The sequence below is a fragment of the Guptibacillus sedimenti genome, from assembly GCF_028610665.1.
GTDB lineage: Bacteria > Bacillota > Bacilli > Bacillales > Guptibacillaceae > Guptibacillus > Guptibacillus sedimenti.
Genome location: NZ_JAQQWV010000005.1, coordinates 114002 through 213246, shown reverse-complemented (window position 1 = coordinate 213246; position 99245 = coordinate 114002). Strand labels below are relative to the sequence as shown.

General features: G+C 41.2%; 95 protein-coding genes, 1 rRNA gene, 2 pseudogenes and 1 riboswitch (1 of these 99 cut by a window edge). Of the genes and pseudogenes, 68 read left to right on the top strand and 30 right to left on the bottom strand.

Translation table 11 applies throughout. From position 1 onward, the window contains the following. Nucleotides 1-137: 137 nt before the first annotated feature. Nucleotides 138-254: ribosomal RNA gene (gene rrf, locus PQ578_RS18965) — 5S ribosomal RNA — on the top strand. 241 nt (nucleotides 255-495) lie between these two features. On the opposite strand, the gene PQ578_RS18960 is transcribed toward rrf, so the two are convergent. Then, the gene (locus PQ578_RS18960; protein WP_273836016.1) at nucleotides 496-828 is read right to left on the bottom strand and encodes a winged helix-turn-helix transcriptional regulator; all 333 of its coding nucleotides are present in this window, start codon (nucleotides 826-828) and stop codon (nucleotides 496-498) included. Nucleotides 829-986: 158 nt separating this feature from the next. Here PQ578_RS18960 and PQ578_RS18955 point away from each other — a divergent pair, with 158 nt between their 5' ends. From PQ578_RS18955 to PQ578_RS18910, 10 genes are all read left to right on the top strand, one after another. Further along, a complete protein-coding gene (locus PQ578_RS18955) occupies nucleotides 987-1835 on the top strand; it encodes a VOC family protein (protein ID WP_273836015.1) in 849 nt (282 codons plus the stop codon). Between the two features lie 29 nt (nucleotides 1836-1864). After that, entirely contained in the window at nucleotides 1865-2509 is a 645-nt protein-coding gene (locus PQ578_RS18950; RefSeq protein ID WP_273836037.1) for a nitroreductase family protein, read from the top strand. A 268-nt stretch (nucleotides 2510-2777) separates the two neighbouring features. Next, a complete protein-coding gene (locus PQ578_RS18945) occupies nucleotides 2778-3080 on the top strand; it encodes an urease subunit gamma (protein ID WP_273836014.1) in 303 nt (100 codons plus the stop codon). Between the two features lie 12 nt (nucleotides 3081-3092). Beyond that, the gene (locus tag PQ578_RS18940) at nucleotides 3093-3416 is read left to right on the top strand and encodes an urease subunit beta (RefSeq protein WP_273836013.1); all 324 of its coding nucleotides are present in this window, start codon (nucleotides 3093-3095) and stop codon (nucleotides 3414-3416) included. Then, nucleotides 3413-5119 (top strand): urease subunit alpha, encoded by a 1707-nt coding sequence (ureC, locus tag PQ578_RS18935; RefSeq protein ID WP_273836012.1) that lies wholly within the window; start codon nucleotides 3413-3415, stop codon nucleotides 5117-5119. The genes PQ578_RS18940 and ureC overlap by 4 nt, the downstream gene beginning before the upstream one ends. 12 nt (nucleotides 5120-5131) lie before the next feature. After that, complete coding sequence (locus PQ578_RS18930; RefSeq protein ID WP_273836010.1) at nucleotides 5132-5572, top strand: urease accessory protein UreE; 441 nt, start codon at nucleotides 5132-5134, stop codon at nucleotides 5570-5572. Continuing rightward, a complete protein-coding gene (locus PQ578_RS18925; protein ID WP_273836035.1) occupies nucleotides 5565-6251 on the top strand; it encodes an urease accessory protein UreF in 687 nt (228 codons plus the stop codon). The genes PQ578_RS18930 and PQ578_RS18925 overlap by 8 nt, the downstream gene beginning before the upstream one ends. A gap of 16 nt (nucleotides 6252-6267) precedes the next feature. After that, entirely contained in the window at nucleotides 6268-6885 is a 618-nt protein-coding gene (gene ureG, locus PQ578_RS18920; protein WP_420541594.1) for an urease accessory protein UreG, read from the top strand. Beyond that, nucleotides 6882-7691: an urease accessory protein UreD gene (locus tag PQ578_RS18915; RefSeq protein WP_273836008.1), complete on the top strand. Its 810-nt coding sequence runs from the start codon at nucleotides 6882-6884 to the stop codon at nucleotides 7689-7691. Before ureG ends, PQ578_RS18915 begins: the two co-directional genes overlap by 4 nt. Nucleotides 7692-7712: 21 nt before the next feature. Continuing rightward, the gene (locus PQ578_RS18910; RefSeq protein WP_273836007.1) at nucleotides 7713-8345 is read left to right on the top strand and encodes a HoxN/HupN/NixA family nickel/cobalt transporter; all 633 of its coding nucleotides are present in this window, start codon (nucleotides 7713-7715) and stop codon (nucleotides 8343-8345) included. Nucleotides 8346-8400: 55 nt separating this feature from the next. Here PQ578_RS18910 and PQ578_RS18905 read toward each other — a convergent pair whose 3' ends face one another. After that, nucleotides 8401-8838, bottom strand: a complete 438-nt coding sequence (locus tag PQ578_RS18905) for an Hsp20/alpha crystallin family protein (RefSeq protein ID WP_273836005.1) — start codon at nucleotides 8836-8838, stop codon at nucleotides 8401-8403. Between the two features lie 224 nt (nucleotides 8839-9062). Here PQ578_RS18905 and PQ578_RS18900 point away from each other — a divergent pair, with 224 nt between their 5' ends. From PQ578_RS18900 to purD, 14 genes are all read left to right on the top strand, one after another. Continuing rightward, on the top strand, nucleotides 9063-9590 hold the full coding sequence (locus tag PQ578_RS18900; protein ID WP_098446117.1) for a DUF2179 domain-containing protein: 528 nt from the start codon (nucleotides 9063-9065) through the stop codon (nucleotides 9588-9590). Nucleotides 9591-9593: 3 nt separating this feature from the next. Beyond that, nucleotides 9594-9788, top strand: coding sequence for an NETI motif-containing protein (locus tag PQ578_RS18895; RefSeq protein WP_273836004.1), 195 nt, complete (start codon nucleotides 9594-9596; stop codon nucleotides 9786-9788). A gap of 79 nt (nucleotides 9789-9867) precedes the next feature. Then, nucleotides 9868-9969: riboswitch (purine riboswitch) on the top strand. Between the two features lie 142 nt (nucleotides 9970-10111). After that, nucleotides 10112-10597, top strand: coding sequence for a 5-(carboxyamino)imidazole ribonucleotide mutase (gene purE, locus PQ578_RS18890; RefSeq protein WP_273836003.1), 486 nt, complete (start codon nucleotides 10112-10114; stop codon nucleotides 10595-10597). Continuing rightward, on the top strand, nucleotides 10594-11706 hold the full coding sequence (gene purK / locus PQ578_RS18885; RefSeq protein WP_273836002.1) for a 5-(carboxyamino)imidazole ribonucleotide synthase: 1113 nt from the start codon (nucleotides 10594-10596) through the stop codon (nucleotides 11704-11706). Before purE ends, purK begins: the two co-directional genes overlap by 4 nt. Nucleotides 11707-11731: 25 nt before the next feature. Further along, nucleotides 11732-13024 carry an adenylosuccinate lyase gene (purB, locus tag PQ578_RS18880; RefSeq protein WP_273836001.1) on the top strand — a complete coding sequence of 431 codons (1293 nt, stop codon included), beginning with the start codon at nucleotides 11732-11734 and terminating at the stop codon, nucleotides 13022-13024. 22 nt (nucleotides 13025-13046) lie between these two features. Beyond that, on the top strand, nucleotides 13047-13772 hold the full coding sequence (gene purC / locus PQ578_RS18875) for a phosphoribosylaminoimidazolesuccinocarboxamide synthase (RefSeq protein WP_273836000.1): 726 nt from the start codon (nucleotides 13047-13049) through the stop codon (nucleotides 13770-13772). Next, a complete protein-coding gene (purS, locus tag PQ578_RS18870) occupies nucleotides 13760-14011 on the top strand; it encodes a phosphoribosylformylglycinamidine synthase subunit PurS (protein WP_098446125.1) in 252 nt (83 codons plus the stop codon). The genes purC and purS overlap by 13 nt, the downstream gene beginning before the upstream one ends. Next, entirely contained in the window at nucleotides 14008-14691 is a 684-nt protein-coding gene (gene purQ / locus PQ578_RS18865) for a phosphoribosylformylglycinamidine synthase subunit PurQ (protein ID WP_273835999.1), read from the top strand. The genes purS and purQ overlap by 4 nt, the downstream gene beginning before the upstream one ends. Continuing rightward, on the top strand, nucleotides 14675-16900 hold the full coding sequence (gene purL, locus PQ578_RS18860) for a phosphoribosylformylglycinamidine synthase subunit PurL (RefSeq protein ID WP_273835998.1): 2226 nt from the start codon (nucleotides 14675-14677) through the stop codon (nucleotides 16898-16900). Before purQ ends, purL begins: the two co-directional genes overlap by 17 nt. After that, a complete protein-coding gene (gene purF / locus PQ578_RS18855) occupies nucleotides 16876-18288 on the top strand; it encodes an amidophosphoribosyltransferase (RefSeq protein WP_273835996.1) in 1413 nt (470 codons plus the stop codon). Before purL ends, purF begins: the two co-directional genes overlap by 25 nt. Before the next feature lie 15 nt (nucleotides 18289-18303). Then, on the top strand, nucleotides 18304-19344 hold the full coding sequence (gene purM / locus PQ578_RS18850) for a phosphoribosylformylglycinamidine cyclo-ligase (protein ID WP_273835994.1): 1041 nt from the start codon (nucleotides 18304-18306) through the stop codon (nucleotides 19342-19344). After that, the gene (gene purN, locus PQ578_RS18845; protein ID WP_273835993.1) at nucleotides 19341-19919 is read left to right on the top strand and encodes a phosphoribosylglycinamide formyltransferase; all 579 of its coding nucleotides are present in this window, start codon (nucleotides 19341-19343) and stop codon (nucleotides 19917-19919) included. The genes purM and purN overlap by 4 nt, the downstream gene beginning before the upstream one ends. 14 nt (nucleotides 19920-19933) lie before the next feature. Then, entirely contained in the window at nucleotides 19934-21472 is a 1539-nt protein-coding gene (purH, locus tag PQ578_RS18840; RefSeq protein WP_273835992.1) for a bifunctional phosphoribosylaminoimidazolecarboxamide formyltransferase/IMP cyclohydrolase, read from the top strand. Nucleotides 21473-21487: 15 nt separating this feature from the next. After that, nucleotides 21488-22756 carry a phosphoribosylamine--glycine ligase gene (gene purD / locus PQ578_RS18835; protein WP_273835991.1) on the top strand — a complete coding sequence of 423 codons (1269 nt, stop codon included), beginning with the start codon at nucleotides 21488-21490 and terminating at the stop codon, nucleotides 22754-22756. On the opposite strand, the gene PQ578_RS22435 is transcribed toward purD, so the two are convergent. Together PQ578_RS22435 and PQ578_RS18830 are read right to left on the bottom strand one after the other, a co-directional pair. Continuing rightward, a complete protein-coding gene (locus PQ578_RS22435) occupies nucleotides 22734-22835 on the bottom strand; it encodes an EYxxD motif small membrane protein (protein ID WP_337958033.1) in 102 nt (33 codons plus the stop codon). The genes purD and PQ578_RS22435 overlap by 23 nt on opposite strands. A 66-nt stretch (nucleotides 22836-22901) precedes the next feature. After that, a complete protein-coding gene (locus PQ578_RS18830) occupies nucleotides 22902-23147 on the bottom strand; it encodes a YgaP family membrane protein (RefSeq protein ID WP_224883748.1) in 246 nt (81 codons plus the stop codon). A gap of 93 nt (nucleotides 23148-23240) precedes the next feature. Here PQ578_RS18830 and PQ578_RS18825 point away from each other — a divergent pair, with 93 nt between their 5' ends. Continuing rightward, the gene (locus tag PQ578_RS18825) at nucleotides 23241-24980 is read left to right on the top strand and encodes an adenine deaminase C-terminal domain-containing protein (RefSeq protein ID WP_273835989.1); all 1740 of its coding nucleotides are present in this window, start codon (nucleotides 23241-23243) and stop codon (nucleotides 24978-24980) included. A 155-nt stretch (nucleotides 24981-25135) separates the two neighbouring features. After that, a complete protein-coding gene (locus tag PQ578_RS18820) occupies nucleotides 25136-25432 on the top strand; it encodes a YerC/YecD family TrpR-related protein (RefSeq protein WP_048313459.1) in 297 nt (98 codons plus the stop codon). A 21-nt stretch (nucleotides 25433-25453) separates the two neighbouring features. Here PQ578_RS18820 and PQ578_RS18815 read toward each other — a convergent pair whose 3' ends face one another. Beyond that, the gene (locus PQ578_RS18815) at nucleotides 25454-25642 is read right to left on the bottom strand and encodes a hypothetical protein (RefSeq protein ID WP_273835983.1); all 189 of its coding nucleotides are present in this window, start codon (nucleotides 25640-25642) and stop codon (nucleotides 25454-25456) included. A gap of 504 nt (nucleotides 25643-26146) precedes the next feature. On the opposite strand from PQ578_RS18815, the gene pcrB reads away from it, so the two are divergent. The 4 genes from pcrB to PQ578_RS18795 all read left to right on the top strand — a co-directional run bounded on the left by pcrB (nucleotide 26147) and on the right by PQ578_RS18795 (nucleotide 32409). Further along, nucleotides 26147-26836, top strand: coding sequence for a heptaprenylglyceryl phosphate synthase (pcrB, locus tag PQ578_RS18810; RefSeq protein WP_273835982.1), 690 nt, complete (start codon nucleotides 26147-26149; stop codon nucleotides 26834-26836). 63 nt (nucleotides 26837-26899) lie between these two features. Next, nucleotides 26900-29122 (top strand): DNA helicase PcrA, encoded by a 2223-nt coding sequence (gene pcrA, locus PQ578_RS18805; RefSeq protein WP_273835981.1) that lies wholly within the window; start codon nucleotides 26900-26902, stop codon nucleotides 29120-29122. Between the two features lie 25 nt (nucleotides 29123-29147). Further along, nucleotides 29148-31148, top strand: coding sequence for an NAD-dependent DNA ligase LigA (ligA, locus tag PQ578_RS18800; protein ID WP_273835978.1), 2001 nt, complete (start codon nucleotides 29148-29150; stop codon nucleotides 31146-31148). A gap of 13 nt (nucleotides 31149-31161) precedes the next feature. Further along, nucleotides 31162-32409, top strand: coding sequence for a CamS family sex pheromone protein (locus PQ578_RS18795; RefSeq protein WP_273835975.1), 1248 nt, complete (start codon nucleotides 31162-31164; stop codon nucleotides 32407-32409). Between the two features lie 36 nt (nucleotides 32410-32445). Here PQ578_RS18795 and PQ578_RS18790 read toward each other — a convergent pair whose 3' ends face one another. Then, nucleotides 32446-33393 carry a metal ABC transporter solute-binding protein, Zn/Mn family gene (locus tag PQ578_RS18790; RefSeq protein WP_273835973.1) on the bottom strand — a complete coding sequence of 316 codons (948 nt, stop codon included), beginning with the start codon at nucleotides 33391-33393 and terminating at the stop codon, nucleotides 32446-32448. Between the two features lie 614 nt (nucleotides 33394-34007). Between PQ578_RS18790 and putP the strand changes: the two genes are divergently transcribed. The 7 genes from putP to PQ578_RS18755 all read left to right on the top strand — a co-directional run bounded on the left by putP (nucleotide 34008) and on the right by PQ578_RS18755 (nucleotide 42354). Next, nucleotides 34008-35471, top strand: a complete 1464-nt coding sequence (gene putP, locus PQ578_RS18785; RefSeq protein ID WP_098446144.1) for a sodium/proline symporter PutP — start codon at nucleotides 34008-34010, stop codon at nucleotides 35469-35471. Nucleotides 35472-35707: 236 nt separating this feature from the next. Continuing rightward, nucleotides 35708-35998, top strand: a complete 291-nt coding sequence (gatC, locus tag PQ578_RS18780; protein ID WP_098446146.1) for an Asp-tRNA(Asn)/Glu-tRNA(Gln) amidotransferase subunit GatC — start codon at nucleotides 35708-35710, stop codon at nucleotides 35996-35998. 14 nt (nucleotides 35999-36012) lie between these two features. Continuing rightward, entirely contained in the window at nucleotides 36013-37461 is a 1449-nt protein-coding gene (gene gatA / locus PQ578_RS18775; RefSeq protein ID WP_273835970.1) for an Asp-tRNA(Asn)/Glu-tRNA(Gln) amidotransferase subunit GatA, read from the top strand. A gap of 16 nt (nucleotides 37462-37477) precedes the next feature. Continuing rightward, complete coding sequence (gene gatB, locus PQ578_RS18770; RefSeq protein WP_098446149.1) at nucleotides 37478-38911, top strand: Asp-tRNA(Asn)/Glu-tRNA(Gln) amidotransferase subunit GatB; 1434 nt, start codon at nucleotides 37478-37480, stop codon at nucleotides 38909-38911. Between the two features lie 293 nt (nucleotides 38912-39204). Beyond that, on the top strand, nucleotides 39205-40152 hold the full coding sequence (locus PQ578_RS18765) for a diacylglycerol kinase (RefSeq protein WP_273835969.1): 948 nt from the start codon (nucleotides 39205-39207) through the stop codon (nucleotides 40150-40152). 299 nt (nucleotides 40153-40451) lie between these two features. Then, nucleotides 40452-41819 carry a 23S rRNA (uracil(1939)-C(5))-methyltransferase RlmD gene (gene rlmD, locus PQ578_RS18760; protein WP_273835968.1) on the top strand — a complete coding sequence of 456 codons (1368 nt, stop codon included), beginning with the start codon at nucleotides 40452-40454 and terminating at the stop codon, nucleotides 41817-41819. A gap of 223 nt (nucleotides 41820-42042) precedes the next feature. Further along, the gene (locus tag PQ578_RS18755) at nucleotides 42043-42354 is read left to right on the top strand and encodes an iron-sulfur cluster biosynthesis family protein (protein WP_273835967.1); all 312 of its coding nucleotides are present in this window, start codon (nucleotides 42043-42045) and stop codon (nucleotides 42352-42354) included. A gap of 100 nt (nucleotides 42355-42454) precedes the next feature. On the opposite strand, the gene katG is transcribed toward PQ578_RS18755, so the two are convergent. Both katG and PQ578_RS18745 read right to left on the bottom strand, forming a co-directional pair. After that, nucleotides 42455-44692 (bottom strand): catalase/peroxidase HPI, encoded by a 2238-nt coding sequence (gene katG / locus PQ578_RS18750; RefSeq protein WP_273835965.1) that lies wholly within the window; start codon nucleotides 44690-44692, stop codon nucleotides 42455-42457. A gap of 379 nt (nucleotides 44693-45071) precedes the next feature. Continuing rightward, nucleotides 45072-45896 carry a Cof-type HAD-IIB family hydrolase gene (locus tag PQ578_RS18745; protein ID WP_273835964.1) on the bottom strand — a complete coding sequence of 275 codons (825 nt, stop codon included), beginning with the start codon at nucleotides 45894-45896 and terminating at the stop codon, nucleotides 45072-45074. Between the two features lie 266 nt (nucleotides 45897-46162). Here PQ578_RS18745 and PQ578_RS18740 point away from each other — a divergent pair, with 266 nt between their 5' ends. Next, entirely contained in the window at nucleotides 46163-47467 is a 1305-nt protein-coding gene (locus PQ578_RS18740; protein WP_273835963.1) for an aldehyde dehydrogenase, read from the top strand. Nucleotides 47468-47586: 119 nt separating this feature from the next. Beyond that, complete coding sequence (locus tag PQ578_RS18735; protein WP_273835962.1) at nucleotides 47587-48237, top strand: SDR family oxidoreductase; 651 nt, start codon at nucleotides 47587-47589, stop codon at nucleotides 48235-48237. Nucleotides 48238-48397: 160 nt separating this feature from the next. Here the strand turns inward: PQ578_RS18735 and PQ578_RS18730 are convergent, their stop codons facing one another. The 3 genes and pseudogenes from PQ578_RS18730 to PQ578_RS18720 form a co-directional block, all read right to left on the bottom strand. Further along, nucleotides 48398-49429, bottom strand: coding sequence for an outer membrane protein assembly factor BamD (locus PQ578_RS18730; RefSeq protein WP_273835961.1), 1032 nt, complete (start codon nucleotides 49427-49429; stop codon nucleotides 48398-48400). A gap of 154 nt (nucleotides 49430-49583) precedes the next feature. Continuing rightward, nucleotides 49584-49670: pseudogene (locus PQ578_RS22530) on the bottom strand (YjcZ family sporulation protein); the annotation flags it as partial. A 235-nt stretch (nucleotides 49671-49905) separates the two neighbouring features. Continuing rightward, the gene (locus PQ578_RS18720; protein WP_273835959.1) at nucleotides 49906-50655 is read right to left on the bottom strand and encodes an SDR family NAD(P)-dependent oxidoreductase; all 750 of its coding nucleotides are present in this window, start codon (nucleotides 50653-50655) and stop codon (nucleotides 49906-49908) included. 115 nt (nucleotides 50656-50770) lie between these two features. Between PQ578_RS18720 and PQ578_RS18715 the strand changes: the two genes are divergently transcribed. Beyond that, complete coding sequence (locus PQ578_RS18715) at nucleotides 50771-51661, top strand: LysR family transcriptional regulator (protein WP_273835956.1); 891 nt, start codon at nucleotides 50771-50773, stop codon at nucleotides 51659-51661. A 13-nt stretch (nucleotides 51662-51674) separates the two neighbouring features. On the opposite strand, the gene PQ578_RS18710 is transcribed toward PQ578_RS18715, so the two are convergent. The 6 genes from PQ578_RS18710 to hxlA all read right to left on the bottom strand — a co-directional run bounded on the left by PQ578_RS18710 (nucleotide 51675) and on the right by hxlA (nucleotide 56720). Continuing rightward, nucleotides 51675-52274 (bottom strand): response regulator transcription factor, encoded by a 600-nt coding sequence (locus PQ578_RS18710; RefSeq protein WP_273835955.1) that lies wholly within the window; start codon nucleotides 52272-52274, stop codon nucleotides 51675-51677. Further along, a complete protein-coding gene (locus tag PQ578_RS18705) occupies nucleotides 52271-53407 on the bottom strand; it encodes a sensor histidine kinase (RefSeq protein WP_273835954.1) in 1137 nt (378 codons plus the stop codon). Before PQ578_RS18705 ends, PQ578_RS18710 begins: the two co-directional genes overlap by 4 nt. Before the next feature lie 138 nt (nucleotides 53408-53545). Continuing rightward, entirely contained in the window at nucleotides 53546-54604 is a 1059-nt protein-coding gene (gene desA / locus PQ578_RS18700) for a Delta(5) desaturase DesA (protein ID WP_273835952.1), read from the bottom strand. A 142-nt stretch (nucleotides 54605-54746) separates the two neighbouring features. Next, a complete protein-coding gene (locus tag PQ578_RS18695; protein WP_273835950.1) occupies nucleotides 54747-55400 on the bottom strand; it encodes a phosphatase PAP2 family protein in 654 nt (217 codons plus the stop codon). A gap of 128 nt (nucleotides 55401-55528) precedes the next feature. After that, nucleotides 55529-56083: a 6-phospho-3-hexuloisomerase gene (gene hxlB / locus PQ578_RS18690; RefSeq protein WP_273835949.1), complete on the bottom strand. Its 555-nt coding sequence runs from the start codon at nucleotides 56081-56083 to the stop codon at nucleotides 55529-55531. A gap of 7 nt (nucleotides 56084-56090) precedes the next feature. Beyond that, entirely contained in the window at nucleotides 56091-56720 is a 630-nt protein-coding gene (gene hxlA / locus PQ578_RS18685) for a 3-hexulose-6-phosphate synthase (RefSeq protein ID WP_160920595.1), read from the bottom strand. Between the two features lie 181 nt (nucleotides 56721-56901). Between hxlA and PQ578_RS18680 the strand changes: the two genes are divergently transcribed. Next, nucleotides 56902-57264 carry a winged helix-turn-helix transcriptional regulator gene (locus PQ578_RS18680; RefSeq protein ID WP_098446173.1) on the top strand — a complete coding sequence of 121 codons (363 nt, stop codon included), beginning with the start codon at nucleotides 56902-56904 and terminating at the stop codon, nucleotides 57262-57264. A 63-nt stretch (nucleotides 57265-57327) separates the two neighbouring features. On the opposite strand, the gene PQ578_RS18675 is transcribed toward PQ578_RS18680, so the two are convergent. From PQ578_RS18675 to PQ578_RS18655, 5 genes are all read right to left on the bottom strand, one after another. Continuing rightward, complete coding sequence (locus tag PQ578_RS18675) at nucleotides 57328-58128, bottom strand: alpha/beta hydrolase family protein (protein WP_273835946.1); 801 nt, start codon at nucleotides 58126-58128, stop codon at nucleotides 57328-57330. Nucleotides 58129-58262: 134 nt separating this feature from the next. Continuing rightward, entirely contained in the window at nucleotides 58263-58451 is a 189-nt protein-coding gene (locus PQ578_RS18670) for a spore germination protein (RefSeq protein ID WP_224883700.1), read from the bottom strand. A 142-nt stretch (nucleotides 58452-58593) separates the two neighbouring features. Beyond that, nucleotides 58594-60246: a lactate permease LctP family transporter gene (locus tag PQ578_RS18665; protein ID WP_273835945.1), complete on the bottom strand. Its 1653-nt coding sequence runs from the start codon at nucleotides 60244-60246 to the stop codon at nucleotides 58594-58596. Between the two features lie 33 nt (nucleotides 60247-60279). Beyond that, the gene (locus PQ578_RS18660) at nucleotides 60280-61230 is read right to left on the bottom strand and encodes an L-lactate dehydrogenase (protein ID WP_273835944.1); all 951 of its coding nucleotides are present in this window, start codon (nucleotides 61228-61230) and stop codon (nucleotides 60280-60282) included. 187 nt (nucleotides 61231-61417) lie between these two features. After that, on the bottom strand, nucleotides 61418-61660 hold the full coding sequence (locus tag PQ578_RS18655; protein WP_273835943.1) for a hypothetical protein: 243 nt from the start codon (nucleotides 61658-61660) through the stop codon (nucleotides 61418-61420). Between the two features lie 174 nt (nucleotides 61661-61834). Here PQ578_RS18655 and PQ578_RS18650 point away from each other — a divergent pair, with 174 nt between their 5' ends. Further along, nucleotides 61835-62659 carry a nucleotidyltransferase domain-containing protein gene (locus tag PQ578_RS18650; protein WP_273835942.1) on the top strand — a complete coding sequence of 275 codons (825 nt, stop codon included), beginning with the start codon at nucleotides 61835-61837 and terminating at the stop codon, nucleotides 62657-62659. Nucleotides 62660-62707: 48 nt separating this feature from the next. Here PQ578_RS18650 and PQ578_RS18645 read toward each other — a convergent pair whose 3' ends face one another. From PQ578_RS18645 to PQ578_RS18625, 5 genes are all read right to left on the bottom strand, one after another. After that, nucleotides 62708-62881 carry a hypothetical protein gene (locus tag PQ578_RS18645; RefSeq protein ID WP_273835941.1) on the bottom strand — a complete coding sequence of 58 codons (174 nt, stop codon included), beginning with the start codon at nucleotides 62879-62881 and terminating at the stop codon, nucleotides 62708-62710. A gap of 41 nt (nucleotides 62882-62922) precedes the next feature. After that, nucleotides 62923-64380 carry a carbon starvation CstA family protein gene (locus PQ578_RS18640; protein ID WP_160920603.1) on the bottom strand — a complete coding sequence of 486 codons (1458 nt, stop codon included), beginning with the start codon at nucleotides 64378-64380 and terminating at the stop codon, nucleotides 62923-62925. Between the two features lie 138 nt (nucleotides 64381-64518). Beyond that, nucleotides 64519-65247 (bottom strand): LytR/AlgR family response regulator transcription factor, encoded by a 729-nt coding sequence (locus tag PQ578_RS18635; protein ID WP_273835939.1) that lies wholly within the window; start codon nucleotides 65245-65247, stop codon nucleotides 64519-64521. Then, entirely contained in the window at nucleotides 65248-66984 is a 1737-nt protein-coding gene (locus PQ578_RS18630; protein WP_273835938.1) for a sensor histidine kinase, read from the bottom strand. Nucleotides 66985-67167: 183 nt separating this feature from the next. Continuing rightward, nucleotides 67168-68586: a sigma-54 interaction domain-containing protein gene (locus PQ578_RS18625; RefSeq protein ID WP_273835937.1), complete on the bottom strand. Its 1419-nt coding sequence runs from the start codon at nucleotides 68584-68586 to the stop codon at nucleotides 67168-67170. Between the two features lie 254 nt (nucleotides 68587-68840). Here PQ578_RS18625 and PQ578_RS18620 point away from each other — a divergent pair, with 254 nt between their 5' ends. The 4 genes from PQ578_RS18620 (at nucleotide 68841) to nhaC (ending at nucleotide 73175) form a co-directional block, all read left to right on the top strand. Further along, entirely contained in the window at nucleotides 68841-70043 is a 1203-nt protein-coding gene (locus PQ578_RS18620) for an ornithine--oxo-acid transaminase (protein WP_273835936.1), read from the top strand. Between the two features lie 27 nt (nucleotides 70044-70070). After that, the gene (locus PQ578_RS18615) at nucleotides 70071-71360 is read left to right on the top strand and encodes a Glu/Leu/Phe/Val family dehydrogenase (RefSeq protein ID WP_273835935.1); all 1290 of its coding nucleotides are present in this window, start codon (nucleotides 70071-70073) and stop codon (nucleotides 71358-71360) included. Between the two features lie 45 nt (nucleotides 71361-71405). Then, the gene (locus PQ578_RS18610) at nucleotides 71406-71660 is read left to right on the top strand and encodes a biotin/lipoyl attachment domain-containing protein (RefSeq protein ID WP_273835934.1); all 255 of its coding nucleotides are present in this window, start codon (nucleotides 71406-71408) and stop codon (nucleotides 71658-71660) included. An 81-nt stretch (nucleotides 71661-71741) separates the two neighbouring features. Next, nucleotides 71742-73175 (top strand): Na+/H+ antiporter NhaC, encoded by a 1434-nt coding sequence (gene nhaC / locus PQ578_RS18605; RefSeq protein ID WP_273835932.1) that lies wholly within the window; start codon nucleotides 71742-71744, stop codon nucleotides 73173-73175. A gap of 70 nt (nucleotides 73176-73245) precedes the next feature. On the opposite strand, the gene PQ578_RS18600 is transcribed toward nhaC, so the two are convergent. Next, nucleotides 73246-73623 carry a PH domain-containing protein gene (locus PQ578_RS18600; protein WP_273835931.1) on the bottom strand — a complete coding sequence of 126 codons (378 nt, stop codon included), beginning with the start codon at nucleotides 73621-73623 and terminating at the stop codon, nucleotides 73246-73248. A 211-nt stretch (nucleotides 73624-73834) separates the two neighbouring features. Here PQ578_RS18600 and PQ578_RS18595 point away from each other — a divergent pair, with 211 nt between their 5' ends. From PQ578_RS18595 to PQ578_RS18495, 21 genes and pseudogenes are all read left to right on the top strand, one after another. Beyond that, entirely contained in the window at nucleotides 73835-74641 is an 807-nt protein-coding gene (locus PQ578_RS18595; RefSeq protein ID WP_273835930.1) for an alpha/beta fold hydrolase, read from the top strand. A 148-nt stretch (nucleotides 74642-74789) separates the two neighbouring features. After that, on the top strand, nucleotides 74790-75806 hold the full coding sequence (locus tag PQ578_RS18590; RefSeq protein WP_273835929.1) for a LacI family DNA-binding transcriptional regulator: 1017 nt from the start codon (nucleotides 74790-74792) through the stop codon (nucleotides 75804-75806). Between the two features lie 147 nt (nucleotides 75807-75953). Further along, complete coding sequence (locus PQ578_RS18585; RefSeq protein WP_098446196.1) at nucleotides 75954-77267, top strand: ABC transporter substrate-binding protein; 1314 nt, start codon at nucleotides 75954-75956, stop codon at nucleotides 77265-77267. Nucleotides 77268-77327: 60 nt separating this feature from the next. Then, a complete protein-coding gene (locus PQ578_RS18580) occupies nucleotides 77328-78227 on the top strand; it encodes a carbohydrate ABC transporter permease (protein WP_098446197.1) in 900 nt (299 codons plus the stop codon). Nucleotides 78228-78230: 3 nt separating this feature from the next. Continuing rightward, entirely contained in the window at nucleotides 78231-79142 is a 912-nt protein-coding gene (locus PQ578_RS18575; protein ID WP_098446198.1) for a carbohydrate ABC transporter permease, read from the top strand. Between the two features lie 14 nt (nucleotides 79143-79156). Then, on the top strand, nucleotides 79157-80503 hold the full coding sequence (locus PQ578_RS18570) for a GH1 family beta-glucosidase (protein ID WP_273835928.1): 1347 nt from the start codon (nucleotides 79157-79159) through the stop codon (nucleotides 80501-80503). 31 nt (nucleotides 80504-80534) lie between these two features. Then, the gene (locus PQ578_RS18565) at nucleotides 80535-81860 is read left to right on the top strand and encodes a glycoside hydrolase family 30 protein (RefSeq protein ID WP_420541598.1); all 1326 of its coding nucleotides are present in this window, start codon (nucleotides 80535-80537) and stop codon (nucleotides 81858-81860) included. A 35-nt stretch (nucleotides 81861-81895) separates the two neighbouring features. Continuing rightward, entirely contained in the window at nucleotides 81896-84967 is a 3072-nt protein-coding gene (locus PQ578_RS18560) for a carbohydrate binding domain-containing protein (RefSeq protein WP_273835926.1), read from the top strand. Nucleotides 84968-85139: 172 nt separating this feature from the next. Beyond that, nucleotides 85140-85754 (top strand): annotated as a pseudogene (locus tag PQ578_RS18555) (TerD family protein); the annotation flags it as partial. A gap of 26 nt (nucleotides 85755-85780) precedes the next feature. After that, complete coding sequence (locus PQ578_RS18550) at nucleotides 85781-86815, top strand: ATP-grasp domain-containing protein (protein WP_273835923.1); 1035 nt, start codon at nucleotides 85781-85783, stop codon at nucleotides 86813-86815. Between the two features lie 16 nt (nucleotides 86816-86831). Then, on the top strand, nucleotides 86832-87500 hold the full coding sequence (locus tag PQ578_RS18545; RefSeq protein ID WP_273836031.1) for a vWA domain-containing protein: 669 nt from the start codon (nucleotides 86832-86834) through the stop codon (nucleotides 87498-87500). A 245-nt stretch (nucleotides 87501-87745) separates the two neighbouring features. Beyond that, on the top strand, nucleotides 87746-88351 hold the full coding sequence (locus PQ578_RS18540; protein WP_159780993.1) for a TerD family protein: 606 nt from the start codon (nucleotides 87746-87748) through the stop codon (nucleotides 88349-88351). Nucleotides 88352-88381: 30 nt separating this feature from the next. Then, complete coding sequence (locus tag PQ578_RS18535) at nucleotides 88382-88963, top strand: TerD family protein (protein ID WP_159780994.1); 582 nt, start codon at nucleotides 88382-88384, stop codon at nucleotides 88961-88963. Nucleotides 88964-89032: 69 nt separating this feature from the next. Next, nucleotides 89033-89611: a TerD family protein gene (locus tag PQ578_RS18530; protein ID WP_273835922.1), complete on the top strand. Its 579-nt coding sequence runs from the start codon at nucleotides 89033-89035 to the stop codon at nucleotides 89609-89611. 88 nt (nucleotides 89612-89699) lie between these two features. Further along, the gene (locus PQ578_RS18525; protein ID WP_202407313.1) at nucleotides 89700-90425 is read left to right on the top strand and encodes a TerC family protein; all 726 of its coding nucleotides are present in this window, start codon (nucleotides 89700-89702) and stop codon (nucleotides 90423-90425) included. 83 nt (nucleotides 90426-90508) lie between these two features. Further along, entirely contained in the window at nucleotides 90509-91669 is a 1161-nt protein-coding gene (locus PQ578_RS18520; protein WP_337958032.1) for an HpcH/HpaI aldolase/citrate lyase family protein, read from the top strand. Further along, nucleotides 91596-92939 (top strand): phosphoribosyltransferase family protein, encoded by a 1344-nt coding sequence (locus PQ578_RS18515; protein ID WP_337958031.1) that lies wholly within the window; start codon nucleotides 91596-91598, stop codon nucleotides 92937-92939. Before PQ578_RS18520 ends, PQ578_RS18515 begins: the two co-directional genes overlap by 74 nt. Before the next feature lie 38 nt (nucleotides 92940-92977). Next, nucleotides 92978-94063 (top strand): cysteine protease StiP family protein, encoded by a 1086-nt coding sequence (locus tag PQ578_RS18510; protein WP_420541597.1) that lies wholly within the window; start codon nucleotides 92978-92980, stop codon nucleotides 94061-94063. Continuing rightward, nucleotides 94063-94875: an HAD family hydrolase gene (locus tag PQ578_RS18505; RefSeq protein ID WP_273835919.1), complete on the top strand. Its 813-nt coding sequence runs from the start codon at nucleotides 94063-94065 to the stop codon at nucleotides 94873-94875. Before PQ578_RS18510 ends, PQ578_RS18505 begins: the two co-directional genes overlap by 1 nt. 151 nt (nucleotides 94876-95026) lie before the next feature. Beyond that, on the top strand, nucleotides 95027-96640 hold the full coding sequence (locus PQ578_RS18500) for a YceG family protein (protein ID WP_273835918.1): 1614 nt from the start codon (nucleotides 95027-95029) through the stop codon (nucleotides 96638-96640). A gap of 18 nt (nucleotides 96641-96658) precedes the next feature. After that, nucleotides 96659-97747 carry a toxic anion resistance protein gene (locus tag PQ578_RS18495; protein ID WP_273835917.1) on the top strand — a complete coding sequence of 363 codons (1089 nt, stop codon included), beginning with the start codon at nucleotides 96659-96661 and terminating at the stop codon, nucleotides 97745-97747. A 55-nt stretch (nucleotides 97748-97802) separates the two neighbouring features. Here PQ578_RS18495 and PQ578_RS18490 read toward each other — a convergent pair whose 3' ends face one another. Then, nucleotides 97803-97976 carry a CsbD family protein gene (locus PQ578_RS18490; protein ID WP_098446211.1) on the bottom strand — a complete coding sequence of 58 codons (174 nt, stop codon included), beginning with the start codon at nucleotides 97974-97976 and terminating at the stop codon, nucleotides 97803-97805. 96 nt (nucleotides 97977-98072) lie between these two features. Next, nucleotides 98073-99245: the 3' portion of an alanine/glycine:cation symporter family protein gene (locus PQ578_RS18485; protein WP_273835916.1), read on the bottom strand. Its footprint extends 246 nt past the window's final position; 1173 of the gene's 1419 nt are visible here — the last part of the coding sequence; its start codon lies beyond the right edge, outside the window; it ends in the stop codon at nucleotides 98073-98075.

The window sequence follows — 99245 nt, the reverse complement described above, 5'->3', positions numbered from 1 at the left end:
TGGAGGCTTTTGAATCAGACGCGCTTTTTGCGTCAGAATCAAAAGGTGAAACGATCGAGGATTTGGCTTACGTAGCTGGACACATTATTGGAATACGTTGTGCGTGCTATCTAGTTTTCAGGGAATACCCTGTAAAGTCTAGTGACGATGGCGAAGAGGTCACACCCGTTCCCATGCCGAACACGGAAGTTAAGCTCTTCAGCGCCGATGGTAGTTGGGGGATCTCCCCCTGCAAGAGTAGGACGTCGCTGGGCAATGATGAAAAGCGAGAGACCAAACGGTTTCTCGCTTTTTTTGTATGGTTTTATGGATGAGTTTTCACTAGCTCCAAGCACTCATTCATGACGTTCGCGGAATTATCATGCGAAAGCGCGGAATAAATCCGATTTTCGTGGAATTACAAGTCTTATCCACCTAATTCACTTCTAAAAACCTGCCTTAATACATAAAAACAAAAGCCGATTACTCATAATAAGAGCAATCGGCTTTTTTATGCTATTTTGCCTTACCAGTATCATCAATTTCTACCCAGTGCTCTGCCCAGTTTTCAATCTCTTGTAAAACCGGAGCGAGTGCGTACCCTTTATCGCTTAAAGAGTATTCTATCCGAACGGGTGTCTCAGGATATACATTTCGTATAACGATCCCCTGTTGCTCAAGATCCTTTAACCTCTCAGAGAGTACACGACCACTGATGGAAATGGAGGTTTCCACGTTGCAAAATCGCTGAGGTCCTTCCAAAAGTTGATGAATAATCAGGCCTGTCCACCGCTGACTCAAAAGGGACATCGCTTTTTCAAATCTAGGACATAGAGAAGATTTATTCATAATCATTCACTCCCAAAATCATTATAACCCAGTGTGATCTTAATTCAAAAGATTATTGATTAGAAGCAAGTAACTTGACGTCAATTATTTATAATTATATAGTTACTTACATAAAGTAAGTTAATGAGTTTATTCAGACCACTAAAAGGAGATCTATTATGAATTATCATTCAGACTCTGTTCCACACACTAGTGAAATTCATTTATTTGTGAGTGACTTAAGTCGATCAATACATTTTTATGAAAAAATAATCGGTTTCGAAGTACTTTATAAAGCTAGTGATCGTGCCGAATTCACCACGAATGGTAAGACACCACTGCTTACAATTGAACAAACAAACTTAAAAAGAGACTTCCCTTCGACTGGCTTGTATCATTTTGCTCTTCTTGTTCCTGGACGTAAGCATCTTGCGAATGTACTAAAGCATTTATTAAGTACAGGATATCCGCTTCAGGGGGCTTCTGATCATGCTGTTAGTGAGGCAATTTACTTAGGAGATCCTGATGGAAATGGGATTGAAATCTATGCAGATCGACCTTCTAAACAGTGGAACTGGGAGAAAGATCAAGTCGTGATGACAACAAATGCATTGAACGCTGAAGAATTAATGGAGGAGGCGTCGTCAGGGGTTTTTGAAGGACTTCCTGAGAATACCGTTCTTGGACACATTCACCTTCAAGTTTCTGATCTAATAGAAGCTAAAGACTTCTATCAAAATGGTTTAGGTCTTCAGATTGTAAGTCAGTTAGGTCATCATGCGGTATTCGCATCTTATGGAGGCTATCATCACCATATTGGATTGAATACCTGGCAAAGCGTTGGTGCTCGGCCCGCCAAAGAAGGAAGCACTGGTCTTAAGTGGTTTTCGCTTGTTTTTACAAGTGAGTTAGAAAGAAGTAAATGCGTAGAGCAAGTGAAAAAATTCAGCAACGTATGGCAGAAGGATGAAGATTACTATACAAATGATCCCTCAGGGAATAGGATTCGTCTGAGTTTGAAAAAATAAAGAAAAAGGTGGTTATCAACTTGAGTATGATGGATAGGATTTTTGGTTCAACGAAAAATGAGACGAATGCAGACAAGAAGGGGTTCTACGAGGCTGTAAAAGCAAGAAGGTCTATTTACGGGATTGGAAAAGAACGCGTCATTTCTGATGACAAACTGCAAGAGGTGATAGAATATGCGGTTAAACACACGCCTTCCGCTTTCAATTCCCAAAGCGCAAGGGTACTTGTTCTTTTAGATGAGAGCCACAATAAACTCTGGAATGAGATTACAAAAGAGACGCTTCGCGCTATCGTTCCTGCAGATCAGTTTGAGGCGACTGAAGGCCGTATGAACGGATTCGCAAGTGGGTATGGTACGATTCTTTTCTTTGAAGATCAAGATGTCATTAAGGGGCTTCAAGAAAAACTGCCAACATTTGCTGACAATTTTCCGAAGTGGTCACAGCATTCTTCTGGTATGCTTCAGTTTGTGATCTGGACAGCAATAGAAAAAGAAGGACTGGGTGCTTCTCTTCAGCATTACAATCCATTAATTGACGATCAAGTAAAAGAAGAATGGAATGTATCTTCTAGCTGGGAACTTATTGCACAAATGCCTTTTGGCAATCCAACGGCACCTCCAGGAGAGAAAGAATTTCAGCCAGTAGAAGAACGAGTGATTTTTCATAAGTAATAAAAAAGAAGAAGCGAGATGCTTCTTCTTTTTTAATGGTGAAATTTCGGTAATGTTAGTTAATCTAACATATTATTTCAAGCTTACAAACACAACAATGAATACGTTACCAAACGTTGATATAAATATGTTTTTCGTCATAATTTTTTAGACCACGAGGTGAACTTGTAAAATAAAAATACCCCTAAGATATTTAATAACCTTCTATTTTATGTATAATGTGAATTATCATAATTTTCGGTTTCCGTGTAAGCGAGGGGGAGTTTCTTTGAAGCTAATGGCGAGAGAACAGGAGAAGCTAATGATTGTCGTGGCCGCAGATTTAGCGAGAAGGCGGCAGGCTAGAGGATTGAAGCTTAATTATCCAGAAGCAATTGCGATTATTACATATGAAGTGCTTGAAGGAGCAAGAGACGGAAAGAGTGTTGCAGAATTGATGCAGTATGGTCGAAAGATACTTGCTAGGGAAGATGTAATGGAAGGTGTCCCGGAAATGATTTCAGATATACAGGTTGAGGCTACTTTTCAGGATGGTACCAAATTAGTAACTGTGCATGATCCAATTATATGAGGGGGAAAAGCGTTGGTTCCAGGTGAATACAAGTTAAAGTCAACACCAATCGTTTGTAACGAAGAGAAGGAAACTACTGAGATAGAAGTGACAAACGTTGGTGATCGGCCTGTTCAAATTGGATCACATTTTCATTTCTATGAAGTGAATAATGCATTAACGTTTGATCGTGATCGTGCTTTTGGCATGCATTTAAATATTGCCGCAGGTACCGCTGTTCGGTTTGAACCAGGTGATGCCAAAGAAGTTACATTAGTTGAATTTTCAGGTAATCGAAAGGTGTTCGGGCTTAATAATCGAACAAACGGTTCGTTAGATCGAGAGGTGAATCGATGAGTTTTGAACTTTCCAGAAAAGCTTATTCGGATATGTTTGGTCCGACAGTTGGTGATCAAGTTCGATTAGCAGATACAGAGTTATTTATTGAAGTAGAACGAGATGAAACAACCTATGGTGATGAAGTGAAGTTCGGTGGGGGAAAGGTGATTCGAGATGGTATGGGGCAGCATCCGCTCGCTACAAGAGCTGAGTCTGTCGATCTAGTCGTAACCAATGCTCTCATTGTTGATTATACCGGCATTTATAAAGCTGACATCGGAGTGAAGGATGGTCGTATTATTTCGATTGGTAAGGCCGGTAATCCGTATTTAATGGATAATGTTGATATTGTGGTTGGTGCTTCTACAGAAGTGATTGCTGCTGAGGGAATGATTGTTACGGCGGGGGGAATTGATTCTCACATTCATTTTATTTGTCCCCAATTAATCGAGACAGCGATCGAGTCTGGTATTACGACGATGCTGGGAGGAGGAACGGGACCAGCGACAGGAACGAATGCGACTACATGTACACCTGGTGAATGGAATATTCATCGTATGCTTGAGTCGGCAGAAGCGTTTCCTGTGAATCTTGGCTTTCTCGGCAAAGGCAATGCTTCAGGGCAAGAGGCGTTAAAGGAACAGATTGAGGCAGGCGCTATTGGTTTGAAGCTTCATGAGGATTGGGGGACAACAGCTGCTTCCATTGATACCGCATTAACGGTAGCCGATCAGTACGATGTTCAAGTCGCGATCCATACGGACACCTTAAACGAAGGTGGATTCGTAGAAGATACGCTGAATGCCATTGATGGTAGGGTTATCCATACGTATCATACAGAAGGAGCAGGTGGGGGGCATGCGCCGGATATTATAAAAGCCGCTTCTTATGAACATATCCTCCCGTCCTCTACGAACCCAACTCGGCCTTTTACAACGAATACAATCGCAGAGCACCTGGATATGCTGATGGTTTGCCATCATCTTGATTCTTCTGTACCAGAGGATGTTGCTTTTGCGGACTCGAGAATAAGGAAAGAAACCATCGCAGCAGAAGATATTCTGCATGATATGGGAGTCTTTAGCATCATTAGCTCAGACTCGCAAGCGATGGGGAGAGTTGGAGAAGTGATATCTAGAACGTGGCAGACGGCAGATAAGATGAAAAAGCAGCGCGGTGCTGTTCCTAAAGATGATGACAATGATAACGAACGTGTGAAACGTTATATAGCGAAATATACAATTAATCCAGCGATTGCGCATGGCATTTCAGAGGAAGTTGGGTCCATTGAAGTGGGAAAGTTAGCAGATTTCGTTCTATGGAAGCCGGCCTTTTTCGGCGTAAAGCCGGAGCAAATCGTTAAAGGCGGAATGATCTCGTGGAGCGTGATGGGAGACCCAAATGCTTCGATCCCTACGCCGCAGCCAGCTCTCTATCGACCCATGTTTGCACAATTTGGAAAAGCGAAATCTCAAACATCGATTACCTTTTTATCACAAGCTGCTATTGAAAAAGGGGTTCATGAACAGCTTGGACTACAAAAAATTATTAAACCGGTGAAAAACATTCGTAAGCTTCGAAAAAAAGATATGAAATACAATGGCGAAACGCCGGATATTCAAGTTGATCCAGAGACATATGAAGTGGTCGTAGATGGTGAACTGATCACCTGTGAACCTGCGACAAGTGTACCACTTGCCCAACGATACTTTTTATTTTGAGGTGGAGAATCGATGATCATTAGTGAAATCAAGGGGAACATTCATGAAGAAAAAGGAGCTTTGCCACACTTAGAAAGAGTGTATTTGCGTAGTGATGAGCTTGTGAAACGAATTCAGCGTGTAAAAACAGATCATGGGAAAGAGCTTGGTATTAAGTTATCCGTACCAAAAGATTTGGTTGACGGTGACATTCTTTATCGAACAGGAGAAAATATGATTGTGGTCAGTGTCCTTGAGGATGAAGTGATTGTGATTCAGCCTGACTCCTTAAAACAAATGGGAGAAGTAGCGCATATGCTCGGCAACCGGCATTTGCCAGCACAATTTGAGGGGAGCGAAATGATTGTACAGCATGACTATCTCGTCGTGAGGTTGTTAACTGAAATGAACGTCAGACATGTGATCGAGGAACGAAAAATGAAAGAAGCGTTTAAATACATTGGGCATGACTAATGCGCTTTTTCCAATGCTACAAATGAGTGACTCGCAATTTCCATCAGGTGCCTTCTCTCATTCGTTTGGAATCGAAACGTATATTTCAAACGGCATCGTTCATGATTCCGCTTCCTTTCAACATGTGCTAGAACTGTTTCTAGCTAATCAACTTGTCTATACGGATGGACTAGCCTGTCGCTTTGCCTATGAGTGGTTGGAGTTAGGAAACATTGAGAAACTGTGGGAACTGGATCAAACATTGTATGCTCTTGGCATGGCTCGAGAAACGAGAGAAGGGAATAGGAGAATTGGGGATCGTCTCGTTAAAGTCGTTTCGACACTTTATCCCAGTTCAATTTTTGATATGTATCTCATTGAATTGAAAAGGAAAAATGTATATGGACATGGGGCACTCGTATTTGCCATTGTCTCTCACCAACTTGGTATCGATGTGGAAACAGCGGTTTCATGTTATGGATTTGCGACGGCTTCGTCACTTGTTCAAAATGCGGTGAGAGGGGTTCCACTTGGGCAAACCGATGGCCAGAAAATCCTCGTAAATATTCAACCGTTATTAACGAATAGCGTAGAAAAATTGATGATGCTTGATGAGAGTGACTTTGGGGTCGGAGCACCAGGTCTTGAAATCGCACAAATGCAGCATGAAACCATTAATGTCCGCTTATTTATGAGCTAACGAAAGGATGATGAAAATGAGTGAACCAATTCGGATTGGCATTGGAGGCCCAGTTGGTGCAGGTAAAACATTATTAGTAGATCGATTAACCCGGGCAATGAAAAATGAATTTAGTATGGCTGTTATCACAAATGATATTTATACAAAAGAAGATGCGATGTTTTTAGACAAAAATGGGATTTTACCTTCAGATCGAATTATTGGAGTAGAAACAGGAGGGTGTCCGCATACGGCGATTCGCGAGGATGCTTCGATGAACTTTGCAGCCATTGATGAACTAAACGAGCGTCATGAAGATCTTGATCTCATCTTTGTAGAAAGCGGTGGGGATAACCTTGCTGCTACGTTTAGTCCAGAGCTTGTCGATTTTTCAATTTACATTATTGATGTTGCGCAAGGGGAGAAAATTCCCCGCAAAGGTGGACAAGGGATGATTAAATCGGATTTGTTTATCATTAATAAGACAGATCTTGCCCCATATGTAGGAGCGAACCTTGATGTGATGCGCGAAGATACGTTGAAGTCTAGAGGAGACAGGCCGTTTTTCTTTACGAATTTAAAAGACGAGACTGGTGTAAGTGATGTAGTGAAATGGTTAAAGGAACAGGCATTTTTTGTAGGACTTGAGCAGTGACTTATACAGGTTACCTTGAGCTAGAAGCATCTGAGAGGTACGGCAAATCCGTTCTTTCAGATGCTTACTATAACGGTGTGTTTAAAATTTCACGCCCTACATACACAGAGGAGGGTCTCCCGCTTGTCCAGCTTATCCACGTAGGTGGGGGCTATGTTGATGGCGATACATATTTTACGCAAATTAATGTGAAGAAGAACGCGAAGTTAGCGGTGACGACGCAGGCTTCCACCAAGGTTTATAAAACGCCAAACAAGCAAGTCGAGCAGAGAATCGTCTATAAGTTAGATGAGCAAAGCGAATTACATATCAAGCAAGATCCGCTCATTGCTTATCGGGATGCGCGTTTTTTACAGGAAACGGACGTCTATATGGATAAGAGCGCCGTCTTTTTTTTAACCGATATTGTGACGCCTGGCTGGTCAAAAGAGGGTGACCTATTCCCATACACACTTGTGTCATCAAAGGTAAAAGTCTATCAAAATCATAAACTGACAGTCTATGATCACTTACGTTTAAACCCTCAGGATGACGTTAATAAGCTTTTTTATTTAGAGGGGAATACACATATCGGATCGCTGTTTTTTATCCATCCGAAAGTGACCGATGAATGGATCGAGGAGTTACGAGAACACCTTTCTTCTTTTGAAGAAGTGCAATACGGTGTTTCATTATTAGCGGTTCCTGGGTGCTGTTTCAGAATACTTGCGAAGCGGACAGCTTTAATTGAGAAGGTATTTGACGCGATTGAGGCGTTCATACATCGTTCGATTACCCACCAACGTGCGATATCCTGGCGCAAGTAGAAGACAGAAAGGGGAGGAAGAATGGACGTTAGTTTAGTATCAATCTTAGTTATTGGATTTGTACTTGGGATCAAACATGCCATTGAACCTGATCATGTGATTGCTGTTTCAACTATTGCGAGTAAAACGCGTAGTTTGTGGAAGTCGTCACTCGCTGGAGTTTATTGGGGAATTGGGCATACAACAACGCTCTTTTTTGTAGGTATGCTTGTTTTTATTTTTAACGCAACAATTACAAATGAATGGGCGATGTCACTTGAAATGCTTGTTGGGTTTATGCTTGTGTTTCTTGGAATTAGAACCTTTCTAACAAAGGCAGTCAATAAAGGTGTGAAAGGTAACCGTAGCTATATCCAATCAGGAATAATCGGATTTGTTCATGGGTTAGCTGGGAGCGCTGCAATGGTTCTATTAACGATAAGTACGGTTGAAACGCTATGGCAGGGAGCTATCTATATTCTTGTTTTTGGTGTCGGTACATGTGTCGGCATGCTAGGGTTCACAACCATTCTTGGGATTCCGTTTGTCGCTACAAGAAAACAGGTAACGTTAAACCACAGATTAACTCAGCTAACAGGAGTTCTCTCAATTGGATTTGGGTTTTATTATATTTATCGTATTGGTGTAACAGATGGATTATTTAGCTTTCTTTAGAAGAGGGTAAGGCAAAACAGAGGCAATCGGTTACGTATACCGATCGCCTCTGTTTTTAGGATTCATCTACATCTGTAATTTTCAGGCTCCTTTTCTCTTCTCTTGATTCAATAAGTCTATGAAGATGAATTAATAGGATACCTCTTTTATAACTCGCATCAATCGGTTTATCGCGAACGGGAAAAGGAAGTTCAACAATGCGTTCAAATGGGCCATGCTTATACTCCTCCTGAACGTTTCGATACCCTTTAAGGTTCATTGTCGTCTGACCTTTTACTTTAAGTGTCCGATAATGAATGTACACATCTACATCATCGATTTTCTTAATTCCCGGAAGGTAGACGGTGCAAATAAGTTCGTTTCCTGCTTCGTAAAGATTGACAAGTGGACCGTTCGAAGCGAACATATCCTGAAAATCTGTCCAGAAGTCATCCCCCATAAATTTATTCATCTTATTTCGCCAATCATACATTTGACTCCAATAGTCCCCCATATGGTTTCCTCCCCGGGCTTTTTCCCAGTATATGCACCAAACAATTGATTGTTAAGTGCATACAAAAACAGTTTTCAAAAACGAATCCTGTTAAAAGAGAAACATGGAAAAATTAGTCGAAACTTTTTAGCTAAATTCGATAAATATCGCATGCGGTTTTCTGTTTCCTCGTGTTATGCTAGGGAAAGTTCGAGTTAGAACGATAAGGGAAAAGGAGGATGGACATGCTGGATACAGGTCTTGGCATGGTTTTGACTATTTTTGTGATTAATATCTTCTATGTATCGTTTCTTACGATGCGGACGATTCTAACACTTAAAGGTCAGCGGTACCTTGCAGCTGTTACAGGAACAATTGAAATTGCCATATATGTTATAGGACTTGGTCTCGTCCTCGATAACCTAGGGCAAATTCAAAACGTAATTGCATATGCCCTCGGTTTTGGTGTAGGAATTATCGTTGGGATGAAGATTGAAGAATACCTTGCGCTTGGTTATATTACAGTGAATGCCATTACAACAAAGCTTGAAGATGATATTCCTAATAAATTAAGAGATATCGGGTATGGTGTTACGCATTACCTTGCACATGGTAGACAGGGAGAACGTTTGGTGATGCAAGTACTAACGTCACGTAAATCGGAAAGAAAGCTCTATAAAGCGATTGAAGATCTTGATCCGAAAGCTTTCGTTATCTCTTATGAACCCCGGACCTTCCAGGGTGGATTCTGGGTTAGAAAAATTCGGAGGTAATGTATGGAAAAGAAAGCAAAGAAAAAGAAGTTCGAGGTTCATCAAAATGAATCACTTTCTGACTGTTTAAAACGAATGGATGACGAAGGATATATGCCTGTGAGACGTAGGGAAGAACCTGTCTTTAAAGAAAGTAAGGGATCTAAAGAACCTGAGCTAGCCGGTCAGAAAATTGTTTTTGATGGAAAGTTAAAGTAAAAACCGAACATTATAGTCGATATAAAACACATCGTTCGATTTTTCGTTGACAGTTGAACGTCGCTCTTGTTACTATGAAAGAGGAGCAAAAAGGATACCTCATATAATCTTGGGAATAAGGCCCATAAGTTTCTACCTGACGACCATGAATCGTCGGACTATGAGGGGGAAAGTCGTGTTTTGCGTATGCGCAAATCAGGACGGATGTGTTTTCGCCCGAGGTAGAAGCTTCTTCTAAGTAAATAGAAGAATTCTATCTCGGGCTTTTCTGTTATTTTCACACTATTTTGATTAATTAGCACCTTCATTTAAGGAGGAATAGCATGAACGCAAAAGTTGGCGTCATCATGGGAAGCACTTCTGATTGGGATACGATGAAGCATGCCTGTGACATACTAGAAGAACTTCAAGTACCATACGAGAAAAAAGTTGTTTCGGCTCATCGAACGCCGGAATTAATGTTTGAATATGCAGAATCGGCAAGAGAACGTGGCTTGAACGTCATCATTGCTGGTGCTGGTGGTGCTGCACACTTACCAGGGATGGTAGCAGCCAAAACAACCCTCCCAGTCATTGGTGTCCCTGTTCAATCACGCACATTAAACGGTTTAGATTCTCTCCTTTCGATCGTACAAATGCCAGGCGGCGTGCCTGTAGCAACCGTGGCGATTGGAAATGCGGGAGCGAAAAATGCTGGATTGCTTGCTGCGCAAATTCTAAGTACAGGTGATGAAACGATCGAGCAGAAGCTTAGCGAATATCGAATTCAAATGAAAGAATCCGTACTCGAAAGTAGTGACAGCTTATGAGGAAAACCATTTTGCCAGGAAGTACAATTGGAATTTTAGGTGGCGGACAGCTAGGGAGAATGATGGCGTTAAAGGCAAGAGAGATGGGCTACAAAATCGCAGTTCTCGAACCGAAAAAAGATTCTCCTTGTGGGCAGGTAGCGGATCATGAGGTGGTCAGTGGCTATGATGACTTAGATGGCGCTCGTAAGCTAGCTGACTTAAGTGATGTGATCACGTATGAATTTGAAAATATAACACACGATACAGCAAAATGGCTGGAAGAAAATGCATATATGCCTCAGGGGGGAGAACTACTTCGAGTGACGCAAGATCGCTATGTTGAGAAAACAGCGATTCAGGATTCTGGTCTTCAAGTAGCGCCTTTTGAACCGGTCGGCTCTCATCAAGAATTTATGGTGGCACTCGAGAAAATCGGTCTTCCTTCAGTCCTTAAAACACGTACGGGTGGTTATGATGGGAAAGGGCAGTGGGTACTTAAAACGGAAAGTGATGTTGAAGCTCTCACTTTTCCGGATGTACCTTGTATTCTTGAAAGCTGGGTTCCATTTCAAAAGGAACTCTCTGTGATTGTGACACGCAGTGTATCAGGGGAAACAACAACTTTTCCTGTAGGTGAGAATGTTCATGTGAACAATATTCTTCATCAAACGATCGTTCCGGCTCGGGTAGACGAAGCGGTCATAACGAAAGCGGATGAGGTCGGAAAGAAGATTGCAAATTCACTTCAACTTGTTGGAACACTTGCAGTTGAGCTATTTCTTAAAGATAATGAGATTTATGTGAATGAGCTTGCACCACGTCCGCATAATTCTGGTCATTATACGATGGAGGCATGTGAGACATCACAATTTGAGCAACATATTCGAGCGATATGTGGATTGCCGCTTGGGAACACAGAACTGTTAAAACCTGTGGTGATGGGAAATTTGCTCGGTCAGCATGTGACTCCGCTAATGAACAGCATTTCAGAGCTAGGTGAAGCAAAGCTACATTTATATGGGAAAGACGAAGCAAAACCTAATCGGAAAATGGGACACATCAACTTTATTGCCCCTTCAGTAGAAGAAGCAATAAAGCAAATGAACTCATGGAGATTATGGCAGTAAAGACAAGAGAGCAGGAGGACTTACGATGATTGAACGTTATACTCGCCCTGAAATGGGAGCGATATGGACAGAGGAAAACCGCTACAATGCATGGCTAGAGGTAGAAATCTTAGCATGTGAAGCATGGGCAGAACTTGGCATTATACCGAAAGAAGATGTCCAAAAGATTCGTGAAAAAGCTGGTTTCAACGTTGATCGCATTCATGAGATTGAAGAAGAAACACGTCATGATGTTGTGGCTTTTACAAGAGCCGTATCTGAAACACTTGGAGAAGAACGGAAGTGGGTGCACTACGGTCTAACATCAACGGATGTCGTTGATACAGCACTTTCTTATCAGTTGAATCAAGCGAACGAACTTCTAATTAAAGATATTGAGAAATTCATTGAAGTTCTAAAAGCAAAAGCACAGGAGCATAAGTACACCGTCATGATGGGGAGAACTCACGGTGTTCATGCAGAGCCAACAACGTTTGGTCTTAAAATGGCGCTATGGTATGAAGAAATGAAGCGTAACCTTGAAAGATTCAAAACAGCTTCGGATAACGTTCGATTCGGTAAACTATCTGGGGCAGTTGGAACATATGCAAACATTGATCCATTTATCGAGCAGTATGTTTGTGAAAAGCTTGGCCTTCAAGCAGCGCCGATTTCTACACAAACGCTTCAGCGTGATCGTCATGCTCATTACATGTCCGCTCTAGCACTTGTGGCAACATCGATTGAAAAGTTTGCTGTTGAGATTCGTGGTCTTCAAAAGAGTGAAACGCGTGAAGTAGAAGAGTTTTTCGCGAAAGGACAAAAGGGATCTTCCGCTATGCCGCATAAGCGTAACCCGATTGGTTCTGAAAATATGACTGGAATGGCACGCGTGATTCGTGGCTATATGACAACAGCTTACGAGAACGTTCCTCTCTGGCATGAGCGTGATATCTCTCATTCTTCAGCAGAGCGTGTCATTCTTCCGGATGCAACGATTGCGCTCAACTATATGCTTAATCGTTTTGCAGGAATTGTTTCGAAACTAACTGTCTTCCCTGAGAATATGAAGCGTAATATGACAAGAACATACGGCTTGATTTACAGTCAGCGCGTTCTTTTATCCCTTATTGATAAAGGCATGGCGCGTGAAGCCGCGTATGATCTCGTTCAACCAAAAGCAATGGATGCTTGGGAAAGAGGCATTCAATTTAGAGAGCTTGTTGAAGCGGATCCTAAGATTACAGATCAGCTTAGTGAAGCAGAAATTGAAGATTGCTTTGACTACAATTACCACCTGAAGCCGGTGGATATGATTTTTGAACGTCTCGGACTTTAATTAAGCATCGGAGGGGATCACCATGGAAAAGCAAGCATTGTTGTACGAAGGAAAAGCGAAGAGAATTTACGCAACGAATGAAGCGGAGGTTGTTTGGGTCGCGTACAAAGACTCAGCAACTGCTTATAACGGTGAGAAGAAAGCAACGATTACAGGCAAAGGTCGCCTGAACAATGAAATAACAAGCCTGCTCTTTGATTATTTAAAAAGTGCTGGAATTGAAAGTCATTTTATTGAAAAGCTTTCTTCTACTGAACAGCTTGTCAAACGCGTTTCGATCATTCCACTCGAAGTGGTTGTTCGAAACATAGCAGCTGGGAGCTTTTCCAAACGCACGGGTGTGGAAGAAGGGAAGTTACTAAAACAGCCGATCGTTGAATTTTATTACAAGAATGATGACCTTGGTGATCCTCTTCTCACGCTTGATCACGTGTTAGAACTTGAACTTGCAACAGAAGAAACTGTTCATGAATTAAAAGAACGCGCATTAAAGATCAATACGCTATTACGTGAATACTTTCTTGATCGTGACGTAAAGCTCGTTGATTTTAAATTAGAGTTTGGTGTAACACCGGAAGGCAAGATCATGTTGGCGGATGAGATTTCTCCAGATACTTGTCGACTATGGGACAGTAAAACAAACGAAAAATTAGATAAAGACGTGTTTCGAAGAGATATTGGAAATTTGACAGAAGCGTACGAACAAATTTTAACTCGCCTGGGGGGCTCCGAATCATGTACAAAGTAAAAGTCTATGTAACGTTAAAAGAAAGTGTTCTAGATCCGCAGGGAAGTGCTGTTAAGAATTCATTACACAGCCTTTCGTATCATGAAGTGGAAGACGTACGGATCGGGAAATACATGGAACTCACAGTAAAAGATACGGAGAACCTGGATCAGCGAATTAAAGAAATTTGCGAGAAGCTTCTTGCGAATACGGTTATTGAAGACTACACCTATGAAATCGAGGAGGGAGTCGCACAGTGAAATTTGCGGTGATTGTGTTCCCGGGTTCTAACTGCGATGTGGATATGTATCACGCCATCAAAGATGAGCTTGGAGAAGAAGCGGTTTATGTCCGGTACGATGAGCAAAATCTAGCAAACTATGATGCGATTCTTCTACCAGGCGGTTTCTCTTACGGAGATTACCTTCGCAGTGGTGCCATTGCTCGCTTTGCGCCGATTATGCCTGAGGTAGTGAAGGCAGCTGAAGCAGGGAAACCGATCCTAGGTGTTTGTAATGGATTCCAAATTCTCTTGGAAGCAGGTCTGTTACCAGGAGCGATGAAGCGAAATAAAAACCTGAAGTTTATGTGTCGTCCAGTTACACTACGCGTTCAAAACAATGAAACAATGTTTACTTCAGCTTATGAAAAAGAAGAGGAAATTACGATTCCAATTGCACACGGAGAAGGAAACTACTATTGCGATGAAGTAACGCTTGCAACACTGAAGCAGGAAAATCGAATTGCGTTTACCTATGAGGATAATCCGAACGGCTCGGTTGAAGATATTGCTGGAATCGTAAACGAAAAGGGCAATGTCCTCGGGATGATGCCTCACCCTGAACGAGCGGTAGATGAGCTGTTAGGAAGTGCAGATGGACTAAATCTATTTAAATCGATACTACGCAACTGGAGGGAATCCCATGTCACACATGCATGAACCAACACCTGAGATGATTAAAGACCAGAAACTCTACAGTCAGATGGGCTTAACAGATGAAGAGTTCGGTATGGTGGAAGAGATTCTTGGCCGTACACCGAATTACACAGAAACGGGGCTATTTTCCGTAATGTGGTCGGAACACTGTAGCTACAAAAATTCAAAACCAGTGTTGAAAAAATTCCCCGTAACTGGTGAGCGTGTTCTTCAAGGTCCTGGGGAAGGGGCTGGAATCGTTGATATTGGTGATGAGCAGGCAGTGGTATTTAAGATTGAAAGCCACAACCATCCATCTGCAATCGAGCCTTATCAAGGTGCGGCAACAGGGGTTGGTGGCATTATTCGTGACGTTTTCTCGATGGGAGCTCGTCCTATTGCTCTTCTCAATTCACTTCGATTTGGTGAACTTAGCAATCCGAAAGTGAAGTATCTGTTTGAAGAAGTTGTTGCTGGTATTGCAGGATACGGGAACTGTATTGGAATCCCTACGGTAGGTGGAGAAGTGCAGTTCGATTCTTCTTACGATGGAAACCCACTTGTGAACGCGATGTGTGTGGGCTTAATCGATCATAAAGACATTCAAAAAGGTATTGCATCTGGAGCTGGAAACACGGTGATGTACGTTGGTGCGAGCACTGGACGGGACGGCATACACGGCGCAACCTTCGCATCTGAAGAATTAACAGATGCTTCTGACGAAAAGCGTCCTGCTGTTCAAGTAGGGGATCCGTTCATGGAAAAGCTTCTGCTTGAAGCGTGCCTTGAACTTGTTCACTGCGACTCACTTGTCGGTATTCAAGATATGGGAGCAGCTGGACTAACGTCTTCAGCTTCCGAAATGGCGAGTAAGGCAGGCATGGGACTTGAAATGAATCTTGATGAAGTACCACAGCGCGAAAAAGGCATGACGCCATATGAAATGATGCTGTCTGAGTCACAGGAGCGAATGCTCGTTGTGGTGAAGAAAGGGCACGAAGCTGAGATCAAAGCCATTACAGATCGCTGGGGTCTTTTAGCGAAAGAGGTTGGGGTTGTAACAGAAGATAAGCGGTTCCGACTTCTTCATAAAGGGGAAGTTGTGGCGGACGTCCCGGTTGATGCACTTGCCGAAGAAGCGCCGGTTTATCATAAACCTTCTCGCATTCCTGAGTATTATATTGAAAATCAACAGCTTCATAAGCCAATTCCTGAAGTGGAAAATGCGAAAGACATGCTTTATACGCTTCTAGGTCAGCCGACAATTTCAAGCAAGGAATGGGTTTTTGATCAGTATGACTATATGGTGCGTACGAATACAGTTGTAGCACCAGGATCAGATGCTGCGGTTGTCCGCGTGCGTGGAACGAACAAAGGGTTAGCGATGACGACGGATTGTAATTCACGTTATTTATATCTTGATCCTGAGGTAGGCGGTCAGATCGCGGTTGCAGAAGCAGCGCGTAATATCGTTTGTTCAGGTGGCGAGCCATTAGCGATAACTGATTGCTTGAACTTTGGTAACCCTGAGAAACCAGAGATCTTTTGGCAAATTGAAAAAGCAACAGATGGGATGAGTGAAGCTTGTCGCATGCTAAATGCACCTGTTATTGGGGGGAACGTGTCCCTTTATAACGAGACGAACGGCATTGCCGTATATCCAACACCGGTAGTTGGCATGGTCGGTCTCGTTCATGATCTTAGTCATGTGACAACGCAGCATTTTAAAAAAGAAGGAAACTTGATTTATATGCTTGGAGAAACGGGAGAAGATTTTGGCGGTAGCGAGCTTCAAAAGTACCTTGATGGTAAGATTTCAGGTCAAGCCCCTACCCTTAATCTTGAAATTGAAAAAGAACGCCAAAACCAACTTTTAACCGCAATTCAAGATGGACTTGTTGAATCAGCTCACGATCTCGCGGAAGGCGGCCTTAGTGTGGCCCTTGCAGAATCGCTCATTGGCACAGAACTTGGAGCCAATGTAAGGATTGACGGAGATATCACGACAGACCTTTTTAGTGAAACACAATCTCGTTTTCTCGTAAGCATCAAGGGAGAACACCAGCAGGCATTTGAGCAGCGAACGGGAGCAAAGCTAATCGGTGAAGTAACCGGTACGGGCGTATTAACGATTATGCATGAGGATGAAACACATATCTTCGATGCTCCAGTTCAAGAGCTTGAAGCAGCCTGGAAAGGAGCTATTCCATGTTTGGTGAAATCAAAGGCCTAAATGAAGAGTGTGGCGTATTTGGTATCTGGGGTCACCCAGATGCTGCGTCATTAACTTACTATGGTCTTCATAGTTTACAGCATCGTGGGCAAGAAGGTGCTGGAATTGTCACTACTGACGGTGATCGTCTCTATAACCATAAAGGCCTTGGACTTGTGAATGATGTCTTTGGACCAGGTGATCTTGAGAAGCTTGAAGGAAATGGTGCAATCGGCCATGTAAGGTATTCAACTGCTGGAGGCGGGGGATATGAGAACGTTCAGCCTCTTGTGTTCCGCTCACAGAACGGTGGCCTCGCTCTTGCACATAACGGAAACCTTGTAAATGCGAATGCCCTTAAGCACCAGCTCGAAGGTCAAGGGAGTATTTTTCAGACGACATCAGACACAGAGGTTTTGGCTCATCTTATTAAACGAAGCGGCTACTTAAGTCAGCGTGAAAAAGTAAAGAATGCCCTCACAATGGTAAAAGGTGCTTATGCTTTCATTATGATGACGGAGAAAGAGATGATGGTCGCTCTTGATCCCCATGGACTAAGACCACTCTCATTAGGCATTTTAGAAGGGGCTTACGTTGTTGCTTCAGAAACGTGTGCATTTGATTTAATTGGAGCGGAATATATACGAGATGTGCAACCAGGGGAGCTATTGATTATTAGTGAGAACGGCTTAGAATCAGAGCGATTTTCTTCTTCGATCTCACGTGCTATTTGTTCAATGGAGTACATCTACTTTTCTAGACCAGATAGCAATATCGAGAACATTAACGTGCATACCGCTCGTAAACAGCTTGGCAAACAGCTTGCTAAAGAAGCGCCAATTGAAGCGGATATCGTAACGGGTGTTCCTGACTCAAGTATTTCAGCTGCGATTGGGTACGCAGAAGAATCAGGTATCCCATATGAAATGGGCTTAATTAAAAATCGCTATGTTGGTAGAACGTTCATCCAACCTTCTCAAGAGCTTCGTGAACGCGGTGTAAAGATGAAGCTTTCACCAGTTCGAGGAGTTGTTGAAGGGAAGCGCGTCGTGATTGTTGATGATTCAATTGTAAGAGGGACAACAAGCAGACGAATCGTGACAATGCTTCGTGAAGCAGGAGCGAAAGAAGTTCACGTTCGCATTAGTGCGCCTCCGATTATCAGCCCATGCTATTACGGAATTGATACATCAAACTCAGGCGAATTAATTGCGGCGAAGATGAGCGTTGATGAGATGTGTGAAGAGATTGGTGCGGATTCGCTAACTTTCCTTACAACTGATGGCATGACAACAGCAATTGGCAGAGAGGATAAAGATTCATCGTGTGGTCAGTGTCTTGGTTGTTTTACAGGCAATTACCCGACGGAAATTTATCCTGATACCGTTCATCCTTACGAAAAAGTTTAACCGAAGGAGGCCATTATGGCACAAGCATACAGGCAGGCAGGCGTTAACATAGAAGCAGGTTATGAAGCAGTGGATCGTATTAAGCCTCACGTAAAGAAAACCATGCGCAAAGGTGTCATGGGCGGACTTGGTGGTTTTGGTGGCATGTTCGATCTGTCTGAACTAAACTACGAGAAACCAGTTCTCGTTTCAGGAACGGACGGTGTTGGTACAAAGCTCATGCTTGCGATTCAACTCGATCAACATGATACGATTGGCATTGATTGCGTGGCCATGTGCGTCAATGATGTTGTCGCACAGGGGGCAGAACCTCTCTATTTCCTTGATTACATTGCAACTGGAAAGCTCGCACCAGAGCGAATTGAGAAAATTGTAAAGGGTGTGGCAGAAGGCTGTTCACAGGCAGGCTGTGCATTAATTGGTGGAGAAACAGCGGAAATGCCTGATATGTATCAAGAAAACGACTATGATCTTGCTGGGTTTACTGTGGGAGCTGTTGAAAAGTCGAAGCTGATTACGACAGAGAATGTCAAAGAAGGAAATGTCCTCATCGGTCTTGCTTCAAACGGCATTCACAGCAACGGTTTTTCCCTTGTACGTAAAGTGTTGCTAAAAGATCATAAGATGGATCTAGCAACCTCATATGATGAGCTTGATTCAACGCTTGGCGAGGCGTTACTTGCCCCGACGCGTATTTATGTTAAACCGGTTTTAAATGTTCTTAAGTCCCACACTGTAAATGGAATCGCTCATATTACAGGCGGTGGTTTTGAAGAGAATATTCCGCGTATGCTTCCTGAAGGATTGGCAGCCCAGGTTGATTATGGTTCATGGCCGATTCCGCCAATTTTTGATTTAATCGAAAAGAAAGGCAATCTTTCTCGTAAGGAAATGTTTACAACATTTAATATGGGTGTAGGTATGGTACTTGCTGTGCCGGAAGATGAGGCTGTTAATGTCATTAAAGCTCTTGAACAGGGTGGCGAACGAGCTTATATGATTGGGCGCGTAGTCAAAGGAGAAGGAATTGAATTTGGAGGCGGTGACCTGTCGTGAAGAAGCTAGCCGTATTCGCATCTGGAAGCGGCTCGAACTTCGAAGCGATTGCCGCAGCCATTGAAAAAGGACAATTAGAGGCTGAAGTTGCTCTTGTTGTATGCGATCGTCCTGGAGCAAAAGTTGAAAAAAGGGCAGAACGCTTTGGCATTCCTGTCCTTTCCTTTTATCCTAAATCATATGACTCAAAAGCTGATTTTGAAAACTTTATTCTTCAACAATTGAACGATGCAGGGGTTGAGTGGATTGTTCTTGCAGGTTATATGAGGTTAATTGGTCCAACACTCCTTCAAGGTTTTGGAGGAAGAATCATCAATATTCATCCCTCTCTCCTTCCGTCTTTTCCAGGAAAAGACGCGATTGGCCAAGCATTCGAAGCTGGTGTTAAAATCACAGGTGTTACCGTTCACTTCGTGGACGAGGGAATGGATACAGGGAAAATTATTGATCAAGACAGCGTTCGAATTGATGAAGGAGATACGAAAGAGGACCTGGCAAACAAAATTCAGGCCGTTGAACACCTTTTGTATCCAGCTGTCATTCGTTCCCTTCTTCAGGAAAAAAACAAGAGATAGTAGGAGGAGTTCACATGACGATTAAACGCGCACTCATTAGCGTTTCTGATAAAACAGATATTACAGCATTTGCAAAAGGGCTTGCGGAAAAAGGGGTAGAGGTGATCTCAACAGGTGGGACAAAGCGCGCCCTTGAAGAAGCCGGTATTAATGTGATGGGCATTTCAGACGTCACTGGTTTCCCAGAAATTCTTGATGGCCGAGTAAAAACACTCCATCCTAACGTACATAGTGGTCTTCTTGCTGTGCGTGATAATGAAGCTCATCAAGAACAGTTGAACGAGCTTAATATTAAACCGATTGATCTTGTGGTTGTGAATTTGTATCCTTTCCAGGAAACAATCGCAAAACCAGACGTGGCGTATGAAGAAGCAATTGAAAACATTGATATTGGTGGACCTACAATGCTTCGTTCCGCTGCTAAAAACCATCGGGATGTTACTGTAGTTGTCGATCCTTCTGACTACAACCGAGTTTTACGTCAAGTTGAAGAAAATGGCGACACAACAGAAATTCTTCGTCGTGAACTTGCAGCAAAAGTATTCCGTCATACGGCTTCTTATGATGCTGTGATCTCTGAATATTTAACGGCTCAATCCGGTGAAGAAGAGCCTGAATCGCTAACGGTAACCTTTGAGCGTAAACAAACGCTTCGCTATGGTGAAAATCCTCATCAAAAAGCTGTTTTCTACAAAAAACCATTGTACAAAGGAGCATCTCTTGCTTCAGCTGAGCAGTTAAATGGGAAAGAGCTTTCTTACAATAACATTAATGATGCAAATGCTGCGCTAAATATTGTGAAGGAATTTAATCAGCCAGCTGTTGTCGCTGTTAAACATATGAACCCGTGTGGCGTAGGTACGGGGGAGACGATTGTCGAAGCGTATCAAAAAGCGTATGAAGCGGATTCAACATCTATTTTTGGTGGTATTGTTGCGATTAATCGTGAAGTGGACGAAGCAACAGCGCTGAAACTAAAAGAAATTTTCCTTGAAATTATTATGGCACCTTCCTTCACAGAAGAAGCTCTCGCTGTATTAACAAAGAAAAAGAATTTGCGTCTATTAAAGCTCGACGTAGCCGCTTCACCAGCTGTAGAGCATCAGCTTACTTCCGTAAATGGTGGACTTTTACTTCAAGAGCGTGATCGTTATGGATTTGATGAAGCGGATATTTCCGTACCGACTGATCGCGAACCAACTGAAGAAGAATGGGAAGCATTAAAGCTGGCTTGGAAAGTTGTAAAGCACGTGAAGTCAAACGCAATTGTTCTTACAAAGAATGATCAAACAATCGGAATTGGTGCTGGACAGATGAACCGTGTCGGTGCGGCAAATATTGCGATTGAACAAGCAGGCGAGAAGAGCAAAGGATCGGTCATGGGCTCAGACGCTTTCTTCCCGATGGATGATACGGTTGAAGCAGCAGGACAAGCGGGTGTGACAGCGATCATCCAACCTGGCGGATCGATCCGAGATGAGGATTCGATTAAGAAAGCGAATGAATACGGCATTACAATGGTCTTTACTGGCATTCGTCATTTCAAACATTAAGAGGAGGTTTTTCGAGTGAAGGTATTGGTAATTGGCCGCGGTGGTCGCGAGCATGTGATGGCCTGGAAAGCGGCAGAAAGCAGCCTTGTCGATCGAGTCTACGTCGCTCCGGGTAACGCGGGTATGACGGACGTTAGCCAGCTTGTAGCAATTGATGAGAGTGATCATGAGGGGCTAGTTGCCTTCGCAAAAAAGGAAAACATTGATTTAACACTTGTTGGTCCTGAACAACCTCTTCTTGCTGGAATTGTGAATCGTTTTGAAGAGGCTGGCCTTCGCGTCTTTGGTCCAAAGAAGGAAGCAGCTTTAATTGAAGGAAGTAAAACGTTCGCCAAAGAACTAATGGTTGCCAACAGTATTCCTACCGCATTCTCTAAGTCCTTTACTGACTATGCAGAAGCGAAAGCCTATGTTGAAAAAGTCGGCGCTCCGATCGTCTTAAAAGCAGATGGGCTTGCTGCGGGTAAAGGTGTAGTCGTGGCAATGTCACTGAAGGAAGCGCTGGAAAGTCTTCATGATATGATGGAGAACAATCAGTTTGGTGCCGCCAGTGAACGTGTTGTTGTGGAGGAATTTCTTGAAGGAGAGGAATTCTCTTTAATGGCTCTTGTCGAAGGAGAACGGGTATACCCACTCGTTATATCGCAAGATCACAAACGGGCTTTCAATGGTGATCAAGGGCCGAATACTGGTGGGATGGGAGCTTATTCCCCTGTGCCCCAAATCTCTCAAGATATTGTTGATCATGCGGTAGAGACAATTTTGAAGCCGGCTGCCAAAGGAATGAAGACGGATGGTCGCTCCTTCACAGGTATTCTCTATGCGGGTCTTATGTTAACGGCGGATGGTCCAAGAGTAATTGAATTCAATGCAAGATTTGGCGATCCGGAAACACAAGTCGTTTTACCAAGAATGACATCAGATTTCGTTCAAGCAATTCTAGACCTTCTCAATGGAGAAGAACCTACGCTTGAATGGAGTAAACAAGCCGTTGTCGGTGTCGTTGTTGCTTCAGGTGGCTATCCAGGTAGTTATGAAAAAGGTAAGATCATTACAGGGCTAGACCATGTTGGGTCTGAGGCACTTGTTTTCCACGCTGGAACGAAACAAAGTGGAGAGCACCTTCTAACAGACGGTGGTCGCGTACTTCTTGTCGCTTCATCAGGTGTTGATTTGAAAGCGGCTAGTGAATCTGTTTACAACGAACTGGAGCATGTTCATGTTACGGACGGTTTTTATCGAACGGACATTGGACATCGTGCTATTTCACGCGTTTCTTCCTAATGTAAGCAAACGCAACCGCTACAATACTTCCGATGATCATCGTGTAAATTAACCAGGTATCTGTTATATACTCGAGCATAACTAAACCTCCTTTTGATAAGGTAGAGAAAACTTCCCTAAATATAGGGAAGTTTTTTTGTGAAGATTAAGAAGGGTTGATCACTCTTTCAAGTGCTGTTTCATCTGGGTCGCGTGTTTCATCATGCGTCATAAGATCGACGACAGGGCAATAACGTGTATGACCTTCTGCTACTTTCATGGCACCGACAGCAGCGAGAAGCCAGGCTGAGTTTGACTCCTCTTTAGAAAGCTTGGCGGTTGAATAGGCAAGCAGAGTGAAACCGGCGGTTAAGCGAATAAAGGCATTTAACATACTAATATTTGGCTTCATTTGAAAATCTCCTTTCTTCATTCACAAATCTAAAGTAGCAACGTGTCAAAATTATGTTAAAATAAAGAAAACTTCTTGAAGCGGGTGATGGTTATGGCGAAAAGAAAAAATTTATGGACGAAGCAGCAATTACGACAACACGTTCAAGTTGTGTCTGGAGAACTGCCTCCATCGATCGTTTTCTACAATGCAACTTATTTGAATCATGGACTTAAAAAATGGGTGACATCTAATATATGGGTATATGAAGATCGGATTGTATACGTTGGCGATCATCTACCTGAAAAGCATCCAACGACTGAATGGATTGATTGCGAAGGGCGATGTCTTGTGCCAGGTTACATTGAACCACATGCACACCCATTTCAACTATATAATCCCCTTACTCTTGCGCGATATGCATCTCAGCGGGGAACGACGACAATGATGAATGATAACCTTCTTTTACTTCTGGGTTTGCCAAAAGAGAAAGCGCTTACATTGATTGAAGAGCTTGATCAGTTTCCAGTTTCCATGTATTGGTGGGCGCGTTATGATTCGCAAACAAAGCTGTTGGATGAAGATATGATTACGAATAAATTAATGAAGGAATGGCTTGCGCACCCATTAGTCATTCAAGGCGGGGAACTGACCGCATGGCCTGATGTACTTAGTGGAGATGATGAAATTCTAGAATGGATGCAAGAGACGCGAAGACTCGGTAAGCCTGTTGAAGGTCATTTGCCCGGTGCCTCTCTTGCCACATTAACAAAGATGGGACTGCTAGGTGTTTCATGTGATCATGAAGCGATGACGGGTGAAGAGGCCTTACGCCGCTTAGAGATGGGTATGATGACATCACTTCGTTATTCTTCGATCAGGCCAGACCTTCCTGTCATTCTTGAATCCTTACTTAAAAAAGGGGTCACTTCCTTTGATCGAGTGATGATGAATACAGATGGCTCAACGCCTTCCTTCTTAGAAAATGGCACGACAGACAAATTAATCGAAATGGCGCTTGAGAAAGGAGTATCCGCAGAAGATGCGTATTCAATGGTGTCATATAATGTGGCAAACCATTACGGAATAAGCGATACGCATGGTATGATAGCACCGGGTAGAGTAGCTCATATTAATATCCTTGAATCAAAAGAAAAGCCCCTTCCTGTTGCCGTACTTGCAGGTGGGAAATGGTTAAAGTGTGATGGAGAAGAAATGGACCAGGACTGGTCTTTTGAGTGGGAAAAGCATGGGCTTACGCCACTTAACAATACCTGGAAAATACAGCCTAATGATTTAACGTTTTCAGGTCCAGCAGGAATGGAAATGATGAATGCGGTGATTACAAAGCCGTATAACTTATCTGTTGAAACGTCCGTTGACGAGCTTCCGTCAGAATCAGATGAAAGTTTTATCATGCTCCTTAGTCGCGAAGGGAAATGGCGGGTAAATACGATCATTAAAGGCTTCGCGAATCGAGTGAAAGGTTTTGCCAGCAGTTTTTCGAACACGGGTGATTTTATTCTTATCGGTAAAAGTAAAGCAGATATGATGACGGCTTTTAATCGAATTAATGAAATTGGTGGAGGTATCTCACTTGTTGAAGACGGAGAAGTTATTTCCGAAATCCAATTACCTTTGATGGGAAAAATGTCCGATCTTCCGCTTGAAGAATTGATTACAAAGGAAAAACAAATGATCCAAGAACTTGAGGATAGAGGCTATTTATACAAAGATCCGGTTTATAGCTTGCTGTTCTTCTCTTCGACGCATTTACCTTTTATTCGATTGACGCAGCAAGGAATTTATGACGTAAAGAGAAAAATGGTACTTTTTCCTTCGATAATGCGTTAAACTATAACCAAGTAAATCCTTAACGAAGTAAAGCACGTGAATTTCTCACGTTCAATTGTTAAAATGAACGCAAAGTGGAATAATAGCGCATCATGATGAGTGCAGAATAGAAAACATAGACCGATACAGAATGAAGTAAGGAGAGTGAATGTATAATGCAAATTGATAAACTTCGAGGTAAAACACTGGACCAATTGTTTGAAGCGATTCTTTCATTAAAAGATCTAGAAGAGTGTTATTTATTCTTTGATGATTTAGCAACTGTGAACGAAATACAATCTCTTGCTCAGCGATTGGAAGTAGCAAGAATGCTTCGTGAAGGGTTTACGTATCATAAAATTGAAACGGAAACAGGCGCAAGCACAGCAACGATTTCCAGAGTGAAGCGTAGTTTAAATTATGGAAACGACGGCTATCAAATGACGCTTGATCGCGTCCATAATAACGAGTAGAAAAATGAGCCGGTTTCCGGCTCATTTTTGTTTTGATTTAAGGGTTGCTGTAATGGAGATTAGCCATTTCGCGGAATTATTAAGAAATTCGCGGGAATATGGCGCGAGTCTATTCGCGTGTTCAAATGAAATGCCTCCAGCGCTTGTCGGACCTAAACGCCCACTTCCGCTTTTCATTGATCCAGCTGCAGCCTCCAGACCCTCGGTCACTTCACCCTCCAACTCGAACACAAAGACCGTGTTCAATATGGAGGGCTCCAGTGCCTGCCGGGTCTAAACGGAGGCTTCCGCTTTTCGTTGATCCAGCTGCAGTGGGCCAAATCTTCCTGCTGTTTCGCCCAATCGAATGAGACAAAAAGCGTCTCAGTCTCATGGGCTCCAACATCCTGCAGATTTAAACGGGCCCACTTCCGCTTTTCATGTATCCAGCTACAGCGTCCAGCCTCTCGATCGCTTCACCCCATCAAATGAACACAAAGACCGTGTTCTTTTGATAGGGCTCCAGCGCTTGTCGAGGCTAAACGGACGCTTCCGCTTTTCATGATCTAGCTGCAGCCTCCAGACCCTCGGTCACTTCACCCTCCAACTCGAACACAAAGACCGTGTTCAATTTGGAGGGCTCCAGTGCCTGCCGGGTCTAAACGGAGGCTTCCGCTTTTCATGTATTCTTTGATATAATCCAATTTATGAGGAAAAGTGGGAGGAAGGGTTAGGATGTTTGATTTTCTAAAGTGGAAGCATGTGTTTAAGCTGGATCCGAATAAGGAGATTGAAGATTATGATCTTGAGGCGATTTGTGAGTCTGGGACGGATGCGGTGATTGTTGGTGGTAGTGATGGAGTGACACTTGATCGGACGTTAGATTTACTTGCTAGAATTCGCCGTTACGCGGTACCATGTGCTCTTGAGGTATCGACTGTGGAAGCAGTGACACCTGGATTTGATTTTTATTTTATTCCAACCGTTTTGAATACGGAAGACAGCCGTTGGGTAACGGGTTTGCATCATGAAGCTGTAAAAGAGTTTGGTGAGATTATGAATTGGGATGAAATCATTATGGAAGGGTATTGTATTCTCAATCAGGATTCTAAGGTTGCTCAGTTAACTTCTGCTCATACTAATCTTGATGAAGAAGATGTACTTGCTTATGCGCGAATGGCAGAAAAGATGTTCAAACTGCCGATTTTTTATGTGGAATACAGTGGAACCTATGGAGATAAAGAACTTGTTCAGAAGGTAAGCCGGGTTCTTGATGAGACGAAACTTTTCTACGGTGGAGGAATTGATTCGCCGGAGAAAGCAAAAGAAATGGCTGCTTCTGCAGATACTGTGATTGTTGGGAATATTATTTACGATAATATCAAACAAGCGATTAAAACAGTTGCTGCTGTGAAAGGAAATTGATTCTCTCCTATCGTTCAGGTAAAATAAGATATAAGAACATACGTTTGTGAGGAGTGCGAAAACATGCAACGAATAGTTGATAAGTTATTAAACGGATTAAACCCCGAACAACAGGAAGCGGTCAAGCACACGGATGGACCGCTTTTAATTATGGCTGGAGCAGGAAGTGGAAAAACGAGAGTGCTCACGCATCGAATCGCGTACCTTCTTGTTGAGAAACAGGTTTCTCCATGGAACATCCTTGCGATTACCTTTACAAATAAAGCGGCACGAGAAATGAGAGAACGAGTGAATTCCATTACAGGCCCGGTTGCCGAAGACATTTGGATTTCAACATTCCACTCCATGTGTGTCCGTATTTTAAGAAGAGACGGGGATCGCATTGGCATTAATCGGAACTTTACGATTCTCGATTCTGGGGACCAGCTGACGGTAATTAAAAAAATATTGAAGGAACAAAACGTCGATCCTAAGAAATTTGAGCCGCGAGGGATTTTAGGAAGTATCAGCTCTGCTAAGAATGAACTAGAAACGCCGGAAGACTATAAAGCAAACGCAAAAGGACCGTACGAAAGTGTTGTAGCGGATGCGTATGAACAATATCAAAAGCAGCTTCGTAAAAACCAGGCGCTCGATTTTGATGATTTGATTATGAGAACCATTACGCTCTTTAAAAAGGTGCCAGAAGTCCTTGAATTTTATCAGCGAAAATTCCAGTACATTCACGTGGATGAGTATCAGGATACGAACAAAGCGCAATATGTCCTTGTTAAATTAATGGCTGAGAAATATCAAAACCTTTGCGTAGTAGGTGATTCTGATCAGTCGATCTATCGCTGGCGCGGGGCTGATATTCAAAATATCCTTTCGTTCGAAAAAGACTATCCAAGTGCACGTGCCATTTTCCTTGAGCAAAACTATCGTTCGACAAAGAAAATTCTCCAAGCGGCGAATGTTGTGATTGAAAACAACATGAATCGAAAACCTAAAAAATTATGGACTGATAATGATGATGGCCCGCACATTACGTACTATCAAGCCAATGATGAACATGATGAGAGTCGTTTTGTAACAGGGAAAATCCTTGATATGGTGAATAGCGGAAAGCGAACGAATGCACAAATTGCGATTCTTTATCGGACGAATGCACAGTCTCGAGTGATTGAGGAAATTTTAAATAAGTCGAACATTCATTACAACATTGTAGGCGGTACAAAGTTCTACGATCGTAAAGAAATTAAAGACGTTCTTGCCTATCTTCGTCTTATTGCAAACCCGGATGACGACATTAGCTTACTTAGAATTGTCAATGTCCCAAAACGCGGTGTCGGAGCATCGACAATGGACAAGGTAGCGCAATATGCCGCTAATCAAGATATTTCTATCTTTACAGCTCTTCAAGAGGTTGAACAGATTGGCTTAAGTGCCCGTTTTACGAAGTCTCTTAAAACGTTTGGTAATCAAATGGCCAACTGGTCGCAAATGCAGGAATATTTAGCGGTATCTGAACTTGTTGAAGAAGTAATTGATAAATCGGGCTATCGAGATGCACTACGAAACGAGAACACGATTGAATCACAAACCCGACTTGAAAATATTGATGAATTTCTTTCTGTAACGCAGGAGTTTGAGAAAGCAAGTGAAGACAAGAGCTTGATCGCTTTTCTAACGGACCTCGCCTTGGTTGCAGATATTGATAAGTTGGATGAGGATGAAAGCGAGCAAAAGGAAGCTGTTACGCTCATGACTCTTCACTCAGCGAAAGGCTTGGAGTTCCCGGTCGTTTTCCTTATCGGGATGGAAGAAGGCGTGTTTCCGCATAGTCGCTCCCTATTTGAGGAAGAAGAAATGGAAGAAGAACGCCGACTTGCTTACGTAGGTATTACAAGGGCAGAGGAAGAATTGTTTTTAACAAATTCTCGTCTTCGAACGCTTTACGGGAAAACGAATGCCAATCCTGTATCCCGCTTCATTGGTGAAATTCCAGAAGAATTACTTGAAAAGCAAGGACAGGAAAAACCTGCAACACCTTTTGGAGGGACAAGTTCTCGTCCGTCTTCAAGACCTGCTACTCCTAAAACTCCGAGACGCCCTCAGCTGACTTCAACAGGCGGAGATTCACTGGACTGGAAGGTAGGAGACAAAGCGAGCCACCGCAAGTGGGGAGTTGGAACGGTTGTTAGCGTGAAAGGTGATGGAGATTCGACTGAGCTTGATATTGCATTCCCAAATCCAGTTGGAATCAAGCGCTTGTTAGCAAAATTTGCGCCAATTGAAAAGCAATAGTCATTTTAGAAGGTGAGGTTTGACGATGGAAGAAAAGCATAAGCGCATCGAAGAGCTTCGTCAGCTCTTAAATCAATACAACTACGAGTACCATGTTCTTGATCAGCCGAGCGTCCCGGATGCCGAATATGATCGGATGATGAACGAACTATTGAATTTAGAAGAAGAGAACCCAGAGCTTAAAACAGATGACTCTCCAACACAACGGGTCGGAGGTCCTCCGCTAGAAGGCTTCCAAAAAGTCGAACACAGAGTGCCGATGCTAAGCCTTGGGAATGCTTTTGGAGAAGATGACCTGAAGGATTTCGACCGACGTGTACGCGATCGAATTGGCGAAAACTTTTCATATGTATGTGAATTAAAAATAGACGGTCTCGCGGTCTCACTTATCTACGAAGAGGGCGTTCTCGTTCGGGGTGCAACGCGAGGAGATGGTACTGTAGGCGAAGACATTACTCAGAACCTCAAAACCATTCCTGCGATCCCTTTACGTTTACGAGAGAATGTGAGCATGGAGGTTCGTGGAGAAGCCTATATGCCAAAGCCATCTTTCATGAAATTAAATGAAGTACGCGAGAAGAATGAGCAGGATCTTTTTGCTAACCCTCGAAATGCAGCAGCTGGTTCTTTACGTCAACTTGATCCTAAAATTGCTGCTAGTCGTAACCTTTCTATTTTTGTCTATGGTGTTGGTACGGTTGATGGGAGAGAAATTAGCTCTCATTCCAATGGCCTAGATTTTCTCAAGGAGCTTGGCTTTAAAACCAATCCAGAATGGAAGCGATGTAACACGATTGATGATGTGATTGATTTTATAGGTGGATGGTCAGAGAAACGTCCTGACCTTTCCTATGAAATTGATGGGATCGTTGTGAAAGTAGATGCACTTAATCAGCAGGAAGAGCTAGGTTTTACAGCGAAGAGTCCCCGTTGGGCGATTGCCTATAAGTTTCCTGCTGAAGAGGTCGTCACAAAGCTTCAAGATATTGAACTGAATGTGGGAAGAACGGGTGTCGTGACGCCAACAGCCGTATTAGAACCCGTTCTTGTTGCAGGAACGACCGTACAACGAGCTTCTCTTCATAACGAGGACCTTATTCGTGAGAAGGATATAAAAATTGGTGACTATGTTGTGATTAAAAAAGCAGGAGACATTATTCCTGAAGTTGTTTCTGTTCTAGAAGAGCGTCGCACAGGAGATGAGAAGGCCTTTTCTATGCCTGAGAAATGCCCAGAGTGTGAAAGTGATCTTGTTCGACTGGATGAAGAGGTTGCGCTTCGGTGTATTAACCCCAAATGTCCAGCGCAGCTACGTGAAGGATTAATTCATTTTGTTTCACGTAATGCGATGAATATTGATGGCTTGGGCGAGCGGGTCATTACGCAGCTCTTTCGTGAAGAATTAATTCACGATGTAGCTGATATTTATCAGCTCACTCATGGTCAGCTTATTGAACTTGAGCGGATGGGAGAAAAATCAGTTTCCAATTTACTTGAAGCAATTCGAGTGTCTAAAGATAATTCATTAGAGAAGCTGTTGTTTGGTCTTGGAATCCGTCATGTAGGGGCTAAAGCGGCAAGAACACTTGCACAGCAATTTGGCTCGATGGACAGTCTTGTCCAAGCGAGCATAGAAGATCTTGAAGCAATCAATGAAGTTGGGCAAAAAATGGCTGATTCTGTTGTACGATACTTTCAAAATGAAGAAGTTCATGAGCTTATTGATGAGTTAAAAGATGCTGGTGTTAACATGATTTATAAAGGCCCTAAGCCAGTTTCAATTGAAGATATTGACTCTGTTTTTGCAGGGAAAACAGTTGTTTTAACCGGCAAACTTGAACAGTTAAGTCGTGGGGAAGCGAAAAAGAAGTTAGAAGAACTAGGTGCAAAGGTAACAGGAAGTGTCAGTAAAAGCACAGACCTTGTGATTGCTGGGGAAGATGCTGGCTCGAAGCTCGAGAAGGCAGAGTCACTTGGTATTGACGTATGGAGTGAGAACAGGTTCGTTGAAGAGTTAAACGAATGAGGAGAGGGAATTAATGCCAAAAAAGCAAACGTTCATCGTTAGTATCATGGCTCTTTCGCTCGTATTATCCGGTTGTGTTCCGAGTTTTATGAAGGGCGAGCAGGACGATACAGTAAAGGTGAATGATTCAGAAGGCGAAGAAAGTGAAGAAATGATTGTAAGTGAAGATATAAAAACTTCAGAGACGTATTATCGTTCGGTGTTAGATAAAGATGGGGAAAAAAATTCTCTTGATACTTCACAAGTTAGAGGATTAATTACGGCTGGGGTTGATAACCGTCTTGATGTAGATGCACTTGAAATGGGATTGATTCGACTTTCACAAGAACAATTTGACCCTGATAAGTATTTCTTTAAAGAAGGACAGCTGTTTGATACAGAGCAAATCCATGGGTGGCTGTATCGTGATAACGGTGTAACAAAGGAAGAAGCTGAGAAAGATGAGGAGAAGGAAGTAAATGTAGGGCTTAATCCGCAGCTTGGTGTGGAAGAAAACCCTGCACAATACGAGCAAGTAATTGAAGCTGAAAAGAAAAACCCTAAATTCCTCTCTTATATTCATGAACAGGATTATTATGTTCAAAACAAAGATGAAGAATTGCAGCTAGGCGGAGTTTCGATTGCCTTATCGCTTTATTCTGAATATCCTTACTCGGTTCTTGATGAAAATGGTTTGAAGTATACCGGTTCGGTAAAGTTAGATAAAGATGAAGTGGTTGCGAAGGCAAAAGAATCAATTAAACCAATCGTTGAGAAAATTCGAGCCGAGCATGACGTGCCAATCATGTTTACGCTCTTCTTAGAGCAGCCACGACAATCGGTAGTCCCAGGTAACTTCGTGGCAAGCACGATTGTAGAGAAAGGTAAATCTAGCCCTGAGTCATGGAAAGATTTAAATGAGAAGTACATTGCATTTCCTTCATCTGCTGCTGATGAGGAATATCCAGCGGAAGCTGAGAAGTTTGATGACTTCACACGTGAAATACAAGATTTCTTTCCGAACTTTGTAGGAGTCATCGGAACCGGCTTCTATAAACAAGACGAACTTTCTCAATTAAAGATTGAGATTCCAATTCAGTTCTATAGCAAATCTGAAGTGATTTCGTTCACCCAGTTTGTAAATGGACTCGTTAAAAAGCGTAATGATACATTTCCTCAAGATTTACCTGTCTCGATCTATATCACAAGCAACGGAGAAACAGAAAGTTTGATTGTGAAGGATCCTAACGAAGAAGAACCGTTCGTTCATATTTATCAATAAAAATAAATCCCTCCCGAGACAACGGGAGGGATTTTGCTATTCTGATAGAGCTTTTTCTAATGTTTGAATGTTTTGTTCCATTAAAGTGAAATACGTTTCATCATTTTCGATATCTTCTTCTGTTAAGACAGAGAGATTATGAATTCGAAGCGTTTCAAGACCAAGTTCTTGTTGAACGGCTTTTGCTGGCTTTGGCGTAGCATTTTGTTCAAAAAGCATATACTTTAAATTGTAACTTCTAGCTGTTTCAATGATATCTTCTAACTGTTTTTGCGTAGGTTCTTGAGATGGTGAAAGGCCAGATACACTTAATTGTTTAAGTCCATAGCGACTTTCCCAGTAGCTATAGGCATCGTGCGAAATAAGGAACTCTTTTTTCGGTGCACTGTCAGCCATTTCACGGAATTCTTTATCTAGAGCTAAGAGCTCTTCTTCTAATGTTTCATAATTAGACTCAAATGTTTTCTTATTGTCAGGATTAATTTCTATAAGTGCGCGTTTAATATTTTCGGCCTGTTGGATAGCGAGGGTTGGATCAATCCAGATGTGTGGATTCACATCGCCATGATCGTGATCGGCGTGCTCTTCATCAGCATGTTCCTCATGTTCTTCTTTTGTTTCATCAAAATGAATTCCTTCAGCGGATTCAAGGGTCATGACGTCTTCATTTTTCAATGTATCTTTAGCTGCATCAGCAAATCCTTCCATGCCTGCTCCATTGTAGATAAATAAATCGGATTCAGCTAACTCTGTCATTGTTTTCGTCGTTGGCTCGAAACTATGTGCGTCACTGCCAGGAGGAATGATGGATTCAGCGGTTACATGTTCTCCACCAATTCGTTCAGCAAAATATTCAAGAGGATAGAGTGTTGTATAAATACTTAGCTTTCCATCCGCATTTTTGTCTGGCTCTTGACCACAACCGACTAGGACAAGCGTAGATAGAGATAGTAAGAATGCTACTGTTAAAAAGCGATTTTTCATAAGCGATTTTCCCTTCCCTAAGTTTCTCTGCCACTCATTATATCGTAACCATTACGTTTTGCAAACAGTAACCTTTCCGATTTATTTCGTTTCTGGTGAGGAACTCAATATAGGAAAAAAATAAGTTGGAAATTGAACATTTAAAACGGTATGAAAAGAAGAGAAACGCGGCAATCTATAAAAAATATTTCAATTCGGAGGTTAACATTACAAAAAGGTGGGTAAATGTTACTAAAGTATGTCGAAGCATCACACAATCAGCAACTTATTTAAATAAATTTTCTTGAATACTTATGACATAAAAGTTGCTAAAAGAAGGAAATAAACTCCTTTAGTGAATTTTTATTCATTAAAAAGTTTATCTTATAATATTTTAATTGTTCTGAAAAATATTTTGTGATATAGTAATCATTGGTTTGCAAAGGACTAATGGTCTACATCAATAATTTGAATTCACAGGAAAAATGCATAGCTGTGAATATTGACCTGAAGGGGGTGAAAGTGTGGAATACACCTTAACTACCGCAACATGGTTCTGGTTACTTATACCAATGCCTTTATTAGTCGTATTATCAATAATAACTTTTTTTACCGAAAGGAGAGAATAGTACTCGATGGGTATTGAAACGCCAACGTTAGTTACGTTTATTGTTTATCTTGTGGGTATGCTCGCAATCGGATTAATTGCATACCGAATGACAAGTAACTTGTCCGATTATGTACTTGGAGGAAGAAGATTAGGTGGATCTGTTGCCGCATTAAGTGCAGGCGCATCAGATATGAGTAGCTGGCTCTTACTAGGACTACCTGGGGCAATGTACGCAGGTGGTATGAGTCAAATTTGGATTGGGATTGGGCTCGCAATCGGAGCTTACTTGAACTGGCAATTTGTTGCATCACGCCTTCGTCGCTATACTGAAGTAGCGAATGATTCAATAACGGTTCCAGATTATCTTGAGAATCGTTTCCGTGATGGATCGAAAGCACTTCGTGTGATCTCAGCAATTGTTATTCTTGTATTTTTTACGTTCTATACGTCTTCAGGTCTTGTTGGGGGCGCAATCCTGTTTGAAAGCTCGTTCGGAATGAGCTATGAAAGCGCATTGTGGATCGGTGCAATTGTTATTATTTCATATACGTTCCTCGGTGGTTTCCTAGCGGTAAGCTGGACAGATTTCTTCCAGGGAATACTTATGTTCCTTGCACTAGTTGTCGTTCCAATTGTTGCCTTAAATGAAATGGGTGGCTGGAATGAAACAGTTAATCAAGTTGGTGCAACGGATACAACTTACCTAGATATCTTTACTGGTATGAGTTTCATGGGAATTATTTCTCTACTTGGTTGGGGACTTGGTTACTTTGGACAACCTCACATTATTACTCGTTTTATGGCAGTTAAATCTTCGAAAGAAATTCCTAAAGCACGCCTTGTTGGTATGTCATGGATGGTTCTTTCTCTGTTTGGTGCCATCTTTACTGGTTTCATTGGTATTGCGTATTTCGATGCGGGACTTCCGAACTCTGAAACCGTCTTTATCGAATTTACTCAAGTACTCTTTAATCCATGGGTATCTGGCTTCTTACTAGCTGCCATCCTATCTGCGATCATGAGTACAATTGATTCTCAGTTACTTGTATCTTCAAGTGCTGTTGCGGAGGACTTCTATAAAGCGATTCTTCGTAAAAATGCAAGTCAAACTGAGCTTGTATGGGTAGGTCGTATTGCTGTTCTAGGTATTGCATTACTTGCCATCCTACTTGCTTATAACCCTGATAGCAGTGTTCTTGATCTTGTAAGTTATGCGTGGGCTGGTTTTGGTGCCGCATTTGGACCTGTTATTATCTTAAGTCTATTCTGGAAACGCATGACCCGTAATGGTGCACTTGCTGGTATTATCACTGGTGCCGTAGTTGTTATCTTATGGGCTCAACTATCAGGTGGACTGTTCGATCTTTATGAACTAATCCCAGGCTTTATCCTGGCATGGATTGCTGTAATGGCATTCAGCTTTGTTGGTAAAGAGCCAGGTGAAGAAATTGAAGCTGAATTCGAAGCGGCAAAAACGTCTAAATTCTAATTAGCTTTACTCAGAGACTCATCCCATTTGGGGGTGAGTCTTTTTTATAGAATTAAGAATGGGAATGATTGATTGAAGGTAATGTCCAAACACTCGTTAAACAAACGTTTGATTAAGTCGGTTTAATCAAACGTTTGTTTAAAATTGGAACAGACAGCGTTCTGTTGCTTAATGAAGCTTGTTTTTGGTATCATCTATATATTGCAGGTTGTTCGAAATTTGTGGAGGTGAAAGTGATGTCCAGAATTACCAAAGAAGAGGTTAAGCATGTAGCCAATCTCGCTAGACTAGAAATGGATGAGGCAGAGGTCGAAAAATTCACAACTCAGCTTGATGACATTATCTCTATGGCGGAGCAGCTAAATGAATTAGATACAGAGAACGTTGAGCCTACAACGCACGTTCTTGATTTGAAAAATGTACTGCGTGAAGACAAAGTACAGCCGTGGCTAACGCGTGAGGAAGCATTGAAAAATGCACCGGATCAAGCGAACGGTCAAGTAAAAGTTCCATCAATATTTGAGTAAGGGAGGCAACGTCCTTGTTTGATAAAAGCATAAGTGAGCTTCACAGCTTGCTTCATAAGAAAGAGTTATCCGTCAGTGAACTTGTTCAAACTTCGTTTGATCGCATTCAAACGGTCGACGAAAAGGTTAAAGCGTTCATGACGTTAAATGAAGAAGGTGCCATGCAGGCGGCAAAAGCGCTTGATGAAAAGCTCGGTACCGAAGAGGCAAGAGGACTTCTCTTTGGTCTCCCTGTCGGTGTGAAAGATAACATCGTTACGAAAGGACTACGCACAACAGCGTCAAGTCAGCTTCTAAGTAACTTTGAACCATTACATAATGCAACGGTGGTTGAACGCTTAAATGCAGCGGAAACGATTACTGTCGGCAAATTGAATATGGACGAGTTCGCAATGGGTTCTTCGAATGAGAACTCTGGTTATTTCGGAACGCGTAACCCTTGGAATACAGATTATGTACCAGGCGGATCAAGCGGTGGTTCAGCTGCCTCTGTTGCGGCTGGAGAGGTATTCTTTTCTCTTGGTTCTGATACAGGTGGTTCGATCCGTCAACCAGCTGCCTTTTGTGGTGTTGTTGGACTAAAGCCTACGTACGGACTAGTTTCTCGTTTTGGATTAATTGCTTTTGCGTCATCACTTGATCAAATTGGACCCATTACGAACACAGTAGAAGATAACGCTTATCTTCTTCAATCGATTGCCGGTCATGACAAGATGGATTCAACATCAGCGAACGTTGATGTTCCAGATTATCTTTCAAGTCTAACTGGTGATGTGAAAGGTCTTCGAATTGCTGTACCGAAAGAGTACCTTGCTGAAGGTGTAGATGAGGATGTGAAGAACAGCGTCCTTCAGTCACTTAAAAAGCTTGAAGAACTTGGCGCAACGTGGGAAGAAGTATCGCTTCCGCATTCAAAATATGCCGTAGCGACATACTACCTTCTTTCTTCTTCAGAAGCATCAGCGAACCTTGCTCGCTTTGACGGTGTACGCTATGGCGTTCGTGCTGAAGCAGAGAATCTGATTGATTTATATAAGAAAACAAGAAGCGAAGGCTTTGGCGACGAAGTGAAACGACGCATCATGCTCGGTACGTTTGCCCTTAGCTCTGGCTACTACGATGCTTATTACAAGAAAGCACAAAAAGTTCGTACGCTGATCAAGAACGATTTTGAAAAAGTGTTCGAAGACTATGATGTGATTATCGGACCGACAACGCCAACGCCAGCCTTTAAAGTAGGCGAGAAGATTGATAACCCGCTAACAATGTATGCGAATGATATTCTCACAATCCCGGTTAACCTTGCAGGCGTTCCTGCAATTTCCGTACCATGTGGTTTATCGAATGGCCTACCTGTTGGCCTTCAAATAATCGGAAAGCACTTTGATGAAAAGACCGTTTATCGCGTAGCTCATGCATTTGAGCAAGCAACGGATCATCATAAGGCTAAACCAGAGCTGTAAGGGGTGACGACTGAAAATGAATTTTGAAACTATTATTGGTCTGGAAGTTCACTCAGAACTGAAGACAAACACAAAGATTTTCTGTAATTGTTCAACGAATTTCGGTGCGCCGCCTAACACGAACGTTTGCCCGATCTGTCTCGGCCATCCTGGTGTTCTTCCAGTCATGAACGAACAGGCCGTTGATTTTGCAATGCGTGCGGCAATGGCATTGAATTGTGAAATCGCTGAAGATACGAAGTTTGACCGCAAAAACTACTTTTATCCAGATAATCCGAAAGCTTATCAGATCTCTCAATATGATAAGCCGATCGGTGAAAACGGATGGATTGATATTGAAGTAAACGGCAAAACAAAGCGTATCGGTATTACACGTCTTCATCTTGAGGAAGATGCTGGTAAACTCACGCACGTTGATGGCGAGAACCATTCTCTTGTTGACTTCAACCGTCAGGGTACACCTCTTGTTGAGATCGTATCTGAGCCGGATATTCGTACACCTGAAGAAGCGTATGCTTACCTTGAGAAGCTAAAAGCGATTCTTCAATATACGGAAGTATCTGACTGTAAAATGGAAGAAGGATCTCTTCGTTGTGATGCGAACCTTTCTCTTCGTCCATATGGACAAGAAGAGTTTGGTACAAAAACTGAGCTTAAGAACTTGAACTCATTTGCTAACGTACAGAAAGGTCTTCAATATGAAGAAGTACGTCAGGAGAAAGAACTTCTAGCAGGAAACGTGATCGGCCAGGAAACGCGTCGTTATGACGAAGCTGGCAAGAAAACAATTCTGATGCGTGTGAAAGAAGGATCTGACGACTACCGCTACTTCCCAGAACCAGACCTTGTTCGTCTAGCGATCAATAAAGAATGGATGGACCGCGTTCGTGCGGACATTCCGGAGCTTCCAGACGCTCGTCGTGAGCGCTATGTGAAGGAGTATGATCTTCCTGAGTACGATGCGATGGTGCTTACTCAATCCAAGAAAATGTCGGACTTCTTTGAAGTAGCAATTGGCCAGGGTGCTGATCCCAAACAGACTTCAAACTGGTTAATGGGTGAAGTATCGGCTTACTTGAATGCAAACTATAAAGAAATTGACGAAGTGGCTCTTACTCCAGAAGGATTAGGAAAACTGATTTCTCTAATTGAAAAGGGAACAATTTCTTCAAAGATCGCGAAGAAAGTCTTCAAAGACCTTATTGAAAAAGGCGGCGATCCTGAACAGATCGTTAAAGACAAAGGCCTTGTACAGATTTCTGATGAAGGCGAGCTTCGTTCTATCGTGTCAGGTATTCTTGATGAGAACGAACAATCCATCGAAGACTACAAAAATGGGAAAGACCGTGCTATCGGCTTCCTCGTTGGGCAAGTGATGAAAGCAACCAAAGGAAAAGCAAATCCTCCAATGGTTAACAAGCTGATAGTAGAAGAAATGGATAAACGCTAAATGGCGAAACCCTCCCAAGTGGAGGGTTTTTTTATGTCTAAAGAGGAGTTTGAGTATGTTCACCTTATTCACTTATTTTCGGCTTTGCTTTTTTTTAGGGAAAAGCCTATAATCAGAACAGAAGGTTAAGCGGAAGAAAACGGTCACGAGATTGTGGGCGTTTTTTGTTTGCGACTATCATATAAATAAGTAACGAGGACATTTAATGCCGCGTGCTTTGATACGCTTGAAGATTGAACAAATATAAACATTCTGCATGAAGAATTAAGATAGAGAAGATAGGATGATGAAGGATGAAACGTGCGAGACTAATCTATAATCCAACGTCCGGAAGAGAACAAGTGAAGAGGTCACTACCATATATCCTCGAACGCCTTGAAAAAAATGGGTACGAGACGTCTGCCCATGCAACCACTTGTGAAGGCGATGCGACGGAAGCAGCGCGCATTGCCGTCGAGCGACGCTTTGATCTTGTCATTGCGGCAGGTGGAGATGGGACGATCTATGAAGTGATTAATGGTATTGCCGAGCAGCCATATCGGCCGAAGATGGGGATTATTCCAGTTGGTACAACCAATGACTTTGCACGAGCGATTGGCGTTCCGCGCACAGTTGAAGGTGCGATGGACGTCCTTTGCAATGGTCTTGAAATGCCAATTGATATCGGTCGAGTGAACGAGCATTACTTCATCAATATCGCAGGTGGCGGACGCCTGACAGAATTAACATATGAAGTGCCTAGTAAGCTTAAAACAATGCTTGGCCAGCTAGCTTATTATATGAAAGGCATTGAGATGCTTCCATCGATTCGTCCTGCAAGAACTAGGATTGAATATGACGGTAAGCTTTTTGAAGGTGAAATTATGCTTTTCCTTGTTTCAAACTCAAACTCCATCGGTGGATTTGAGAAGCTAGCGCCACATGCGTCGTTGAATGATGGTCTGTTTGATCTTATGATTCTGAAAAAGACGAATATCGCAGAATTCATTCGCATCGCAAGCAGTGCACTTCGCGGTGATCATATTAATGATCCAAATGTTGTGTATAAGAAAGCAAGCCACATTAAAGTAGAATCAGTTGATAAAATGCAGCTAAACCTGGACGGCGAGTACGGTGGCCCGCTTCCAGCCGAGTTTACGAACTTATACCGTCATATTACAATGATCGTGCCGAAAGAAACGAGCGAAAAACATACAAATGAAGAAGAAGCCGCGCAGAAGCGCGCCATTTCTGGTGAATAGAAATGAAGGAGAGAAGTCAGAGACGATGAGCTCTGGCTTTTTCTGTTGTTCTCGGGATAGGAGCAGTGGAAGCAGGACGGGAATTCGGGTCTGGCCAATAAAAATTGATTTTGGCTAATATATTTCAGATTTGGCCAATTTATCGTAAGTTTAGCCAATATAATTCGATTTTGGCCAATAAACCATGAAATCGAGCTCTCCTCACAGGTAAAAAGCACCGCGCTGTTACATTTCGCGATCCATTCACACTGTGGTACAATTTTTGTACATGAAATCGAACGGAAAAGGACGGAAACCAAATGAGTAATCAAGAAGTACCTGTAAAAAAGAATGACGTTGTTGAAGTAGAATTCAGAGATCTTTCCCATGACGGGGCAGGCGTCGCGAAAATAGACGGCTACACGCTTTTCGTCCCATATGGCATTCCAGGAGAAACCGCGAACGTAAAAGTGATCAAGACGAAGAAAGGCTACGGCTTCGGTAAGCTGCTTGATGTGAAAGTGGAGAGCGAAGATCGTAACACGCCGCCGTGTCCGATCTTCTATCAGTGTGGAGGCTGCCAAACACAGCACATTACGTACGAAAGCCAGTTGAAGTTCAAGCATAAGCAAGTTCAAGATGTGATGGAGCGCATCGCGAAGATCGACGTACCTGTTCATCCCGTGCTTGGCATGGAAGACCCATGGCGCTACCGCAACAAAGCGCAGGTACCAGTAGGCGAACAGAATGGTAAGATTGTCGCTGGCTTCTACCAGCAGCGCAGTCACCAGATTATCGACATGGACCAGTGCCTCATTCAGGAGCAGGAGAACGATGAAGTTTTACGAGTTGTAAAAGGAATTGCTGAGAAGTACGGCATCCGTGCATACGACGAGCGTTCACATCGCGGAACGCTCAGACACGTTGTTGCAAAATACGGGAAGCAAACGGACGACATCATGGTCGTTATCGTTACGAAAAACAAAGACTTACCAAATCGCAAGAACATCATCAAAGACATCACAGAGCAACTTCCGAAAGTGAAATCAATCGTTCAAAACGTGAATCCAAAGCGCACAAACGTGATCTTCGGTGACGAAACGCGCGTCCTATGGGGATCACCATACATTTACGACACGATTGGTGACATAAAATTCGCCATCTCAGCTCGCTCATTCTATCAAGTAAACCCGGATCAAACGAAAGTGCTTTACGATCAGGCGCTTGAATACGCTGGACTGACTGGGAATGAAACGGTCATCGATGCTTATTGCGGTATCGGCACGATCTCTCTTTTCCTCGCGCAAAAAGCGAAGCAGGTATACGGTGTTGAAATCGTACCAGAGGCGATTGAAGATGCGAAGCGTAATGCTGAGCTAAACGGCATCACAAACGCAGAGTTTGCAGTAGGTGAAGCAGAAAACGTCATCCCAGCTTGGAAAGAGCAGGGCATTAAGCCTGACGTGATCGTCGTTGATCCTCCACGCAAAGGCTGTGACGAAGCGCTACTTCAAACGATTATTGATATGAAACCTGAGAAAGTCGTTTATGTGTCATGTAACCCCGCAACGCTAGCACGGGATCTACGCATTTTAGAAGATGGTGGATTTGAAACGAAGGAAGTTCAACCGGTTGATATGTTTCCGCATACGACGCACGTGGAGTGCGTAGCCGTACTAGAGCTATAATAAACTTCACTAAATCCCACCTTAACTCCAAAGTTAAGGTGGGATTTTAATTAGTTGCAATAAAGTGGTCGGTTTATAAGAGGATACGTCTTTATAATTGTTATGCCTGTTGAAAATATATTTTGTGCAATAGAATAGAGTGCAATTAAATTGAATCGGATATAGTGGTGTGATATGGTTTAGGCGTGAAACATTATCGTATCCTAGAAGGAGTGAAGTTTACTTGACTATTACGTTTACGGACGCTGCAATTGAACAGTTAAATACAGAGGATCACGTAGCTTTTCAACTTAATCCTAGTTTAGGTGGATGTAGTATTGGTGCGGATTGGATCACATTTAAAGCTTTATCTTCCAAAGAAGCACAGACAGGCGAGAAGTTGGTAGAGACTAATTATAAGCCTGTGGTTTTAGGAGTTAAGCACGAATCCTTTTTCAAAGAAGATATGATCATTGACTATTCTAGTAAAAGAAATGCATATATGTTAAAAAGCAAAAGTGAAATTCTTAGTTCACGTTTGCCATTAGAAAAATAATTTAGATTTACGTGTGAAAACGTAAGGAATTGAAAGATGTCCGTAAAAAAGCACCATCACAAACGCTTAGAAGCGTTTGTGATGGTGCTTTTATGATTTATTAAGCGTTAGACGCCATCTTATCCTTACTCATCTTAAGATCAAAACGATCCGCATTCATAATCTTCACCCATGCCGACACAAAGTCGCGCACGAATTTCTCTTTATTATCCTCTTGTGCATAGACTTCTGCATAAGCACGGAGGATGGAGTTTGAACCGAAGACGAGATCCACGCGTGAAGCAGTGCGTACGAGTTCTCCTGTTTTGCGGTCGCGTCCTTCATATTCATTGAAGTTAGCAGGCTTCCATTCAATGCCCATGTCGAGTAGGTTCACGAAGAAATCGTTCGTTAGTGTACCAACGCGTTCAGTGAATACGCCATGCTTTGTACCCTTATGGTTTGTCCCGAGTACGCGCATACCGCCAATGAGTACAGTCATTTCAGGAGCAGTCAGACCAAGCAGCTGCGATTTGTCGACGAGTAGCTCTTCTGGGCTTAACGTGTATTCCTTTTTCTGATAGTTACGGAATCCGTCAGCCATTGGCTCTAATACGTCAAAACTTTCAACATCTGTTTGTTCTTCCGTTGCATCTCCGCGTCCTGGTGCGAAAGGAACAGTAACGTCAACACCTGCATTTTTTGCCGCTTTTTCGACAGCTGCACTACCTCCAAGAACAATCAAGTCAGCAAGGCTAACTTTTTTATCAAGTTTGCTTTGGATTTTCTCGTATACGGATAGTACTTTTGATAATTGTTCTGGTTCATTTACATCCCAGCTCTTTTGTGGTTCTAAGCGAATGCGCGCACCATTTGCACCACCGCGATAATCAGAGCCACGGTACGTACTTGCAGAAGCCCAAGCTGTTGTCACAAGCTCGCTGACGCTTAATCCTGAGTCGAGGATTTTAGCTTTCAAGTTTTCAATTTCAGCAGCAGTCAGTTCATAATCCACATTCGGGATTGGATCTTGCCAGATCAAATCTTCCTGTGGTACTTCAGGGCCAAGGTATCTTTCTTTCGGTCCCATGTCACGGTGAAGTAACTTGAACCATGCTCTCGCAAATGTATCAGCGAAATATTCAATATCCTCGTGGAAGCGACGTGAAATCTTTTCATAAATTTCATCTTCACGAAGCGCCATATCTGCTGTTGTCATCATAGTGTTCACTTTGATTGAAGGATCTTCAGCATCAGGGGCAAGGTGCTCTGGTTTAGGATTCACAGGCTTCCATTGATGAGCTCCTGCAGGGCTTTTCGTTAATTCCCACTCATAGCCGAATAGCAAATCATAGTAGCCGTTATCCCATTTCGTCGGGTTTGCGGTCCATGCGCCGTCTACACCACTTGTAATCGTGTCGCGACCTTTTCCGCTACCGTAAGAGTTCTTCCAGCCAAAGCCCTGTTCTTCAATATCAGCGGCTTCCGGAGCAGCACCAACATGAGCTTCAGCGTCTCCTGCTCCGTGCCCCTTACCAAACGTATGACCACCGGCAATTAGAGCAACTGTTTCTTCATCATTCATTCCCATACGGGCAAAAGTTTCACGAATGTCACGTGCACTTCCTAGTGGATCTGGTTGGCCATTTGGTCCTTCAGGATTGACATAAATAAGCCCCATTTGAACGGCAGCTAGCGGACTTTCGAGCTCGCGGTCTCCTGAGTAACGGTTGTCACCGAGCCACTCTTTCTCAGTACCCCAATAAATATCTTCTTCTGGATGCCACACGTCTTCGCGTCCTCCAGCAAAACCAAATGTGTTCAAGCCCATTGATTCAAGCGCAACGTTCCCAGTGATGACGAGTAGGTCAGCCCAAGAAATCTTATTTCCATACTTTTGCTTAATTGGCCAAAGGAGACGACGTGCTTTATCAAGACTCGCGTTATCTGGCCAGCTGTTCAATGGTGCAAAACGCTGTGATCCAGTAGCGCCACCGCCACGTCCGTCACCAGTACGATATGTACCAGCTGCGTGCCATGACATACGAATAAAGAGAGGGCCATAATGGCCGTAATCTGCAGGCCACCAGTCCTGGCTGTCGGTCATTAAGTCACGAAGATCCTGCTTCAGTGCATAATAGTCCAACTTTTTGAATTCTTCAGCATAGTCAAAGTCTTCCCCCATTGGGTTGCTTTTTCGATCGTGCTGTTGAAGTAGGTGCAAGTTTAACTGATTTGGCCACCAGTCTTTATTCGTTGTTCCGACTTTTGTCGTTGTAATCGCGCTATCTTCCTTCGTTTGGCCATGAGAGACAGGGCATTTCCCTGCTTGGCTGTTGTGCATTTCGTTATTATCCATATTTCAATCTCCTTTCGAATGTAAGAAAATTAATTGTAACTCCTATTAGATTATAATTATAATAAATTAATAATCATTTTGAAAGAGTTATGAACTAATTTTCACAAAATAATTTCAAAACACGACTAAATAGAGCGGTTACAACTAATTTGGAAATGAAGAAAGGCACTTGTGAACGTTCTAACGTTCATGGTAAGTAGATTAGAAAACCATCCGATCAGCTAGGCAGGAGAAGAAGCTCTTTTCTACCAGTTTCAATCTCCTACTTACTATATACTTTCGATTTATTAACCGGTTTACCTCTTTCAAAATACAGTTACAGACATTTCGTTTAATAGAAAAAGAGAGGCAATGATAAACCGCCTCTCTTTCTGGAAATCTATTTTGTTACGAGCTGATCTTTTAATAGAAACTTTTCAACTACTTTCGCGACACCGTCATTCTCGTTCGTATCCGCGATATAATCAGAAATCTTTTTAATATCATCTGGAGCATTCCCCATCGCAACACCAAGTCCTGCAAATTCAATCATTTCTTGGTCATTGTAACTGTCTCCAACAGCAATCACTTCTTCTCGTTTAATACCAAGCTTGCTAATCAGCTTCTCGATGCTTGTCCCTTTTGTAATCCCTTTATCAGTAAACTCGAGAAAATAAGGCTTAGATCGCATCACGCTAAATTCTTCTCCTAACTCCTCTTGAAGTTTCGTTTCCACTTTCTTAAGGTGTTCTGGTTCGCCAACCATCAGAACTTTCACAACTGGTTCCGTTACACGATCGATAAACGAATCGACGACAGTAATTGGTAGACCTGTCAGTTCAGACTCAATTGTGGTGTAGGGATTTTCTTCTGTGGTAATAATTTCATCTTCTACGTACGTGTGAATGTACACATTTTCTCTCAGGCTGATTTCATGGAGCCGTTGAACAGCTTCGACAGATAATGTTTGACTGAAGAAATCCTTTTTGGAATGACAGTTAATAATTTTTCCACCGTTAAAGGAAAGAATATAACTCTCGTAGTCTGCGAGACGAAGCTCCTCGGCATAAGAGACCATTCCAAATGTTGGGCGACCAGAGGCAAGCACAACTTTCTTTCCTTCTTGTTGTGCTTGCATGAGGACTTCTTTATTTCGAGTAGAAATCATTTGATCAGCATTGAGCAATGTATCGTCTAAATCTAATACAATCATTTTATAAGACATATGTGATTTTCCTCTCTTAGCTAGTTTCCTTACTATTCTACTAGAATTCATGTGAAAAGGGGGAAGTGTTGATAAAATGGAAAAAAGTAATGAATTTGGTCTTCAGTTACTCGTTAAGCGAAAAAATTATTGTGGGGTGGAAAACCTTTACAATGCAAATCAATTGATTAACTTTGGTTAGAGGAGTATCTTTGAACTCATCATTCCAATTTAAAAGCAATAAATTATATTTTGAAATGTTTAAACAAATCAAAGGAGTATACACAATGGAAAACTATCAAGAACTTACACTAAAACAAAAATCATTTTTCCGAAGTGGGAAAACAAAAGATGTAGCCTTTCGAATCGATGCGTTAACAAAATTAAAAGAGATCATGTCATCTCATGAACAAGACATTATTGCTGCTCTTAAAGCAGATTTAAATAAACCTGAAACAGAAACAAAGCGCGCGGAGATTGGTCTTGTTTTAGGGGAGATTAATTTCATGATTGAGAATTTATCTGCGTGGTCAACACCAAATAAAGTGGAAACACCTACTACTCATGCTGGGGCTACAAGCTTCATTGTTCCTGAACCATACGGCTCAGCACTCGTTATTGCACCATGGAACTATCCGGTACAACTTGCCGTTGCACCGCTAGCTGGAGCGATTGCGGCTGGGAACTGTGCTGTCTTAAAACCTTCAGAATTAACACCTCATACTTCTAATCTTTTAGCTAAGATGATTAACGAGAATTTCCCTGAAGAATTTTTGCGCGTTGTTGAAGGAGAAGTGGAAACAAGCACAGCTCTTCTCAAAGAGAATTTTGATTATATTTTCTTTACTGGTAGTACCGGCGTTGGAAAAATTGTGGCAGGAGCGGCTGCTAAGCATTTAACACCCGTAACACTTGAGTTAGGTGGGAAAAGTCCAGCAATTGTACATGAAGATGCAGACCTTGATGAAGCAGCGACACGCATTGCACGCGGTAAATTTGCGAATGCAGGTCAAACGTGCGTCGCTCCGGATTATCTTCTTGTTCATCGAAAAGTAAAAGATGAGTTAATTCGAAAGATAAAAGAAGTCATCACGAACACTTATGGTGAGAATGTTTCAGAAAACCATGACTTTCCACACGTGGTGAGTGAACGTCATTTTGATCGTTTGAATGAATTCTTGAGTAATGGAGAAGCAGTCGCTGGAGGTAACGCTGATAAATCACGCTTATTCATTGAACCAACAATATTAGATCATATTTCATGGGATGATCCTGTGATGCAAGATGAGATCTTTGGACCTATTTTACCTGTTCTTGTTTATGACGAAATTGCAGAAGCGATTGATGCAGTCGTTGAACGTCCAAAGCCACTGGCACTCTATCTTTTCTCTGATAATGAACAGGTACAAGATGACGTATTAAATACCATTTCATTTGGTGGCGGAGCAATCAACGATACGATCAATCACATGACTTCTCACTACCTTCCATTTGGGGGTGTAGGGAATAGCGGTATGGGAGCTTATCACGGGAAAGCTAGTTTTGATACGTTCTCACACTTCAAGAGTATTTTGAAACGCTCAAATAAATAAGAAACATTAACATATTCTCATGCTTTATGACGCTTCATAAAGGGTATATGAAGAAAGTAGACAGCATCGAAACTGAAGTTTTGTTTAATAGGAGAATATACGTAGAAAGGGTGTCTAGAATGAAAGTACTTATAGTTGGAGCAAATGGTCAGATTGGGAAGCATTTAACTTCCTTTATTAAAGAGCATAACGATCTAGAAGCGAAAGTAATGATTCGTAAGGAAGAGCAGGCTTCTTACTTTAAGGATTTAGGCGCAGAAACTGCTGTGGTTGATTTAGAGGAAGATATTAATGCGATCGCAAAAGCTGCTGAAGGCGTGGATGCGATTGTCTTTACAGCAGGTTCCGGTCCAAATACCGGTGCTGATAAAACAATGCTAGTTGATTTAGATGGTGCTGTAAAAACAATTGAAGCAGCGAAAGTAGCTGGCGTAAAACGGTTTGTTATGATTAGTTCTTATGACACAACGCGTGAAGCGATTCAGTCTGCTCCATCTTCATTCTCACCTTATGTAGCAGCGAAGCACTATGCAGATGAATGGCTGCGAGCAACGGATTTAGATTATACGATTATCCATCCAGGTGCCTTAACGAATGATCAGGGAATCGGTAAGGTCAACGCTGCTACTAGAGTAGAAAGAAATGAAATACCTCGAGAAGATGTTGCGAGTGTGATCGTAGCGACGCTCGAAAATGATGCAACGATTGGCAAGGAATTTCAAGTCGTGACAGGAACGGAGCCAATTAAAGAAAGTATCGATTCACTTTAACTGAAACTCGATTTTTTATAAGAGAGATTCTATAAAACAAAGCCCCTTGTTCTCATACAAGGGGCTTTGTTTTAACTTTTCATTACAACTCGTTTTTCACACCAACGCTCTTCAGCGCTTCATTCACCTCATCTAAATCATAAAAAGAAAAGGATTGAGTTTAATTTGCAGATGGAATAAATGTATCAGAAATATGAGTCGTCACCGGACCATATACATCTTGTTTGTTTTCAGGGTATGTAATGATGAACCGATTGAAAACATTATCGCCATAAAAAAATTTCTCATAAATAATCAATCCATTTTTTACGTAGGATAAGACGAACCAATGATCAGCCAATCGGTCATAAGCGATAGGGACTTCAATATTATTAATCGCTTGCTGATAAATCGATTCGATTGATTCGTCCATACTGTTATGTGATCCAAAAACGGTGATCTCCAACTCCTCATTATAAAAATTCAATCCATCACCATTAGCTGGAGGGGATCCTACGGTTAAATCAGTTGGATATTGAATAGAAAAGCCGAATCTCTCATTTGTGTAGGTATCATAGGTCCGAACTTCTTCAACTTCCACAGATTCTTCTTTTGGTTTAATAGGTTTTTCTTTAGACGAATTTGTAGTGGGGGGAGTCTTAGCATTTTCTAGCTCATCTAAAGCATCATTTATTCTTCCGGTGAGGTTAGCTAATTCATTCTCATAATATGAAAGAGCTTCTTCTGATTCTACTTTAGCATTTAATATCTGAAGCTGCTCAAGAGCGCTGGTATATTCTTTGGCAGAAATGAGTTGATTGATCGTATCGATTTCTTCCTCTGTATCTGCCAGTTCTTCTTGCTCATCAAGAATCGTCTTTTTCCATTTTTCAGCTTCTGATTGAACAGTCACTAAACCTTCATCTAGATTTGTAACGGCCTCAAATGCATCTAATGCAGATATGTATTCTTCTTGTTCATAATAGTTAACGGCATCTTCCATTTGACTTGCTTGTTCGAAATAGATACGTGCTTCTTTATCATTTGTTTGTTCCGAGGAAGCGACTTCAAAATAAATAGCTGCTTGGTGGTAATCTTGCTCTCCTAAGCTATCAATTCCTTTGTCCATTGCATTCTGGTAGTCGCTGTTTGCACAAGAAGCGAGGCTCATAATACAAAGGGCGCCAGATAAAAAGGTGAACCGACTTTTCATAAAAGAACTCCTTTAAAATGGTAGTTACTAACAACTGTATTTTATCAGAAATAAATCGTTATGGAGGTTCTTTTTCCAATTATTTCTTAAGGGAATGTGAAAAGACAATACAAAACAACCACCAGGGAATCTCCCCGATGGTTTTGATGAAGTATTAGCAGTCTTTTCCATTAACGAAAGCAGCGCCAACGATGATAAGAAGAATGAACAATACAACGATTAGCGCAAAGCCATTCCCGTAACGAGCGCCACCAACTTGGTTTCCGCAACCGCCGTATCCAGCGCCACCAACCTGGTTTCCACATCCGTAACCATAACTCATGAAATCATCTCCTTTCATAGTTTCTTCTTTAGTGTATGAAGGAGAAGAGGATGGTGCTTAGGTGTTGGACTAGTTTAAAAAAGTTAGGTGCACTGCTGGCATCATCTTTAACTTAAAGAAAAATTCTGTTTGAGAAAACTGGGTTTTGTTCACTCTATTTAAATGAAGCGTATCCTTCATCAGCCATGACGACACTGCCGTTAATCGCACTAGCTTCTTCTAATGAAAGAAGGTAAACCGCGTCGGCTAGCTGTTCAGGATCAGTGAGTTTATTGCCAATAACTTTTGCTTTCATACCGTCAATTAAGCCTTTGTCACGATACCCTTGGACGATTGGCGTATCAACAACGCCAGGTGCCACACCAACGACACGGATGCCGTATGGTGCTAAATCAAGCGCAGCTGATTTCGTCATCATATTGACCGCCCCTTTTGTAGCATGGTAAGCGAAAGTGGCTGGCGAAGCGAGAACGCCAAAAACAGATGTTGTATTAATGATGACGCCTTTCACATTTAAAGCCTTCATCTTTTTAGCGGAAGCCATAATTCCATACGCTACGCCGTGCTGGTTAATGTCGATCACTTTATGATAATCTTCTAATTCAAATTCAGGAAGAGGTGTAGGACGTCCAATTCCCGCGTTATTAAACATCACGTCGATCGTCCCGAAGTGTTCAACAGTTTTTTCGATAAGCGCTTCCACATCTTCATAACGCGAAACATCTGTCTTCACAAAGAGTGCAACTCCACCTTCTGCTTCAATTAATTCAACGGTTTCAGTACCTTTCTTTTCATCAAAATCAGCAACAACGACTTGATCACCTTTCCGTGCGAACTTTAAGCATGTTTGTCTCCCAATTCCACTTGCTCCACCTGTAATTACTACTACTCTATTTGCAGTCATATCTAAGGGCCCCTTTTTAAAAGTATTTCACGGCTTTAGTTTATCATCGTTCATATTTAATAAATATTTAAATATAGTTATACTTAATTAAGCATTGCTTAAGGAAGTGTGTAGAATGAATATCGAACAAATGGCGTATATCGTTACAGTGGCAAACACGCGATCACTATCGAAGGCTGCGGAAGAACTCCACATTAGCTTATCGGCTATCAGCCAATCAATAAGTAAGTTAGAGAACGAAATAGGTTTGAAAATATTTGTGCGTAATCGAGCAGGCGCGGTTCTAACTTCCCAAGGTGAGCAAATTGTATCGAAGGCGAGAGAAGTCTTAACAAAGATGGAAGAAGTAAGAGAAGAAGTAAACCGTCAACTAGACATGTTGAGTGGTGAATTAAAGATCGCTACGATTCCAGGACCGATTCATTTGTTAGTTGACGTTGTTTCACGTTTTAAAAGAGCGTATCCTACTGTGAAACTAGAGATTTATGAGAAAGGACCGGTAAAAATAATTGAGGACCTGTATCAAAAGGAGTTGGATTTAGGTCTTATTTTAATATCGGATCGGCTTATTCAAAAACATAACATGCTTTCTTTTGAGAAAGTAAGGGATGGAAAAATGGTTGTAGGGGTAAGAAAGGAATCACCTCTAGCTAGCAAAAAGACGATTAAGCCAGAGGATCTTATTCATGAGACGCTCGTTCTTTACGATGATGCTTATATTGAACAATTTGTGGCAGAAACGTTATCGCAATTTGGTTCGCCTGATATTTTGTTTACTACAAACAATACAGATGCAATAAAAAATGCTGTTAAGAGAGGGATTGCAGTAACCCTTGGAATTGACTATTCGTTTGGGAACAGGCAATTAAGAGAGCGTGACATTGTTATGGTAGAGATTGAGGAAGGGGCGCATGAAAATGTGTTCCTTGCTCTTGTGAGTCATCGGGAAGGACAAGGGAATCGCGTTAGGCGAGAGTTTGTAGCGAGTATAAAAAAGTATTTTTAAAAAGGCTGGTTCATTATTTGAACCAGCCCTTTTCTTTAAAACGTGAGATCGCTTCGATTCGGTTTGTCACTTCTAGTTTATCGAGAATGACCGAAATATAATTACGAACGGTACCTGGAGTAATATAAAGTTCACTTGAGATATCTTTCGTGTTTTTACCATCAGCCATCAGCTGGATTACCTGCTTTTCGCGTTCGGTTAGTGGGTTTTCATTCCCAAAAGCGAGATCGACTAGCTCTGGAGCAAAAATTCGCTGACCTTCCATGATTTTACGAATCGAGCTAGCTAATTCATCACTTGGACTATCTTTTAACAGATACCCACTAACCCCAGCTTTACGTGCTCTCTCAAAATAACCGGCGCGTGCAAAAGTGGTAAGAATAATGATTTTGCAAGATACACTACTTAATTCTTCCGCAGCATCGAGTCCGCTTTTTAGTGGCATTTCAATGTCCATAATACATATATCGGGCATTAGTTCTTTCACTAAAGAGATCGCTTCTTCACCATTTGTGGCCTGGCCGACGACTTCCATTCCTTCTTCTAGATCGAGTAGAGAGCCAAGCGCTCCTAGGAGCATACGTTGGTCTTCTGCAAGTACGATGCGTATCACACCGATCCCTCCTGTTCATTTTGTTGAATCACATTTGGTACTCGAATGTTTAAGGTAGTTCCGTGTGAAGAGTGAATTTCAAGAGTTCCGTTTACGAACTCTAATCGTTCTCTCATCCCCTGAAGTCCGTGCCCTTGAAATGACGTTGTTCCTTCAGGGATGCCATTACCGTTATCCTCAACTTGGATCAGGACTTCGGTTGGGGATTGTTCTACGAGAACCCTGCACCATGAAGCTTGGCTATGTTTGACGATATTTGTTACGGCTTCTTTCAGACACATGCTTAAAACATTTTCAGCAAGCAATGGCGTGTTTTCGAGCTGTGGACTCCCTTCAAGACGAAACTCCATTTCCGCCGCTTGTAGGATTTGTTGAACCCGAATCAATTCATCCTCTAACCTGGCTCCCCGCATATTTGAAACCATTTCGCGAACTTCTTTCAATGCGGTTCTTGCAGTCTGTCTTATGTCATGGATTTCATTAATGGCTGCATCAGGTTTTACTGGGATTAATTTTCGAGCTAAATCGCTTTTTAAACCGATCATCGAAAGCTTTTGACCGAGTGTATCATGTAAATCACGTGCGATTCGTTCTCTTTCTTCAATCACCATTAATTGTGAAATCTTTTCATTGGCGCTTTGTAATTGCTGTTCGAGGCGGTGCTGCTTATTACGGTACCGAATTGTGAATGGGAGGAGAGCAACGCCTAGCACACAGATGAAGATAAACGGAAGTTGTGGAAGCAAGGTATCATCATGTGTAAAGAAAATAATGACTGTTCCGGCAATCGTTGTTGTTAAATGAACAATATAGAGTGAGAGAAAACCAGCTTTATTTTCAATGCTACCAATGAAGAACGCTAAAAATAGAGCGAAGTATACGTACCCAAATAAAATTGTCATTACGATACTAATCGCCATTTCAATACTGACCCATAAATAGACCATTTTACTATTAGAGATGAAAGAGAGACGATAGGATAAGAAAAATAAAAGGATGACAAAAATGCCGATTGTAATTTCAATAACCGATGATGATCTGAAAATAAAAAAGAAGGGAAGCAAACAAAAAATAATCCAAACATAAGAACTGATCCCGGTGTTCTTAGGGATGATGTGATACCAGCTTTGCATGGGGATCTCCTTTCGAAACGCTATGGTTACAGGATATACCATCTGTATGTGCATGTCACTTATCTACCATTAGTATAAGTATAATCCCTTTAAAGATATTGAAAAACCCATCCAAGCTGAATGGGTTTTTCAATAATGTTATTTTTCCTGGAAGCTTGGTCTTTTAGCATTCATCATCGCAAGTTGGCCAGGGTTTTTAAGAAGTGGTTTTACCTCTTTAAAGGTAACAAATGTTTTGTTTTTTGTATCATAGAGACGGAATCGAATTGATTCAAGACTTGATAATAACGTAATTGTCGTCGCCTTATGCAATGGTGGCGTAGATTCATGCGCTTTCTCAAGATGATAGTTAGGAACTCTTGGGCTTAAGTGATGTACATGGTGATACCCGATGCTCCCGGATACCCATTGAAGGATTTTTGGAAGCTTGTAATAAGAACTACCATCAACCGCAGCTTTTACAAAATCCCATTCTTTTTCATCTTCATAATAAGAGTCCTCAAATTGGTGCTGTACGTAGAACAACCAAATTCCAAGTGAGCCTGCTACGTAAAGGATTGGTAGCTGAATAATTAGAAACGCTTCCCATCCAATCGCGAGAATCAAAAGAGAATAAATCGCTACAATGGATGCATTTGTAATATATGTGCTCATACGTTCTTTACGTTTCGCATCTTTACGATTGAAACGATTAGCGATAAGGAACAAGTAAATTGGACCAAGACCAAACATCACAATCGGGTTACGGTAGAGACGATAAGCAAGTCTACCCCAAAATGAAGCTTGGGCATACTCTTCAACCGTCATCACCCAGATGTCACCTGTTCCGCGCTTATCTAAGTTACCGCTCGTTGCATGGTGGATGTTATGCTCACGTTTCCATTTTTCAAAAGGAAAGAGTGTGATGATGCCAGAGATTGTTCCAACAATCCGGTTTGCTTTTTGACTTTTGAAGAAGGAACCGTGCGTACAGTCGTGAAAAATGATAAAGATTCGAACAACAAATCCTCCTGCAATCATCGCAAGTGGAACGGCTAGCCAGGCAGAAACGCTTAAGCTTTGGTAAGCGAGAAACCATAGCAATAAGAATGGAAGAAGGGTGTTCAAGAGCTGTCGTACCCCTACGACCGTGTCGGGCTTTGCGAAAGTTGATACACTTTTTTTCAATTCTTTTTGTTTTTGTTTTTGTTCATTCATATGGTTACCCCTTTGTTAGGCAGAGTTGAAATAACGTTAAGCCTAATGATAGAGGATAGAGTGTCATGGTGTAAGACACAAACGTCAGGACATAACCATGATAAATGTCATGGGTTTGTTGGGGATATTAGGAAAAACCGTTCTAAAAACTTGTGTCCACTTGTTGTTTCGCTCTCCGGCCTTGAACGATAGACTGATGGACTTTCACGGCAATCACTAAAATGATTGCTCCAAAAGCATAACCAGCTACAACATCTGTTGCATAGTGTTCTCCTGTAGCGATGCGACTTACGCCAATGATTATAAGTAATAATGTACCTATGATTAAGCTAATGGTTTTTAATAATGGATGAGGAGAGTGATGATAAATCAAATAGATAATCAAGCCATACATAATGGATCCGATCATCACATGCCCACTTGGAAAGCTATACCCTTCCCCAATCCCATTCATTGCTGGTCGTTCCCTCTGTGTCCAATTCTTAATCAGCTTGTTCAAAACATTTCCACCCAATACAAAGACGAACACTGCAATGATGCCCGGATAATCTCTTGTTCGGAGCCACACGATCACCATCGTTAGTAGGGAAATGCTTATAATCGCTGGTTTAGATGCTGTGATAGAGAGTAGCTCAAGTCCATGTACCCAGTCAGTTAAAAGAGTGCTTCTAAGAAACTCATAAATGGTTTGATCAAATGTGAATGAGACATTTTGTAGGATGCTTCCTGTTAGAAAGATGATAATTGCAAAACTTGCACTCAATAAAGCAAAGAGCAGGATATTTAGTTTTTTCAATAATTCTACCTCGTTTCTCAAAAAATTCCTTTCTAATTATAATCGTGATAGCTTCAAAAGAAAAGGATACGAATAAAACAAAAAAAGCCCCAAAATCTCATTATAGAGATTTGGGGACTTAAGAAATGCTACTCTAAATTCGCATGTTTCCCATACATTTTATTCGTATCCAAACCTTTCTTCTCCATGAATCGCAAAATAATTGCATCATAGAAAAGCAAAAGGGTTTGTTCGAATAACGATCCCATTGGTTGAATGGTTTCGTAGTCACCAGACTGATCTTTGGGAGAGCCTGGTAGTGTTACGATAATATCTGCTAATTCACCAATTGTAGAGTTGGGATTAATTGTAACAGCCGCAATTTTTCCACCAATGTTCGCAGCTTTCTTCGCAATAGAGACGAGCTGCTTCGTTTCACCAGAACCTGATCCAATGATGATCAGATCACCTTCTTCAAAGGTTGGTGTGACGGTTTCGCCAACAACGTAAGCATCGATGCCCATATGCATCATGCGCATGGCAAAGGACTTTGCCATGAAGCCAGAGCGACCACCGCCAGCAACGAATACTTTGTTGGCTCCTAGTATTTCATTGGCGAGCTGTTCAGCCTCTTCGTCAGCAATGAGATCTACTGAACGATTTAGCTCATCAATAATTTCAGCTAAATAGTGAGTAGTCTGCATAGTAGTATTATCCTTTAATGAGCTTTTGCATTTTTGATGCAACGGCTTTTTTATCGTCTTCACCAGTAATACCGCCACCTACGATGACAAGGTCTGGTTGTACTTTTACAACTTCTTCAAGAGAATCAAGCTTAATGCCACCAGCAATTGCTGTTTTCGCATTTTTAACGACGCCTTTAATTGTTTCAAGGTCTTCGAAAGAATTCTGGCCTTTTGCTTGAAGATCGTATCCAGTGTGGACACAAATATAGTCAACGCCAAGTGCGTCTACTTCTTTCGCACGAGTTGCGAGATCTTTCACTGCCATCATATCAACAAGGATTTCCTTACCTTGTTTCTTCGCTTCTTCAACAGCACCTTTGATTGATTCATCTTCAGCAGCACCAAGAATTGTGATGATATCTGCGTTAGATTCAGATGCTTTCATAACTTCATAACCTGCAGCATCCATAATTTTAAGGTCTGCAAGGACTTCAAGGTTAGGGAATGCTGCTTTCATATCTTTGACAGCACGAAGACCTTCATTGATGACGATCGGCGTACCGATTTCAACGATATCAATATGTTCCTGAACTTCTTTCACTAGTTCAATTCCTTCTTCTGTGTTTACCAAGTCTAATGCTAGCTGTAATTTCATAATACGTTCACTCCCAATCCATATTTTTTCTTTCTCTCTTATCCGACACCAATATAATCGATCTAATGGTGTAGTAGCAAGTATACTGCTTACTATCTCGTCATGTAAGTACGCACATTAAACTTACATAGTGTTAAAAAGTATACTATGAGTTATACTGGGCTTATACGGAGGTGATTTCGTGTCACGCACCCAGGATAAAACATTTTATTGTGAAAAAGAATTAACGCTTGCGGTTATCGGAGGCAAGTGGAAAATGCTGATTTTATGGCATTTAGGCAAGCAGGGTACAAAACGATTTGGTGAATTAAAGTCTCTTATGCCGGGAATTACACAGCGTATGCTAGTAAATCAGCTAAGAGAGTTAGAAGATGACCAAATAGTTCATCGAGAAGTGTACCCAGTTGTCCCTCCGAAGGTAGAGTATTCCCTTACAGAGCAAGGTGAAACATTAATGCCCATACTCGACTCCATGTATGAGTGGGGGAAGAATTACAATCAAAATGTCCTTGGCAAACCGATTGAAACGAAAGAGTCGGTCTAACTTAAATGAAAAGCCGTCGCTCTCTATCAAATTTTGATAAAGAGGGACGGCTTTTCGCTTATTCTAATATTCGACTAAAAGTGAAAGTTCTTCCTTAATTGTTTCCCATGCAAATGAAGTCGTATCGGTCAGCACAAAGTGTTCTGCTGAGGGGAGTTCGATAAGTTTAACAAAATCACCTTCACCTTCAGCTTCGCGCTGGTAGTAATCACTAATGCCGATCGGGACATTGATATCTAGCGCACCGTGAACGAGAATTTGTTGAACACCAAGTGGAAGAAGTTCCACAGGGGAGGCATTTTTGTATCGCTCTGGATATTCTTCAGGCGAACCACCTAGTAGTTCTGCAGTAGGATTATTTGGTTCAAGAGAGAGAGCTTGATCTCTGTACTCGTGAACCCCATGCATCATTTCAAGGTCGTTCACACCAGCAAGGCTAACTACGCCGTGAATAGGAAGAGGGTTATCCGTAATGAATAATTCACTATCCTTATCAATAAGGTGACGGGCAGCAATCCATGTAGCAAGATGGCCCCCGGCTGAATGGCCGATTGTCACTACTTTGTTTAGATTGAGCGGGTAGGATTCTGCAAGTTTCCTTATGTAGTCAGTTGCTTCTGCAGCATCTGTAAGTGTTCCTGGATAACCTCCGCCTTCTTGTCCTGTCCGACGGTATTCAATGTTCCACGTGGCAAACCCACTCGCTGTTAAATCTTCCGCCACTTCTCTCATGATCTCAAGTGTGAACGGTTTCCGCCAAAAGCCCCCGTGAATAACGATTGCTACAGGAAAAGGTCCATCTCCTTCTGGAAGTCGTAGTTCGCCAAATTGATTTTCGTTCTCTCCGTAGAAAAATTTCTTCATGTTCCTTACCACCTCTCTGATTGGATTAAAGTCCCCTTCATTATCGCATATCTCCTGAAACTTTTATTAGGTAAGGAATTGAAAAAACCAATCGTTAATCGATTGGCTTTACTTCATAAAAAGGATAATGATGCCTATTGTCCGAACTTTATTCCTTTTGCAACGCTATAAAAATTATTTACAATCATAAATGATCCTGTATTGCCCCCACCGGATCCGCTAACTGTATTACTTACGGAGATTGGGGAGATCGTGTGCGCACACTGGACTACCGTTCCGCTGTTGTTTGTAATGATCACTGGCCCTCTAATAAAACAACCCATCTATTTCACTCCTCAAAAGCCGTCTTCTGATAGTAGTATATGGACAAACTGAGTGAATGGTGTGGACACGTATTGAGAATCAGCATCTATATAGAATTAATCATAAAAATAGGAGCCAGCTGCCTGACCCCTAAGTAACTCGTTAACTTATGAAAAGGGCTTGAACAAAGGTGATTCCCCCTGTGATGAGTAAAAAGACGAAGCTATATTTGAGAGTGAAACGGAAGAGATCTCCTTCGCGTCCTACAAGGCCAACCGCACCTGTGGCAACAGCGATAGACTGAGGAGATAGCATTTTTGCCATCACGCCACCTGCGGTATTCGCAGCAACGAGCACCATCGGAAGAACGGCAATTTGTTGAGCAGTAATTTGTTGCAAGTTCCCGAATAAAGCATTGTTAGATGTAACAGAACCTGTTAAGAATACGCCAATCCATCCTAGAAGTGGAGACAGGAATGGGAAGACACCTCCACTTGCAGCAAGGGCTAGACCTAATGTAGAGCTCATTCCACTATAATTTGCAATGAAGGCGAATCCTAGCACCATCATAATTGTAAGAACGGGCTTTTGAAGTTCTTTTACTGTTTCAACAAAAGCTTCTAGCGCTGCTTTAGGACTCATTCTAAGAATGAAAATAGATAGGACCGCAGCGATGAAGATGGCTGTTCCTGTTGCTGAAAGAAGATCAAGTTTCAACATCGCCCCATATGGTGTAGGTTCATTTACAATTGGTGCTGTTTTTATGACGAGATTATGGAGTCCAGGTACAGGAATTTGAAGAATCGTTGCTTCAAGTAATCCGCCTTCTACAAATAAATTTTTGAAAGGTTTTAAACTCCAGATTGTTACCATTCCTGTTAACGCAATGAATGGAGACCATGCTTTTAAAATTCTACCTGCTGTTAGCTGAGCTTCAGGGTCAAGAGAAACAGCCAGTTGTGCCTCCACTTCAGGGTTTATTCTATAAGTTTGTTGCATTTTTGGATGCCATATTTTCACGAATACAGCTACGGCTACTAAACTAACGATGGAAGACGTAATGTTAGGGAGTTCAGGTCCAATAAATGTGACTGTAGCCCATTGCGTAATGGCATATGTGCTACCGGCAACGAGAACTGCTGGCCATACTTCTTTCAAGCCTTTCATACCATCCATAATGATGACGAGTAGGAATGGAATTGTGAAAGAGATAAAGGGAAGAGACGTGCCGAGAAATTGCCCAATTTCCATTGGAGCGAGTCCACTTACTTGACCAGCAACAATGACAGGGATGCCCATTGCGCCAAAAGCACCGCTAGCTGTATTTGCGATTAAACATAGTCCAGCTGCTTTAAGTGGTTCGAACCCGAGTCCGACAAGAAGGGCTGCTGTAATGGCAATCGGTGCGCCAAAACCAGCTGCGCCTTCAAGAAACGCATTGAATGAAAAGGCGACGAGCAACATTTGAATTCGTTTATCGTCCGTAATGGATACAATGGAACTTCTGATAATATCAAATTGCCCACTTTTTACAGAAAGTTTATAAAGGTAGACAGCTCCAATTACGATGTAAGATATTGGCCATAAGCCAAATGCAAAACCGTAACCAGTTGTCGCTGCAACCATCGTGATCGGCATATCATAGAAGAGAATCGCAATCACGATAGCGAGCATCACTGTAACCGTAGCAGCGATATGCCCTTTCATTCGAAAAGCGGTAAGAGCAAGAAAGAAAAAGATAATCGGGATAAGAGCAATAAAAGCGGATAGCCAGATGTTAGTAAATGGATCATATACTTGTGTCCATGTTTCCATGGGAGATCACCTCTTAAGCGTTATAGTAGGGTTTCATTTCACTGTCTCAAAACAGGGTTTCATTGCTTCTCGTAACGTCCTTGCAGAATGGTGCAATTGCTCCATCTCCGTCTCTGTGAGATCAAGCTCCACAATTTCTCGAATACCGTTTCTGTCGATAATAGCAGGGGCGCCAATATAGATGTCATCAAGACCATATTCACCTTGCATCAATGTTGAAATCGTTAGGATAGAGCGTTCATTTCTTAGAATTGCCTTGGTCAGACGAACAAGTCCCATTGCAATACCATAATAAGTTGCGCCTTTCCGATTAATGATGTGGTAAGCTGCGTCGCGGACGTTCGTAAAAATCTCTTCAAGTACTGGCAGCTCCTCTTCTGATAGCATTTGCGTTACTGGGCGACTACTAATGGTTGCGTGACTCCAAACGGGAAGCTCCGTATCGCCATGCTCGCCGAGGATATAAGCATGTACATTTCTAGAATCGACCTGGAAATGCTCGCCGATTAAGTAACGAAGTCTTGCGGTATCGAGAATCGTACCAGAACCAATAACACGTTCCATCGGTAGACCAGAGAATTTCCATGTAGCGTAAGAGAGGATATCCACTGGATTCGTGGCAACGATGAATAGTCCGTCAAAACCACTCTCCATAACGGCAGTAACAATTCCCCTGAAGATGTTTACATTCTTTTCAACAAGATCAAGTCTCGTTTCCCCAGGCTTCTGATTTGCCCCAGCTGTGATGACGACAATGTCAGCATCTCGACAGTCTTCATAATCCCCTGCCCAAATTCTCATAGCCGATCCAAACGGCATCCCGTGATTTAAGTCTCTGGCTTCTCCTTCAGCTTTTTCTTTATTTAAGTCAATGAGAACCATTTCATTTACAACTTCTTGATTTAATAAGGCGAAAGCATAGCTTGTTCCAACAAATCCAGTTCCAATGACGGCGACTCTCGTTGTATATCGTTGGTTTTTCATATCAATTCCACCAATCTATTGTTTGTGATGTCTTTCACATACAAACTATAACGTGGATTTAATTGCTCATATGTGACAAAGATCACATGAAAAGGTTTACATATAAAATTAATTTTAAAAGGTGAAATAAATGCAATTGGATCAGAAAGGTATGTAAAAAAAACGCTCAATTTTTGAGCGTTTTTTTTTACCAGAAGAAGAATGGGGACCAGCTATAAGCGGCAATTGAAGCTAGGCCAACAGCAATAAGAGCGGCTCCAAAGAAGAAGTAGCTTCCAAAGCCGGGACCGTCATTACCGCCTTCCATTGGGCGAAGGTAGACATTGTCACGATCACAATGATCAATGTAACCATAGTGCGTTGTACCGTCATGACAACGTATCGCCACACATCTGCCAATGTTGTTGTTAAACTCGCTGTGATAAGACATGTGATTCCTCATTTCTAATTTAGTGTAAGAGTTATAGAACTCTCCGAACTCTCTGTACACTATTACTCTATGAACCAAAAGTAGAAGAGGTTTGGACAGGAATGGAATTGTAATAAACTCTTTAATATAAAAAACAAAGTAGCTATGATAAAGATAAAGCATTGGAGGTGGCGGATGAACGCGATTAAACCAATAGGGTCTTTTTATGCGGTGAATGAAGAAGGGTATTTGGTAAACGATACGTCACGGGAGAAGGTGGGCAACTATCGAAATGCAATCAATCGTGCAGTTGAGATTCTAACGCTAAAAGTGCCTTTACAAAGCATTTATTTACGAGGTTCAGTCCCAAAGGGTAAGGGAATTGAGGGTATATCTGATCTCGACATCATTGTTTTAACGGAGCATGAAAATGAGCAAATAGCTGAGTTCCTCAATCAAATCATTACCGATGAATTTCCGTGGGTGAATGGTTGTGAGGTCAGTTTCATTTCACAACAAGAGCTAGAACCAGTAACGTGCTTTTCAATCATTCCATTTATGATAAAAACGTCTAGTCTACTTGTGTATGGAAACGATGTGGCAAAAGCTATTCCAAATTATAAACCAGACCGCGCTCTTGCAAATGATCATCTAATTCAGCTAGAAAATCACATTAATCAAGCAAAAAGAGAGCTAGTTGGAAATGAAGATGTTGAAGATATAGCTGATTGCTGCGGATGGATTATGAAGATCATTGTCCGGAGCGGTCTCGCGCTTGTAATGGAGAAAGATCCAAAGTATACAAGAGATCTCTATCCAGCTTATACGTTGTTTAGTAACTTCTTTCCTCATAAAGAGTCATGTATGAAGCAGGCATTAATTTATGCAGTATACCCAATAAAATCGAGAGAAGAGATTACTCAATTTTTGGATCAGTTCGGAGGGTGGCTGATTCAAGAAGCGAATGATTGGCTAAATGAGTATAACCCTGAAAGAGTTTGGCGTCTTTCGATTGAGTAGTAAAAAGGGAGCGAGATCATGGATTTGATCTCGCTCCCTTTTAAAATTTCATAAATAGGTGATTAGCGCAATTCCGCAAAGAAACAAAACGCTAAGAATCACTTTTCCAAAGAGAGGGAGCTGTTCTTTTCCCTTCTCATTAATTCGTTCTTCCTCTTCCTCAAGAGTCGTTTTATATTTCGAATGGCAGCAGCCCATATCATCACACCTTTTTGGTTTCATTCACGATCCGCCAAAGGGGATTCTCTGTTTAACGTATCCCTTTAAGCAACGCTGTCCTTATCCCAACCTGAAATATCGATTTCGAGGGGAATGTTGGCAGCACGTTGCTTACGAGCCGAGTAGAAGAAAGCTACAATAACGGCGATCGTAATGATGGTTGCCCCAATGTAAGCGACATTCATTGGTAGGCGGAATCCAATTGGCGCATTTAGAATGTAAGTGGTCGTTGCCATTGTGATGAAAATCGCTGGAATCATGGCAATCCAGTAGTTTTTCTTTGCAATAAACAAGTACATCGCACCAACCCATAAGGCAATCATCGCTGTAGACTGGTTTGCCCATGAGAAGTATCTCCATAAAAGAGTGAAATCAATTTTCGTAAGCCCAAATGCAACAACGAAAAGCGGTAGTGCGATCCAGAGACGATTTGTTACTTTACGCTGTGAGTAATTAAAGTAGTCTGCAATAATCATACGAGCACTTCTGAAGGCTGTATCGCCAGATGTAATTGGAAGGACGATAACACCAAGAATGGCTAGCGTTCCACCGATCGCACCGAGCATGAGCGTAGAAGCTTCACTTACAATCGCAGCGGGACCACCATTTGCAAGTAGTTCATTTAACCCAACCGGGCCATTGAATAAGCTCATAGCGGCAGCAGCCCAAATCATCGCAATAACACCTTCAGCAATCATCATACCGTAGAAAATGTTACGACCTTGTTTTTCATTTTGGGTTGTGCGTGAAATGATTGGCGTTTGTGTAGCGTGAAACCCAGAAAGCGCGCCGCAAGAGATCGTTAAGAATAGCAATGGAAAGACCGGTGCATTGTCAGGGTGAAAGTTACTTAGCGTAATTTCAGGAATCGGCGCGCCGGTGAACACAAGCCCAGCACCAACGCCAAGTGCACTAATAAGAAGAAGTGCACCAAAAATCGGATAAAAGCGTCCGATGATTTTATCAATCGGTAGCAATGTTGCTAGGATATAGTAAACAAAAATCGCTCCTAGAATGAGGCCCATTGTTGCCCAGCCATTCATTAAGTTATTCAATAGACCAGCTGGTGCTGTTACAAACACTGTTCCTGTTAGAAGGAGAAGTAGCACAGCGAATGCATTCACAACGTGCTTCATCACTTTTCCAAGAAATTTTCCTGCAAGTTCAGGTAAGTGAGCGCCCCTGTTACGAATGGAGATCATTCCTGTAAGATAATCGTGAACAGCTCCTGCGAAAATACAGCCAAATACGATCCAGAGAAAAGCCACTGGCCCGTAGAGTGCACCCAGGATCGGGCCGAAGATTGGACCAACACCTGCAATGTTCAATAATTGAATCAAGGAGTTCTTCTTCGTGTTCATTGGAAGATAATCGACGCCATCCTGATGGGTATAGGCCGGGGTTTGACGAGCTTCCTTAATGCCGAAAACCTTCTCTACAAATTTACCATAAGTAAAATAACCAATAATTAGAAGTGCAATTCCTGCTAGAAATGTATACATGAAATCATCCCTTTCCGTACGAATGTATGCGTTTACATAAAGTATAAGAGAAGAGAGGGAGGAATGGACTCATTACGCTCTAACATGTCTGAAAGTTGGATTGAGATGTCAGTATGAAAGACTGAAATGCACTCGGAATTACAATTCAAGTTCCGTACGTAGCGCTTTTACATAATTACGACTAACCGAAAGCTTCTCCTCAAATCCTTCTAATTCAAGCTGATAAGCACCATTAAACCAGGGGGTAAGGCGCGTCACGTAGTGAAGATTAACAAGGTATCCTTTATGAATCCTAAAAAACGAGAAGGAGGATAGTCGGCTTTCAAGTTCTTTAAGCGCCATCTTCACTTCGTACTCGCCATTTTTCACAACGATCCGTGAGACTTTTTCATCGCGAAAAATAAAGAGAATATCATTTGGATCAAGGTAATGAATTTCACCTTCTAGTTCAACTGAGAGCTTGCCTTTTTTTGGAGGAAGTTCTCCTTTAGTCGAAACTTGCATCAACTTCTCTAGACGCTGTACCGTTTGAAGAAGCAGCTCTTCATCATAAGGTTTCAAAAGATAGTCAACTGCTTCATATCGAAAAGCTTCTGCAGCAAATTCAGGATAAGCCGTAGCAAAGACAATGTGCGGCGGTTTTTTTAGTTCCAATAAGGCTTTTGCTGCTTCCATCCCATTCATTTTGGGCATCTCTACATCAAGAAACACAACATCTGGTTGGAGTTGAAGTGCTTTAATCACAGCTGTTTCACCTGAATCAGCTTCACCAATAACATTTATCGAATTACAATGTGAGAGTAAATGAACGAGTTCCTTGCGGCTGTATCGCTCATCATCCACGATTAAACATTTCATTTCGTTCATCTATTCGTCCTCCATTAGTGGAATCAAAAAGCAAATGGTTGTACCGTTATAAAGCTCGCTATGAATGGAAAGGCTAGATTCGTTTCCAAATAGCATGGTTAGTCGACGATTAACGTTATAGAGACCGAGTCCTGTACCAATTTCTGATGACACGTGTGCTTTTCCAAGCTCTGTTAAACGATCAGGGGGAATCCCTTCACCGTTATCAGTCACACAAACAGTAACCCCGTTTGGATTTTGAGCAATCGCAATTTCAACGAGACAATCGTTTTCCTTATTTTTGATACCGTGTTTAATCGCATTCTCAACAATCGGCTGTAACGTGAGGGGAGGCAATTGGACGGATAATACACTTTCATCAATTGTATATTTAACGGTTAGTTTGTCTACAAATCGTGCTTCTTCCACTTCAAGATAGGCTTTCACGTGTTTTAACTCCTGGTTAAGCGACGTCATATTTGCCGTCGTTCCAGATAAATTCTGTCTTAAGAAGTGTGAAAGGGAGACGAGTAGTTTACGTGCTTTATCTGGTTCAATTCGAATTAACGAAATGATGGTATTAAGTGAATTAAACAGAAAGTGCGGACTGATTTGTGCTTGTAATGCTTTGATTTCGGCTTCTTTTGCGAGCTGATAGGCTTTATCTGCTTCAGCGATTTCGAGCTGATTACTAAGAAGATTGCTGAGACCTAGAACGAGCTCAGTAATAATATGGGTAATTTCTTTTTCCGATCGGAAATAAAATTTTAGCGTGCCGATTGTTTTCCCACGCTGTTTAAGGGGAGCAATGATGGCTGCTCCGAGCGGACAATTTTTCTCGGCACAGTGAATGGTTTGATCGTTTGCTATAACAATTTCCCCTTTATGAATCACGTCTTTCGTAATAGTCGTTTGAATCTCATGTCCTGGTTGGTGATGGTCGTTTGCTAGGCCAACGTGACTTAAAATGTGTGTACGATCTGTTATGGCTACTGCGCTACCTTCAATTTCTCGATGAAGAATCTGGCAGACTTCATTAGCTGAAGCTTCGGAAAGCCCTTGTCTGAGATAACCAAGTGTTTGATCCGCGATACGAAGGGTTTTCTGTGCCTGAAGAGCACCAGCTTTTTCTTCCTCGTTTACAACATTTTTTATAATAAGAAGGAAGAGAGCACAGCCAATCCCGTTTGCGAGAATCATTGGGATTCCGATGACTTCTACTAAAGCCAGGGCATTTTGGAACGGTTTAGAAAGCATTAAGATAATGAGCATTTGAACGGCTTCTGCACCTGCACCGATCATAAAAGCTGATCGAAGTTTTACATGACGATTTCGTTTGTGTAGAGAGCCCGCGATAAGTCCAGCAATAATGGAGGCAAGTCCACAAGCTAATGCTGTGAATCCGCCGAGCATATAGCGATGAACCCCTGCGATAAGCCCTGCACCAAATCCAACCCTCTTTCCACCAAGAAGTCCAGCAAGAACGACTCCGATTACTCTGGAATTTGCGATGGCTTCGTCAGAAGAAACTTCAAGTGGCCAGGAATTAAATTGAAGTGAATCTGTACTAAATGTTAAACCTGTATACGTTCCAATGATCCCGAAGAAACCAAAGAAGCCAATCGCAACATACTGCTGCTTACGAGCGAGCTGATCGCTGTAGATCATATCTCGGAAGAAGCGAAAGCGGGTTAGCACAAATGCAATTGTAACGATAATGCCAAGTCGCTCTAGCATCGTAAGCAAGAGTTCGATCATGAGGAGAAGCTCCTTTCCGGTGCCTGTTGTAGGTGCCTGTCACCACCCGGTTTAAGTCAAATTTTGTCGAATGATAAAGCGGTTACTTTATATTATACGGGTTTTAATAAATAGATAAAATGGATGAACGAGAGAAGACGAATCACTCAAACAAATAGTACGATTTCATTTCACCTTTTCTAGTTACGTTTGAATATCAAATTTCCTTAACCGGTACTGCAAGCTTTGTCTACTCAGACCTAACACCCGTGCTGTTTTCGAGATATTGTTTTTATTTTCTTTAAGCACTTGTTGAATATAATTTTTTTCAGCTTTCTCCATTTGTTCTTTCAATGGGATGACTTGATTTAAGTGATGAATGGTTAGTGAGTCATGCTCAATCAAATCCCTTTCTTTTTGTAATGGAGATTTATTTCGATACTGAATGGGCAAATGAGAATAGTGGATGATGTCTTCGCTCATCATTAAATTCATCGCGCCTTCAATAATATGCTCTAATTCACGAACATTCCCTGGCCAATCGTAAGCCTGGAATGACTCAGAGACTTCGGTATCTACTCTTTTCACATCCATTTGAAAGAGATCATTATATTTTGAGATAAAGGTATTCACTAACAAAGAGATATCCTCTTTCCTTTCTCTAAGTGGAGGGATAAATAGTGTCACAACTCCAAGTCGGTAATACAAGTCTTTACGCATTCGTTCCTTCGCAATGGCTTCAATGGGGTCTTCGTTCATTGTAGCAATGATTCTCACGTCAATGGCCTTATCTTCTGTGTCACCAATGCGCCGAATTGTTTTTTCCTGTAGGACTCTCAATAGTTTCGCTTGTAAATTCATACTTAAAGAATTGATTTCATCAAGTAATAACGTTCCGCCTTCTGCTTGTTCGAATAATCCTGGTCGTTCCGTGGCGCCTGTAAAAGCTCCACGCTTCGTTCCAAAAAGTAGGCTTTCAATTAAGTTATCCGGCAGTGCTGCGCAATTTTGCGAGATAAATGGAGCCGAAGAGCGATGGCTTCCATTGTGAATACTTTGCGCGAATAATTCTTTCCCCGTACCGGTTTCCCCTACGATTAAAACAGATGACGACGTTCGCGTACTGCGTTTTGTATTCTCAATCACTTCTTGAATAGCAAGACTACTTCCGATAATGCTATCAAATGTAAAGCGCGTGTTCCCTTTTCGATTCATATTATCTCGAATTAACCGTTCTAATTTAGTCACGTCGTTTGAAATTTCGACAGCACCTTTAATCGTACCATTTTCTAAAATAGGAAAAGAGTGATTAATTGTCGTGATTTCTTTCCCTTTATTATTGAAATACGTTTGTTTCACATTTGACGTCTCGATCCCTTTCTGAAGCGCCTTAACGAGCGTGCTGCTTTCATTTGCAGAAAACATGAAAACATCTAATAAATATTTATCAAGCACGTCTTGGTGATTCATTGCTTCAATTTGCATCATTTTCGGATTATAAATGATCGTTTTGCCTTTATCGTCAATCACATGAACACCCACATCGATTTCATCGATGATTTTTTTATATACCTGGTTTATGGTTTCGAGAGATTTACATTCGTTCTCAGTGTCATTATTCAAAATACATACCTCCTTACTGCTATCGTTATTGTATGTGTAGAAGTAGATGCGTTGCAATATTATTTTGCGCATGCATGCAAAATAGATCAATTATACGCAAAGGAATTTTGCGTATCTGAATTAAATAATCCCCGTCATCCTTATGTTTAACGCGTAAATAAAAGTTGGCATAAAACTTGCTAATTACTAAGGAGAGGGAGAGCGAAGTTATTTTTGCTTCTCTAGGTGAGGCGAACTTTTAAAGGAGGATGAACATGAAGACACAAACTACGACTGAGAATGTGATTGAAAAAACAACTCAACTTGGAGCGAATAACTATAACCCGCTTCCAATTGTTATTACGGAAGCGGAAGGGGTTTGGGTAAAAGACCCTGAAGGTAACCGATACATGGATATGCTGAGCGCTTATTCAGCAGTTAATCAAGGACATCGTCATCCGAAGATCATTCAAGCGTTAAAAGATCAAGCAGATCGGATTACGTTAACTTCTAGAGCTTTTCATAACGACCAATTGGCTCCGTTTTATGAGAAGGTCGCAAAGTTAACGAATAAAGCAAAAGTTCTTCCAATGAACACAGGGGCAGAAGCAGTAGAAACCGCCATTAAAACAGTGCGACGCTGGGCTTATAATGTGAAAGGCGTTTCTGAAAATCAGGCTGAAATTATTGCGTGCGTCGGGAATTTCCATGGACGTACTATGACGGCTGTGTCCCTTTCTTCAGAGGCTGAATACCAGAGAGGTTTCGGTCCAATGTTACCGGGAATTAAATTAATTCCTTACGGCGATATAGAAGCGCTAAGAAAAGCCATCACACCAAACACTGCTGCTTTTCTTTTTGAACCGATTCAAGGAGAAGCAGGGATTGTAATTCCGCCTGAAGGGTTCTTAAAAGAAGCTTATGAAGTATGTAAAGAAAACAATGTTCTTTACGTAGCAGATGAAATACAGGCCGGGCTAGGCCGCTCTGGTAGAACGTTCGCCTGCGATTGGGAAGATGTTGAGCCGGATATTTATATACTTGGAAAGGCACTTGGCGGTGGCGTTTTCCCGATTTCGTGTATTGCAGCAAATGAAGAAATTCTTGGGGTATTTAATCCCGGCTCACATGGCTCTACATTTGGTGGGAATCCACTTGGGTGCGCAGTATCGGTTGCAGCCCTAGACGTATTGGAAAATGAGCAGTTAGCTCAGCGGTCACTCGAGCTTGGTAACTATTTTCAAGAAAAATTAAAAGAAATCGATAACCCTCTTATTAAAGAAGTGCGCGGTAAAGGATTATTTATCGGAGTTGAGTTAACAGAGTCAGCAAGACCTTACTGCGAAAAGTTAAAAGAAAAAGGGCTTTTATGTAAAGAAACGCATGATACGGTGATTCGTTTTGCACCGCCGCTCGTGATTTCACGTGAAGATCTTGATTGGGCAATAGCTAAAATCGTCCAAGTGTTATCCAAGTAAGAACAATAAATAAAATGAGGTGTCTACATGGAAACGGCAGTTAGCCAACAATTAAAGCAGGATGAAAAACAAGATACGGAATCACTGAATTTATTTCACTCCACTCAAATTGTCGTGAAGGAAGCGCTGGATCAATTAGGCTATTCAGATGAGATGTATGAACTTTTAAAAGAACCAATGAGAATGCTAACTGTCCGTATTCCTGTGCGAATGGATAATGATAAGGTTCGTATTTTTACCGGATATCGGTCCCAGCATAATGATGCGGTGGGACCGACAAAAGGTGGAGTGCGATTTCATCCAGAGGTGAATGAGGATGAAGTAAAAGCTTTATCTATATGGATGAGTTTAAAATGTGGAATCGCCAATTTACCTTACGGGGGAGGCAAGGGCGGGATCATTTGTGATCCTCGTGAGATGTCGTTCCGCGAATTGGAACGGTTGAGTCGTGGCTATGTTCGCGCAATCAGTCAGATTGTTGGACCGACAAAAGATATTCCTGCTCCAGATGTTTTCACGAATTCACAAATTATGGCATGGATGATGGATGAATACAGTCGAATTCGTGAATTCGATTCTCCTGGATTCATTACGGGTAAACCAGTGGTGCTTGGTGGGTCTCATGGAAGAGAAACTGCAACAGCTCGTGGTGTAACGATCTGCATTGAAGAGGCTGCTAGAAGAAAAGGAATCAAGCTACAGGGAGCACGCGTAGTTATTCAGGGGTTTGGGAATGCTGGGAGTTTCCTAGCGAAATTCATGCATGATGCTGGAGCTAAAATCATCGGAATCTCTGATGCTTATGGTGCGATTTATGATTCTGAAGGTCTTGATATTGATGACTTGCTAGATCGGCGCGATAGTTTTGGAACGGTGACAACTTTATTTACCAACACGATTACGAATAAGGATCTCCTTGAGTTAGACTGTGATATTCTTGTGCCAGCTGCGATTTCAAATCAAATTACAATCGAAAATGCTTCAGCCATTAAAGCTGCCATTGTAGTAGAAGCTGCTAATGGACCGACAACAATCGAGGCTACAAAAATCTTAACTAAGAGGGGTATTTTACTTGTTCCTGATGTATTGGCAAGTTCAGGTGGTGTGACAGTCTCGTATTTTGAATGGGTCCAAAATAATCAGGGGTACTATTGGACCGAAGAAGAAGTAGAAGCAAGGTTGCGGAAGGTGATCGTTGAGTCTTTTGCGAAAGTTTATGAAATCTCAAAAACTTACCACGTTGATACAAGGTTAGCAGCTTATATGGCAGGAATTCGAAAGATGGCAGAAGCTTCAAAGTTTCGAGGTTGGGTTTAAATCAAGTGGATTCTATATAACTGTAACGAAAGGGAGGATGATAGAATGAATGAGATCGTTCATACAATCAACAGTCCTTACTATGGTACAATTGAACAGGTCGTTACACAGCCATTAGATTATGTATATGAGTGGGAAACATTGTTTTTAGTTAAAACAGGGGAAGGTAAACTTGAACATATTAATGTTGGAGTAAGTGGACATCTCCTTTCAATAGAAGTGAGTCAGGGAGAAGAGATTACACCTGTTACAGTGTTAGGAACCTTGAGGGATGATTTGTTAATTACCGGTAGTGATTGATATACTATAAGCGCGCCACCCTTTTCTGTTTAGGCAGAAGAGGTACATAGGTAGACCATGAATCAAACTGGAGGTAAGCGAATGAGGAGAACCGATAAGCAGATGACTTTTGGTTTAGCAATTGTTCCGTTCATAGCTATGATTGTTGCGATGGTGTTTACCATTGTCGTTTTTGAAGGAAGTGCCCATATCCCTCTTATTTTAGGTGCTATTGTATCCGCTTTCATAGCTTGGTTTGTTGGTTTCAGTTGGGGTGAAATCGAATCTAGTATTTACAAAGGAATTCGTCTTGCGTTACCAGCAGTGGTTATCATCATTCTTGTAGGGATTGTGATCGGCGCATGGATTGGCGGAGGAATTGTAGCAACGATGTTTTATTATGGTTTAAAGCTCATATCACCAGCTTTTTTCTTAGTATCTATTGCGGTTATTTGTGCAATTGTCTCAATTGCTACGGGAAGTTCGTGGTCCACAATGGGGACAATTGGTATTGCAGGGATGGGAATAGGGATGAGTATGGACATTCCTTCTGGAATGGTTGCTGGAGCGATTATTTCAGGAGCGTACTTTGGCGATAAAATGTCCCCTCTTTCAGATACGACGAATCTCGCTTCAGGAACAGTAGGGGCAAATTTGTTCGAGCATATTAAGCATATGACGTATACTACAGTGCCCGCTTTTATCATTGCTCTAGGTGTTTACTGGTATTTAGGAACAAAATTCGCCTCAAATAAGATTGATTTTGAGAAAATCGAAGCGATTATGAAAGTGTTACAAGAAGAGTTCGTTATTTCACCTTGGCTCCTTATAGCGCCAGCTCTAGTGATTGTATTAGTATCAAAAAAAGTACCTGTTATCCCTTCCTTAATTTCTGGTATTATTCTGGGTTTTCTTGCTGATGTTTTTGTGCAGGGCGGTGATGTAGGAACAGCAGTCAATACATTGCAAAGCGGGTTTTTCATTGAAACAGGGAATGCCACAATCGATGAACTTTTCAATCGAGGTGGCATAGACGATATGATGTATACCGTCTCTCTCGTTATTTGTGCGATGACGTTTGGTGGAATACTAGAAAACACAGGAATGCTTCATGCAATTGTAAATCAAATTATTAAAATAGCAAAAACAGCAAAAGGGTTATTAACGACGACAGTTATGTCTGCCTTTGCAACAAATGTGTTAACGGCAGAGCAATATATATCAGTAGTGCTACCAGGTCGGATGTATGTAAAGAGATATAGGGAGTTAAATCTCCATCCCAAAAATTTATCAAGGGCGATCGAGGATGGAGGCACATTAACTTCTGTGTTTGTCCCGTGGAATACGTGTGCTGTATTTATCTTTGGTACGTTAGGAGTTTCTGTGATTGACTATGCGCCATATGCGATCTTAAACTATCTTGTACCTATTCTTTCGATTGCCTTTGCATGGAGCGGTTTAACAATTGCTTATATGACAAAAGAAGAGAGAATGAACTGGGTGGAGGATGAAGAGAAGGCAGAAGAAGTAGGATAATAGGAAGCGGTATAAAATAAAAAGCAGAATTCCTTTTAAGGAGATTCTGCTTTTTGAATTGATCTCGGTTTTATCCGCAAAGCTGTGCAAGAATTTTTTGGATTGTATAGATGCTATCATCCTTCTTAAACTGCTTCGAGAAGGTAGGAGTCTGTGAACTGGAAATCCAGATTTTAAGCTCTGCATCAAGATCAAAGTGTCCTGCTGTTTCAATACTGAAGTGCGAAATGCTCTTGTATGGAACAGAATGATATTCTACTTTCTTACCTGTCATACCCTGTTTGTCAACGAATAAAAGCCGTTTGTCTGTGAACACGATTAAATCTCTGACAAGCTTAAACGCAGCATTCACCTCTTCTGTGTCAGCAAGAATGTTAGACAGTTCTTTCTTCACGTCTTCTTTCTTCATTGTTGAAGCATTTCCCATAAATCCACTTAAAATGCCCATTGTAACTCCTCCTTCACATTTTTTATCATGCATTCCCTCATATTCTAGCATAGGAAGTGCCTGTCACCACCCGAACTGGCTCGAATGTTGTCGAGCAAAATATGGATAAAAGAGCGGGTTCTTGCATACGTATCGAATGATGCTCGTGCTACACTCAAGTTAACTATTTAATCTGGAAGAACAGCAGTGATTACTATTAGGAGGGGTAACAATGCCATTTATGAATCTTGGAGATGATCTTGAAGTTTATTATGAAGATGTGGGAATGGGTAGCCCTGTTATTTTTATTCACGGTGTTTGGATGAGTAGTCGTTTTTTCAAAAAGCAGCTTCCTTACTTTAGACAGAAGTATCGAGCAATTTCTTTGGATTTAAGGGGTCATGGCCAGTCCTCTCATGTTCAAACTGGTCATACTGTGGCAAACTATGCTCGTGATCTTAAGAAGTTCATCGATGAACTTCACTTAAAAGAAGTCACGCTAGTTGGTTGGTCAATGGGGGCCTTTGTCATTTGGGAATATTTGCATCAGTTCGGTGAAGACAATGTGAAGGGAACAGTTATTGTTGATGAGCTCGCATCTGACTTCAAATGGCCTGATTTTGATATAGGTGCATTCGATCTCCCAGCACTGACAGGAATGATGAGAGACATTCAATCCAATCAGAAGGCATTGCTTCAAGGGTTTATTCCTCTCATGTTTAAAGAGGACCGACCTCAATCTGAGCTTGAGTGGATGTTAGCGGAGACAACAAAAATGCCAGCTTCCATTGCGAGTGCTATTTTATTCGATCAATCGATCATTGACTGCCGTCCTTATTTAAATCAAATCACGAAACCAACGCTATTGTGTTTTGGAAAAGAAGAAAAGCTCATTCCAGTAGCAGCAGGGGAGCACTTAGAACGTGAAATTCCTAACGCAAAACTTGTTTTATTTGAAGATAGCTGCCATTGTCCATTTATAGAAGAAGCTGAGCGATTTAATCGGATTGTTGATGAATTTATTGGGAGTCTTAATTAGCTTTTTGAAAAGGCAAGTAAGCCTGTTTACTTGTCTTTTATTTTCTTTCAAAAAACTTTCAATTTTCCTAAAAATAGGTGTTGCTTATCCAAAAAAGCTGGGCTATAATAACATCAACGAAAGCGCTTTCGATCCAGAGGAGACAAAGATGATTACAATCTATGATTTAGCAAGAAAAACTGGATTTTCAAGTACGACCGTTTCCAAAGCTCTTAATAATTATCCAGATGTTAGCAAAAAAACGAGGCAGGCCATTCTTGATACTGCTACTGAAATGGGCTACTTACCAAATGCTCATGCACAATCTCTTTCAACGAAGAAATCATGGACAATAGGCGTCATGTTTTCGGAAGACAATCAAATCGGGATGAAGCATCCATTTTTCAGTGCTGTGATTGAAAGCTTTCGAAAACATGCTGAGAAGGAAGGGTATGATCTTATTCTTGCTTCTAGGAACCTCCGTAACAGAGGATCAAGTTATCTTGAGCACTTCATGTATAGAGGTGTGGATGGCATTGTAGTCATCTGCTCAGATCCAAATGATCCACAGGTGCAAGAAATGATAGATGCTAGCATTCCAATTGTTGTTATCGATATGAGTAATAGAAACTGCAGTGTCGTATTCTCTGATAACCTTTCTGGTGGTGCACTTGCAATTAACTACTTGTATTCGCTCGGCCATACAAAGATCGCCCATATATCAGGTGAACCTTCTATCTATGCTGGCCAAGTAAGAATTCAAGGTTACTCGGACGCGATGAAGAAGTTAGAGCTTCCGATTTTAGAGGGCTATCTTGTAAATGGTGGAATGTTTTCTATTGAAGAAGGCGCCAAAGCCATGGATAAGCTTCTTGATTTAAAAGAGCCTCCTACAGCTATCTTTGTAGCAGGGGATCATATGGCCATAGGTGCAATGGAAGTTGCTAAGAAAAGAGGATACAATATCCCGGATGATATCTCGATCATTGGTTATGATGATATCGAAATGGCAAGTTATGTAACACCGAAATTAACAACAATTAAACAGGATACTGATTCAATTGGCATTCGTGCAACCCAGCTTCTTATGAAGCAAATCATTCAAAAGAAAAAAATCATCACAGAAGAAATTATCCCAGTCGAGTTAATTGAAAGAGGATCTTGTAAACGACTAAAGAAAAAATAAATTTTTTTAGTCGCTTAAGAAACCGCTTTCAATGAAAGGGATTTATATTTTTGGTTAAATCGAAACCGGTTTCGATTTTATTTTATACCTATTTCGAAACCGGTTTCGCTAATAATACATTCTTTGAAAAAAGGAAGGGGCTCATCCATGAAAAAGGTTATTGGTCTTATGATGTCACTCGTCTTATTGTTTGGTATTTTAGCTGGTTGTTCAAACTCGGAGTCTTCAGGAGAAGCAAAAGGGGATAAAGATGTTGATTTAAAAGTTTGGTCTTTTACCGATGAGTTAAAGAAACCCATTACAAAATTTGAAGAAAAAAATGGTGTAAAAATCGAGCTAACAATTGTACCGATTGCTGACTACCCTACTAAGCTTAAGCCTGTTCTTGAAAGTGGCGTAGGAGCACCTGATGTGTTTACGGGAGAAATCGCGTTTTTGAAGCAATGGGTAAATGCTGGTTACTGGGAAAACCTTTCTGAGGATCCTTATAACGTAAATGAACTTGCAGATAACTATGTGCCTTATGTTTTTGACTTAGGTAAGGACGAGAATGGTGATGTAAGAGCATTATCATGGCAAACAACACCTGGTGGGATTTACTACAAGCGTAGCATTGCGAAAGAAGTGCTTGGCACTGATGATCCTGATGAAATTGGTGAAATGCTAACGTCAATGGATAAAGTATTTGAAGTATCAGAAAAAATGAAAGAAAAAGGTTACCGTATGTTCCCGGATGAAGGATCGATTCGCTGGTTCTCTCAAGGAGATGATCCTCAAGCTTGGGTCAATGAAAAGGATGAATTACAGCTAACAGATCAAAAAATCGAATTTCTAGATTATGCAAAAAAACTTCGTGAAGAAAGCTATACAGCACTTGCTCCAGAATGGTCACCTTCATGGTTTGAAGCAATGGATAAGCCAATTAAGGTAAAAGAAAATGGCGATGAAACTGAAACAGAAGTTTTCTCTTATGTTCTTCCTACATGGGGTCTACATAGTGTCTTGAAGACAAATGTAGAAGATTCTGTTGGAGACTGGGCAGTAACAAGTGGTCCAAGTCCGTATTTCTGGGGTGGAACTTGGTTAGGTGTCTACAACAAGTCTGAGAATAAAGAGCTTGCGTATGATTTCGTGAAAATGATGACACAAGATGATGAGTTTTTAACAGATTGGGCGAAAGAAACAGGCGATGTTCTTTCTTACCTTCCAGTTACGAATGAAATCAAAGGCGATTTTAGTGATGAGTTCCTTGGTGGACAAAATAACTATCAGTTCTTCCTTGAGCAAGCAAAGAGCATTGAGCCAGGTATCGTAACAAAGTACGATCAGCAGCTTGATACATTTTATGGTAATGCGGTTCAGGAGTATGTAGATGGTAAGAAATCAAAAGACGAAGCGATTGCTGAATTTTATAAGAAAGCACAAAATGCTTACCCTGAATTAAAGGTACCAAAGAAGTAAGAAGTGTAAGCGGTGTAAGGATTCTTATACCGCTTATCTTATTTTGAAAGGAGCGACGAGATGAAGAATCTGAACCGCTATGGCTATGCCTTTATAGCTCCGTTTTGGATCATTTTTCTCATATTTAATATCTATCCAGTAGCACTAACCTTCTATTATAGTTTTACAAATTACAGCGGTAGTGGAACAGCAGAAGTAGTAGGCTTTGCGAACTACCAACGATTAATTGCTGACTCCTATTTTGTAGAGGCATTCTTTAATACATGGAAAATCTGGGGTGTGAACTTTGCTCTCCAAATTGTTATTGCACTTATTCTAGCTATGATCTTCTCAGATGCGCGAGTGAAGATGAAAGGACTTTCATTCTTCCGCTCGATCTTCTACCTACCAAATTTAATTACGGTCAGTTCAGTAGCTCTATTATTTGGCATTCTACTAGATTGGCAGCACGGATCGTTAAATATGGTTTTAATGAATATCGGGGTTATCTCAGAGCCTATTAACTGGTTGAATCAGCCAACAACTGCTCAACTTTCAGTATCTCTTATTCTCACGTGGATGTGGTTTGGCCATTCCTTCATCGTCGTTATGGCGGGTGTATCAGGAATCTCCACTGATTTCTATGAAGCTGCTTTAATTGACGGAGCGAATCGTTGGCAAACCTTCACCAAAATTACGCTTCCTTTGTTAAAACCGATCCTTCTTTACATTATGATTACCTCGTTAATTGGTGGTCTCCAGCTATTTGATTTACCTATGCTTTTAACAGATGGTATTGGTTCTCCAGATGGATCGTTAAATACGATGGTTCTCTACTTATACAACCAGGCATTTAAGTACAACAATTATGGTTACGCTGCTGCCGTTGCATACGGGCTGTTTATTATTACAGTGATCTTCTCAGCAATTGTCTTTAAATCAATGTATGGCAACGAGCGTAAACAAGCGAGGCGGGTGTAAATCATGATCGACCGATCAGAAATCGAAAACAATGTGACGCCTGAACAACTGGCGAAAAGAACGCTAATCCCTCAAGAAAAGAAGACGAAGAAGCGTCGCTCGATTGTGAAGGGGATCATTTATGCGCTACTCATTTTAACTGCGGTTATTTGTTTTATTCCATTCCTTATGATGCTTGTCAATGCGACGCGTTCAAATGATGCGATTCTTACTGGATTTACGTTAATTCCTGGTACAGCACTGATGGAGAATTATCGCACGATGATGGAATACGTAAACATCTGGAATGGTTTTAAAAATAGTTTAATTATTTCGGTGCTTGTGACGCTTTTAACTGGTTACTTTTCAGCTCTAACTGCATATGGCTTTGCTTTCTATACCTTTAAAGGTAAAAATTTCTTGTTCGTTTTTATGCTTGTGATGATGATGGTACCGGGTCAGTTAGGTCTAATCGGCTTCTACGAGCTTTGTAAAAACCTAGGCATTCTGGATACGTTCATCCCATTAATTGTCCCTGCAGTTGCTAGTCCATTTGTCGTTTTCTTCTTACGTCAGTACATTCAAACAACACTTCATCCAAGTTTAATTGAAGCTGCTCGAATTGACGGAGCAAGCGAATTGCGGATCTTCCATACGGTTGCGATTCCGATTATGATGCCAGCAGTGGCAACGATGTCGATCTTTACTTTCATAGGCTCATGGAACAACTACATTATGCCGTTAGTGATTCTATTTTCACCAGAAAAGTACACGCTACCGGTTTTGATGGGCTTCCTAAAAGGATCTCAGGTCGCACAGAATTTAGGTTCTATGTATCTAGGTATCGCCATTTCTGTTGTACCGATCATGATCGCCTTTCTATTTTTATCTAAATACATCGTTAATAGTATTTCAGCAGGAGCTGTTAAAGAGTAGAGGAGTGGAAGTATATGAATTTCAATAAAGACTTTACGTTTGGAACGGCAACATCTTCGTATCAAATTGAAGGAGCCCACAACGAGGGAGGAAGAACTCCTTCCATCTGGGACATGTTCTGTGATATCCCAGGTAAAGTGTATGAACAGCACAATGGTAATGTAGCTTGTGATCACTACCATCGCTATGAAGAAGACATCAAAATTATTAAAGAACTTGGGGTAGACAGTTACCGCTTCTCCATCGCTTGGCCACGAATATTCCCAGCGAAGGGGGATTATAATCCAGAGGGAATGGCCTTCTACAAAACATTAGCAAAACGATTGCGTGAAGAAGGCATTAAGCCAGCTGTTACTCTCTACCACTGGGACCTTCCAATGTGGGCACATGAAGAAGGCGGATGGGTAAACCGGGATTCAGTCGAGTGGTTCTTGGATTATGCAAAAGTTTGCTTCCGTGAGCTTGATGGATTAGTAGATTCATGGATTACGCACAACGAACCTTGGTGTGCTGGCTTCCTTGGGTATCATATGGGCGTTCATGCTCCAGGACATACGAACTTAGATGAAGCTGTTCGTGCTGTTCACCATATGCTTTTATCTCATGGAGAAGCGGTGAATCTGTTGAAAAATGAATTTACTTCGACGACATCCATTGGGATTACGTTAAATTTATCGCCTGTTTATCCGAAAACGGATTCAGTTAACGATCGCCTTGCAGCAAATAACTCAGATGGTTACTCGAATCGCTGGTTCTTAGATCCAGTTTTTAAAGGAAGCTACCCGGTAGACATGATGAACTTGTTCTCTAAATATGTTCATAATTTTGATTTTATTCAAGAAGGCGATCTGCAGACAATATCCACTCAATGTGATTTCTTTGGAATCAATTTCTATAGTCGTGGATTAGTTGAATTTAACGCAGCGAATGATTTTCTAACTCAAGGTGCACATTCCGACTATGAGAAAACAGGAATGGGCTGGGATATCGCACCAAATGAATTTAAGGACCTAATTAGAAGATTAAGAAATGAATATACAGATCTCCCAATTTATATTACGGAAAATGGTGCAGCGTACGATGATAAGGTGGAAGACGGACGAGTTCACGATCAAAATCGAATCGATTACGTTGAAAAGCATCTTCAAGCTGTATCAGATTTAAATGAAGAAGGCATGAACATTCAGGGCTACTATTTGTGGTCGTTGCTTGATAATTTCGAATGGAGCTTTGGGTATGATAAGCGATTTGGCATAATCTACGTGAATTATGAAACGCAGGAACGAATCTGGAAAGACAGTGCATTGTGGTATGCGGACATTGTGAAAAATAGAGGATCCGTTCTGCCACTTAATGCATAGAAGGAAGGGGCATTCTGTGAAAACAAAAACAATGACTCATATTCAATCGGCTAGAGATAATGGAGATCTTCTTAACGTTAAAGAACCACTAGAAGTCTCATCTCTTCCAAATGAAGATGCTACTCTGATTAAGCTTAATCCCAATGAAACATTTCAAACAATACTAGGGTTTGGTGGTGCCTTTACAGAGGCATCTGCTCATACCCTTTCTCTTATTAGTGAAGAGAAAAGGAATGAAGTTATTCATCGCTATTATCATCCAGAAGAAGGACTTGGTTATCGTTTCGGTCGTACTCATATAAATAGCTGTGATTTTTCGTTAGGCAACTATTCGTATGTTGAAGATAATGATACATCTTTATCCACCTTTTCCATTGAGAGGGAAAAGGAACTTGTCATTCCATTAATAAAAGATGCGACTAAGGTAGCTGGGGACAGCTTGTTTATCGTTTCTTCACCATGGAGTCCTCCGCATTGGATGAAAAGCAATAATGAAATGAATCATGGTGGAAAGCTTCTTCCAGAGTTTCAATCAACTTGGGCGAACTATTACATGAAGTATGTTGACGCAATGGAAGCGGAAGGAATCCCGATTTGGGGATTAACGATCCAGAATGAACCTGAAGCAAAGCAAGTATGGGATTCTTGTCTTTATACAGCAGAAGAAGAACGAGATTTCATTAAAAACCACCTTGGACCGGAAATACGGAAGAACGGTAGAGACGATCTTAAAGTAATTATCTGGGATCACAATCGGGACGTTGTTTATGAGCGGGCAAGTAAAGTGTTGTCTGACCCAGAAGCAGCTCAATATGTTTGGGGAACTGGACTTCATTGGTACGTTTCTGAGGAGTTCGAAAATCTTTCAAAAGTTCACAATGCTTTCCCTGATAAGCACCTTATCTTCACAGAAGGTTGCATTGAAGGAGGAGTGCAACTAGGCGCGTGGCATACTGGTGAGCGATACGCGCGGAACATAATTGGAGACTTGAACAACTACTTAGAAGCATGGATTGATTGGAATATTGTATTGAATGAAGAAGGCGGTCCGAATCACGTAGGAAATTATTGTGATGCACCGGTTATTGTTGATACGAAAACAGGTGAAGTTCATTACAATAGTTCTTTTTATTATATAGGTCACTTTAGTAAGTATGTAAAGCCTGGTGCCGTTCGGATATCATGTACTGCTTCTAACAATGATATTCAACTAACTGCTTTTCAAAATCCGTCTGGAGAAATAGTCGTTATCCTTATGAATGAAAATGATGAAGAACATGCTGTTAATCTGGAGCTCGAGGAACAGAATGTAGCTGTTCAGATGCCTGGTCATTCGATCTCTACAATTCTTATATAAAGACATCTTTTAAAATTTGAGGAGGACCATTTTTTATGCGAAGTGTTATACCCGTTCTACTTGCCGGTGTTCTTGCTTTAAGTCCTGCGATTCCAACCGCTGCCTCCAGTCACGATAAAGGAAAAGAAAAAAATGATAGTGAACAGGTTGTTGCGAAACCCTTTCATCCTGCTGTAATGAAAGGGAAAGTCCATGGAACAACAAAATTGAGAGCTTCTGTTCAAGATGATCTGCATCTTGCTGTGAAGATCTCAAATGAAGCAATCAAAGCTAAAGTAGGAGAAGCTGTGCCGAGTGATCGGACTGTTACGAATCCTTATGTCTCTGGAACAGATTTATCTGGTGTGGATGAAGAAATTAACAAGTTCGTGATGGTTTATGTCCTTGATGAAGACAATGAAATCGTGGACTATAAGCAAATTGAGTTAAAGAAAAGCGACATTCAAAAAGAAGAATGGAATCTTGTATGGGAAGATGAATTTAATGGTGATTCAATTAACGAAGAAAAGTGGAACTTTGTCCAAGGTGGCGGTGGTTATGGGAACAACGAGTGGCAAAATTACACCAATCGAGAAAAAAACGCTCGTGTAGAAGATGGATCTTTAGTAATTGAGGCTCATAAGGAGCAATTCGGAGGAAATGACTATACATCTGCAAAGTTAACCACCCAGAATAAAGGCGATTGGACGTATGGACGATATGAAATTAAAGCGAAACTTCCAAAAGGACAGGGGATGTGGCCAGCTATCTGGATGATGCCAACAGATTATGAGCTTTATTCAGGGTGGCCTGCAACTGGTGAAATCGATATTATGGAGCTTCTTGGCCATGATCCTGATACTGTATATGGAACTCTACATTACGGAAAGCCGTGGAAGAATACAGGTGAATCCTATGATCTTCCTGTAGGCGATTTTTCAGATGAGTATCATACGTTTACATTAGACTGGGAGCCAGGCGAATTTCGCTGGTATGTAGATGGCATTCTTTATGCAAAGCAAAATGACTGGTTTACTAAAAATGAAAATGAAGCGGCGCCTTATACGTATCCTGCACCTTTCGATCGCGATTTTTTCTTACAGCTTAACTTAGCTGTTGGAGGAAATTGGCCAGGTTACCCGGATGAGTCAACTCTTTTTCCAAACCAGATGCTCGTTGATTATGTGAAAGTATATGAGCTTGATGGTGAGTACCGTGAAGCAGGCGAGCGGCCGATAACTGAAGAAAGTGTTCAAGATTTACGAGAACCGATAAATGGTGACTACGTTTATAACGGTCAATTTGATACAGACCTCGAATACTGGGATTTTCAACCCTTTGAACCATCCGATTTATTTGGTGGTGCAGGGGAAGTGGCTGTAGTCGATGGAGAAGCAAATGTGACGATATCTGATCCAGGCGACCAGCCATATGCGGTTCAGTTTGTTCAACCCAATGTACCACTTGAGAATGGCGAACGTTATAAGCTTTCGTTTGATGCACGCTCAAGCGGTGATCGTGGAATGGTTGTGAATGTTTCTGGTCCTGAGCAGGGGTTTGCTAGATATCTTTCAGATAAAATTGTAGAGCTGTCTTCAAATTATCAAACTTACTCATACGAATTTGAGATGGAAAATGGGACAGATCCTCATTCCCGCATCGAGTTCAACATGGGGCAGAGTTCTAATTTACCAGTGTGGATTGATAATGTCAGTCTCGTTAAACTGCCAAAGGATCCGAATGCGTCGAAAAAAGTTCTTCCTACAGGAAACTATATTTACAATGGAACATTCGATCAAGGAGATGATCGAATGGTGTTCTGGAATGTCGATCAGGATGGAAAGGCAAAAGCTAGTGCTTCTGTAGGTGAAGCAATTCCATCTCGTGAGATGACAATTGATATTAAAAAATCGAATGAACTTGAGGACGTACGTCTCAGTCAGGATAATTTGAATGTAGAAGAAGGTGTTTACGTTCTGACCTTCGATGCAAAAGCGGATGAAGCAAGATCAATTGGAGTACGATTGACAGATAAAGCTCGTTCACAGGAGTATGTTAGGGATGAGAACATTTCCATTACAGAAGAGATGAGCTCTTATCAAGTTATGATTGATATGAAAGAAACCGATTCTAAAACGGTATTTGAATTTTTACTAGGCGGAAGCAGTCGCTCGAGCGTTACGATTGATAATGTACAGATGAAACGGGTAGCACCACCTGTTACGATTGAAGGCGTAACGAAAGTGGAGGCGGAAGATTTTCAATCGATGTCCGGCGTTCAGATTGGAGAAGATGGCAAAAGTGTTGGCTGGATTGATGAAGGAGATTGGATGCAATATGCCGTAGATGTGAAAGAAGAGGGCAATTATACTGTGCGCTATCAAGTCGCTTCAGGTCGAGATGGAGCTAGCGTCACACTGTTGAGTAAAGCGGGTAATGTGTATGATGGCACACGAGAAATGGGTGAAATTTTAGTTGGAGAAGCCGATCAACTAACTTCGATAGACGTCGCCCAAACAGGTGGATGGGGGACTTGGAAAACTGTTACAGACACAATCTATTTAGAAAAGGGTCTTCAAACGCTTCAAGTTAATGCGGCTAACCTGAACATAGATTGGCTCTTCTTTTCACCAGAGCAATCAGATACTGAAACGGTAATAAGAAATGGTGATTTTTCCGATGGATTAACAAATTGGGGCTCATGGTGGGGAGATCAGTGGAGCGGTACAGCTGAAGGAGAGATCACTCATGAAGATGGCCAGATGAAGATCATGGTTTCAAAAACGGGTGAGCAGTCATACAGTCCTCAAGTTTTTCAGGAGAATCTTTTCTTAGAAGAAGGGCAAACGTATAAAGTCTCCTTTGATGCTAACGCCACAGTGGCAAAAGATATTAACGTTGTTATCGGTGAACCATTAACATCAGATCCTTGGTTCATTCCGTTCATGGAAACCAAAAAGGTTTCTATTGGAGAAGAAATAGAAACGCATTCGTTTATGTTCCAGATGGATCAAGCAACAAGTGCAAATGGCAAAATTGTCTTTGAAGTTGGAAAAATTGATGGTGTTGCTACGCCATCAACTATCGTGTTAGACAACGTAGAGATAGTGCCTGTCACTACCCGATAAAGGGAAGAATTTGTCGAAAAAAGAGTTGGATCAAGGTTTTACTTGGTCTAACTCTTTTTCATTTCCTTTCGTACACGTTAGATAACTATTTTTTGACGAATAAAGGAGTATTTTGAAATCTGTCGAATGTTTAAAATTGGAATATGATTTTATGGATTGGGGTGGCGAAATGATTGAATTGAAGAAAAAGGGCGATTCCATTAATCTTTCAAAAACAAGCATGCCTTTAGGCGAGATCCTCGTCAATCTTAATTGGACTGAAGGAAGCAAGGAGCAGTCATCTGGATTTTTCTCTAGTTTGTTTAAGAATAAAACACAAAATCAACATACAGACCTCGATCTTGGTTGTCTCTTTGAATTGAAGAACGGAAAAAAGGGGTGCGTTCAAGCGCTAGGGAACGCCTATGGGTCTTTTGATCAAATTCCTTATATGCAATTGGATGCGGATGATCGAACGGGTGCAGTTGCTGGTGGAGAAAACTTGCGAATTAATGGTAGACGCATTTCAGAAATCAAGCGAATTCTAATTTATGCATTTATTTACGAAGGAGCAGTCAATTGGTCGGAAGCTGATGGGGTTGTCACGTTAACATACGATGATGGAGAAGATATCACTGTGAAATTAGATGATCATCGCAACGGACAAAATATGTGTGCCATTGCCATGATCGAAAATATTAATGATAAGACATTTAAAGTAAGAAGACTTGTAGAGTACTTCAGTGGACATCAACAAATGGATCGGGCCTACGAATGGAAGATGAAATGGACCGCAGGATCTAAATAGTTTTCATACAAAAGAAGGAGTAGAACATGACAAGAATATGGTTTAATCGATGGTTTACAACAGTTGCACATTACATAGAAATGATTCGACAGAACCATGACGGAAAGGTGTTCGAAGTATATGGTTCACACCCGAGTGAAGATGCCTTGTATTTACAGTATTGCGATCAAGCGTTTGTAGAACCTGATCTAAGTGGGCATGAGTACGTTGAGTATTGCCTTCAGACTTGTATCGATAAGGAAATCGATTTGTTTATTCCGCGTAAAGAAAATGTCCTCATCTCAAGGAACCTTTCGAAATTCCACAGCATTGGCGTAAAAGTTCTCGTAAGTGATGCAGAACTGATGGCTCTTATGGACAATAAAGCTGCCATGTACCAATCCATTCTTACGAAGGAAAAAGAGCTAAAGAAATCAATTGTGCCTCTTCCGGACTATGTGGTTGTAAACAAAGTGGAAGACTTTAAAAAAGCGTATCATTATCTTCGAGAGAAAGGTCATACGGTTTGTTTCAAGCCTGTAATCGGGGAAGGTGCAAATGGTTTCCGAGTGATCAAAGAAGGACAGGAAACGATTGAAGAGCTTCTTACAGAAGGAGTATCGAGAAGAATTTCATTTGAGCATGCCTGTTCCATTTTAGCTCAACAAGATTCGTTTCCAGACTTAATGGTCTTAGAGTACTTAGATGGTTATGAATATAGTATAGACTGCCTTGCGTATGATGGAGAGTTACATCTTGCCATTCCTCGTAAGAAAGTTGAAGGAAGAGTAAGAGAACTTGAGAACAATGAAGAGTTACTAGAAATTGCACGTGCTATTCACAAGGAATATAACATCGATTACATCTCAAACATTCAAGTTAAGTTCAGTGAAGGGATTCCCAAGCTCCTTGAAATTAACCCTAGGATGGCAGGAGGGTTGAACATTAGTTGCTTATCTGGTGTAAACATCCCCTACGAAGCGATTAAATTATTGCAAAATGGGGGCAATTCATCACTTAATTTAAAGCCAGAAATGGGCATACGTGCTAGTCATATCGAGAAAGAAGTTGTCCTTACTTAAAAATAAAGGAGGTAGTCTGATGAGTATTACATTAATGAAAAAGAATGCTGGGATTGTATTAAAGAAAAAGAATTTAGATCAGGTTGTAGCCAGAGTAGGGCTTGTTCTAGATATCAGTGGATCAATGCGAAAACTATACAAAGAAGGGATCGTTCAAAAAGTAGTTGAGCGTGTTCTGGCCGTTGCGAGTCAATTTGATGATGATGGTTCATTAGATGTGTGGGTCTATGATAATGAATTTAGTCGGTTAAAACCTGTAACAGAATTTGATTTCGAAGGATACGTAGATCATCAAATACTTTCGAACGACCTCGTTCATAAATTTGGTAGAAACGATGAACCTCAAGTAATGGAAGACGTTATCAGTAAATACGTTAAAGAAGACCCATCTAAAGAACCGGTGTTCATTGTGTTTATTAATGATGGTGGCTGTAAACGTGGAATTAAGACAGCTATTGTTGAATCCTCAGAACAACCTCTTTTTTGGCAGTTTATCGGAATAGGAGATTCCAACTTTGATGTGCTAGAGAAATTGGATACCATGACGGGAAGGTTCATAGATAACGCCAACTTCTTCCATATAGAAGATATCGACCGGACAAGTGATGAAGTATTGTACAATAATCTTCTAAATGAATTTCCAGATTGGTTGAAAGAAGCAAGAGAAAAGAATGTGATACAGTAGCGTTAACAGAATCGACAAAATCTTTTCAATTTATTAGAGTTGACCAAGGGTTAAAGGATTCATTTTAGCTGAAAATATGTTAGTTTTAAATAGAAAGAATCTGTTTTTGCTGTTAAAACAATTTTTTTGTTGAAACTTGAAACTTTTCGAAGTTAGGCACGTATTACAGAATAGGCAGCTAACTACTGAATTTAACACGCACAACATCATAATCGATTTAAATCTACTAACAGGAGTGAAACGATTTGACAATTTCTTTGCAGAAAGGTCAACGAATTGACTTAACAAAAGGAAATGCCGGCTTATCGAAAATTATGGTTGGTCTTGGTTGGGATCCAGTTGAGCAAAAGAAAGGTGGCCTTCTAGGCGGTCTTTTTGGAGGCGGAAGCGGCGGCGCTAACGTTGACTGTGATGCCTCAATCTTAATGCTTGAAGATGATAAGTTAACTTCTAAGAAAGATTTAATTTATTTTGGTAATTTAAAAAGCGCATGTGGAAGTATTAATCACACAGGTGACAACTTAACGGGTGCCGGAGACGGTGATGATGAACAAATCATGATAGATCTTGGACAAGTTCCACAACGCATTACAAAGCTCGTTTTTGTTGTTAATATTTATGATGCCGTAAAACGTAAACAGGATTTTGGTATGATTCAGAACGCGTTTATTCGCGTGGTCAATCAGTCAAATCAAGAAGAGATGCTTAAATTTAATCTTACAGATAACTATTCTGGTAAGACAAGCCTATTCGTTGCAGAAATCTATCGCCACGGTAGTGAATGGAAATTTGCTGCTATTGGAAATGGAACGAACGATGCAGGGTTAAGCGATATTGCAAAAAAATACTAAACTACTAAAATACTAAAGGGGCTGACTAGCATGGCTGTATCATTATCTAAAGGACAAAAAGTAGATTTAACAAAAACAAATCCTGGACTTTCAAAAGTTATCGTAGGACTTGGTTGGGACACGAACAAATATGATGGTGGAAATGACTTTGACCTGGACGCAAGCATCTTCCTATTAGATAGCACTGGTAAGTGTTCTTCTGATAAAGATTTTGTTTTCTATAATCAAACTGAAGGTGGCGGCGGTTCGGTTGTTCATACTGGTGATAACCGTACTGGTGAAGGTGCAGGAGATGACGAGCAAGTAAAAGTTCATCTTCAAGATGTTCCGGCTGAAATTGAGAAAATTTCATTCGTCATTACGATTCATGATGCTGAAGCACGTAGTCAGAATTTCGGTCAAGTATCGAATGCATTTGTACGCATTCTAAATGAAGAATCAAATGAAGAGCTCATCCGTTACGACTTAGGAGAAGATTTCTCAATTGAAACGGCGATTATAGTAGGTGAACTATACCGTCATAGCGGCGAGTGGAAATTCTCTGCAGTTGGTTCAGGTTATCAAGGTGGACTTGCTAGAATTGCAACTGATTTTGGTTTACAAGTCGGATAAATTCTTCTTTTTGGCAAGAGGGACACTCCCTCTTGCCATTCCAATATAAACGCGAATTGGGGGATCACATTGGGAATTCAACTATCTAAAGGACAGAGAATTGATTTAACAAAAACGAATCCAGGACTCGTTAAAGGACTTATTGGACTTGGTTGGGATACGAATAAATATCAAGGTGGTTCGGACTTTGATTTGGATGCGTCTGCTTTTCTAGTTGATGCAAATAATCGTTGTCAAAATGACCTGGATTTCATTTTCTATAACAATTTGGAACATCCGAGTAAATCCGTGATTCATACAGGTGATAACCGTACGGGTGAAGGTGATGGAGACGATGAACAGCTGATCGTTGATTTTTCCAAAATCCCAGCTCATGTTGATAAAATCGGGATTACCGTTACGATTCATGATGGTGAGTCGCGGCATCAGAACTTTGGACAAGTATCGAACGCATTTGTTCGGCTTGCGGATGAATCCACTGGAGAAGAGCTATTGCGCTTTGACCTTGGTGAAGACTTCTCAATTGAAACGGCAGTTGTCGTTTGTGAGTTGTATCGCCACGGTAGCGAATGGAAATTCAATGCAATTGGAAGTGGGTTCTCAGGCGGACTTGCTTCGCTTTGCAAAAATTATGGCCTTGAGGTTTAAGGCTTAGCTAGTTGACATTAGGAGGAAACATCAAGTGGAAATTTTACAAGAAATTCTAAACACATATGCCTCTTTCTTTGATTGGGAAATGTGGGGAGAAGTTTTAACAGACCCTGTTTCATGGGGACTTATTGGTACATTGGTTCTTCTGGAAGGTTTGTTATCAGCTGATAACGCACTCGTTCTTGCCGTTATGGTTAAACACCTTCCGCCAGAGCAACGTAGAAAAGCGTTAACGTATGGTTTAATCGGTGCTTATTTCTTCCGATTCCTATTTATTGGTATCGGAATGTTTCTTATTAAATTCTGGTGGATCAAAGTATTTGGTGCTGCATACCTTGCTTGGATCGTGATTCAACACTTTAGAAATAAGGGTGGAGAAGAAGGCACAGAGGGTATGAAAAAAGATACCTGGCTTGTGCGTACATTTGGGTTGTTCTGGGCTACTGTCATTTCAGTAGAACTAATGGACATCGCTTTCTCTGCTGATAGCATCTTAGCTGCACTAGCTATTTCAGAACAGGTATGGGTATTGTTACTTGGAGGAATGATCGGTATTCTTCTTATGAGAACAGTAGCTGGTGTTTTCCTTAAATTGATTGAAAGAGTACCTGAAATGGAAAATACAGCATTTGTATTGATTGCAATTATTGCCCTGAAGATGTTCTTAAGTGTCTTCCATATCGAAGTTCCTCACGTAGCATTCTTTGGTATCATCGTGCTTGCGTTCCTTGGAACATTTGTTGTTCATTATATTAATAATCGAAATCGTCCTTACGCAGAAGAAACAGCTTCAGCAAAAGAGAACGAATAGCAGAAAGAGGAGGAGACGCTGGTGCTCTCCTTCTTTTTTATACGGTTAAACCGGTTTTTGTAAATAAGAAGTGATTACAGGGGGTGAAGAAGCTGGAATATTTTCAATACCTATCAGAAATACAGAAAGAGCATATCTTCTTTAAGAAGCCAGCTCCAATCAGTAAACACGTAGGACGAGAACAGCTTGCTTATGCGGTTGGCGCCGCTTTATATATGCCTGCAATACGAAAAGATATTGCAACGATCGTGATACAAGAAAAGTATAAAGAAGTAGTTACAATTGTTCTTGATCTTGAAGATGCTATTGGAGACAACCGTGTCGATGAGGCGATCGATCAAACGGTGGAACATCTATCAGCCATTGAAGAAGCGATGGTTTGCGGGACATTAAATTGGGAGAGCTTACCCCTCTTATTTATTCGCGTTCGCTCTGCTAATCAACTAAAAGAAGTGGCAAGAAAATTAGAAACTTCCATTCATTATTTAACAGGATTTGTGTTTCCTAAGTTCTCCACTAGTAATGGTAGAGATTACTTACATACTTTACGAGAGGTGGAAATGACCGCAGGAACACAATTATACGGGATGCCAATATTAGAGTCTCCAGAGCTTTTCTATAAGGAAACACGCTACACGGAGTTCCATTCTCTTTCATTATTGTTCCAAGAATATGAATCTTCCATACTAAATGTACGTATCGGGGCCACAGATCTTTGTGGACTTTATGGAATACGTCGAAGTGCACAGTCAACGATTTATGATATTTCAGTAATGAGAGATTTTATAGCAGATGTGGTCAACTATTTTGGGAGAAGCTTTGTCGTTTCTGGTCCTGTTTGGGAGTATTTCAATAATCGACAGGAATTAAGAGAGCATGGAGAGCAGAACGTCTCTGATTATAATACTGGACTATTAAATGAGACCTTGCTTGATATAACGAATGGTTTAATTGGAAAGACGGTTATTCATCCCTCACACCTAAACGTTGTTCAAAGCGTAAATGTTGTGTCAAAAGAAGAATACCTCGATGCTGTTAGTATTCTAGAGAATGCAAATGGAGATATCGGAGTTCTAAAAAGTAATTCTCAAAACAAAATGAATGAGATTAAGCCACATTATAAGTGGGCAGTAAAAGTTATTATGAAATCTACGATCTACGGGGTGTATCATGACAAGTATAATTTCTTCAAAATGCTCACCGAAACAATACCATTTTCCGATCCTGTCGGATATGAGCGTTAATCTAGAAATCGAGCAAAATGCATTGAACATACCAATCAATGAATTTTTCAATATGGCAGCACGCATTAATAAAAAACGAGGTTTTCTATTTGTTAGTAAGATACTAGGGAAGCATCTTCCGGTCAATCCCTATAAGCCATTGCTTGCTTCAGGACTTCTTGCATCTACTTATTATGAACGAGTCACTGGTCATGTTGTTGATGATCTTTCAGACATTCGAAAAGGGTTCTTAAGTAATCAAAGGGAAGAGATTGAGAAAGCATATGAGCTCTTGCAAATGAATCCTCTTACCCTTCAAGAACCTCCGATTGTAATCGGATTTGCTGAAACAGCCACCGCGCTTGGCCATGCAGTGTTTGATTGCTTTCAACAAGGCTATTATATTCACACAACACGTGAGAATGTAGGCGATCTCGCACCAGAGTTCAACTTTAAAGAAGAACACTCTCATGCAGTAGACCAACGCTGTTATGCCAATCCATCGATTCTTGAGAAACAGCATCCAATCTTATTAGTGGATGATGAAATTACGACGGGGAAAACGTGTCTCAACATTATCCGAGAGCTTCACGCTAAATACCCTCGTCATCATTATGCCGTTCTTTCTTTATTAGATTGGCGATCAGAAGAACATATTGAACACTATCAGTCGTTGGAAAAAGAGCTTGGCATAACGATCCGCGTTGAGTCACTTCTTAAAGGAACAATTTCGTTTGAAGGGAATCCTTTAGAACGTCCAATCAATGATTTTCATTCCAATGAAGATCCGAGTAAGGAAACGGTTATCAATCGAATAAACCTGGCATCTGAGTTTCAGTTTCTACCTGAGAGTGGCTATCTTTCTTATAGTGGTAGGTTTGGCATTAATGAATCGGATAAAGCAAAGATAGAGGAGTCCTGTCGAAGTGCATCGAAGCATTTGAACATAGAGAAACTCCATGGAAAGACGTTATGTCTTGGGACGGGAGAGTTTATGTACATTCCAATGAAGGTTGCATCTTACTTGGATGGAGATATCTCCTATCATTCTACTACGAGAAGTCCCATACAACCGGTTAAGCTTGAGGATTATGCTATAACAGAAGGGTTCACTTTTCAAAATCCAGAAGATCATGCCATTCAACACTATGTCTATAACATTCCCAAAGGCGAATATGACGAGGTATTTGTTTTCTTTGAAAAATGGGTGTCAGACGACAATGTTATGGAAATCGCAACATTATTAAAAGAACGAGAAATCAAAACGGTTCATATCGTTTCATGTTCGTGAAGAAAGGAATGAAAGAATTGACTGCACAGATTACAAGAATGGGAAGCTATCCTGAGCAAGATGTCACTTTTCTATTAAAAGATTTATCAGAAATAACGATGGAAAAAAGCACCGATGAAAGAGAGCAAGCGATTCAACAGGGAACTCATTATTCTGAAATGCTACCAATTGAATATAAGCCCACAGATGAATACATGAATTTGTTTTACGCTTCACTTGATGAAACGAAGCATAAAGTTGCCGTAGCCGTAGGTGTTGTTGCTGAACAAATTGTAGCGAAGAGAGGTTTTCAAACCGTACTCGTTTCTTTAGCGCGAGCAGGAACACCAATCGGTGTCTTAATCAAACGCTATCTTTCTTATAAATATGATCAAAATTTCCCTCATTACAGCATTTCGATCATCCGTGATAGAGGAATTGATGAGGAAGCACTTCGATATATTTTAAACGAGCATCCCGGTTATTCGATTTCATTTATTGATGGATGGACAGGTAAGGGAGCCATTACAAATGAATTAACAAAGTCAGTTGCTGAATTCAATGAGATGACTGGAGAGAATTTATCAAGTGAGTTAGCTGTTTTAGCTGATCCTGGTGACTGCTCGTCTCTTTTTGGAACGCGTGAAGATTTTCTTATTCCAAGTGCTTGTTTAAATTCCACTGTTTCAGGACTTGTTAGTCGTACCGTTTTAAATAAGCGTTGGGTTCATGAAGGTGATTTCCATGGAGCGAAGTACTACTCAGAGCTTGCACCAGAAGATGTATCAAATTTGTATGTCGATACGATATGTAGTCAGTTTCCTTTCATAGATAATGAGGTGAGAAGCGGATTAGAAGAGATCAAAAAGCAGAAGCGGAAGCCTGAGTGGAAAGGGCTAGAATCAATTGAGAATATCCAGCGCGATTTTGGTATAACGAATAATCACCTCATTAAACCAGGTGTTGGTGAAACATCGAGAGTTTTGCTGCGCCGGGTGCCCTGGAAGATCCTCGTTCATCCAAACGCTGAAATGAATCTTGAACATATTCTCATTTTGGCAAGGGATCGGGGCGTGCCAATAGAAGAGTACTCTAATATGTCTTATTCATGCTGTGGGCTCATTAAGCCACTGGAGAAAGAATAATGAGGGCTTTTGCGAGCGATTTAGATCGCACTTTAATTTATTCTCATCGCATGATTGATTCTAGTACTGCAACAGACGTTCATTTGATTGAAACGCTTGATGGAAAAGACATTTCTTATATTTCGAGTTATTCGCGTAAAGCTTTGCAGCAACTGAATAATGAAATCTACTTTATTCCTGTCACAACGAGAACGATTGAGCAATACCAACGAATTACGCTGTTTCAAACAGCCATCCAACCAGAATATGCTATAACGAGCAATGGTGGTCATATTTTAAAGGATGGGAATGTTGTAAAGGGGTGGTCAGATCAGTTAAAAGCATCACTCGAAACGTGTTTATCTCTACCTGTTTTTATACGTCAACTAGAGGAACGAATGACAGGGAACTGGGTGGAGCGAATTCGGCAGGCCGATCATCTCTTTATTTATCTCATTATTCAACGTGATCAAGTATCCCGAGAAGAACTTTCTTCATTGTTTGAATGGGCTCGTGAACAAGGTTGGCAACCGAGTCTTCAAGGAAGAAAGCTGTACTTTGTACCAAATCCAGTAAACAAATGGAAAGCGGTCGAGTATCTGAAGAATGAGCTAGGGCTTTCTTACGTTTATACAGCCGGAGACTCATTATTAGACTATGAGCTTATTAAGTATGGCGACTATGGATTTGTTCCGTCGCATGGTGAAGTTCTTGAAAGCTATCCAGGTTTACATAAAACAGAAGCGCATGGAATGCCTGCTTCAGACGAAATTCTATTATCAATTACGGAAGACTTATCGTTAAGCAAGCTCGCTTCAGAACAAAACAGTTAAGCATGGAAGAAATAGTATGTTATTCTGAAAGATAGAAAATGTTATATTGAGGGAAAGAGTGCGACTACGTTTTAAAAATTGTAGGAATGTAAGGAGGATTGATCCTAATAGACCATCCTCCGGAAAGGAATGAGAAAGCGGGGAGAACACCATGAGTTACTATGATCAAATTCTAATCAAAAAAGCATCGCTTGATGATGAGGATTTAAAAGAAAGGTTACTTCAGTCGTTTCCAGAGCGTGATTTTTATGAGAATGGAAAAGAGCTACACATTACGCAAATAGTTGGTAGATTTCTAGGAAGCTACTATGATGAAAATGACTATTTCTTACAATTGCATGATCTGTACAAGTCCAATCAATTTCATGTGCTAAGCGAAGAATTGAACAAAGTGATAAGTCCTGAGAGACTTCAAGCGATACAATCGATCCATTCGATTAACCAAAAAGAAAACGGACTCTCGGCAAATCGATTCGTTGCTTTCTTAGAAGGTGCTAAGCTTATTCCGTCTCATCAAAATCCATCTTTACATCGCCACATACGAAAATCATTAATTGCAACCCTTACTCTTTTTGAAAAACAGCACCAGGATGGATTTAATCATCCTGAATTCCGAAGAGTCCTTGTTGACTTAATGAAATGGACGTGGAATCACCTCGACCCGTGGCTAGCAGAAACTCAGTTTGAAATCAAAATGCCCGGTGTTGTTTGGTACGGAGAAGCAACAACTAGTCAGCAATACTTCTTACTTTATTTAGTTGAACTTGGATGTGATGTGCTTTATTTCCATCCTGAAGGCATCGATTCGTTTCAGGAAATCGATCCGAATGGAGATTTTATGGAAATGCGCAAACTACCTGCAACTGCTAAACTAGAAGCTTTTCCGATTGAAAAGCCGGAAAGACGTTCTACTGTCGCCTATCGGGCAACGAAAGAAATGGATACGGTCCTTCACCATGAAGGCTCCCAGCTGTTTAAACCATGGCAATTAAGAAGTTATGCTCCAAAGTCCGTCACATTAAAAACGACCTATGATGAATTGTTCTTAATTGCAAAGGAAAAAGCATTCATTCGGCCAAATTTCAAAGTGGATAACGGAAGCGTTCACATCCCGTCTTTATTTGCCAAGGTTATGGGAGTTTCCGAGAATAAGAAGGAATATTGGAACAGACTTCAAAATATCAGCAAAATGAAATCAACTGTTATGATACGTCAATTCCCTTTTACTCAGGAAACGAGAGCCAATCAAAAGTTTCACTATCAACATGCATTAAATCAAGAAGGTGTATTGGATCCAGAAATCATGATGCAAGGTAACTGGTGGCAATATAAGCACTTGCCAAATGAAACACAAAAGGCAATTGGACAGGCGATTTCGAGAATGTGCAACAACCCTAAGTTACTTCCTGAAGGTAATGAGTCAGAAGAGGAAATAAAACTTTATCTTTTCTCACAAACAACTAATATTCCTGAAGAGTTTGTTCATTTAATTCAAACGTTCGATTACTCTCAGGAAGTACCAAAAGTTGTCTTATATAATACAGAAATGAATGGCACGCTTTCTCGATCCGATGCAGCCGTTTTACATCTGCTAAATGAGTTTGGTATTGATATTATTCTTTACAATCCACCAGGCCACCAATGTATCGAGCGCTTTATTGATGCAAATCAATTCGATATTCATTGGCTAGAAGAAATGGCATATCGTCAGGATTTTAAAGAACCTTCTGTTTTTCGGAAGCTGTTTAAATCAATTAAATTATAATCATAGGAGTGATCGTTCATGACGAATGAAACAGGTTTAACAACGCTTGATAAAAACGAAGAGATCACAGAAGCGAAGGCGGAAGATGTCCGTCTGAAGCTTCGTGAGGAGCAAGAAGTTCAGAAGCTCGCAGGTGAAATTGATGTAAGAGATCAAATGGCATTACTTGAGTTCGGTAAAGAACCTGCTGTTGAGATTTCGAAGTTCTCCGATAAAATTTTATCAATGATGCGCACAACAAGCGTTACTGATTCTGGAGAAATGCTGAAGCAGCTCGGGAAAATTATGGATCGATTCGATAAAAAGGACTTTGAAGAGCCGAAAACAGGCTTTCTTTCAAAATTCTTCAAAAAAAGCAATGATATGGTTGAGAAAATTTTTGGCAAATATCAAACGCTTGGTGGAGAAATTGAGAAAGTACATGTTGAAATTTCGAAATATAAAGATGAAATGTCACGTTCAACTGGTACACTAGATGAAATGTACCAACATAATCTAAACTATTATGTTGAACTAGAGAAATACGTTGTTGCAGGTCAAATTAAACTGGAAGAGCTTCAAGACAAAGTTCCTGCTATTCAGCAGAAAGTTAGCGCTGGTGATCAAATGGCGCAAATGGAACTGGATACGTTAAATAATGCGATTCAAACGCTTGAGGAACGCATATATGATCTTGAAATGGCAAGAATGGTGGCCATTCAAACAGCTCCACAAATTCGTCTTCTGCAACGAGGAAATACAAAGTTGATCGGGAAAATCAATTCAGCCTTCATTATTACCATTCCAGTTTTCAAAAATGGTGTCATTCAAGCTGTAACAGCGAAGCGCCAAAAGCTTGTTGCTGACTCTATGAATGAGCTGGATCGTCGTACAAATGAAATGTTGAAAAACAATGCCCAGAATATCTCAAATCAAAGTGTAGAGATTGCGAAATTGTCAGGTAGACCGAGTGTTAAGATTGAAACGATTGAGGAATCGTGGAACACGATCGTAAAAGGAATGGAAGAAACGCGTGCGATTGAGGACGAAAATAAACGTTTGCGTGATGAAGGTACGAAGCGTATTTTAGAACTTCAAGATAATATGAAGAAGATCGGGAATAATTGAGGTCGATCCTAAAGAAAAAGGAAAGGAGAGCGGTTTCGCTCTCCTTTCCTTTTTCTTAGTTCTTTAAATTTCCTTTACGATCCTGGTATTCGCCTTTCGACTTATCGCGCTTACCTTCTTCTTGAAGGCGATGGTCATTCTTTGCGTTCCCAACCTGATCTTTTACTTCACCTTTTGTTTTGGAAACAGCACCTTTTACTTTGTCACTTAACCCTTTATTGTTACTCATAAGATAAACCGCTCCTTTCGTGTTTCTATAAAAGAAAATACCCCATGAAAGGAGTTACCAAACAGGCTTTTCCTTCATGGGGTGAAAAATAGTCATTTAGTTGGATGTGTCTTTCACTGGCTTATTCGTCCATATATCTGATTTTAATCCTTTAATCGTATCCGCATAGAACTGAGGATCTTTCCCAGCTTTACGCTGATCTCGATAATCTTTAAGAGCAACAAAGGCAACTTTACCTATAATTGAGATAACAATTAAGTTAAGTAGCGCCATTAGTCCCATGGAGAGATCAGCCATGCCCCACACGATACCAAATCCAGCTTTAGCACCAAACATGACCATAGCAAGTACGGCAAGTCGGTAAATAAGAAGGGCGGTTTTACTAGATTTAATAAATTCGATATTCGTCTCACCATAATAATAGTTACCAATAATGGAACTAAAGGCGAATAGAAGAACGGCGACGGCAACGAAGATTCCTGCACCACTACCTAAATGCTGGTTCATTGCTTCTTGAGTCAGTTGGACGCCATCTAGTTTTGAGTCAACATAACCGTCTGACATTAAAATCATAAAAGCTGTAGCTGTTGCAATTAGTAGCGTATCAACAAACACACCAAGCGCCTGAATGAGACCCTGTTTTACCGGGTGAGACACGTCCGCAGTAGCTGCTGCGTTTGGAGCACTCCCCATACCTGCTTCGTTAGAGAAGAGACCGCGTTTAATACCTAGTAGCATTGCAGCTCCAACTCCTCCTCCAGTTACTTCTTTAAATCCAAAAGCGTGTTGGAAAATAAGAGCAATCATTGCTGGGATTTCAGTAAAGTTTACGATTAAAACAAAAGCTGCAACAATGACGTAAATGCCAGCCATTATTGGAACAATGATCTGTGAAACGACTGCAATTCTACGAACGCCACCGAAAATAATGATAGCAGTTGCCACGGTTAAGATTGCACCCAATACCCATCGGTTTACATCAAAAGAATTTTCAAAGGCAAGTGCAATCGTATTTGATTGAACAGAGTTAAATACAAGTCCAAAACTGAACGTAATTAAAACAGCGAAAATGATCCCTAACCAACGAGCATTTAATGCGCGCTGCATATAGTAAGCAGGTCCGCCTCGGAAGTCATCTCCATCACGAACTTTATAGATTTGAGCAAGCGTACTTTCGACAAATCCACTAGCTGCTCCGAGTAGAGCAATGACCCACATCCAGAAAACAGCACCTGGGCCACCAATACTAACCGCAGAAGCAACGCCGGC

Excerpts from the sequence above, each read along its gene's own strand:
- PQ578_RS18960 (WP_273836016.1), bottom strand. The coding sequence starts at position 828 with ATGAATAAATCTTCTCTATGTCCTAGATTTGAAAAAGCGATGTCCCTT.
- PQ578_RS18955 (WP_273836015.1), top strand. The coding sequence starts at position 987 with ATGAATTATCATTCAGACTCTGTTCCACACACTAGTGAAATTCATTTA.
- PQ578_RS18950 (WP_273836037.1), top strand. The coding sequence starts at position 1,865 with ATGGATAGGATTTTTGGTTCAACGAAAAATGAGACGAATGCAGACAAG.
- ureC (WP_273836012.1), top strand. The coding sequence starts at position 3,413 with ATGAGTTTTGAACTTTCCAGAAAAGCTTATTCGGATATGTTTGGTCCG.
- PQ578_RS18930 (WP_273836010.1), top strand. The coding sequence starts at position 5,132 with ATGATCATTAGTGAAATCAAGGGGAACATTCATGAAGAAAAAGGAGCT.
- PQ578_RS18925 (WP_273836035.1), top strand. The coding sequence starts at position 5,565 with ATGACTAATGCGCTTTTTCCAATGCTACAAATGAGTGACTCGCAATTT.
- ureG (WP_420541594.1), top strand. The coding sequence starts at position 6,268 with ATGAGTGAACCAATTCGGATTGGCATTGGAGGCCCAGTTGGTGCAGGT.
- PQ578_RS18910 (WP_273836007.1), top strand. The coding sequence starts at position 7,713 with ATGGACGTTAGTTTAGTATCAATCTTAGTTATTGGATTTGTACTTGGG.
- PQ578_RS18905 (WP_273836005.1), bottom strand. The coding sequence starts at position 8,838 with ATGGGGGACTATTGGAGTCAAATGTATGATTGGCGAAATAAGATGAAT.
- PQ578_RS18900 (WP_098446117.1), top strand. The coding sequence starts at position 9,063 with ATGCTGGATACAGGTCTTGGCATGGTTTTGACTATTTTTGTGATTAAT.
- PQ578_RS18895 (WP_273836004.1), top strand. The coding sequence starts at position 9,594 with ATGGAAAAGAAAGCAAAGAAAAAGAAGTTCGAGGTTCATCAAAATGAA.
- purE (WP_273836003.1), top strand. The coding sequence starts at position 10,112 with ATGAACGCAAAAGTTGGCGTCATCATGGGAAGCACTTCTGATTGGGAT.
- purK (WP_273836002.1), top strand. The coding sequence starts at position 10,594 with ATGAGGAAAACCATTTTGCCAGGAAGTACAATTGGAATTTTAGGTGGC.
- purB (WP_273836001.1), top strand. The coding sequence starts at position 11,732 with ATGATTGAACGTTATACTCGCCCTGAAATGGGAGCGATATGGACAGAG.
- purC (WP_273836000.1), top strand. The coding sequence starts at position 13,047 with ATGGAAAAGCAAGCATTGTTGTACGAAGGAAAAGCGAAGAGAATTTAC.
- purS (WP_098446125.1), top strand. The coding sequence starts at position 13,760 with ATGTACAAAGTAAAAGTCTATGTAACGTTAAAAGAAAGTGTTCTAGAT.
- purL (WP_273835998.1), top strand. The coding sequence starts at position 14,675 with ATGTCACACATGCATGAACCAACACCTGAGATGATTAAAGACCAGAAA.
- purF (WP_273835996.1), top strand. The coding sequence starts at position 16,876 with ATGTTTGGTGAAATCAAAGGCCTAAATGAAGAGTGTGGCGTATTTGGT.
- purM (WP_273835994.1), top strand. The coding sequence starts at position 18,304 with ATGGCACAAGCATACAGGCAGGCAGGCGTTAACATAGAAGCAGGTTAT.
- purH (WP_273835992.1), top strand. The coding sequence starts at position 19,934 with ATGACGATTAAACGCGCACTCATTAGCGTTTCTGATAAAACAGATATT.
- PQ578_RS22435 (WP_337958033.1), bottom strand. The coding sequence starts at position 22,835 with ATGCTCGAGTATATAACAGATACCTGGTTAATTTACACGATGATCATC.
- PQ578_RS18830 (WP_224883748.1), bottom strand. The coding sequence starts at position 23,147 with ATGAAGCCAAATATTAGTATGTTAAATGCCTTTATTCGCTTAACCGCC.
- PQ578_RS18825 (WP_273835989.1), top strand. The coding sequence starts at position 23,241 with ATGGCGAAAAGAAAAAATTTATGGACGAAGCAGCAATTACGACAACAC.
- PQ578_RS18820 (WP_048313459.1), top strand. The coding sequence starts at position 25,136 with ATGCAAATTGATAAACTTCGAGGTAAAACACTGGACCAATTGTTTGAA.
- pcrB (WP_273835982.1), top strand. The coding sequence starts at position 26,147 with ATGTTTGATTTTCTAAAGTGGAAGCATGTGTTTAAGCTGGATCCGAAT.
- pcrA (WP_273835981.1), top strand. The coding sequence starts at position 26,900 with ATGCAACGAATAGTTGATAAGTTATTAAACGGATTAAACCCCGAACAA.
- ligA (WP_273835978.1), top strand. The coding sequence starts at position 29,148 with ATGGAAGAAAAGCATAAGCGCATCGAAGAGCTTCGTCAGCTCTTAAAT.
- PQ578_RS18795 (WP_273835975.1), top strand. The coding sequence starts at position 31,162 with ATGCCAAAAAAGCAAACGTTCATCGTTAGTATCATGGCTCTTTCGCTC.
- PQ578_RS18790 (WP_273835973.1), bottom strand. The coding sequence starts at position 33,393 with ATGAAAAATCGCTTTTTAACAGTAGCATTCTTACTATCTCTATCTACG.
- putP (WP_098446144.1), top strand. The coding sequence starts at position 34,008 with ATGGGTATTGAAACGCCAACGTTAGTTACGTTTATTGTTTATCTTGTG.
- gatC (WP_098446146.1), top strand. The coding sequence starts at position 35,708 with ATGTCCAGAATTACCAAAGAAGAGGTTAAGCATGTAGCCAATCTCGCT.
- gatB (WP_098446149.1), top strand. The coding sequence starts at position 37,478 with ATGAATTTTGAAACTATTATTGGTCTGGAAGTTCACTCAGAACTGAAG.
- PQ578_RS18765 (WP_273835969.1), top strand. The coding sequence starts at position 39,205 with ATGAAACGTGCGAGACTAATCTATAATCCAACGTCCGGAAGAGAACAA.
- rlmD (WP_273835968.1), top strand. The coding sequence starts at position 40,452 with ATGAGTAATCAAGAAGTACCTGTAAAAAAGAATGACGTTGTTGAAGTA.
- katG (WP_273835965.1), bottom strand. The coding sequence starts at position 44,692 with ATGGATAATAACGAAATGCACAACAGCCAAGCAGGGAAATGCCCTGTC.
- PQ578_RS18745 (WP_273835964.1), bottom strand. The coding sequence starts at position 45,896 with ATGTCTTATAAAATGATTGTATTAGATTTAGACGATACATTGCTCAAT.
- PQ578_RS18740 (WP_273835963.1), top strand. The coding sequence starts at position 46,163 with ATGGAAAACTATCAAGAACTTACACTAAAACAAAAATCATTTTTCCGA.
- PQ578_RS18735 (WP_273835962.1), top strand. The coding sequence starts at position 47,587 with ATGAAAGTACTTATAGTTGGAGCAAATGGTCAGATTGGGAAGCATTTA.
- PQ578_RS18730 (WP_273835961.1), bottom strand. The coding sequence starts at position 49,429 with ATGAAAAGTCGGTTCACCTTTTTATCTGGCGCCCTTTGTATTATGAGC.
- PQ578_RS18720 (WP_273835959.1), bottom strand. The coding sequence starts at position 50,655 with ATGACTGCAAATAGAGTAGTAGTAATTACAGGTGGAGCAAGTGGAATT.
- PQ578_RS18715 (WP_273835956.1), top strand. The coding sequence starts at position 50,771 with ATGAATATCGAACAAATGGCGTATATCGTTACAGTGGCAAACACGCGA.
- PQ578_RS18705 (WP_273835954.1), bottom strand. The coding sequence starts at position 53,407 with ATGCAAAGCTGGTATCACATCATCCCTAAGAACACCGGGATCAGTTCT.
- desA (WP_273835952.1), bottom strand. The coding sequence starts at position 54,604 with ATGAATGAACAAAAACAAAAACAAAAAGAATTGAAAAAAAGTGTATCA.
- hxlB (WP_273835949.1), bottom strand. The coding sequence starts at position 56,083 with ATGCAGACTACTCACTATTTAGCTGAAATTATTGATGAGCTAAATCGT.
- hxlA (WP_160920595.1), bottom strand. The coding sequence starts at position 56,720 with ATGAAATTACAGCTAGCATTAGACTTGGTAAACACAGAAGAAGGAATT.
- PQ578_RS18675 (WP_273835946.1), bottom strand. The coding sequence starts at position 58,128 with ATGAAGAAATTTTTCTACGGAGAGAACGAAAATCAATTTGGCGAACTA.
- PQ578_RS18670 (WP_224883700.1), bottom strand. The coding sequence starts at position 58,451 with ATGGGTTGTTTTATTAGAGGGCCAGTGATCATTACAAACAACAGCGGA.
- PQ578_RS18665 (WP_273835945.1), bottom strand. The coding sequence starts at position 60,246 with ATGGAAACATGGACACAAGTATATGATCCATTTACTAACATCTGGCTA.
- PQ578_RS18660 (WP_273835944.1), bottom strand. The coding sequence starts at position 61,230 with ATGAAAAACCAACGATATACAACGAGAGTCGCCGTCATTGGAACTGGA.
- PQ578_RS18655 (WP_273835943.1), bottom strand. The coding sequence starts at position 61,660 with ATGTCTTATCACAGCGAGTTTAACAACAACATTGGCAGATGTGTGGCG.
- PQ578_RS18650 (WP_273835942.1), top strand. The coding sequence starts at position 61,835 with ATGAACGCGATTAAACCAATAGGGTCTTTTTATGCGGTGAATGAAGAA.
- PQ578_RS18645 (WP_273835941.1), bottom strand. The coding sequence starts at position 62,881 with ATGAAACCAAAAAGGTGTGATGATATGGGCTGCTGCCATTCGAAATAT.
- PQ578_RS18640 (WP_160920603.1), bottom strand. The coding sequence starts at position 64,380 with ATGTATACATTTCTAGCAGGAATTGCACTTCTAATTATTGGTTATTTT.
- PQ578_RS18635 (WP_273835939.1), bottom strand. The coding sequence starts at position 65,247 with ATGAACGAAATGAAATGTTTAATCGTGGATGATGAGCGATACAGCCGC.
- PQ578_RS18630 (WP_273835938.1), bottom strand. The coding sequence starts at position 66,984 with ATGATCGAACTCTTGCTTACGATGCTAGAGCGACTTGGCATTATCGTT.
- PQ578_RS18620 (WP_273835936.1), top strand. The coding sequence starts at position 68,841 with ATGAAGACACAAACTACGACTGAGAATGTGATTGAAAAAACAACTCAA.
- PQ578_RS18615 (WP_273835935.1), top strand. The coding sequence starts at position 70,071 with ATGGAAACGGCAGTTAGCCAACAATTAAAGCAGGATGAAAAACAAGAT.
- PQ578_RS18610 (WP_273835934.1), top strand. The coding sequence starts at position 71,406 with ATGAATGAGATCGTTCATACAATCAACAGTCCTTACTATGGTACAATT.
- nhaC (WP_273835932.1), top strand. The coding sequence starts at position 71,742 with ATGAGGAGAACCGATAAGCAGATGACTTTTGGTTTAGCAATTGTTCCG.
- PQ578_RS18600 (WP_273835931.1), bottom strand. The coding sequence starts at position 73,623 with ATGGGCATTTTAAGTGGATTTATGGGAAATGCTTCAACAATGAAGAAA.
- PQ578_RS18595 (WP_273835930.1), top strand. The coding sequence starts at position 73,835 with ATGCCATTTATGAATCTTGGAGATGATCTTGAAGTTTATTATGAAGAT.
- PQ578_RS18590 (WP_273835929.1), top strand. The coding sequence starts at position 74,790 with ATGATTACAATCTATGATTTAGCAAGAAAAACTGGATTTTCAAGTACG.
- PQ578_RS18585 (WP_098446196.1), top strand. The coding sequence starts at position 75,954 with ATGAAAAAGGTTATTGGTCTTATGATGTCACTCGTCTTATTGTTTGGT.
- PQ578_RS18580 (WP_098446197.1), top strand. The coding sequence starts at position 77,328 with ATGAAGAATCTGAACCGCTATGGCTATGCCTTTATAGCTCCGTTTTGG.
- PQ578_RS18575 (WP_098446198.1), top strand. The coding sequence starts at position 78,231 with ATGATCGACCGATCAGAAATCGAAAACAATGTGACGCCTGAACAACTG.
- PQ578_RS18570 (WP_273835928.1), top strand. The coding sequence starts at position 79,157 with ATGAATTTCAATAAAGACTTTACGTTTGGAACGGCAACATCTTCGTAT.
- PQ578_RS18565 (WP_420541598.1), top strand. The coding sequence starts at position 80,535 with ATGACTCATATTCAATCGGCTAGAGATAATGGAGATCTTCTTAACGTT.
- PQ578_RS18560 (WP_273835926.1), top strand. The coding sequence starts at position 81,896 with ATGCGAAGTGTTATACCCGTTCTACTTGCCGGTGTTCTTGCTTTAAGT.
- PQ578_RS18550 (WP_273835923.1), top strand. The coding sequence starts at position 85,781 with ATGACAAGAATATGGTTTAATCGATGGTTTACAACAGTTGCACATTAC.
- PQ578_RS18535 (WP_159780994.1), top strand. The coding sequence starts at position 88,382 with ATGGCTGTATCATTATCTAAAGGACAAAAAGTAGATTTAACAAAAACA.
- PQ578_RS18525 (WP_202407313.1), top strand. The coding sequence starts at position 89,700 with ATGTGGGGAGAAGTTTTAACAGACCCTGTTTCATGGGGACTTATTGGT.
- PQ578_RS18515 (WP_337958031.1), top strand. The coding sequence starts at position 91,596 with ATGACAAGTATAATTTCTTCAAAATGCTCACCGAAACAATACCATTTT.
- PQ578_RS18510 (WP_420541597.1), top strand. The coding sequence starts at position 92,978 with ATGGGAAGCTATCCTGAGCAAGATGTCACTTTTCTATTAAAAGATTTA.
- PQ578_RS18505 (WP_273835919.1), top strand. The coding sequence starts at position 94,063 with ATGAGGGCTTTTGCGAGCGATTTAGATCGCACTTTAATTTATTCTCAT.
- PQ578_RS18500 (WP_273835918.1), top strand. The coding sequence starts at position 95,027 with ATGAGTTACTATGATCAAATTCTAATCAAAAAAGCATCGCTTGATGAT.
- PQ578_RS18495 (WP_273835917.1), top strand. The coding sequence starts at position 96,659 with ATGACGAATGAAACAGGTTTAACAACGCTTGATAAAAACGAAGAGATC.
- PQ578_RS18490 (WP_098446211.1), bottom strand. The coding sequence starts at position 97,976 with ATGAGTAACAATAAAGGGTTAAGTGACAAAGTAAAAGGTGCTGTTTCC.